The 115,343-nt window shown below is 59.7% G+C and carries 100 protein-coding genes and 2 pseudogenes (2 of these 102 only partly in view); 58 read left to right on the plus strand and 44 right to left on the minus strand.

Translation table 11 applies throughout. The features are described 5' to 3' along the window. Positions 1 to 938 carry the 3' portion of a cobaltochelatase CobT-related protein gene (locus tag KZJ38_RS11935; protein WP_219796106.1) on the plus strand. The gene continues 883 nt to the left of window position 1, outside the view, so 938 of the gene's 1,821 nt are visible here — the last part of the coding sequence; its start codon lies beyond the left edge, outside the window; the stop codon is at positions 936 to 938. Here the strand turns inward: KZJ38_RS11935 and pta are convergent. Next, a complete protein-coding gene (gene pta, locus KZJ38_RS11940) occupies positions 842 to 1,924 on the minus strand; it encodes a phosphate acetyltransferase (protein ID WP_219796107.1) in 1,083 nt (360 codons plus the stop codon). The two genes, KZJ38_RS11935 and pta, sit on opposite strands and share 97 nt — an antisense overlap. A gap of 117 nt (positions 1,925 to 2,041) precedes the next feature. Next, positions 2,042 to 3,871 carry a sulfoacetaldehyde acetyltransferase gene (gene xsc / locus KZJ38_RS11945; RefSeq protein WP_219796108.1) on the minus strand — a complete coding sequence of 610 codons (1,830 nt, stop codon included), beginning with the start codon at positions 3,869 to 3,871 and terminating at the stop codon, positions 2,042 to 2,044. A 693-nt stretch (positions 3,872 to 4,564) separates the two neighbouring features. Between xsc and KZJ38_RS11950 the strand changes: the two genes are divergently transcribed. Together KZJ38_RS11950 and KZJ38_RS11955 are read left to right on the plus strand one after the other, a co-directional pair. Further along, positions 4,565 to 5,608, plus strand: a complete 1,044-nt coding sequence (locus KZJ38_RS11950) for an acyltransferase family protein (RefSeq protein ID WP_219796109.1) — start codon at positions 4,565 to 4,567, stop codon at positions 5,606 to 5,608. Positions 5,609 to 5,851: 243 nt separating this feature from the next. Then, complete coding sequence (locus KZJ38_RS11955; RefSeq protein ID WP_219796110.1) at positions 5,852 to 8,080, plus strand: NADP-dependent isocitrate dehydrogenase; 2,229 nt, start codon at positions 5,852 to 5,854, stop codon at positions 8,078 to 8,080. A gap of 186 nt (positions 8,081 to 8,266) precedes the next feature. On the opposite strand, the gene KZJ38_RS11960 is transcribed toward KZJ38_RS11955, so the two are convergent. The 3 genes from KZJ38_RS11960 to KZJ38_RS11970 form a co-directional block, all read right to left on the minus strand. Further along, positions 8,267 to 8,764, minus strand: a complete 498-nt coding sequence (locus KZJ38_RS11960) for a YkgB family protein (protein ID WP_219796111.1) — start codon at positions 8,762 to 8,764, stop codon at positions 8,267 to 8,269. 99 nt (positions 8,765 to 8,863) lie between these two features. Further along, positions 8,864 to 9,178, minus strand: coding sequence for a cupin domain-containing protein (locus KZJ38_RS11965; protein WP_219796112.1), 315 nt, complete (start codon positions 9,176 to 9,178; stop codon positions 8,864 to 8,866). A 70-nt stretch (positions 9,179 to 9,248) separates the two neighbouring features. Further along, complete coding sequence (locus tag KZJ38_RS11970; protein WP_219796113.1) at positions 9,249 to 9,665, minus strand: cupin domain-containing protein; 417 nt, start codon at positions 9,663 to 9,665, stop codon at positions 9,249 to 9,251. Positions 9,666 to 10,463: 798 nt separating this feature from the next. Between KZJ38_RS11970 and KZJ38_RS11975 the strand changes: the two genes are divergently transcribed. The 4 genes from KZJ38_RS11975 to KZJ38_RS11990 all read left to right on the plus strand — a co-directional run bounded on the left by KZJ38_RS11975 (position 10,464) and on the right by KZJ38_RS11990 (position 13,067). After that, the gene (locus tag KZJ38_RS11975; RefSeq protein ID WP_219796114.1) at positions 10,464 to 11,099 is read left to right on the plus strand and encodes a nitroreductase family protein; all 636 of its coding nucleotides are present in this window, start codon (positions 10,464 to 10,466) and stop codon (positions 11,097 to 11,099) included. Positions 11,100 to 11,133: 34 nt separating this feature from the next. After that, on the plus strand, positions 11,134 to 11,679 hold the full coding sequence (locus KZJ38_RS11980; protein ID WP_219800279.1) for a carboxymuconolactone decarboxylase family protein: 546 nt from the start codon (positions 11,134 to 11,136) through the stop codon (positions 11,677 to 11,679). A gap of 137 nt (positions 11,680 to 11,816) precedes the next feature. Further along, entirely contained in the window at positions 11,817 to 12,515 is a 699-nt protein-coding gene (locus tag KZJ38_RS11985) for a glutathione S-transferase N-terminal domain-containing protein (protein WP_219796115.1), read from the plus strand. A gap of 81 nt (positions 12,516 to 12,596) precedes the next feature. Further along, on the plus strand, positions 12,597 to 13,067 hold the full coding sequence (locus KZJ38_RS11990) for a pyridoxamine 5'-phosphate oxidase family protein (protein ID WP_219796116.1): 471 nt from the start codon (positions 12,597 to 12,599) through the stop codon (positions 13,065 to 13,067). A gap of 22 nt (positions 13,068 to 13,089) precedes the next feature. Here the strand turns inward: KZJ38_RS11990 and KZJ38_RS11995 are convergent, their stop codons facing one another. Then, entirely contained in the window at positions 13,090 to 14,037 is a 948-nt protein-coding gene (locus tag KZJ38_RS11995; RefSeq protein ID WP_219796117.1) for an AraC family transcriptional regulator, read from the minus strand. Between the two features lie 397 nt (positions 14,038 to 14,434). Here KZJ38_RS11995 and KZJ38_RS12000 point away from each other — a divergent pair, with 397 nt between their 5' ends. From KZJ38_RS12000 to KZJ38_RS12020, 5 genes are all read left to right on the plus strand, one after another. Further along, positions 14,435 to 15,172: a response regulator transcription factor gene (locus tag KZJ38_RS12000; RefSeq protein ID WP_219796118.1), complete on the plus strand. Its 738-nt coding sequence runs from the start codon at positions 14,435 to 14,437 to the stop codon at positions 15,170 to 15,172. A gap of 83 nt (positions 15,173 to 15,255) precedes the next feature. Beyond that, a complete protein-coding gene (locus KZJ38_RS12005; protein WP_219796119.1) occupies positions 15,256 to 16,761 on the plus strand; it encodes an MFS transporter in 1,506 nt (501 codons plus the stop codon). Positions 16,762 to 17,144: 383 nt separating this feature from the next. Next, positions 17,145 to 17,744 (plus strand): DUF4439 domain-containing protein, encoded by a 600-nt coding sequence (locus KZJ38_RS12010; RefSeq protein WP_219796120.1) that lies wholly within the window; start codon positions 17,145 to 17,147, stop codon positions 17,742 to 17,744. A 10-nt stretch (positions 17,745 to 17,754) separates the two neighbouring features. Further along, positions 17,755 to 18,177, plus strand: a complete 423-nt coding sequence (locus KZJ38_RS12015; RefSeq protein WP_219796121.1) for a c-type cytochrome — start codon at positions 17,755 to 17,757, stop codon at positions 18,175 to 18,177. Between the two features lie 303 nt (positions 18,178 to 18,480). Then, positions 18,481 to 19,191 carry an SDR family NAD(P)-dependent oxidoreductase gene (locus KZJ38_RS12020; protein WP_219796122.1) on the plus strand — a complete coding sequence of 237 codons (711 nt, stop codon included), beginning with the start codon at positions 18,481 to 18,483 and terminating at the stop codon, positions 19,189 to 19,191. 126 nt (positions 19,192 to 19,317) lie between these two features. On the opposite strand, the gene KZJ38_RS12025 is transcribed toward KZJ38_RS12020, so the two are convergent. Together KZJ38_RS12025 and KZJ38_RS12030 are read right to left on the minus strand one after the other, a co-directional pair. Continuing rightward, complete coding sequence (locus KZJ38_RS12025; RefSeq protein WP_219796123.1) at positions 19,318 to 19,752, minus strand: RidA family protein; 435 nt, start codon at positions 19,750 to 19,752, stop codon at positions 19,318 to 19,320. 216 nt (positions 19,753 to 19,968) lie between these two features. Further along, positions 19,969 to 21,795, minus strand: a complete 1,827-nt coding sequence (locus KZJ38_RS12030) for a flavin monoamine oxidase family protein (RefSeq protein WP_219796124.1) — start codon at positions 21,793 to 21,795, stop codon at positions 19,969 to 19,971. Positions 21,796 to 22,822: 1,027 nt separating this feature from the next. Between KZJ38_RS12030 and KZJ38_RS37130 the strand changes: the two genes are divergently transcribed. From KZJ38_RS37130 to KZJ38_RS12070, 8 genes are all read left to right on the plus strand, one after another. Further along, positions 22,823 to 23,149 carry a DUF2818 family protein gene (locus KZJ38_RS37130; protein ID WP_425518353.1) on the plus strand — a complete coding sequence of 109 codons (327 nt, stop codon included), beginning with the start codon at positions 22,823 to 22,825 and terminating at the stop codon, positions 23,147 to 23,149. Positions 23,150 to 23,314: 165 nt separating this feature from the next. Next, a complete protein-coding gene (locus tag KZJ38_RS12040; RefSeq protein WP_219796126.1) occupies positions 23,315 to 24,232 on the plus strand; it encodes an NADP-dependent oxidoreductase in 918 nt (305 codons plus the stop codon). A gap of 207 nt (positions 24,233 to 24,439) precedes the next feature. Beyond that, positions 24,440 to 25,075 carry a nitroreductase family protein gene (locus tag KZJ38_RS12045; RefSeq protein ID WP_219796127.1) on the plus strand — a complete coding sequence of 212 codons (636 nt, stop codon included), beginning with the start codon at positions 24,440 to 24,442 and terminating at the stop codon, positions 25,073 to 25,075. Between the two features lie 122 nt (positions 25,076 to 25,197). Then, positions 25,198 to 25,743 (plus strand): carboxymuconolactone decarboxylase family protein, encoded by a 546-nt coding sequence (locus KZJ38_RS12050; protein ID WP_219796128.1) that lies wholly within the window; start codon positions 25,198 to 25,200, stop codon positions 25,741 to 25,743. Positions 25,744 to 25,946: 203 nt separating this feature from the next. After that, positions 25,947 to 26,396 (plus strand): GNAT family N-acetyltransferase, encoded by a 450-nt coding sequence (locus KZJ38_RS12055; protein ID WP_219796129.1) that lies wholly within the window; start codon positions 25,947 to 25,949, stop codon positions 26,394 to 26,396. Between the two features lie 196 nt (positions 26,397 to 26,592). Beyond that, the gene (locus KZJ38_RS12060) at positions 26,593 to 27,561 is read left to right on the plus strand and encodes an AraC family transcriptional regulator (protein WP_219796130.1); all 969 of its coding nucleotides are present in this window, start codon (positions 26,593 to 26,595) and stop codon (positions 27,559 to 27,561) included. Between the two features lie 196 nt (positions 27,562 to 27,757). Further along, positions 27,758 to 28,297 carry a carboxymuconolactone decarboxylase family protein gene (locus KZJ38_RS12065; protein WP_219796131.1) on the plus strand — a complete coding sequence of 180 codons (540 nt, stop codon included), beginning with the start codon at positions 27,758 to 27,760 and terminating at the stop codon, positions 28,295 to 28,297. Positions 28,298 to 28,386: 89 nt separating this feature from the next. Then, positions 28,387 to 29,157 (plus strand): alpha/beta hydrolase family protein, encoded by a 771-nt coding sequence (locus KZJ38_RS12070; RefSeq protein WP_219796132.1) that lies wholly within the window; start codon positions 28,387 to 28,389, stop codon positions 29,155 to 29,157. An 81-nt stretch (positions 29,158 to 29,238) separates the two neighbouring features. Here the strand turns inward: KZJ38_RS12070 and KZJ38_RS12075 are convergent, their stop codons facing one another. Then, positions 29,239 to 29,676 carry a DUF3331 domain-containing protein gene (locus KZJ38_RS12075; protein WP_219796133.1) on the minus strand — a complete coding sequence of 146 codons (438 nt, stop codon included), beginning with the start codon at positions 29,674 to 29,676 and terminating at the stop codon, positions 29,239 to 29,241. A 752-nt stretch (positions 29,677 to 30,428) separates the two neighbouring features. Here KZJ38_RS12075 and KZJ38_RS12080 point away from each other — a divergent pair. Continuing rightward, positions 30,429 to 30,794, plus strand: coding sequence for a response regulator transcription factor (locus KZJ38_RS12080; protein WP_219796134.1), 366 nt, complete (start codon positions 30,429 to 30,431; stop codon positions 30,792 to 30,794). Positions 30,795 to 30,877: 83 nt separating this feature from the next. Here the strand turns inward: KZJ38_RS12080 and KZJ38_RS12085 are convergent, their stop codons facing one another. Together KZJ38_RS12085 and KZJ38_RS12090 are read right to left on the minus strand one after the other, a co-directional pair. Continuing rightward, complete coding sequence (locus tag KZJ38_RS12085) at positions 30,878 to 32,320, minus strand: sensor histidine kinase (RefSeq protein ID WP_219796135.1); 1,443 nt, start codon at positions 32,318 to 32,320, stop codon at positions 30,878 to 30,880. 552 nt (positions 32,321 to 32,872) lie between these two features. After that, a complete protein-coding gene (locus KZJ38_RS12090; RefSeq protein ID WP_219796136.1) occupies positions 32,873 to 33,820 on the minus strand; it encodes an AraC family transcriptional regulator in 948 nt (315 codons plus the stop codon). Between the two features lie 403 nt (positions 33,821 to 34,223). On the opposite strand from KZJ38_RS12090, the gene KZJ38_RS12095 reads away from it, so the two are divergent. From KZJ38_RS12095 to KZJ38_RS12105, 3 genes are all read left to right on the plus strand, one after another. Then, complete coding sequence (locus tag KZJ38_RS12095; protein ID WP_246641450.1) at positions 34,224 to 34,961, plus strand: response regulator transcription factor; 738 nt, start codon at positions 34,224 to 34,226, stop codon at positions 34,959 to 34,961. Between the two features lie 342 nt (positions 34,962 to 35,303). Further along, the gene (locus KZJ38_RS12100; RefSeq protein ID WP_219800282.1) at positions 35,304 to 36,713 is read left to right on the plus strand and encodes an aminotransferase-like domain-containing protein; all 1,410 of its coding nucleotides are present in this window, start codon (positions 35,304 to 35,306) and stop codon (positions 36,711 to 36,713) included. Between the two features lie 46 nt (positions 36,714 to 36,759). Then, positions 36,760 to 38,001, plus strand: coding sequence for a serine hydrolase domain-containing protein (locus KZJ38_RS12105; protein WP_425518245.1), 1,242 nt, complete (start codon positions 36,760 to 36,762; stop codon positions 37,999 to 38,001). A gap of 37 nt (positions 38,002 to 38,038) precedes the next feature. Here KZJ38_RS12105 and KZJ38_RS12110 read toward each other — a convergent pair whose 3' ends face one another. Next, positions 38,039 to 39,403 carry a TldD/PmbA family protein gene (locus tag KZJ38_RS12110; RefSeq protein ID WP_425518246.1) on the minus strand — a complete coding sequence of 455 codons (1,365 nt, stop codon included), beginning with the start codon at positions 39,401 to 39,403 and terminating at the stop codon, positions 38,039 to 38,041. Then, complete coding sequence (locus KZJ38_RS12115; protein ID WP_219796138.1) at positions 39,400 to 40,836, minus strand: TldD/PmbA family protein; 1,437 nt, start codon at positions 40,834 to 40,836, stop codon at positions 39,400 to 39,402. The genes KZJ38_RS12110 and KZJ38_RS12115 overlap by 4 nt, the downstream gene beginning before the upstream one ends. 418 nt (positions 40,837 to 41,254) lie before the next feature. Between KZJ38_RS12115 and KZJ38_RS12120 the strand changes: the two genes are divergently transcribed. Continuing rightward, positions 41,255 to 42,214, plus strand: coding sequence for a homocysteine S-methyltransferase family protein (locus tag KZJ38_RS12120; protein ID WP_219796139.1), 960 nt, complete (start codon positions 41,255 to 41,257; stop codon positions 42,212 to 42,214). 122 nt (positions 42,215 to 42,336) lie between these two features. Here KZJ38_RS12120 and KZJ38_RS12125 read toward each other — a convergent pair whose 3' ends face one another. From KZJ38_RS12125 to KZJ38_RS12135, 3 genes are all read right to left on the minus strand, one after another. Further along, on the minus strand, positions 42,337 to 43,494 hold the full coding sequence (locus KZJ38_RS12125) for a methionine aminotransferase (RefSeq protein ID WP_219796140.1): 1,158 nt from the start codon (positions 43,492 to 43,494) through the stop codon (positions 42,337 to 42,339). Positions 43,495 to 43,641: 147 nt separating this feature from the next. After that, on the minus strand, positions 43,642 to 43,857 hold the full coding sequence (locus KZJ38_RS12130; RefSeq protein WP_219796141.1) for a DUF2934 domain-containing protein: 216 nt from the start codon (positions 43,855 to 43,857) through the stop codon (positions 43,642 to 43,644). A gap of 300 nt (positions 43,858 to 44,157) precedes the next feature. After that, complete coding sequence (locus KZJ38_RS12135) at positions 44,158 to 46,230, minus strand: NAD(P)/FAD-dependent oxidoreductase (protein WP_219796142.1); 2,073 nt, start codon at positions 46,228 to 46,230, stop codon at positions 44,158 to 44,160. A gap of 33 nt (positions 46,231 to 46,263) precedes the next feature. Between KZJ38_RS12135 and KZJ38_RS36880 the strand changes: the two genes are divergently transcribed. From KZJ38_RS36880 to hemC, 5 genes are all read left to right on the plus strand, one after another. Beyond that, entirely contained in the window at positions 46,264 to 46,389 is a 126-nt protein-coding gene (locus tag KZJ38_RS36880; protein WP_281425767.1) for a hypothetical protein, read from the plus strand. Positions 46,390 to 46,967: 578 nt separating this feature from the next. Next, positions 46,968 to 47,600 carry an FMN-dependent NADH-azoreductase gene (locus KZJ38_RS12140; RefSeq protein ID WP_219796143.1) on the plus strand — a complete coding sequence of 211 codons (633 nt, stop codon included), beginning with the start codon at positions 46,968 to 46,970 and terminating at the stop codon, positions 47,598 to 47,600. Between the two features lie 91 nt (positions 47,601 to 47,691). Next, positions 47,692 to 48,147: a DUF3788 domain-containing protein gene (locus KZJ38_RS12145; protein WP_219796144.1), complete on the plus strand. Its 456-nt coding sequence runs from the start codon at positions 47,692 to 47,694 to the stop codon at positions 48,145 to 48,147. A 727-nt stretch (positions 48,148 to 48,874) separates the two neighbouring features. Beyond that, positions 48,875 to 49,900 (plus strand): mechanosensitive ion channel domain-containing protein, encoded by a 1,026-nt coding sequence (locus KZJ38_RS12150; RefSeq protein ID WP_343223857.1) that lies wholly within the window; start codon positions 48,875 to 48,877, stop codon positions 49,898 to 49,900. Between the two features lie 230 nt (positions 49,901 to 50,130). Then, positions 50,131 to 51,114, plus strand: coding sequence for a hydroxymethylbilane synthase (gene hemC, locus KZJ38_RS12155; protein ID WP_219796146.1), 984 nt, complete (start codon positions 50,131 to 50,133; stop codon positions 51,112 to 51,114). Between the two features lie 563 nt (positions 51,115 to 51,677). Here the strand turns inward: hemC and KZJ38_RS37135 are convergent. From KZJ38_RS37135 to KZJ38_RS12185, 6 genes are all read right to left on the minus strand, one after another. Further along, positions 51,678 to 51,986 (minus strand): DUF3331 domain-containing protein, encoded by a 309-nt coding sequence (locus KZJ38_RS37135; RefSeq protein ID WP_425518354.1) that lies wholly within the window; start codon positions 51,984 to 51,986, stop codon positions 51,678 to 51,680. A 101-nt stretch (positions 51,987 to 52,087) separates the two neighbouring features. Beyond that, positions 52,088 to 53,284 (minus strand): c-type cytochrome biogenesis protein CcsB, encoded by a 1,197-nt coding sequence (ccsB, locus tag KZJ38_RS12165; protein WP_219796148.1) that lies wholly within the window; start codon positions 53,282 to 53,284, stop codon positions 52,088 to 52,090. 169 nt (positions 53,285 to 53,453) lie between these two features. Beyond that, positions 53,454 to 54,269 (minus strand): c-type cytochrome, encoded by an 816-nt coding sequence (locus KZJ38_RS12170; protein ID WP_219796149.1) that lies wholly within the window; start codon positions 54,267 to 54,269, stop codon positions 53,454 to 53,456. Beyond that, positions 54,262 to 55,896 carry a cbb3-type cytochrome c oxidase subunit I gene (locus KZJ38_RS12175; RefSeq protein ID WP_219796150.1) on the minus strand — a complete coding sequence of 545 codons (1,635 nt, stop codon included), beginning with the start codon at positions 55,894 to 55,896 and terminating at the stop codon, positions 54,262 to 54,264. The genes KZJ38_RS12170 and KZJ38_RS12175 overlap by 8 nt, the downstream gene beginning before the upstream one ends. After that, a complete protein-coding gene (locus KZJ38_RS12180) occupies positions 55,886 to 56,455 on the minus strand; it encodes a cupredoxin domain-containing protein (RefSeq protein ID WP_219796151.1) in 570 nt (189 codons plus the stop codon). The genes KZJ38_RS12175 and KZJ38_RS12180 overlap by 11 nt, the downstream gene beginning before the upstream one ends. Then, complete coding sequence (locus KZJ38_RS12185; protein ID WP_219796152.1) at positions 56,452 to 56,610, minus strand: hypothetical protein; 159 nt, start codon at positions 56,608 to 56,610, stop codon at positions 56,452 to 56,454. The genes KZJ38_RS12180 and KZJ38_RS12185 overlap by 4 nt, the downstream gene beginning before the upstream one ends. A 641-nt stretch (positions 56,611 to 57,251) precedes the next feature. Here KZJ38_RS12185 and KZJ38_RS12190 point away from each other — a divergent pair. The 3 genes from KZJ38_RS12190 (at position 57,252) to KZJ38_RS12200 (ending at position 60,673) form a co-directional block, all read left to right on the plus strand. Then, complete coding sequence (locus tag KZJ38_RS12190; protein WP_219796153.1) at positions 57,252 to 57,617, plus strand: response regulator transcription factor; 366 nt, start codon at positions 57,252 to 57,254, stop codon at positions 57,615 to 57,617. A 166-nt stretch (positions 57,618 to 57,783) separates the two neighbouring features. After that, on the plus strand, positions 57,784 to 58,440 hold the full coding sequence (locus KZJ38_RS12195; RefSeq protein WP_246641451.1) for a response regulator transcription factor: 657 nt from the start codon (positions 57,784 to 57,786) through the stop codon (positions 58,438 to 58,440). 208 nt (positions 58,441 to 58,648) lie between these two features. Further along, positions 58,649 to 60,673, plus strand: coding sequence for a sigma-54-dependent Fis family transcriptional regulator (locus KZJ38_RS12200; protein WP_246641452.1), 2,025 nt, complete (start codon positions 58,649 to 58,651; stop codon positions 60,671 to 60,673). Between the two features lie 102 nt (positions 60,674 to 60,775). Here the strand turns inward: KZJ38_RS12200 and KZJ38_RS12205 are convergent, their stop codons facing one another. After that, positions 60,776 to 62,782, minus strand: a complete 2,007-nt coding sequence (locus tag KZJ38_RS12205; RefSeq protein WP_246641453.1) for a sigma-54-dependent Fis family transcriptional regulator — start codon at positions 62,780 to 62,782, stop codon at positions 60,776 to 60,778. A gap of 542 nt (positions 62,783 to 63,324) precedes the next feature. On the opposite strand from KZJ38_RS12205, the gene KZJ38_RS12210 reads away from it, so the two are divergent. Continuing rightward, positions 63,325 to 64,074: a response regulator transcription factor gene (locus tag KZJ38_RS12210; protein ID WP_219800287.1), complete on the plus strand. Its 750-nt coding sequence runs from the start codon at positions 63,325 to 63,327 to the stop codon at positions 64,072 to 64,074. A gap of 912 nt (positions 64,075 to 64,986) precedes the next feature. Next, positions 64,987 to 65,271, plus strand: coding sequence for a DUF2818 family protein (locus KZJ38_RS12215; RefSeq protein ID WP_219796154.1), 285 nt, complete (start codon positions 64,987 to 64,989; stop codon positions 65,269 to 65,271). A gap of 146 nt (positions 65,272 to 65,417) precedes the next feature. Here the strand turns inward: KZJ38_RS12215 and KZJ38_RS12220 are convergent, their stop codons facing one another. Further along, positions 65,418 to 66,104, minus strand: a complete 687-nt coding sequence (locus KZJ38_RS12220; RefSeq protein ID WP_219796155.1) for a cytochrome b/b6 domain-containing protein — start codon at positions 66,102 to 66,104, stop codon at positions 65,418 to 65,420. Between the two features lie 598 nt (positions 66,105 to 66,702). Here KZJ38_RS12220 and KZJ38_RS12225 point away from each other — a divergent pair. Next, positions 66,703 to 67,014, plus strand: a complete 312-nt coding sequence (locus tag KZJ38_RS12225) for a high-potential iron-sulfur protein (protein ID WP_219800288.1) — start codon at positions 66,703 to 66,705, stop codon at positions 67,012 to 67,014. Positions 67,015 to 67,307: 293 nt separating this feature from the next. Here KZJ38_RS12225 and msrA read toward each other — a convergent pair whose 3' ends face one another. The 3 genes from msrA to KZJ38_RS12240 all read right to left on the minus strand — a co-directional run bounded on the left by msrA (position 67,308) and on the right by KZJ38_RS12240 (position 70,834). Further along, on the minus strand, positions 67,308 to 67,859 hold the full coding sequence (msrA, locus tag KZJ38_RS12230; protein ID WP_219796156.1) for a peptide-methionine (S)-S-oxide reductase MsrA: 552 nt from the start codon (positions 67,857 to 67,859) through the stop codon (positions 67,308 to 67,310). A 168-nt stretch (positions 67,860 to 68,027) separates the two neighbouring features. Continuing rightward, a complete protein-coding gene (locus KZJ38_RS12235; protein WP_219796157.1) occupies positions 68,028 to 68,606 on the minus strand; it encodes a cytochrome P460 family protein in 579 nt (192 codons plus the stop codon). A gap of 164 nt (positions 68,607 to 68,770) precedes the next feature. Then, positions 68,771 to 70,834 (minus strand): cytochrome c biogenesis protein ResB, encoded by a 2,064-nt coding sequence (locus tag KZJ38_RS12240; protein WP_219800290.1) that lies wholly within the window; start codon positions 70,832 to 70,834, stop codon positions 68,771 to 68,773. 434 nt (positions 70,835 to 71,268) lie between these two features. Here KZJ38_RS12240 and KZJ38_RS12245 point away from each other — a divergent pair, with 434 nt between their 5' ends. The 3 genes from KZJ38_RS12245 (at position 71,269) to KZJ38_RS12255 (ending at position 74,343) form a co-directional block, all read left to right on the plus strand. Continuing rightward, positions 71,269 to 71,904: a cytochrome P460 family protein gene (locus KZJ38_RS12245; RefSeq protein WP_219796158.1), complete on the plus strand. Its 636-nt coding sequence runs from the start codon at positions 71,269 to 71,271 to the stop codon at positions 71,902 to 71,904. 126 nt (positions 71,905 to 72,030) lie between these two features. Next, entirely contained in the window at positions 72,031 to 73,218 is a 1,188-nt protein-coding gene (locus KZJ38_RS12250; protein ID WP_219796159.1) for an MFS transporter, read from the plus strand. A gap of 60 nt (positions 73,219 to 73,278) precedes the next feature. Next, complete coding sequence (locus tag KZJ38_RS12255) at positions 73,279 to 74,343, plus strand: hypothetical protein (protein ID WP_219796160.1); 1,065 nt, start codon at positions 73,279 to 73,281, stop codon at positions 74,341 to 74,343. Positions 74,344 to 74,493: 150 nt separating this feature from the next. Here KZJ38_RS12255 and KZJ38_RS12260 read toward each other — a convergent pair whose 3' ends face one another. From KZJ38_RS12260 to KZJ38_RS12270, 3 genes and pseudogenes are all read right to left on the minus strand, one after another. Further along, positions 74,494 to 75,603 (minus strand): YeeE/YedE family protein, encoded by a 1,110-nt coding sequence (locus KZJ38_RS12260; RefSeq protein ID WP_425518247.1) that lies wholly within the window; start codon positions 75,601 to 75,603, stop codon positions 74,494 to 74,496. Positions 75,604 to 75,894: 291 nt separating this feature from the next. Then, positions 75,895 to 76,297, minus strand: a pseudogene (locus KZJ38_RS12265) (hypothetical protein). A 1,275-nt stretch (positions 76,298 to 77,572) separates the two neighbouring features. After that, positions 77,573 to 78,565: a GlxA family transcriptional regulator gene (locus KZJ38_RS12270; RefSeq protein ID WP_219796162.1), complete on the minus strand. Its 993-nt coding sequence runs from the start codon at positions 78,563 to 78,565 to the stop codon at positions 77,573 to 77,575. A 738-nt stretch (positions 78,566 to 79,303) separates the two neighbouring features. Here KZJ38_RS12270 and KZJ38_RS12275 point away from each other — a divergent pair. After that, positions 79,304 to 79,513: a hypothetical protein gene (locus KZJ38_RS12275; protein ID WP_219796163.1), complete on the plus strand. Its 210-nt coding sequence runs from the start codon at positions 79,304 to 79,306 to the stop codon at positions 79,511 to 79,513. A gap of 752 nt (positions 79,514 to 80,265) precedes the next feature. Here KZJ38_RS12275 and KZJ38_RS36885 read toward each other — a convergent pair. Then, positions 80,266 to 80,847 (minus strand): hypothetical protein, encoded by a 582-nt coding sequence (locus KZJ38_RS36885; RefSeq protein ID WP_281425768.1) that lies wholly within the window; start codon positions 80,845 to 80,847, stop codon positions 80,266 to 80,268. Positions 80,848 to 81,715: 868 nt separating this feature from the next. Then, entirely contained in the window at positions 81,716 to 81,898 is a 183-nt protein-coding gene (locus KZJ38_RS12285; protein ID WP_219796164.1) for a hypothetical protein, read from the minus strand. Positions 81,899 to 82,803: 905 nt separating this feature from the next. On the opposite strand from KZJ38_RS12285, the gene KZJ38_RS12290 reads away from it, so the two are divergent. The 5 genes from KZJ38_RS12290 to KZJ38_RS12310 all read left to right on the plus strand — a co-directional run bounded on the left by KZJ38_RS12290 (position 82,804) and on the right by KZJ38_RS12310 (position 87,803). Next, a complete protein-coding gene (locus tag KZJ38_RS12290) occupies positions 82,804 to 83,271 on the plus strand; it encodes a Csu type fimbrial protein (protein WP_219796165.1) in 468 nt (155 codons plus the stop codon). A gap of 31 nt (positions 83,272 to 83,302) precedes the next feature. Then, positions 83,303 to 84,058: a fimbrial biogenesis chaperone gene (locus KZJ38_RS12295; RefSeq protein ID WP_219796166.1), complete on the plus strand. Its 756-nt coding sequence runs from the start codon at positions 83,303 to 83,305 to the stop codon at positions 84,056 to 84,058. A gap of 28 nt (positions 84,059 to 84,086) precedes the next feature. Then, positions 84,087 to 86,477, plus strand: a complete 2,391-nt coding sequence (locus KZJ38_RS12300; protein WP_219796167.1) for a fimbria/pilus outer membrane usher protein — start codon at positions 84,087 to 84,089, stop codon at positions 86,475 to 86,477. 11 nt (positions 86,478 to 86,488) lie between these two features. After that, complete coding sequence (locus KZJ38_RS12305; RefSeq protein ID WP_219800291.1) at positions 86,489 to 86,941, plus strand: Csu type fimbrial protein; 453 nt, start codon at positions 86,489 to 86,491, stop codon at positions 86,939 to 86,941. 271 nt (positions 86,942 to 87,212) lie between these two features. Continuing rightward, entirely contained in the window at positions 87,213 to 87,803 is a 591-nt protein-coding gene (locus KZJ38_RS12310) for a TetR/AcrR family transcriptional regulator (protein WP_219796168.1), read from the plus strand. Here the strand turns inward: KZJ38_RS12310 and KZJ38_RS12315 are convergent. The 3 genes and pseudogenes from KZJ38_RS12315 to KZJ38_RS12325 form a co-directional block, all read right to left on the minus strand. Beyond that, the gene (locus KZJ38_RS12315; RefSeq protein ID WP_219796169.1) at positions 87,737 to 88,843 is read right to left on the minus strand and encodes an iron-containing redox enzyme family protein; all 1,107 of its coding nucleotides are present in this window, start codon (positions 88,841 to 88,843) and stop codon (positions 87,737 to 87,739) included. The two genes, KZJ38_RS12310 and KZJ38_RS12315, sit on opposite strands and share 67 nt — an antisense overlap. Before the next feature lie 421 nt (positions 88,844 to 89,264). Continuing rightward, on the minus strand, positions 89,265 to 90,281 hold the full coding sequence (locus KZJ38_RS12320; RefSeq protein WP_219796170.1) for an IS110 family RNA-guided transposase: 1,017 nt from the start codon (positions 90,279 to 90,281) through the stop codon (positions 89,265 to 89,267). 279 nt (positions 90,282 to 90,560) lie between these two features. Beyond that, positions 90,561 to 90,794 (minus strand): annotated as a pseudogene (locus tag KZJ38_RS12325) (IS110 family transposase); the annotation flags it as partial. Positions 90,795 to 91,327: 533 nt separating this feature from the next. Between KZJ38_RS12325 and KZJ38_RS12330 the strand changes: the two are divergent. Continuing rightward, positions 91,328 to 92,614, plus strand: a complete 1,287-nt coding sequence (locus KZJ38_RS12330) for a serine hydrolase domain-containing protein (protein ID WP_219796171.1) — start codon at positions 91,328 to 91,330, stop codon at positions 92,612 to 92,614. A gap of 59 nt (positions 92,615 to 92,673) precedes the next feature. On the opposite strand, the gene KZJ38_RS12335 is transcribed toward KZJ38_RS12330, so the two are convergent. Both KZJ38_RS12335 and KZJ38_RS12340 read right to left on the minus strand, forming a co-directional pair. After that, a complete protein-coding gene (locus KZJ38_RS12335) occupies positions 92,674 to 93,390 on the minus strand; it encodes a hypothetical protein (RefSeq protein WP_219796172.1) in 717 nt (238 codons plus the stop codon). A gap of 79 nt (positions 93,391 to 93,469) precedes the next feature. Continuing rightward, positions 93,470 to 95,122 carry a sigma-54 interaction domain-containing protein gene (locus KZJ38_RS12340; protein WP_219796173.1) on the minus strand — a complete coding sequence of 551 codons (1,653 nt, stop codon included), beginning with the start codon at positions 95,120 to 95,122 and terminating at the stop codon, positions 93,470 to 93,472. A 330-nt stretch (positions 95,123 to 95,452) separates the two neighbouring features. Between KZJ38_RS12340 and KZJ38_RS12345 the strand changes: the two genes are divergently transcribed. From KZJ38_RS12345 to KZJ38_RS12355, 3 genes are read left to right on the plus strand one after another with little or no spacing between them, the layout of a single operon-like run. Beyond that, on the plus strand, positions 95,453 to 95,818 hold the full coding sequence (locus KZJ38_RS12345; protein ID WP_219796174.1) for a DUF485 domain-containing protein: 366 nt from the start codon (positions 95,453 to 95,455) through the stop codon (positions 95,816 to 95,818). Beyond that, positions 95,815 to 97,374 (plus strand): solute symporter family protein, encoded by a 1,560-nt coding sequence (locus KZJ38_RS12350; protein WP_219796175.1) that lies wholly within the window; start codon positions 95,815 to 95,817, stop codon positions 97,372 to 97,374. The genes KZJ38_RS12345 and KZJ38_RS12350 overlap by 4 nt, the downstream gene beginning before the upstream one ends. A gap of 59 nt (positions 97,375 to 97,433) precedes the next feature. Then, positions 97,434 to 98,123, plus strand: coding sequence for a haloacid dehalogenase type II (locus tag KZJ38_RS12355; RefSeq protein WP_219796176.1), 690 nt, complete (start codon positions 97,434 to 97,436; stop codon positions 98,121 to 98,123). A 31-nt stretch (positions 98,124 to 98,154) separates the two neighbouring features. On the opposite strand, the gene KZJ38_RS12360 is transcribed toward KZJ38_RS12355, so the two are convergent. Then, positions 98,155 to 98,409, minus strand: a complete 255-nt coding sequence (locus KZJ38_RS12360) for a hypothetical protein (protein ID WP_219796177.1) — start codon at positions 98,407 to 98,409, stop codon at positions 98,155 to 98,157. Positions 98,410 to 98,784: 375 nt separating this feature from the next. Here KZJ38_RS12360 and KZJ38_RS12365 point away from each other — a divergent pair, with 375 nt between their 5' ends. Then, positions 98,785 to 99,951, plus strand: a complete 1,167-nt coding sequence (locus KZJ38_RS12365) for a porin (RefSeq protein ID WP_219796178.1) — start codon at positions 98,785 to 98,787, stop codon at positions 99,949 to 99,951. 301 nt (positions 99,952 to 100,252) lie between these two features. Continuing rightward, positions 100,253 to 100,930, plus strand: a complete 678-nt coding sequence (locus KZJ38_RS12370) for an NADPH-dependent FMN reductase (RefSeq protein WP_219796179.1) — start codon at positions 100,253 to 100,255, stop codon at positions 100,928 to 100,930. Between the two features lie 72 nt (positions 100,931 to 101,002). Here the strand turns inward: KZJ38_RS12370 and KZJ38_RS12375 are convergent, their stop codons facing one another. Then, positions 101,003 to 102,460 (minus strand): flagellin N-terminal helical domain-containing protein, encoded by a 1,458-nt coding sequence (locus KZJ38_RS12375; RefSeq protein ID WP_219796180.1) that lies wholly within the window; start codon positions 102,458 to 102,460, stop codon positions 101,003 to 101,005. Between the two features lie 228 nt (positions 102,461 to 102,688). Between KZJ38_RS12375 and KZJ38_RS12380 the strand changes: the two genes are divergently transcribed. Together KZJ38_RS12380 and KZJ38_RS12385 are read left to right on the plus strand one after the other, a co-directional pair. Beyond that, positions 102,689 to 104,146 carry a hypothetical protein gene (locus tag KZJ38_RS12380; protein WP_219796181.1) on the plus strand — a complete coding sequence of 486 codons (1,458 nt, stop codon included), beginning with the start codon at positions 102,689 to 102,691 and terminating at the stop codon, positions 104,144 to 104,146. A gap of 218 nt (positions 104,147 to 104,364) precedes the next feature. Next, entirely contained in the window at positions 104,365 to 105,321 is a 957-nt protein-coding gene (locus tag KZJ38_RS12385; protein ID WP_219796182.1) for a helix-turn-helix domain-containing protein, read from the plus strand. A 304-nt stretch (positions 105,322 to 105,625) separates the two neighbouring features. Here the strand turns inward: KZJ38_RS12385 and KZJ38_RS12390 are convergent, their stop codons facing one another. The 3 genes from KZJ38_RS12390 to tkt form a co-directional block, all read right to left on the minus strand. Beyond that, positions 105,626 to 106,288 (minus strand): TolB family protein, encoded by a 663-nt coding sequence (locus tag KZJ38_RS12390; protein ID WP_219796183.1) that lies wholly within the window; start codon positions 106,286 to 106,288, stop codon positions 105,626 to 105,628. Positions 106,289 to 106,488: 200 nt separating this feature from the next. Continuing rightward, a complete protein-coding gene (gene gnd / locus KZJ38_RS12395) occupies positions 106,489 to 107,469 on the minus strand; it encodes a phosphogluconate dehydrogenase (NAD(+)-dependent, decarboxylating) (protein ID WP_219796184.1) in 981 nt (326 codons plus the stop codon). Positions 107,470 to 107,475: 6 nt separating this feature from the next. Next, complete coding sequence (tkt, locus tag KZJ38_RS12400) at positions 107,476 to 109,557, minus strand: transketolase (protein WP_219796185.1); 2,082 nt, start codon at positions 109,555 to 109,557, stop codon at positions 107,476 to 107,478. Between the two features lie 420 nt (positions 109,558 to 109,977). Here tkt and KZJ38_RS12405 point away from each other — a divergent pair, with 420 nt between their 5' ends. The 3 genes from KZJ38_RS12405 (at position 109,978) to KZJ38_RS12415 (ending at position 111,660) form a co-directional block, all read left to right on the plus strand. Further along, complete coding sequence (locus KZJ38_RS12405; RefSeq protein ID WP_219796186.1) at positions 109,978 to 110,328, plus strand: hypothetical protein; 351 nt, start codon at positions 109,978 to 109,980, stop codon at positions 110,326 to 110,328. A 105-nt stretch (positions 110,329 to 110,433) separates the two neighbouring features. After that, complete coding sequence (locus KZJ38_RS12410; RefSeq protein WP_219796187.1) at positions 110,434 to 110,961, plus strand: H-NS family nucleoid-associated regulatory protein; 528 nt, start codon at positions 110,434 to 110,436, stop codon at positions 110,959 to 110,961. Positions 110,962 to 111,159: 198 nt separating this feature from the next. Then, a complete protein-coding gene (locus tag KZJ38_RS12415) occupies positions 111,160 to 111,660 on the plus strand; it encodes a hypothetical protein (RefSeq protein ID WP_219796188.1) in 501 nt (166 codons plus the stop codon). A 111-nt stretch (positions 111,661 to 111,771) separates the two neighbouring features. Here the strand turns inward: KZJ38_RS12415 and KZJ38_RS12420 are convergent, their stop codons facing one another. Beyond that, on the minus strand, positions 111,772 to 113,259 hold the full coding sequence (locus KZJ38_RS12420) for a sensor histidine kinase (protein WP_219796189.1): 1,488 nt from the start codon (positions 113,257 to 113,259) through the stop codon (positions 111,772 to 111,774). A gap of 33 nt (positions 113,260 to 113,292) precedes the next feature. After that, positions 113,293 to 114,057 carry a response regulator transcription factor gene (locus KZJ38_RS12425; RefSeq protein ID WP_219796190.1) on the minus strand — a complete coding sequence of 255 codons (765 nt, stop codon included), beginning with the start codon at positions 114,055 to 114,057 and terminating at the stop codon, positions 113,293 to 113,295. A 184-nt stretch (positions 114,058 to 114,241) separates the two neighbouring features. On the opposite strand from KZJ38_RS12425, the gene msrB reads away from it, so the two are divergent. After that, positions 114,242 to 114,799 (plus strand): peptide-methionine (R)-S-oxide reductase MsrB, encoded by a 558-nt coding sequence (msrB, locus tag KZJ38_RS12430; protein ID WP_219796191.1) that lies wholly within the window; start codon positions 114,242 to 114,244, stop codon positions 114,797 to 114,799. Positions 114,800 to 115,137: 338 nt separating this feature from the next. Further along, on the plus strand, positions 115,138 to 115,343 hold the 5' portion of the coding sequence (locus KZJ38_RS12435) for a BufA1 family periplasmic bufferin-type metallophore (RefSeq protein ID WP_219796192.1). The gene runs 109 nt beyond the window's last position; the window shows 206 of its 315 coding nt (coding positions 1–206); its start codon is at positions 115,138 to 115,140; its stop codon lies beyond the right edge, outside the window.

The following is a 115,343-nucleotide window of genomic DNA, read 5'->3' on the forward strand; positions in this document are numbered from 1 at the left end:
CATCGGAGCACGGCTATCGCGTGTTCACGAACCGCTACGACCGCGAAGCTTATGCGGCGAGCTTCGTGCGCAAGGCGCTGCTTGCCGAATACCGCGAGCGTCTCGACGAACGCATCCGGGCGCAGCCCGTCAACGTTGCAAGGCTCGCGCGCATGCTGAAGGCGGCGCTTGCCGTGCCGGAACGCGACGACTGGTCGTTTGGCGAGGAAAGCGGGCGCATCGACGGCCGCCGGCTCGCGCAACTGGTCAGCTCGCCGGCCGAGCGGCGCCTGTTCCGTCTCGAGCGGCACACGCTGATTTCCGGAGCGATCGTCGGCTTTCTGATCGACTGCTCGGGCTCGATGAGAGCGCAGATCGAGCCCGTGGCAATGCTTGTGGACGTGCTTGCGCGTGCGCTCGATTGCGCTGGCATTGCGAGCGAAATTCTCGGCTTTACGACGGGCGCGTGGAACGGCGGGCGGGCGCGATCGGACTGGCTCGCTAACGGACGGCCCGAACATCCTGGGCGGCTCAACGAAGTGCTGAATCTCGTCTTCAAGGATGCCGACACGAGCTGGCGCCGCGCGCGTGCCGATATTGCCGCCTTGCTCAAAGGCGACCTGTTCCGCGAAGGTGTGGACGGCGAAGCGGTCGAATGGGCCTGCAACCGGATGCGCGCGCATGCGGCCAACCGCCGTGTGCTGATCGTCATATCGGATGGCAGTCCGATGGATGCGGCCACCCATCAGGCCAACGACGCGTACTACCTCGACAATCATCTGAAGCAGGTTGTCGCGCAGCAGCGCGCGTACGGCGATGTCGACGTGCTGGGTCTCGGCGTCGGGCTCGATTTGAGCCCGTATTACCGGTATTCGCTTGCGGTGGATCTGTCGGTTGCGCCCGATATGGCGTTGTTCTCCGAGGTGGTCCGCTGGATCGGCAAACCCGCGGCGGCCTGAGCCTGCACGCAGGTCACTGCGATCACATAGAAGATATCGTCGGCGCAGCAGCCTCGCGATAAATCGTTGGCCGGCTTGTGCAGGCCTTGCAGCAGCGGGCCGATCGCCTTCGCGCCGCCGATGCGCTCGGCGAGCTTGTAGCCGATATTCCCCGCATCGAGACTCGGAAAAATCAGCGTGTTCGCATGCCCCTCGACTTGCGAGTGATGCACCTTGCGCAGCGCGATTTCCGCGACGATCGCGGCATCGAGCTGCACATCGCCGTCGATCGCGAGGCCCGGTCGGGCCGCCTGCACGAGATGAGTGGCCGCCACGACCTTGTCGACGGCTGCGTGTTTCGCGCTGCCGCTCGTCGAAAACGACAGCATCGCGACGCGCGGTTCTTCCATCAGCAGACTGCGCGCGCTATCCGCGGCGGCCATCGCGATTTCCGACAACTGCTCCGCGTCGGGATCGACGACGAGCGCGCAGTCGGAAAAAATCAGCCCGCCTTTCATGGTGTGGAAGGGCTCGCACAACATCATCAGAAAGAAGCTCGAGACGAGCTTGAACGACGGGCGGACGCCGATCACCTGTATCGCCGTGCGCACGACGTCCGCGGTGGTGTTGACGGCGCCCGCAATCGATCCGTCCGCGTGACCGAGCCGTACCATCAGGTTCGCGAAGCACAGCGGATGCAGCACTTCGTGTTGCGCCTGCTCGAGCGTCATGCCTTTCTTGCTACGCAGAGCGAACAGTTCGTCGGCGCAGGCAGATGTGAACGCGGATGCGGCAGGATCGACGATGTCGATGCCGGCAAGATCGACGCTGGCTTTTTGCGCAGCATGCCGCGTGCGCTCGGGGTCGCCGACCAGCACGATGCGCGCAATGCCCGCGACAGTCGCGCGTTGCGCGGCCTCCAGAATCCGTGCGTCTTCGCTTTCGCACATCACGATACGCATCGGGTGCGCACGCGCCTGCTCGATGATCCGGTTGATCGCTTTCATGGCTGCGCCGTGCGGTTCGACTTCCTGGTCATCCTCATCGAATCGGCATTCCCGGCACGCGCGGTGTTGATCCGCGCGCGGCCGGAAATGCCGCGCTCATCCCACTCAGACGCGGACTTAGACGTAGTCCTTGTACTTGTCGAGCAGGCGCACGGGCTTCGAGAGCGCATCGCGGCGGAACGGATCGCCGAGTTCACGCGTGCACATGATTTCGACGATCGTGGTTTTGCCGTGATTCATCTGCATGTCGATCGCTTTCTTCAGCGCGGGGCCGACGTCTTCGAGCCTGTCGACGACGATGCCTTCGGCGCCCATCGCCTTCGCGATGCCCGCAAAGCTCGGGCTATCGAGTTCGCCGGCCACGAAACGCCGGTTGTAGAAGTCGACCTGGTTCTTCTTTTCCGCACCCCACTGGCGGTTATGGAACACGACCGCGGTGACAGGGATGTTGTGGCGCACGCAGGTGAGGGTCTCCATCAGGCTCATGCCCCATGCGCCGTCGCCCGCATAGGACACGGCCGGCCGGTGCGGCGCGGCGACCTTCGCGCCGATGATGGTCGGGAACGCGTAGCCGCAGTTGCCCCAGCTCATCGCGGCGAAGAAGCTGCGCGGCCGGTTAAAGCGCAGGTAGCTGTTGGCGATCGAATTGATGTTGCCGATGTCGGTGGACACCATCACGTCTTCCGGCATGGCTTTTTCGAGCTCGCGCAGCACCTGGCGCGGATGCAGATACTGGCCGCCGGTCGGCGTGCGTTCGTTTTTCTGTTCCTCGATCATGTCGAGGCTGAACGGGTCGCGTTCGTGCGTCCATTCGTCGAGTTCTTTTTCCCACGCGGCCTTTTCGGCGGCGATCTGGCTCGCACGCGCTTCGCGCGTCGCATCGCTGGTAAGCGTGCGGCCCTTCAGGCGCTCGGTCAGGGCAATGGCGGTGGCCTTCGCGTCGCCGCAAATGCCGACCGAAATCTTTTTGACGAGGCCGAGCATCTTGTGATCGGCGTCGATCTGGATGATTTTCGCGTTCTGCGGCCAGTATTCGAGGCCGTGCTGCGGCAGCGTGCCGAACGGCCCCAAGCGCGAGCCGAGTGCGATCACGAGATCGGCCTGCGCAAGCAGCTTCATGGCCGCCTTCGAGCCCTGGTAGCCGAGCGGTCCGCACCACAACGGATGACGTGCCGGGAACGAGTCGTTGTGCAGATAGCTGTTGACGACCGGCGCGCCGAGCCGCTCGGCCAGCGCCTTGCATTCGTCGATGGCATCGGCCATGACCACACCGCCGCCCGAGATGATGACGGGGAATTTCGCCTGCGCGATCAGATCGGCCGCTTCGTTAAGGCGCTGATCGCCGCCGGCGCCGCGGTCGAGCCGCTGCGGCTGCGGAATCTCAGCCTTGATCTGGCCGTAGAAGTAGTCGCGCGGAATGTTGAGCTGCGTCGGGCCCATCTCGGACATCGCGCGGTCGAAGCAGCGGGCCGTGAACTCGGCCATGCGCGCGGGGTGCGTAACGTGCCCCTGGTACTTGGTGAACTCCTGGAACATCGGCAACTGCTTCGCTTCCTGGAAGCCGCCGAGGCCGATGCCCATCGTGCCCGCTTCGGGCGTCACGACGACGACGGGGCTATGCGCCCAGTAGGCCGCCGCGATCGCGGTGACGCAATTGCTGATGCCGGGGCCGTTCTGGCCGATGACCACACCGTGGCGCCCCGAGACGCGCGCATAGCCGTCGGCCATATGGCCCGCGCCCTGTTCGTGGACCACGGGAATGAGGCGAATACCGGCCGGCGCGAAGATGTCCATCGCGTCCATAAACGCGGAGCCCATGATGCCGAACATGTCTGTCACGCCGTTGGCGGCGAGGGTTTCGACGAACGCCTCGGAAGGCGTCATGGCCTGCGGACCGGTGACGGTGGCCGTGCTGGGGTTCGAATGCGCCTGATCGTGCTCGCTCATGGTGTCTCCGTACTTACATTAAACGGAACGAAATGTTCCTGAATATTTGTGCATGAGACGAATGTAGGTCATCGATAGTTCGTCGTCAACCTGTTTCGACAAATAAACGGTACGTATTGTCTCTAAAAATTTGATGGATGGTCGTGGACAAGAGGGTGGCGGCCGTGCGGCCGGCACTTTCGTGGCGCAACCCCGTCGCGCGGTAGTGACCCTCGCCGCGCCGATCGTCAGCCCTTGCCATCCGCGACAAATCGGAACGCGGTAAACGCCTGACAAAAATCCGGGTTACCTGGTATGCACCTTGGGATTAGGGTTCCGCCATGAAAGCTTTAAGTCCCTCTTTAAAGCGGCCAATCCGTCAGTGCTGGTTCATATTCAATTCGGATATTCGCATGGGATAACTAACGATTAAATTCGGCAAGACATTTAATTTGCTTTTTTTGAACAGGAAGATTTCGTAGTGTTTGGGTGGCGATTTAACGAGTGCGCTTCGCGCTGGGACGCTTTGCTTCGTCAGCCCTCGCGCCACGCATGTGTTTATGCACTAGCCTTGCTTTCCAGCGCAACCGCCACACTGAGGTCGAATCGCCGTGTGACCAGAATCGACTGCTGCTAATCGAGGGTTGAATGATTAGTCTGAAGATTGATTTGCCACATCAGTAGTGCCAAGAACTGAATAACTTGGGAACTGGCATGAGAAACCGATACGAAATAATCGATGCATTGCGCTTTATTCTCGCCGCGTGGGTGGCGATAGGGCACCTCGGCCATTTCCCCATTTTCGGCAAGCAGGCGATCGGCGCGACCGGCGCCATTCATTCGCTCGATCGATTCACGCATACGTTGATATGGGGCCTGCCGGCGGTCATGGCGTTTTTCGTGATATCGGGTTTTTGCATCCACACGCCGTTCAGGCGGCCCGGCAAGATTCCCATCCTGAGGTTCTACCTGCGGCGCTATATCCGCGTGCTTGCGCCGGTCGTGGTGACCGTGTTGCTGATGTCGCATCTGTTCCCGGAGATGCATATCCTCGGCAGCGATTCGATCTTGTGGAAGAGCATGCTGTGGAGCCTTGTCTGCGAGGAGATCTACTACGCGGTTTATCCGGTGCTTCGCGCGATTCGCTTCAAGGTGGGCTGGTGGCCCGTGATGGGCGTCACGATAGCGACGAGCATCGTGCTATCCGATGTTTATCACCGGGCACCCGAATGGTCCGATATCGGTCCGGTCGCGACCGCGCTGATCCTGTTTCCCGTCTGGATCAGCGGGTGCATCCTCGCTGAAAAGGCACACGCGCTAAAACCGTTGGAAAGCGCCTGGACGATATGGTCGTGGCGCATGGCCGCTTGGCTCACGATGTGGGTCAGCGAGTTCCTGCTGTTCCATGTGGGCGTTTCGAAGGTCGTGAGCATGATGTACGTCGGCGGCGTGGCGTATTTCTGGATTCGCGCGGAGATCGCGTATCACAAGGACCGGGCGGCGTCTCCGGTGCTCGCGGCGGCCGGTGCGTTCAGTTATTCGTTGTATCTGGTCCACCCGAGCGTCCTCGAAGGCGTGAAGCGTTACGTGCCCGCGGTCGATGAATACACGCGTTCGGGATGGCTGTTTACGGCGATATTGACGCTCGTGTACGCGTACATTTTTTATCTGCTGATCGAGGCGCCGTCGCATCGGCTTGCCAAGGGCGTCAAGCTTTCGCCGGTAAAGCCGGCGGTCGTGACCAAAGAACTGGTTTAGGCGGGTCAGCGTGGGATCAGGCCGGGGTCAGGCGAGGGGGACAAAAATCGGCAATATTTGCACGCGCGATTGCTGCGATTATTGCGTCAAATTCGCGTCAAATGAAAGGAACGGGCGGAAAGCCGGGGCGGGATTCGCCTCAACGGGATAGAAATGCGGCTCGCGGGCGAGATAACGCTGCAAGGTCCAGCCATATGAACTAATATCGCCGGTTTGACCTTTTGTGTAAACGCTGAATCAGATATGTCCACGCCGCCGAAGATTATCTACACCCTCACCGATGAAGCTCCCGCGCTTGCCACATACTCGCTGCTACCGATCGTCAAAGCTTTTACGCGATCGTCGGGCATCACGGTCGAAACCCGTGACATCTCGCTCGCGGGCCGCATCATCGCTGCATTTCCTGACGTTCTGAAAGCTGAGCAGAAGGGTTCCGACGATCTCGCGGAACTCGGCGAGCTCACCACGCGTCCCGAAGCGAACATCATCAAGCTGCCGAATATCAGCGCATCTGTGCCGCAGTTGAAAGACGCGATCACTGAACTGCGCGATCTCGGATACAAGCTGCCGTCGTATCCCGACCAGGCTAAAACCGACGCCGAAAAAGACGTCAAGGCGCGTTACGACAAGATCAAGGGCAGCGCCGTGAATCCGGTCTTGCGCGAGGGCAATTCGGATCGCCGCGCGCCGCTGTCGGTGAAGAACTATGCGCGCAAGCATCCGCACAAGATGGGCGCGTGGAGCGCGGAATCGAAGACGCACGTGTCGAGCATGAGCCACGGCGATTTTTACGGCAGCGAGAAGTCGGCGCTGATCGGCGAGGCGGGCAGCGTTCGCATCGAACTGACGGCGGCCGACGGCGCGAAGACGGTGCTGAAAGAGAAGGTGGCGGTGCGCGCGGGCGAGATCATCGACGCGTCCGTGATGAGTCGCAAGGCACTGCGCACGTTCCTCGAAGCGCAGATCGCCGATGCGAAGGAAAAGGGCGTGCTGTTCTCCGTGCACCTGAAAGCGACCATGATGAAGGTCTCGGACCCGATTCTGTTCGGCGAGGTCGTGTCGGCTTTCTACAAGGATGTGCTGGCTAAACACGCGGATACGCTGGCTGCGGCGGGCTTCAATCCGAACAACGGCATTGGCGATCTGTACGCACGGCTCGGCGATCTGCCAGCGAGCGTGCGCGACGCGATCGAAGCGGATATCGCTGCGCAATACGCACAGCGCCCGAGCCTCGCGATGGTCAATTCGGACAAGGGCATTACCAATCTGCACGTGCCGAGCGATGTGATTATCGACGCGTCGATGCCTGCGATGATTCGCGAGTCGGGCAAGATGTGGGGCGTGGACGGCGCGCTGTACGACGCGAAGGCGGTCATTCCGGACCGCTGCTATGCCGGCGTCTACCAGGCGACGATCGAAGACTGCAAGCAGCATGGCCCGTTCGACCCGATCACGATGGGCAGCGTGCCGAACGTCGGCCTGATGGCGCAGGCGGCCGAAGAGTACGGTTCACACGACAAGACTTTCCAGATCGCGGCCGACGGTGTGGTGCGCGTGACCGACGCGGCCGGCAAGGTGCTGCTCGAGCACACCGTTCAAACCGGCGACATCTGGCGTTTGTGCCAGACCAAGGATGCGGCCGTGCAGGACTGGGTCAAGCTCGCGGTCAATCGCGCGCGTGCTTCGCACACGCCGGCGGTGTTCTGGCTGGACGCTAACCGCGCGCACGATGCGCAGCTGATCAAAAAGGTCGAGAACTACCTCCAGCAGCACGACGTGAGCGGCCTCGATATCCGTGTGCTGGCGCCGGTCGACGCGACGCGTTTCTCGCTTGAGCGTATTCGCGCGGGCAAGGACACGATTTCGGTGACCGGCAACGTGCTGCGCGATTACCTGACGGATCTGTTCCCGATCATGGAACTCGGCACCAGCGCGAAGATGCTGTCGATCGTGCCGCTGATGGCCGGTGGCGGCATGTTCGAAACCGGCGCGGGTGGCTCGGCGCCGAAGCATGTCCAGCAGCTGGTGCAGGAAGGTTTCCTGCGCTGGGATTCGCTTGGCGAGTTTCTCGCGCTGGCGGCGTCGCTCGAGCATCTGGGCGCCGCATACGGCAATGCGAAGGCCAAGGTGCTGGCCACTACGCTCGATGAAGCGACGGGCAAGCTGCTCGACCTGAACCGGTCGCCGGCGCGCAAGGTCGGCGGAATCGACAATCGCGGCAGCCATTTCTATCTGAGCCTGTATTGGGCCGAGGCGCTGGCGAAGCAGACCGACGACGCCGAACTGAGCGCGCAATTCAAGGGCGTCGCTGCGGCGCTGGCCGAGAATGAGGCGCGCATCGTCGAAGAACTGGCGGCCGCGCAAGGTAAGCCCGTGAATATCGGCGGTTACTATCGCCCGAACACCGACCTCGCGGGCAAGGCCATGCGGCCGAGCTCGACGATGAATCGCGTGATCGACGCCATCGCGTAATGCAACATGGAGGCGGCTATCGAAGCCGCCTCCTGAATTCTCCGGCAATCCAATCCGCGCGACGGGTTGCCGATTCGCTCCTCTCCCGCCAACCGCCTCTTCTTTACTGTCTCAGCGTAAGGCGACGACTTCCACGTAACGCTGATGATGGTTTGGCGACCATGCAGCTTTCACCCCTGCAGACTTTCAGTCTTTGAGCCCCGGTCTCCGCACGGATGCGCGGAGCAGACACAGCGACGCAGCGAGCAAGACGAGATCCTTAAGCAGAAACTGGCCAGGCGCAGCGGAAATTGCCGGAAAACCGCCCGCAGTCGGTTCTGCTACACCGGGTGTGCTCAAAAAGAAGGTGAGCGTAATGAGGTACGTCATTGCGGACATCGCTGCCCCCAACGCGGAGAAGAACGGCTTGAACGCGCCAATGATGAGCGCAGCAGCGGTCGATAACTCCAGCACGCCAATGACCTCGCTCGCCCCTCTGACACCGAACACCGTGTGCAGCCAACTCATAAAGGGACTATGCGCGATGAACGGAGCGATCCCGTTTGCTTCGTACATCGTGAATTTCATGCCGCCGAACCAGAGAAAGACGACGACAAGCGCCCACCTGAGCAGAACAAATACAGATAGGGATCCAACGCTCTTTTCAGCGATTTGTAGACGAAGTTGATTTTCACCATGGGTCATTTGCGGTCTCTCTTTCAAGTCAGTTGTATATGCTTGCCGTCAGGCAACGATCTGATGCGCTGGAAGCGCGTCATCTGTTTGCGTGCCTGACGCACCGGATTACTTCACTCCGACGCTCAGCGCCTTGTCGTCGTTATCGACCATCAGCACCGTCAGCAGCTTCGCGGATTTCGTCTTGCTCGCATTGCGGCTAACACGGTGCAGGGCACCAGGTTCCCCATAAAAGCATTCCCCGGTGTGATAGACCCGCTTCGGGCCGTCGCTCACTTGCGACTCGATAGCGCCTGAGACGACGTAGCCAAAGATGAAGACTGACTTTGCATCCTCCTGCGACAGAGCATCTCCGCCGGGGGCATAGTCAGCGACCACCACAGTCAACGACTTGCCGGGAATGCAGGGGAAAAACAATTTCATCCGTTGCCAGCCTTCAGGAGTGGGTCGAAGTTTTCGGATTGTGCGGTATCGATGGAAGGGCTACCCGGTATTACTTAAGCGGGGTGGTCAGCGCCTTGTCGTCGGTATCCACTACGAACACCGCGAGCAGCTTCGCGGGTTTTGTGCGGCTCGCATTGCGGCTAACACGGTGCACTCCGCCGGGTTCCTCGAAGAAGCTTTCGCCTGCGTGATAGACCCGCTTCGGGCCGTCGTTCACCTGCGACTCGATAGCGCCCGAGACGACGTAGGCATAGATGAAGGCCGACTTCGCATGCTCGTGCGACGGCGACGCTCCGCCCGGGGCATAGTCCACGACTACGGCGATCAACGACTTGCCGGGAATGTTGGAAATAGGGTGATCAAAGGTTGGCATGACCTTTTCGCCGGAGCCATGTGCCGCAGCCGGCCACGCTGCAAGAAGCGCCAGGGCCGCAAACGAAGCACCCATCCAGGATCGAATCTTCATGAACATGCTCTCCTTTAGAACCGTGTTTAAGACCCTCGTATCGTTGCTTTTTATGCCTGGGCGCAAATAATAAAATCGAAGGTCACGTTTAATAGTGAGGACGGCAATCGAGATAACAGGCGCAACGTATCGCGTTCTTCATCCATTTTAAGATCACGTCGACCTTTATTCACGGCATCATGAGTACATAGTTGCTATACGCTGGTATGGGCGACGGCAATACGGCTTGGACCTTAGAATTGCGACGAGCGATGCGAGCAAAGATGATTCGCAGATCCGACCTGGACAGATGTGCCACGAACTGTGCACACGCTGTACCTACACGGCCGTTTTAATTCTTGAATCATCGGCACACCATAGTCAATAAGGGATGCAGATAATCGCATCCCTTTGTCGTGAAGCTTCGATGGTGCGTTAAAGGAGACGCGTGCTGGGCGGCGCCTTCTTCGCTCGAGCGAGCCACAACGCGCGGTCCGGCCTGCAACACATGAGTCTCGCTCCCGACGAGGCGACCTCTGCAGGTCCAGGCCGTCGATAGACGGACGGATCGTCCAGGCTGTTTTGATCCTTTTTCGCTTTTTCTTGAGCGAATCCAGTCTCGAAAAGGCTATCGCGGCCGCCTAAAGTAGAGGCTCACAACTACCTGATGAGGGTTCGCACCACGAGCGGTAACGGTAGTCCTGCTGTCGGATCCACCACCCGCGACGATGTCGAATGCCTGCGGGGCGGATAAGCCGGCTTGCCGGGCGCATATAGCGCTGCTCAACGTGAATCCATCACCTGCACATAGGAACGCTCATGACAAACGAAATCACCACGACCAACGCGGTCATCGAATCGATGCTGAGCCGCAGCGCCGCCAAGTACTACGACGCCTCTGCCACCTTGAGCGACGATGTAATCCGCGATCTCGTGCAAATCGGCACTTCGGCGCCGACGTCCTTCCACTTGCAAAACTGGCGCTTCATCGCGGTACGCACACCTGAAGCCAAAGCACGGCTCAAGCCGATTGCGTGGAACCAGCCTGCGATTACCGATGCGGCGGTGACTTTTATCGTCTGTGGCCAGTTAGTCGATACGAGCGTCATCCCGGAGCGTCTGGCGCCGCTGGTCAAAGCGGGCGTCATGCCGGCAAGCATGGTGCCGGAATGGGAAATCCCCGCACGCAATCTGTATATGGCGTACCCGCAGCGCCGGCGCGACGAGGCAGTTCGTAGCGCGACCTTCGGCGCAGCCGCGATGATCTATGCGGCCCGCTCGCTAGGCCTGGGGTCGACGCCGATGATCGGCTTCGATGCCGATGCGGTGCATCGCGAGTTCGGACTCGCTGACGACGAAGTGCCGGTCATGCTGTTGTCGGTCGGACCGGAACGTGCCGGGAACTGGGCGCAGAAGCCGCGCCGTCCGGTGGCCGATGTGCTGGACCTCGTTTAATTTTCTTGTGAAGCATTCATCTACGGAGATCATGATGCCGAGAATTACCTTGCCCACGCCGGAACAAGTGCCGGCCGATTCGAAGCCGACGCTCGATGCGTTCACCAAAAACATCGGGTTCACCCCGACCATGATGGCGATATTCGCGCAGAGCCCGATCGCGTTCAACTCATGGGCCACGTTGCTCGGCTCCCTGAGCAAGGCGCTCGACGTGAAGACGCGCGACAGCATCGGTCTCGCGGTCTCGGAAGTGAACGGCTGCAACTACTGCCTGACGGTTCACAGCTTTACGGCCGAGCATATGGCCCGTCTTCCGGCCGATGAAATCATTCTTGCGCGGAAGGGCCATGCCACCGATCCAAAGCGCGACGCCGCGGTGCAGTTTGCGCGCAAAGTCATCGAGACGCGCGGCAAGGTCAGTGACGCCGATCTGAAGGCGGTCCGCGATGCGGGCTACACCGATGCGAATGTCATGGAGATCATCGCGCTGGTGGCCCAGTACTCGCTGACGAACTTTTTCAACAACGTGTTCGATCCCGAGAAGGACTTTCCCGCCGTGGCGCCGGCCGGTTCGATCTGAACGCTATACGGTCTCTGGGACCCTCAAGAGAGGGTTCCAGCAAGTTTCGAGTGATGCGAGCGTCATGCGGAAGCCCGGATGCCGCGGGAAAGGCGCCGGGGTTCCAGGTATGAGCCGATCAATGCAGGAGTAGGAAAGTGACACTCAATCATCCCATTTTCACGCGCTGGCCCGCGCGGCACGCCGATCGGATCCAGCTCTTTTCGTTGCCGACGCCGAACGGCGTGAAGGTCGGCATCATGCTCGAGGAGACCGGCCTCGCGTATGAGCCGCACCGTGTCGATATCACAGCGAACGAGCACCACGATCCGGCTTTCCTCGCGCTCAATCCGAACGGCAAGATTCCGGCGATCTACGATCCGAATGGGCCAAGCGGCTTGCCACTGGGGCTGTTTGAATCGGGAGCGATTCTGATCTATCTCGCCGACAAGTCGCGTCAATTCCTCTCCACGGATCCCCACACGCGGTATGAAACGATCCAGTGGGTGATGTGGCAGATGGGCGGCGTCGGGCCGATGTTCGGCCAGGTCGGCTTCTTCAATAAATTTGCCGGCAAGGCGTATCTGGACAAACGCCCGCTTGCACGGTACGTGACTGAATCGGCGCGGCTGCTCGATGTGCTCGACAAACGGCTCGCGGACCGCAGTTGGGTCATGGGCTCGGACTACAGCATTGCCGATATTTCATTGCTGGGGTGGGTGCGTAACCTGATCGGCTTTTACGAAGCAAGAGAGCTGGTTGGTTTCGACCGCTTTCTTCATGTGCGCAGGTGGTTCGATTGCGGCCTCGAGCGTCCGGCGGTGCAGCGGGGACTGCTCGTGACAGCGGCTGACTGACAAGCGCATGCCACGAAGCTTGTCGTGATCGGTGGCACTGTGCGCCAAGGTCGCGTTCCACGGTAACAAAGCGAGGAAATCATGATTGAAATCACCGCCGACATGCAGGCGATCATCAAGCAGGCAATCCTGTCTTTCGTCGCGACAGTCAACGAGGACGGCACGCCCAATCTCTCGCCGAAGGCGTCCTTGACGGTGGTGAACGGTATTCTCTTCTTCGCCGATATCGCATCGCCAAAGACAATACTGAACCTGACGCACAATCCGTCCATCGAAATCAATGTAGTCGACATCTTCCAGCGGCGGGGCTATCGATTCAAGGGCAGTGCGTCGATACTGTCGCCAGGCGACGACGAATATCTCACGATCGCCAACTGGGTTAGGGCGACGAACGGCCCGGAGTATCCAGTCGATCACGTAGTCAGGATCGACACCACTTCGATCAACCCGTTGCTCTCGCCGGCGCATGTGTTCGCCAATCCTCCTCGAAGTCAGGAGGAAATCAGGATGACATACTATAAAAAGTACGCGGTGAAGCCCGTCGGGGAATAGGTGAGGGGGCGCGAAGCGTGCGTTATGGTCGTTCGATATCCACGTATTCGGAAGGATCCATGCCGTAGACTTTCCTGAATGCGCGCAGGAAACTGCTGCGGCTCGCGTAGCCGACGTTTCGCGCGATCTGGTCGATCGAAAGTTCCCTGTTCGACGCGAGCGTCGCCGCGGCCTGTCGCATCCGCAATTGCCGCAATACGGCGATCGGCGATTCGCCAACCAGATCCGCAAACCGCTGCATGAATGACGACCGGTTAAGGCCGGACAGTTGCGCCAATGAGCGGATCGAATGCGGCGCGCCGGGCCGATTGACCATCTCCGAGAACGCGCGTGCGATCTGAGGATCGCTTAGCATCGAGAAGCGCTCGCTCAATACGCTCGTCGAGGTGAGCGAACGGCGCAGCAGCATGACAAGCACCTGCTTGAGCAAGGTCGTTGTCATCGCGCTAACACCCACCTGCTGCTTCGCCAGTTCGTCGATCACGGACTTCAGCGTTTGATCGAGCCTGTCTTCGACATCGAAACGTTCGACGATCGGCGACGTCAGCCCCGAAAACAACTCGATCGTGGTGCCGTAGGTCGCCTGAAAATAGCCGCACACGAGTATCACTTCCGGCTTCTCCGTGCCAGCCACGAAACGCACCAGCGAGCCGCTCTGTTCGCAGGCCTCCAGATCCACCATCTTTTGCATCGGCACGCGGTTGTCGTGATCGAACGCGGTAATGTGGAACGGGCGTTCAGCCGGCACGACGATCAGCATATGCGGCGACAGGCGGATCGGCGCGTTATCCCCGACCACCAGTTCGCCGGTGCCGTCCAGGTTGTAATGCAGGGCAGGCTTTTTCGATGGCGCAAACGACAGGCGCCAACCCGGACTTACGTGGCATTCAGCGAGGTCGACAAATTTCACGTCCAGCCGCGTAAGCAGGCTGTCGAGGTCGGTCGTCGAGATTCGGGGGAGTCGCGTCATTGCCACGTCCTGCATTTTCTCCGCTTAACGGTTGCCGCCAGGTGGTTTGACCCGGGTTTCTTTGGGGAACTCCAAAGCCCACGCGGCATCGATCTGATCGATTGCATCATTCCTGATTCATCCATTTTTGCATAAACAGCGGCAACGCAGACTCAACCTATGTCTACGGCCGCTCTCTCGGGCATGCAGCTCGTTGGCGCGACATTCTAATCAGCCCTGTCAGAGATTTGCTATGTTTAAAGAAGACATCATTCAAAAATGGACGAATAGCGACTCACTCCGGATTTTTAGCTTCGAAGTGCCCTATAGACTTGCTATTTATCCGTACCCCTCTGCCCAGCATGGCGAGAGCACCGTGCGCAGAGGTATCCCGCACACCATTTCATAGGAGCCAAGCGTGGCTGCATCTGCAATTGGATCAGGCGCTCAACATGCTTCGACGGTTTTCGTTGTCGACGATGACGATTCAGTTCGGGAAGCTCTACAAGGACTACTGGCATCCGTGGGCCTGCGTTCGAGGGCTTTTGCAACCGCCGAGGCATTCCTCGACTATGACGCGGCCTGCACCGGCACGCACGCGAGCTGCCTGCTGGTCGATATCCGTATGCCCGGCATCGGTGGTCTTGATCTGCAAAGCCGTCTCGCGGAAAGAAGGCGCGTTCCGCCGATCATTTTCATGTCGGCATTTGGCGACGTGGCCATGACGGTCAGGGCGATGAAAGCCGGCGCGAGGGATTTCCTGTCCAAACCGTTTCGCGATCAGGACCTGCTCGACGCGGTCTCCTCAGCGCTGAAATACAACGAGCAGATGCAAGCGATCGAGGAATTGCGCGAAAGTCTGGAGGAGCGGTATCGTTCTCTTTCGGCCCGCGAGCGTGCGCTTCTGCAACTGCTGGGCGACGGGCTGATGAACAAGCAGATCGCATCGAGGCTTTGTTTGAGCGAATTTACCGTCAAGATCGGACGTCGTTCGCTGATGAAAAAAATGAAGGCTCGCAACTTCGCGCAACTGATCAAGATGGAAAGCCAGATTACCGGACTGGACAGCCAGAAGATCCGCGCGTTGTGCGAGGGCGGCGCGAGCGAAGCTGCCTGTCGGCCGGAATTGGCGATCTCGAGCGTTTTGCACGAATAGCGGTGCGAATCCGCGATGCCGATGATGTCTGTCGCTTCGGAAAGCGTCGCTTAAGATCGGGAAATGGACGCGAGCGGATTGCAATGAACACACCTGCAAACGAGAGACAGCAAGCGGGTCGCCCTAAAGCGCCACCGTTTATCGAGCCTTGCGGCCATGGCGTTATCGATGCAGAACCGTGCGCGCGGGAGCCCGGGCCGGAAGACGTGACCCGGCACCGCGGCATGGTGCTTGCCGCCTGTGTGCTCGCGTCCTCGATGGCGTTCATTGATGCGACAGCGCTGCCCGTTGCGTTGCCGCGATTGCGCGCAGATTTCGGTGCGGACCTCGCTTCCGTGCAATGGATTCTTAATGGGTACATGCTGGCACTCGCCTCGCTGACGTTGATCGGCGGCGCGCTCGCGGATGTTTACGGCAAGGCGCGCATGCTGATGATCGGATGCGTGCTGTTCGGTATCGTGTCCGCTGCTTGCGCGCTCGCGCCTTCGCCTGCGTGGTTGATCGTCGCCCGCGTCGCGCAGGGGGCGGCCGCGGCGATTGTCACCCCCGCAAGCCTTGCGCTGATCGGGGTGACCTATCCGCGCACGGAGCGCAACCGGGCGATTGGCGTATGGGCTGCGGCATCGGCACTCACCACCGCCGGCGGTCCGGTCCTCGGCGGGTGGCTCACCGAGACCTTCGGTTGGCGGTCCGTATTCTGGATCAACCCCGCGCTCGCACTCGTGGCCGTCGGGGCGTTGCTGCTCTTCGCGCCAAAAGATGGCCGCATCGTGCGCAGGTTCGACGTAATCGGCGCAGCGATCCTCGCTTTGGCCATAGGGGCGCTCGCCTGGGCGCTCAGTCAGATCGGCCCCGATAAAGCTCGGGCAACAGCGAATGCTCCGTCCCATCCCGGCCCCACGCTGATGATCGTAGCAGGGCTTGGCATTGTCGGGCTTGGTCTTTACGCATTCTGGGAAAGCAGAAGCAAACACCCGATGATGCCGCCTCGCTTGATGCGGCATCGTGCGTTCCTTGGCTTGAACGTTGCGACCTTGATGATCTATGCAGGGATATCGATCATGTTCTTCCTGCTCCCTTTCGACCTCATTGATCGCCGCGCCTTGTCGTCGACCGATGCCGGTCTGGTATTCCTGCCCTTCACGCTTGGCGTCGGGCTCCTGTCGAGAGTCTTTGGCGGGCTGGCGGACAGGATCGGTGCGCGCGTGATGCTTATCGTGGGACCGGCCGGTGCCGCGCTCGCCTATGTGTGGATGGCGCTCGGTCAGAAGGAATCGCTGCTGTTCGGCGTGATCGTACCCATGGCATTGCTGGGCCTGTCCTTTGCCGTGATCGTCGCACCGCTCACCGCGTCGGTTCTGTCGAGCGTCGACGAGTCGGACGAGGGGCTTGCCTCGGGCATCAACAATGCCGCGAGCCGGATTGCGCAACTCGCCGGCGTGGCGCTGGCCGCAGGCGTCGCGTCTTTCGAATCCGGCTATGAAATCAGCCTCGTCGTAGCCGCGGCGACTTCGATCGGCGGCGCCTTTGCAGCTGCAATGACGCTGGGGCCGGGCAAGACCCAAGCAAGCGGATCAGAAGCGGCTTAGCAATCAGGCGTTGAATCAGGAAGTCGGCCACGCAAAATACTCACGAGAAATTGCAGTCTCATACATCTGCATGCCTTCGCCGAATTATCGAAGAATTCGGCTCGATTTCCATGTCATCAATCAAAGCGAAGCGTTGAACTCGCGCGCGACGCTTCCCGATATACCGACGCTTATCCAATAAATACCTGCCGCTGGTTGCCCGGCGCAGCGTGTTGCAGTCAAATGGAACGCGAGGAGATTCTTCAGTGGAAAGAAAAGCGCTTTATGCCAGTCGTTATGACGGGTTTGCCTTTTGACCACTCCGTGTTTATCGGTCGAGAGCGATCCTCTGGCAGCGGACGCAATAAATACGCATTTAACCGATAAACCAAAAGGAACTATTTATGAACTTCGATTCAGCTAAATTTGCGGATAAGGACGGCAAGCCGCGTCGGAATTTCTTGCGAAATACGGGCTTTACGATGGCAGCCTTCGGCGCTGCGGCGATTGCTTCCTCGAAGGCCGTTGCCGCAACCTCGCATGGCGGCTCCGCTGCCGAGCAGGATGTCAAGGTTATGCAAGGCGCGCTTGCGCTCGAGCACGAAGGGATCGCAGTATACCGGCTCGCCGGCGGGAGCGGCTTGCTCACGCCCGATACAAAGAAAGTCGCGCTCATTTTCCTTGGACATCATCAGCAGCATCGGGATTCTTTAGCGTCCCTCATCAGTAAAGCAGGTGGCGAACCTGTGAAGCCGAAATCAGATGAGCAGTATGTACAGGAGTTGAATCTCAGCTCGCTAAAGTCAGAAGGCGATGTTGTGGTGTTGGCTACCCGTCTGGAACGAGGTGCAGCCAATGCGTACGCGCTGCAGGTTCGCGCTTTGCAGGACCGCGATCTGGTGCATCTGTTCACTCAACTTTCAGCCGATGAGGCGGTGCACTGGACGACGCTCAATAATGCCGCCGGTGTGCCTATCCCGACTACCGCTTATATTTTCGGCTAGGGTGATCGACATGCGCTCCCCACCGCCAAAGGCGCTCTTGCGTATTTCAACTGCGTTGCTTGCAATGACTGCCTTGTCGTCGATAAGCCATCTCGCGCTCGCGCAGACAAATAATGATGTCGCTGCCGGCAAATCCCTCTACGAGGCGAAGTGCAGTGGTTGTCACTCGGTGGACACCAACCGCATCGGGCCCATGCATCGTGGAGTGGTCGGCCGGGAGGTGGCGAGCGTTCCGGGTTTCGACTATTCGCCTGCAATAAAGCAATTGCACGGCGTCTGGACAAAGGAACGTCTCGACAAGTGGCTGCAGAACCCGCAAGCGGTCGCGCCCGGTACGATCATGTTCGCGTCGGTCGATAATCCGGTGGAGCGACGCGAGATCATTGCGTATCTGGCTACGCTCGTGCCGACGACAGCCGCCAAGCCGCAATAGGGATAACGCGATGCCAGCGCGCCTTACTCAGGCTCACGGCCCGTAGACGTGCTGGCATCGGACTGCTGCGACCGATGTTGCAGCAGCTTTCCCAAACACACGCAGGCCGACGTGTCGGAGAACAAACCGGCATGCACTACTCAAAGCGACAATTCTTGGTACTTATGTGCCGATCGTATCTCATCCACAATATCCGCAGTCGCTACGACATCGATCTACGTTTTCATGTTGTACAACGCAGGCCGATCGAAGTCCTCAACACGATCGCGGCTCTAGCGGAACGATCATTTCCCGACTCAATACATGGGCACATCACACAAGGTTGTCGTTGTCACCGGTGCTTCGCAAGGCATCGGCGCAGAGGTCGTCAAGGCATTTCGCAAGCTCGAATATAGCGTCGTTGCGACTGCACGTTCGATCAAGCCAACGGCCGATCCGAACATTCTGACCATCGCCGGCGATATCGGTGATCGGGATACGGCACGCCGTGTCATTTCCGAAGGCATCGCGCGATTCGGCCGGATCGATACCCTCGTGAACAACGCGGGCATTTACATCGGCAAGCCTTTCACCGAACACACAGAAGAAGACTATGCTGCGGTGACGAATGTCAATCTGGCTGGCTTCTATCACATTACGCAGTTCGCGATAGCGGAGATGGAAAAAAGCTCGGGCGGACATGTGGTCAACGTGACTGCCGGCATTGTTGATGGCCCGCGCACCGGGCTGTACTCTGTTCTGGCGGCGCTGACAAAAGGTGGGCTTAACGCTGCAACTCAAGCGTTGGCTATCGAGTACGCCAGGAGGCGGATACGTGTGAATGCAGTCGCACCGGGGATCATCAAGTCGCCGATGCACGCCGTGGAAATCCGTGAAGCGCTGGGCGCCTTTCACCCAATTGGACATATGGGTGAGATGAGCGATATCACCGACGCCATTCTCTTTCTCGACGCCGCGCCGTTCATTACGGGAGAAATTCTGCACGTCGACGGTGGCCTGAGCGCGGGATACTGAATAGGTTGGCGTGGAGATAGCGACGAACGAATCGACCGGCCGCGCGTTCGATGCGCTTTGCACTGCGCACTTCAAGCTTGTGCGGCGTCTGGATGCCGAACGCCGATGTAGCGCGCAGTGTGAGGCTTAAACGCCGAAGCGAGGCCCATCGAAATCTGCCGCGAGGTTCGATCCCGGAATGCGAGCGATGGCCTTGATTGCGAAGTCGAAACCGGAAAGGGCGGTTACGCCGACCGCGGTCCAGTTCGAGAGATGTTCGTTGCCGAACGCTGTCTTGCGAATTGGCTGGACGGTCTCGAGTTGCGCGTCCAGATCGGTATGGAACATCGTGACGTCAACCACATCGTCGAGCGTGCAACCGGCGGCCTCGAGTACCGCAGCGAGATTATCGAAGGCGAGTTGAACCTGTCTGGCGAAATTGGGCTCGGGTGAGCCGTCCGCGAGGCAGCCGACCTGAGCGGAGACAAACAGCAGATCGCCCGCGCGGATCGCAGCGGAACAACCGCATTTTTTATAAACAGGTTGCCGATCCTTCGAGGAGGTAACTTTGTGCTTGATCATGCTCTCTACTTGTCAGGCTTCCGAAGCGAATAGAGTTACTCGCTCCTGTTAGAGACCGGCGAGACGTGATCAATCAATTTTAAGATTTTACGGACCCTTATTCACGAATTCGTAGTAGATGGTTTCTATACGTGGGTATAGATGGCGCCCGCGCGCGGCGTTGGTCTTAAGGCGCAAGCGCCATGTTTCGTATGGCTATGGAAAAGACCGGGAGCGTTACGGACTATGCCGCGGGTAAGCGGACTCGAATGTGAAGGCACCGGAGAACGAAGCGTCGTGATTGTGCAGCAGATGCAACACCGCATCGAGCGACATGCGCATCGCGGATTCGACCCAGCCTCCGTCGCTGACATACGCTTCGCCGGCGAGATAAAGCCTCGACTTCGCGCTATGCGTCTCGTTGTAGCGGAGCAGGGCCTGGTTCGGCTGCGCAATCCCGGCCCGATACACGCGTGCCGCACCGCGTATGGTCGGTTGCCGGCTCCAGTGGATCACCGCGCATTGCGCTTCATCAACGTAATCGGATATCTTGCCGCCGATGCCGCTTTGCTTGAGCATGCCGTCAAGTGTGGCGATGCAGCGCGACACGAGGCCAGTGTCATTGGCTTCGCTTAACAGACTCTCGGATAACTTGTCCCACGTGTAGCTCAGCAGCAGCACCCCCGGGTCGGAAATGCGCCGTGTGCTTACGGCGTAACCATACGTTGCCTCAAGAAAATTGTCCGATGCGATCATCTGCGGAATCGCGGATTGTTCCCAGTAACGCGCCTTCAAAGCGACGAACACCTTTGAACTGGCGAGCCATTCGGACATGCGATCGCCGCCGACGACGTCCGGTGGCAACTCGGCGTCGGTAAAGCCGTTCATCCGGATCGCGCAACGGTTACCGGCCATCGGTGCGGTGATTAACACCGCGTCGTAATCGCTTCGATGCGTTGCACACTCGATACGCACTTCATCATTGATACGGGCGATCGAGTTAACCGGACTGTGTGTGTAGAGCCGGACACGGTATCGGTGGTCGCGCAAAGCATCGTAAAGGGAAATCGGCGCGACATGTGCGCTCTGAACCGGACAGTACAGCATAGCCTCGGCGATCGATTGCACGCCAAGATATCGCGGTGCGGCAAGCCGATGACCGAGGCTATCGGTGAGCGCCGGGTCACCGGCATGAGGGCCGCTCGCGTAATCGCCGTCGGCATCGAAGCGGCCTTGAATCAATCGCAGGTTGTCGAAGAAGCCGAAGAAAATCATTCGGAAGATGAGCATGGCCGAAAAGTCGAGATACGCCGCCCACGGACCCTCGCCGACGCCTGATCGCTCGATCACGCAAAGCTCGTATTCATTCATGCCTGCGCCGCCGAAGTCACCGTTCGCATCGCGATCGTCTCCAACGTGCGCCGGCGTCAGCAAGACGTTGCGGAAACTGTCGCGCCAGTAGCGCTGTTCGATTGCTTGCCATAAGGCAGGCCATCGAGGTGTGCCGAACGAGGCCCGCGCGGCAGTCACGAAGCGCGACGCGAACGCCAGCCATTTTTGTTGCACGGCCTCGACTTCAGGCGCGATCGGCAATATGCCGCCGCGTGGCTTCACGGTGAACGACGACGAGCGCTCTGAATAGACGCCAAACGACACGTCCGCGGCGTCGGCGGTCGGAAACGGCTGCGAGGTCAGTCCGAATCGTTGTGCGTATTGCGCGAAGGCGGCGGCAGGGCCTGCCGGTTGTGTGAACATCGGAATGCGCATCGCACCGAGCTCGAATACGGTGTGCTGTCCCTCGACCGGTTGTGAGCGCAACCGTCCGCCGATATGCCCGGATGCCTCGTAGATGTCGAGATTCATCACGCCGCAACGGAACAGCTCGTGCGCAGCGCTGAGCCCGGCTATGCCCGCGCCGACGATGGCGACGCGCAAGCCGGGTTGCATGTTCTTCGCGATACCGGCGTCCTGCGTGTCGCTCAACAGCCGCGAGAAGTCAAAATTGAAGTCGGCGGGATACGGGTAGCCGACGCCCCACGTGCCAGGCGTGACGATGCTCTTCATGCGCAGTTCCATCGGAGAGGTGTTTTCGGGTGAACGCGATTCAGCGCCGCCAGGCGCGTGTCATCGCTCCATTTCACATCGCTTTCTGATTCAAATCGATCATAGCGTTGGTCGCGTTGACGCACGTTCATGAGAGGCGCATGACACATGCATGAGAGTCGCTTTTTCGTCGTCGACGCCATGAAGCGTCTAAAGGTCGTTCATCTCGCCGAAAATATCGACTCGTTCCCGCAGGCAAGTGGCTTGCCGCTACGAATCCTCTGCGCAGCGCGTTGCTCTCCACTCGGAAATGACGCGTTGCCTGACCTTCAAGTGCGCCGCAGACATTGCACCTAATACTCGCCCGATGGGTTCATTTGTAATCGAAGCGATATCACGAACGCTCAGTCGTTCAAGGTGTGGGAGCAGAACGACGGCGCGCTCCAGACCCGAAAGAGATCGAATCGCGTCGACGAGTCTTCCTTCCGACGCGACCCTCGCGACACCCGGCGAAGAATAGTGGCTCTGAGCCCGGAAATAAGCGCCGCCAAATTCGCATTGCCACACGCGGGTCAACAGAAGACGCGCGCAATTGGGTAACGAACGAGAGCTCATTTCCGTTATGAAATAAGCACGGTTTTCGCGTTATCGCGTAAACGAAAGAATACCGTGCTATGCGCGTAGCGTTTTCAGCTGGCGTGTTTTCGACTTACTGGGCGGCTTACTTGTCAGGTTACCTTCGACTAATAATTGGGACGCGACACCGTATGCACCGAGATCAGGCTGCACGCGGCGCCCGCAGTGCAACTCACGTTTAAAAATTTGACGTATTGCGTTTCTATACCTATGGAACGTTGACTGGACTTCCAAGGTTTAATTTAATTCGGAGACGGAAACGAAGACTGTTGTTTATGGGCGAAGTGTTGATTCGGTGACGCTTCAGAAATTCGAATCGCTATGTGGCGCGGCCCCATGGTCGTTCTCGATTATCTTGATGTCGTCATTGTGAGTTGAAGTGCGACGTCCCTTATTGAATCGATCGGCGATGATGTCAACTTCTGGTCTGTTTATCCTCGCATTGGCTATTTCTCTCGCCAGCCTTCCATTCGCCGTAAACAGGTTTTTCGACTATATACCCCTTCGATCAGGTAAGAGACTTCTGATCTGGATAGTGGAATCGGCCCTGATGTATGTGTTTCTGGCCATTATCGCTTACCGGCTCGTGTCGCATGGGGGTGTGAAACGCTCCCGTCGTCGACGACGAGACAGACATGCGCGTGAGATCCGGCCATCGGATCGCTTGTCGGCTGCCGGGCGCGCGTGCAGCGCGCATAGGCGTCGGGCGGACCTCAAAACCGGAGCGCGAGGTCTATAGCGATCGCCGCTTTGGCACGATGCCCTTCATCGTGCAACCCGGGAAGCGAACTCGCTGAAAAAGCGTTGCGCCGCCGTCCCTTCCTGAGGCTGCTCATGTCCTTTTGCATGAGATGTCGAATGTGCATTCCAACGCTGCAACGCTATCAGCAAGGAGGAAATGATCATGAAGGCAATCGTCGTGACGGAGCAGAGCGCCGGAACGGCCGGGATGACGCTGGCGGAGCGGCCCGAGCCGGAGGCGGCGCTGCTCGACGTGGTGGTTCAGGTTTACGCATCGGGATTTACCTCCGGTGAACTAACGTGGCCGTCAACCTGGACCGATCGCCTCGGCCGTGACCGAACGCCGGTCATTCCCGGTCAGGAGCTGGCCGGCGTGGTCCATTCGCTCGGCTATGGCACGACGGGCCTGTCGGTCGGACAGCGCGTGTTTGGCCTTGCCGACAGCCATCGTGGCGGCACCCTGGCTGAGTATGTTGCGATCGAGGCGCGCAACCTCGCGCCGCTGCCGGGCGATGTCGACTTCAGCGTCGGCGCGGGCGTGGCGATGCCGGGCTTGACGGCCTGGCAGGGACTGTTTGACCACGGTCAACTGCAAGCGGGACTGAGCGTTCTCGTGCATGGCGCCGCCGGCGCGGTCGGTTCGATGGTGTCCCAGCTCGCGCGTGAGCGTGGCGCCTATGTCATCGGCACAGGTCGCGCGGCTGACCGGGATAAGGCGATCGAGTTCGGCGCGCAGGAATTCGTCGATCTCGAGAACGACGTGCTCGAAGACGTGGGCGGAGTTCATCTGGTTTTCGATGTTATCGGCGGCGAAATCGGCAAGCGGTCTGCGAGCCTGATTCGGGCTGGCGGAACGCTGATATGCGTCGCCGGGCCGCCCGAGGCGCGACCCGCGGAGGGCCGGGCGATCGACTTTGTGGTCGTGCCCAATCGCGCCCAACTGGGTGAGATCGCCCAGCGGGTGCGGGACGGCAGGCTGCGCGCGAACATCGCCAACATTGCGACGCTTGACAACGCCGTAGCCGCTTTTAACCCGACCACACGGATCAAGGGCAAGACGATCATTCGCGTTCGTCCGTGAATGACGCGCGTCAATCGATGCGCGCGGTCTGCCATGACCGTTCGCATCGGCCGTCGTGTCGAGCCAGTCCAGCCAGTTGAGCCAAGGCAACGCGGGGAATGAACCGCGCCACTGAGCATGAGGTGCCGAACGGGCTCGACCCAAGGCATTTCACACAAAGAGAGCGAAAGCACTCCAGCGTTTATCTATCTATACAGAGGATTCCAGATGAAAAGCGAGACCACCCTGACCAATGGCGTCATCGAATGTATCTTGAGCCGGACCGCCGCCAAGTACTACGACACTTCCGCCACCCTGAGCGACGAAGTCATCCGCGATCTGGTGCGAATCGGCACCACCGCGCCGACCTCCTTCCACTTGCAGAACTGGCGTTTCATCGCCGTGCGCTCGCGTGAAGCCAAGGCGCGGTTGCGGCCGATCGCCTGGGATCAGCCGGCGACCACCGAAGCGGCCGTGACGTTCATCGTCTGTGGCCAGCTGGTCGAGACGAGTGTGATTCCCGAGCGTCTGGCGCCGCTGGTGGCAGCGGGCGTGATGCCGGCAAGCATGGTGCCGGATTGGGAAATCCCCGCGCGCGATCTGTATATGGCGTTCCCGCAGCGCCGGCGCGACGAGGCAGTTCGTAGCGCGACCTTCGGCGCGGCGGCGATGATCTATGCGGCCCGCTCGTTAGGCCTGGGGTCGACGCCGATGATCGGCTTCGATGCCGATGCGGTGCATCGCGAGTTCGGACTCGCTGACGACGAAGTGCCGGTCATGCTGTTGTCGGTCGGACCGGAACGTGCCGGGAATTGGGCGCAGAAGCCGCGCCGTCCGGTGGCCGATGTGCTGGATCTCGTATAGGCGCATCGCAAAGGAAGGCCTGACCTGCTTCGACCGAGGACCAGGTCTTGAAGTAAGCCGAGGGACGGTTTCCATATGGACCTCTCCCGGCCATCGAATAGCAGTAATCTACGGAGAATACGATGTCCAGAGCTGCAGCGCCAACGCCGGAACAAGTGCCGGCCGATTCGAAGCCGACGCTCGATGCGTTCACCAAAAACATCGGGTTCACCCCGACCATGATGGCGATATTCGCGCAGAGCCCGATCGCGTTCAACTCATGGGCCACGTTGCTCGGCTCCCTGAGCAAGGCGCTCGACGTGAAGACGCGCGACAGCATCGGTCTCGCGGTCTCGGAAGTGAACGGCTGCAACTACTGCCTGACGGTTCACAGCTTTACGGCCGAGCATATGGCCCGTCTTCCGGCCGATGAAATCATTCTTGCGCGGAAGGGCCATGCCACCGATCCAAAGCGCGACGCCGCGGTGCAGTTTGCGCGCAAAGTCATCGAGACGCGCGGCAAGGTCAGTGACGCCGATCTGAAGGCGGTCCGCGATGCGGGCTACACCGATGCGAATGTCATGGAGATCATCGCGCTGGTGGCCCAGTACTCGCTGACGAACTTTTTCAACAACGTGTTCGATCCCGAGAAGGACTTTCCCGCCGTGGCGCCGGCCGGTTCGATCTGAACGCTATCCGGTCGCTGAAACCTCAAGAGAGGGTTCCAGAGAGTTTCAAACGATGCGAGCGTCATGCGGAAAGCCCAGATGCCACCCGGGAATGATTGTCGGGAGTGCGTCTGGGCTTTCGCATGCGACGACAGTGGCATAAAAAAACGTGGACAGGGTAGGAGAGGGACGAGCGTGACAGGCTCTTCTTTAAGGAGCGTGCTATGCAATCAGTCAAGATAAAAGCCCCTGACAACAACGATTTCGATATTTGGCTTCCACTGTGGAAGGGCTATCAGCAATTCTACAAAGTGGACATTCCCGAATCCGTGACGCTCAAGACCTGGGCGCGCTTCCTTGACCCGGTCGAGCCCGTGCATGCGACGCTCGCCTTCGCGGGCGATCAGGCATTGGGATTAGCGCATTCGATTTACCATCGGTCGACCTGGACGGCGGGCGACGTCTGCTATCTGCAGGACCTGTTCGTTTCGCCGGATGCGCGAGGCGGCGGCATCGGGCGCGCACTGATCGAACACGTCTACGCCGATGCCCAACGTCGTGGAGCGTCTCGCGTACATTGGTTGACACACGAATCGAACCATTCCGCCATGCAGCTTTACGGCAGCCTCGCTGATCGCTCCGGTTTTATCCAGTACCGAAAGCGTTTTGCCTGACACGCTGATGCATGTCCATGATCGGCGCTCAGTCGTCACATCGTTATCCTTGGTGATACCAGTGATCAACGATCGATGCTGCGTGCGGTGAGTTTGCACGACACGTCCGAATAGCTCGGGCAGTGCGGCGCGTGCCGCGTTGAACCGGCGTGCCACCGCGACAGGATGTTTGAGCGTCTCCAGCTCCCGAGGTCTTATGTCTCAAGTTGACTGGCTAAGCCATCTGCTGCAAATGATCACCATCACCGGCCGGCTGGAGGTTCGCTGCACGTACGGTGCGCCCTGGCGCGTGGCCTGGCCTCAATCCGCGCGCCACGAGATTCCATATCACGTCGTGCTCAAGGGCAGGGCCATTATCGAGGACCCGACGGAGAAGACGGCCAGGGAGCTCGTGGGCGGTGACATCGTGCTGCTGCCGCACGGTGTGGCACACGTGCTGCACGACGGCAGCGGACATACGCCGGGGCTGACCTACGAACGCAGAGGTTCCGCCGGATTGACCTTCAGCCAGAATGACGGCCCGGGCGAACGCCTCGACATGTTGTGCGGGCGCTTTTTCATTGAGCCGCCTCATGATCGGCTGATTCGCAGTTACCTGCCCACGAACCTGGTAGTACGGGCGATGGACGCTTATGGTGACGAGGGCGCCTCATCCGCTTCGAACTGCCTGGCCGTTCTCGTGGGACTGATGCGCGTGGAGTCCGCCAGTGACAAACTGGGTGGCTACGCCATACTGAACGCGCTGAGTTCGGCGCTGTTTACGCTTGTGCTGCGTGCAGCGAGCGAATCCGAGCAGGCCCCGGCGGGCTTGTTGGCGCTCGCCGGCCATCCGCGGCTGGCGCCGGCCATCGCCGCGATGATCGCTGACCCGGCGCGGCCCTGGAACCTGCCCGAGCTAGCCGACTTATGCAGCATGTCACGCGCCACCTTCATGCGGCACTTTCAAGACAAGCTGGGTTTTTCGGCCGTCGAGTTGCTGACTGACATACGGATGAGCCGGGCCGCGAACGAACTGAAGAAGCCAGGCGTGTCCACCGAGGCTGTCGCCGAATCAGTAGGATACCGATCCGTCTCCGCATTCGGACGAGTATTTACCGAGTGGACGGGTATGAGGCCAGGACGATGGCGCCGTCTCGCGCGCGAGGTCAGTAACGGAAGCAAATAAAGACCTGACTTTTGACGTGCAGTCACGTTGAAGCCGAACGACCCGCGGCGTGCGATCCCATACCACATCAGGCAGGATTAATTTGTTCAGTTTAAGTGATCCTTTTCGGCTTTTTATTGAGTAGCGCGAGTCTCGAAATCGGTGGGGCATCGGCCTAGAGTGGAAGCTCTTACCCAACCGACGAAAGGGCCGCGATATGAGCCGAATTTCTGTTCCCGCCATCGAGTCCGCCACCGGCGCCACCGCTGATATCTACACGCGAGTCAAGAAGATTTCCGGTGGCCGCGTTCCGAACACGTACGCTGCGTTGGGCCATCTTGTACCGCAGTCTCTTGCCGCGGTGCTCGATGCCCAGGCCGCATTAGCTTCGAGCGGCTTGAGCCGCCAGGAATTCGAAACCATCAAGCTGTTGATCAGCGCAAAGACCGGTTGCGATGTTTGCGTGGCCGCGCACAGCTTCGTGGGCAAGATGACCGGCCTGCCGGTCGATGCTTTGCGTGCCATTCGCGAGGGGCGAGCCACGGGTGATGCCAAACGGGATGCTCTCGTGCGTTTCGTGTCCCATCTGCATACCACCAGCGGCACGATCAGCGAGGAAGAGTTCGCCGCGATCCGCGCGGCGGGCTATACCGACGTCCAGTTGGCGGCGATCTCGCTGACCATGGCGCTCGGTATCTTCACCAATACCTTCAATCGTATCAACAGCACCGACGTCGACTTCCCGTCGGTCGAGTGAGCCGCCTTGCCGGGCGTGCAGCGCATCGTATGGGTTCGCGCCCGGCACCCTATGAACGTAGCGTGCGCCAATACGAGGGATATCGACTTATGACCGCACAGACCTTCGAATTTGACGGGCCGCGAGGCTACCGTCTTGCTGGAAGACTGGAACTGCCGGACGGAACACCACAGGGATGGGCCATACTCGCCCACTGCTTTACGTGTGGAGCGGACAGCAAAACGGCCGCGCGCCTCGCACGCGCCCTGGCCGCGCGTGGCATTGGCGTGTTGCGTTTCGATTTTGCCGGGCGAGGAGATAGCGGAGGAAGCTTTACCGACATGACCTTCGCCGCCGACGTGGAAGATCTCATAGCGGCCGGTGAGGCGATGACCAGAGAAGGCAAGCCGCCATCCGTGCTGATTGGCCACAGCCTCGGTGGCGTGGCCGTCCTGATGGCGGCGGGCGAGATGCCGGGTATCCGCGCAGCGGTCACACTGGGCGCTCCCTTCGATATCAGCGATATCCTGTATGAGTCTGATCCACTCAGCCTTCAAACCATCGAGACTGAAGGGGAAGTTGAGGTATTGATGGCCGGCAGACCGTTTGTCGTGCGCAAGAGTTTTGTCGATGACCTGGCGCGTCACGACTTCGCGTCGCGGATCGCCCAGCTGCGCATTCCATTGCTGGTGTTGCATTCGCCGCGCGATGCGACGGTCAGTATCGAAAACGCCGCGCGCATCTTTACGATCGCGACGCACGCGAGGAACTTCATTTCCCTCGACAACGCGGACCACTTGCTCACACGCGGAGCGGACGCGGACTATGCCGCCGCAAGGATATCGAGCTGGGCCAGCCGGAATCTGAGCCCTGAGCATTGATTGATATCGGCCTTGCGTTCACTAGCGCTTCACCCGGAGCTGATGCTCCGGGTGCACTCGGGTGCGTCGGATCGCCGCTTTCTATCCTTCGTAGCCGTCCAGGTCTGATTCGACGGCCGAGGCTAGAATCATCCGGTTCCCGTTGAATGGCGACTTGCGATGAATCGGCATCGGTTTGAAGACAAAATCGCGCGGTTGAATGTGAAGCCCTGTGACCGCGCACTGCGAATAGCGGCAAGCCCGCCCGATACGCCAGGTTTGCTCGCCATAGACGCCCGATCGTGAATCGCTCCAGCGCACCGCGATGGTCGTGGTGCTCAGCCTGCCCAGAATGACCGCCTTCAGATTCGTTGGATCCACATGGAGTGTGTCAGTCTCGTCGAGCAGTGCGCCGCACGCGCGGACCTTGGCCCAGTTCCGGTGGATTCGCGCATGGATGTCCTCGGCAGTTGGCGATGGTCGAACAACAAGGTCCACGAGCGCGCGTGCGATGAACTCGTCTTTTCCAGTCTGGCGCATATCTACCTCCAGGCAATTCCTCGTTTATAATTATTCTGTTATACGAATAAATCTGAATTCATGATCTTCACCGTTCAAGGAACGGAAGTTGAGCATCTCCGTTTGCGACACTAGCAAATACCAAAGCGACATTACCTTTCCGATAGATCCGTGCGTATTGTGTAGCGGGTAGCCGGGCAACATTAATGTCACATTGCACCGGTAGGCGGCATCAGCGACGACCTGCCATCCATTACGCCATAGTCACGCAGCTTAGACAACTAAACCAAGGTATTCATTTCAATCCAGGGATATCGTCTTTTTAAACGGAATTTCACGGCGTGTTTCCGTAATATCGGTATCGTGGTTCCACATTGCTAATTCGTATATCCAGTTATACGAAGTTAAGACGTGTACCCGTCTAAGGATTCGTTATGGTGGAGGAGAGGTTCCCACAACATATCGAATGGCCAGATCGCGGACACCGGACGCTGTGCATGCCGTCGTCGACATGCACGTATCGCCGATTGCACCCGGTAGCGCGCATTGAACCACCACGAATATATGCAACGTGCGCGATCGTGGAAAGAGCAAACAAAAGTCAATACGAACGTATAGCCTGGGTCGACTAAAGATGCCGTAGTATTGAGCTAGCGTCGCACGCATCATTCTGAAATCAGTCGTTAGCGAGACCGATCGAACGCGATTAACGAAGCCGATCCTGGCATCGGGGTTCGATGCGGATTCCCGTTTTCCGTTCTCGACAGCACAAGATGATCGTAGTCATAGACGACGACCCGTCTGTTCGCGAGGCCGTCGAAAACCTCATCGCTTCGCGGGACTTTCCAGTGAGCAGCTATAGCTCGGCGGAGCAATTCGTCGCGTCAGGTGATTTTGATTCGGTTAGCTGTGTGGTCACGGATATCCAGATGCCGGGAATGAGCGGTATGCAATTGCAGCATTACCTGCGTGCGATTCACTGTTCCGCGCCGGTGATTCTGATGACGGCCTATTTCGACGAAAGCGCGCAGCGCGAAGCGATGACCAACGGTGCGGCGGCGTATCTGGTCAAGCCTTTCAGCAGCGCTGATCTGATCAGGGAAGTCGAAAGGGCACTCGCGTCGCGCGAATCGCCGTGATTTTTTGTCGAATCACTTACTTTTTTCGTGCGGCTTTACCCTGGCGTTGCGAACAGATTGGCCCGCCTGGCGACCTGCGACGGTCAGTCGGATGCGCACGGCACCGCGAACTGGAATGAGGTGCCCTGTTCGGGACTCGAGTAGACGACCAGTTTGCCGCCGTGCGCCTGGACGATCGAGCGGGATATCGACAGTCCCATGCCCATGCCGTGTTTCTTCGTCGAATACATTGCTTCGAAAACGCGCCCCGTCAGATCCGCGCTAAACCCGACCCCGTTGTCGTGCACCGTGACTTGCACCGCTTCTTTTCCGAGCATGGCTGTCGACACTTGCAACCGTCGTGGCCCGTCCTTGCCCGCCATCGCTTCGATCGCGTTGCGCATCAGATTGAGCATCACCTGCTGAAGTTGCACGCGGTCGCCCAGTGCCGGCAGGGTTGCCGCCAGTTCGAGCCTCAGGCTGATCATATTGCGCTCGATGTCGCTGCGCAGCATCATCGCGACTTCGCGTATCGCGTCGTCAATGTGCACCGCGGTCTTGGCGAAGCCGGTTTTCCACGATAGCGCGCGCAAACCCGCGACCACTTTCGAGACGCGCTCCGCGTCGCGCGTCGTACGCGTCGCGGCCTGCCGGGCCTGCTCGAGATCCGGTCTTGATCGCACGAGCCAGCGCAGACAGGTTTCAGCGTTCGTCATGACCGCCGTCAGCGGTTGATTGATCTCGTGGATGATCGACATCGCCAGTTCGCCCATTGCCGCAAAGCGCAGCGAGCGGGCCTGATCAGCCTGCGCGGTCTCGAGGGCCTCGGCCGCGAGCCGTCTTTCCGTCACGTCCCTGACGATGCCCACATATTCCAGGCCGCCTTCGGGATCGAGATTGGGATGTCCTTCCGCGCATAGATAGCGGATGTCGCCGTCGTGAATGGCGATCCGGTATTCGAACTTGAATACGCTGCATTGCGCCACTGCATCCGCTAAAGCCTGTTCGAACAGGGGCCGGTCGTCCTCGTATACGCGTTCGATAAACGCCCGATACGACAGATTGCTCTCATCCGGCAGATCGTAGATGCGGAAAAGCTCTTTCGAGGCGGTCATGCGTTGCGTTCGCACATTCCATCGCCAACTGCCGGTGCGGCTGATTCTCTGCCCCTCCGCCAGGGCGAATTCGGTCGCGAGCAGGTTGCGCTCGGCCGTTTGCATCGCGTTTTCCGCCTGGACTGCGCGCGCTTCCAGACGGACATTGCGCAGCGCAAAGTCCGTCTGTGCGGCGAGCAGAAGGATGAACGCCCGCGCGGTCGTCGTCAGCTCGAGTTTCTCGCTGGCTTCACCGATCAACAACAGGTCGCCGCCGATTTCACTCGCATCGAGCGGTACCCAGTGAATATCAGCCGCCGCCGCGGCAGGTTGCGCACCGCCGGCGCGATCGGCTGCATGGTCAAACGGCGTGCGCGCGAAATCGAGCGCGAGACCGGATAACGCGGATGCGACGTGCCTGTCGTCATGAGGCGCGTTACAGATATGCATCATGACATCGTCGCCGATAAGATCGGCGCGGCAACGAATCACGGGTTTGCCGGGCACTCGCGCAACGACAAGCGCACGACGCGCATCGCAAAATGAAAGGACACCCCGCATGAAAATTTCGAGTATTTCCCGCGAATCGGACTTGCCACGAATTTTCGTGGACCAGTCGACTAGCGTCGAAAGCCCGGTCACGTATCGAACTGCAGCTTCGCTCATTGACGACATAGATTCCGATATTTCGTTGAGATGCCAGATCCCTGCGGGTCGACGAGCAGTGCCCCGAAGACGCTGACGACGGCGACGGTCGGGACGCTCCCGATGGCTTCGGCGTCAAGCTTCTCGCACGCGGCCGGTATCAGATGTTCCGGGTCGCATCAGCAGTTCGGCCGCAACGGACGTCACTGCCCCGTCGTCCACCTCGTCGCTCTACCAGCATTCAAGGTCGCCTGGCGTTGAAACGCAATGTGGAACAGGTATCCGGCGGATATACGAACGTATCGAATACTGGGAGGATGAAGAACACCCAAGAGGTGCAGGTGAGCCGGCTAGTGTGCGTTAGGGTCGTTCGGTATCCATATATTCAGAAGGATCCATGCCGTAGACTTTCCTGAATGCACGCAGGAAACTGCTGCGGCTCGCATAGCCGACGTTCCGCGCAATCTGATCGATCGAAAGTTCGTAGTTCGACGCAAGCATCGTCGCCGCCTGTCGCATCCGCAATTGCCGCAATACCGCGATCGGCGATTCGCCGATCAGGTCGGCAAAGCGCAGCATGAATGACGACCGGCTGAGGCCGGACAGTTGCGCTAGTGTGTGGATCGAATGCGGCGCGCCGGGCCGGTTGACCATCTCCGAGAACGCGCGTGCGATCTGAGGATCGCTTAGAATCGAGAAGCGCTCGCCCAGTTCACTCGTCGAGGTGAGTGAACGGCGCAGCAGCATGACAAGCACCTGCTTGAGCAAGGTCGTCGTCATCGCGCTGACGCCTACCTGCTGCTCCGCCAGTTCGTCGATCACGGACTTCAGCTTTTGATCGAGCCGGTCTTCGACGTCGAAATGCTCGACGATCGGCGACGTCAGCCCCGAAAACAACTCAATCGTGGTGCCGTAGGTCGCCTGAAAATAGCCGCACACGAGCGTCACTTCAGGTTTCTCCGTGCCGGCCACATAACGCACCAGTGTGTTGCTTTGTTCCGAGGCGTCCAGATCGACCATTCTTAGTAACGGCACACGCCCTTGGGGATCGGAAGCGGTAATGCGAAACGGACGGTCAGCCGGCACGATGATCAGCATGTGCGGCGACAGACGGATCGGCGCATTTTCACCGACCACGAGTTCGCCGGTGCCGTCCAGGTTGTAATGCAGGCCGGGCATTTTCGATGCGGTAAACGACAGACTCCAGCCCGGACTCACGTGACATTCGGCGAGGTCGACAAATTTCACATCCAGCCGCATCAGCAGGTTGTCGAGGTCGGTCGTCGAGATTCGGGAGAGTCGCGTCATTGCCACGTCCTGCATTTTCTCCACCCACCGGTCGCCGCAAAGTGGTTTGACCCGGGTTTCCTTGAGGAAGCCCAAAGCCCACGCGGCATCGCTCTGGTCGATTGCATCATTCCTGATTCATCCATTTTTGCATAAACAGCCACAAGAAGGGCGCACTGTCCAAGGGTACTCTCGCTGTCACGCGGCTTGTCGGCGCGACATTCTAATCAGCCCTGTCATTCATTTGCCATGGTTAAAGAAAACATCATTCAAAAATGGACGAATAGCGACTCACTCCGGATTCTTTGCTTCTCAGTGCCCTATAGACTTGCTATTCATCCGTACCCCCTCCGCATAAGTGCGCGCGCATGGCTTAAGCACGGAGCGCGGTGGTATCCAGCACATCATTACACAGGAGCCAAGCGTGGCAGCATATGCAATTGGACCGGGCGCTCAAGCTGCTTCCACGGTCTTCGTTGTCGACGACGACGATTCGGTGCGGGAAGCTCTTCAAGGATTACTGACATCCGTGGGCCTTCGTTCGAAGGCTTTTGCAACCGCCCAGGCATTCCTCGAATACGACGAGGCCGACGTCGGTGCAACCGCGAGCTGCCTGGTGGTCGATATCCGTATGCCCGGGATCGGCGGTCTTGATCTGCAAAGCCGTCTCGTGCAAAGAAGGCGCGTTCCGCCGATCATTTTCATGTCGGCGTTCGGCGACGTCGCCATGACGGTTCAGGCGATGAAAGCCGGCGCGCGAGATTTCCTGCCCAAGCCGTTTCGCGATCAGGACATGCTCGATGCGGTCTGTTCAGCCCTGAAATACGACGAACAGATGCGAGCGTTGGAGAAATCGCGCGAAAGCCTGGAGGAACGGTATCGCTCTTTGTCCGATCGCGAGCGTGCGCTCCTGCAAATGTTGGGCGACGGGCTGATGAACAAGCAGATTGCATCGAGGCTTTGCTTAAGCGAAATCACCGTCAAAGTCGGGCGCCGTCAATTGATGCAGAAGATGAGGGCTCGCAATTTTGTGCAACTGATCAAGATGGAAAGTCTGATAAGGGGCCTGGACAACCAGAAGGTACGCGCATCATACGAGGGCGGCGCGAACGAAGTGGCCTATCGGCTGGAATCGGCTATCGCACGCGTCTTGCACGAGTAACCCTACGTACCCGCTAAACATCCCTAACCGCCGCCGTGCGCTTTAACGCGAGCGGGTGCGACCTCCTTGCGTCGGGCCGCATGCTCATTGTTCGCTCAAGAAGCGCGCTTGCCGGACCGCCGTGGTGACTTCCTCCTGTCACTGTCGCGACGAAACACGCGAACGGCTCTCGATGTTCCCTCTTGCTTACCTTCTGAGCGACGCGATCGCGCCCAGCGCGTTTTGCGTGATACGCGAGCCAATCTGAATTGGCCGGGCCAAACGCTAGTCGCTGTGCATTTTGAACCTTCGATGGTACAAATAGAAGAACCAAGATTGCTCAATTTTGTGTATATCAAGAATATGGACTCCCAACTGCGAATTCAACTCGACCGGACGGCGAAGCTGCCGCTGTCAGAACAGATTCGGCTGAGTATTGCCAAGGCAATCGAATCGGGCGTGCTGGCGCCGGGTGCCCGACTGCCTTCGTGGCAGGATCTGGCCGCGCAGCTTGGTGTGGCGCGCGGCACAGTTCAAGTGGCCTATGAACGGTTATCCGACTGCCAGATGGTCGAAACATTTGGCGCAAGGGGCACGCGCGTGGCGCCGCGGCTCCGCGCCCCGGCGGTTCAAGCGGAAGCGCCGCCGGTCGGGGCCTTCATGCGAGATTATCTGGCGATGATCGGTGGGCCGGCGATCTTTCAGCTTGGCGTCCCGGCCCTGGAAGGCCTGCCGGAGAAGCTTTTTGTACGCGCGCGCTCCTCCAATCTGCTGAAGACGGGGTATTTCTCGTCACTGGTCCATCCCGATCCGCGAGGGGAGTTCGAGCTGCGCCGGGAGATTGCGGGGTATCTCTCCATCGCCAGAAACCTCCACTGCGTTCCAGAGCAGGTGTTTATCACTTCGGGATATAGCGCCGGCTTGGGCCTTGCGTTGCAAGTACTGGGTCTGGACGGTAAGAAGGTCTGGATGGAAGAGCCCGGTTTCATTGTGACCCGCAAGGGGCTAGAGCTTGCCCGTTTGAACGTCGTACCGGTGCCGGTGGATGCGGAAGGCCTTAACGTCAGCTATGGTATCGAGCACGCGGCGGACGCGGCGCTCGCCGTCCTGACGCCTGGCCAGCAAGCGCCTTTGGGTTCGACCATGTCCTTGAGACGCCGGCTTCAGTTGCTCGAATGGGCGATCTCGAACGACGCGTGGATCATCGAAGACGACTACCTCGGCGAGCTTCAGCTGGAGGGTCCGGCAGCGCCCGCGCTGGCGTCATTGGGTGGGGCCGAACGGGTCATCCACATCGGCACTTTCAGCAAGACGGTCAGTCCCGGGCTGCGGCTTGGATTTGTCGTGGCGCCCATCGGACTGACCGCGCAATTTTCCAACGTAGCGGCTGCGTTTGCGCCGGCGCCTTCGCCCGTCATTCAACTCGCCACGGCTCAATTCATGCACGATGGCCACTACATCCGGCGCGTTCGCCGGCTCAAGCGTCTATATTCGGCACAACGTGACGCGCTATGCGAGCAGTTGCGAATGCGCAATAGGGAGTGGGTGAGCGCGGGGCTGGCGATCCTTCTCAGGCTCCCCGACGGCGCGCCCGACGTGCAGATCGTTCGCGAATTGAGGACTTTTGGCATGTCACCATCGCCTTTGTCCTCATGGTTTACGATGCCGTCCTGGTCCTTGCCGGGCCTTTTGCTCGGCGTCGCGACGGCGCCTGAACCGCAAGTCGCTGCATCGTGTCGTCGGCTATTCGAGATTATCGACCGCTACTGCTAACGCGCCGCCGGAGGCGCTCATCGATGGCAATGGAGGAAGCATGGGTATGGGAAGCAAGCAAAGGCAGGGGATGTCCTGTGAACGGCTGGAGCGGATAGACCGTTTCATCAACGACGAGTACATCGCCACGGGCAAGCTGCCGGGCGCCGTGACTCAGGTCTGGCGGCATGGCGAACTCGTGTTGAACTCGATCCTCGGTCTTGCCGACCGCGAACGGCAACGGCCGCTAGCCGAAGACTCGATTTTCCGTATCTACTCGATGACCAAGCCCATCACGTCGGTGGCGGTGATGATGCTGGTCGAGGAATGCAAGATTGCACTTGACGATCCCGTCAGCAAATACATTCCCGCATGGAACGAACTGGGTGTGTACGCCGGCGGTTTCTTGGAGGGCTTCCGCACGCATGCGCCCGCGCGCCCGATGCTCGTGGTGGACCTGCTGCGCCATACTTCGGGCTTGACCTATGGCTTTCACCAGAATACGAACGTGGACGCCGCTTATCGCAAGCTGAAGGTCGGCGAGCTTTCGAACGAAGACACGCTCGAAGACATGATCGCGAAGCTGGCGACCGTGCCGCTCGAATTTTCACCGGGCGACGCGTGGAACTATTCTGCTTCGACGGACGTGCTCGGCTATATCGTCGGCAAGGTCGGCGCGATGCCGTTCGAGGTCTTTCTGCAAAAGCGGATCTTCGAACCCCTGGGCATGGTCGATACCGCTTTCTACGTGCCCGACGAGAAGCACTCCCGCTTGTGCGCCTGCTACGCCGTCGGCGCGCTCGGCTCGAAGGTCGTAGCCGGGCAAGCACCGGCACTGCAGGACGATCCCCAGACCAGCCGGTATCTGAAGCCGCCCACTTTCATCTCCGGCGGCGGCGGCCTCGTATCGACAGCCGCCGACTACATGCGGTTCGCGCGCATGCTGCTTCAGGGTGGCGAACTGGATGGCGCGCGCCTGCTGGGCCCGAAGACGGTGGCGCTGATGACCGCCAATCATCTGCCGGGCGGTGTCGATCTGCCTCGTCTGGCGCGCTCGGCGTTTAGCGAGACCAACTACGATGGCGTCGGCTTCGGACTGGGCTTTGCCACCACCATTGCGCCGGCGGCGACGCTGATCCCCGGCAGTGCCGGCGATTTTTTCTGGGGCGGCGCGGCAGGGACATTCTTCTGGGTCGATCCGCAAGAGGACCTGATCGCGCTGTTCCTCACCCAGCTCCTGCCGTCGAGCGCGCTCCCGGTGCGTCGTCAGTTGCGTACGCAAGTCTATAGCGCGATCACCGGGGCGTGAGTCAGTGGTCGGGCGGCACCGCCGCCGCGATCGCGCACTACAGCACCAGCTCAAACGATTTCACCAGGGCGCCCGGCAATTGCAGTCCACCGGTCGCGCGCTGTCCCCAGGTGGAATCGGAGAGCATCATGTCCGATTGCGCGCCGAGCGCTTCGAGCCTCTCGCCGAACAGGCCATATAAGCTGTCGTCGAAGCGCATCGCGTCGACAGGGGCGACAATCTCTCCGCCTTCCACCCAGAACGTAGCAAAGCGCGTCATGCCGGTCAGCCGGCAATTCATACGGTCGGAAAAGTTCACGTACCACAGGTTGCCGATATAGAGCCCGGTATCGAGCCGCGCGAGCACGTCGTCCTGCGCGAGATCACCGCTCGCCATGGCAAGCGAGGTCGGCATTTCCTGCGCTAACGCGCCGTTGGGTTCGAGCCCATACTCGCGTGCCGAGCGCGCGCTCGTGAGCTGACCGACGCCGCGCCCCGCGCTAATCAGCGGCACGCTCGCGCGCAGATAGCCGTCGTCGTTGAAGGCCGGCGAAATGCCGAGCTCGAGCGATTCCGCGAGGGACACGCGTTCGTCGAACCTCGCCGCACCGGTATGCAGTTTATAGAGCGGACTTGTCGAGGAGGCCTGGGCGCGCGCCGAGAAGCCGTCCCATGCCGTCGACTTCAGCAGTTCCGCGAGCGCCGAGGGCGCGAGCCAGGCGCGATAGCCACCGGGCTTCAGTACGCGCGGTGCACGTAATAGAACCGGTAGACGCCCGGCGGCCTCGCGCACCTTGCCGGCAAATACGGCGTCGTCCCACGCGTCGCCGGCGTAGGTTGTCTTGATCGCCATTCCGTTGGGCTGATGGAAGGAGCCGCTGAAATTGAAGTTCTTCACCTCGTACCAGCCGCGGCTGCCGGTGGTCGAGGCGAAGCCGCGCGAGACCATGCCGCCGGCGTAGAACCCGACAAAATCGAGCCCGCGCGTCGAGTGCGCGACGAGTTCGACGAGCGCCTCCGGATCCGGCAATCTGCCATCGCGGCGCGTGCTGCGCGTCCACGCGCCGGCGTCGAACAGCAGGTGCGGGTCGTCAGACGCGTCTAGCAGGCTTTCGCGCAGTACGCTGAGCGCCTCGGAGACGTCGCTCATGTCGGCATGCGCGTCGCCGCCCAGATCGAAGGTGGAGTAGGCCTGGCGCGAACCGTGGATAAGCCGCAGCGTGATACGCGCCTGTTCGACCCAGCCGCTCTGACGCACTTTGCCCGCGTTGAAGCGGATGAAATCGGACTGCTCGCCTGAGAACGCGCTCAACACTGTTTCGCCGGGGCGGCACATGCGCTCGATTGCGTCGGCAAGCATGCTGAAGCGCGCGTGCTGGTCGAACCGTTCCTCGCCATGCGTCAAAAGCGTGTTGGTCATCATGCGCCTCCAAACACTTCGACGTCGGCAAACACGCAGGCAGGCGAGGCATGGCCCACGCGGATCACCTGGCCGGGTTCGCCCTTGCCGCACATCGGCGTTCCGTAGACTTCCCGCGTGGACGCATCGCCGACCGCTGCGAGGCTGCGCCAGAAGCTCGCGGAAATACCGCGGTAGCCCGGTCGCTTGACGACCTGCGTGAGCTTGCCGTGTTCAATCAACTGGCCGAACTCGCAGCCGAACTGAAACTTGTTGCGATGGTCGTCGATCGACCACGACGCGTTTGTCCTCATCAGGATGCCGTGCTCGATGCCTGCGATCAACGAGTCGAGCGACTGGTCGCCCGGTTCGATGTTGAGGTTCGCCATGCGGTCGATAGGCGGCCGGTTCCAGCTCGACGCGCGCGAGTTCGCCACACCGGGAACACCGACGCGCTGCTGCGAGAGCGAGCCGCCCAGCGCGCGCTCGAGTACGCCCGCACGGATCAGGTATTGTTTGCGGGCCGCGCTGCCGTCGTCGTCGAATGCGTAGGCGGCGGCTTCTTCGCGAAGCTCCGGATCGAACGTGACGTTCAGCAGCGCGGAGCCGTACTGATAGTGGCCGAACATCTCAGGCTTCACAAAGCTGCACCCCGCGAAGTTGCGCTCGTCGCCGAGAATCCGGTCGAGTTCGAGCGGATGGCCGATCGATTCGTGGATTTGCAGCGCCATCTGATCCGGCATCAGCAGCACGTCGCGTCGCCCGGTCGGACAGTTGGGCGCGGCGAGGAGCCGCAGCGCGTCGTGGGCGATGCGCGCGCCTGCGCCGTCGAAACCATAGCGAGACAGAACTTCGATGCCACCCTGCGCGAGCGCGCCGGAATGCCCGTTGAGCGTGCGCTCCTGTGAGTCGATATCGTCGTGCGCGACGGCTGAAAGACTCGGCATCAGAAAACGGAACTGCTGTTCGATGCGCACGCCGTCGCTGGTCAGGTAAAGGTGATCGCTTTGCGTGACCTGCATGCCGGCGACACGCTCGACCATGCGCGCATCGACGTTGGCGCCCGCGCATTCGTGTGCGAGACGCTCGACCCATTCGCGTCGCGACGGCAACGCCTCGCGTGCGTTCGGCGCGACATAGCTGCCGCTTTGCGCAGGCCGCGTGATCGCACGATGGTCGATCAGCGCGTGCGCGGCGCACGCATGCGCCCGCGCGGTGGCGATCTCAAGTGCGCGCTGCACGCCGCTTGCCGACAGATCGGCCGTGGCGGCATAGCCGGCGCCCGCTCCGGCCCAGGCGGTGACTATCGCGCCGCGCTCGCGCACATGGCGCAAGGGCAGCGGCACATCGTTGCGTACGGTATGGTGGTCCGTGCGTTCGTCCACGAAACGCACCGACCAGAAATCGGCCGTGGTGCGTAACCCGCGCGTGGCCAGGGTCCAACGCTCTTCGGTCATGCAATGTGCTCCTTGAGTGCGGTCGAACGCCGCGATAGCGAGACGGCAAGCGACGACTGCGTATAGGGAAGGTCGGGCGCGTGAACGCCACTCCATGCGTAAGAACAGCCGACCCCGCGTAGCGCTTCCACGAGCCGTTGAATGAGAAACCCGCGCTCAGGAACGGCGCAGGCGCATACACCAGTCAAAGCAGTCATTCTTGGTACTTTATTCAACTGACATAACGTGCCCACAATAGGCCGATAGGGCTGGATATCGGCGAGCTCGTTCACGTCATACTGCACCTCCGAGGAGTCCGCGCATTCGATGCTTTGCACGTGAGAATGTGCCATGAAGATCGACGTGATCCAGCCTTGCTTTTCTACGAAGACATTTCATTAACGGAGACAACCCATTCAACTGTTACTGGAAGGTTTTGATGAGCCAATATCGTTCCTGTTTGCCCCTGCTGGATTCCGACCGCTTATTTCTCGCATCGGGCGGGCTTGAAACGTCGCTGGTCTTTCATGAAGGCATTGACCTGCCGCACTTCGCGTCGTTCACGCTTCTGAAGGACGATGCGGGCGTCGCACTGCTCGAACAGCACTTCGATCGCTTCTGCAGCCTCGCACGCTATCGGGAAACCGGTGCGATGCTGGACACGCCGACATGGCGTGCGAATCGCGATTGGGGGCAAAAGCTCGGCTACTCGGAAAGCGCGTTGGAAGACGTTAACCGTCGCGCGGTCGATCTGCTAGTCAGGCAACGCGCAAAGTGGCAGACGCCGCAGACGCCGGTCGTCATCTTCGGTAGTCTGGGGCCTCGTGGCGACGGGTATCAGGCCGATACGCACATGAGTGTCGATGAAGCACGCGACTACCATCGGACCCAGATCGAAACGTTCGCGGCAACCGAGGCCGATCTGGTCGGCGGCAATACCTTGACCTATATCGACGAAGCGATCGGTATGGCGCTGGCGGCCCGCGCATGCGCAATGCCGATATTCCTTTCTTTCACCGTGGAAACCGATGGCCGCTTACCGTCGGGGGAGACGCTGCGAGAGGCAATCGAGCGCGCCGATGCGGAAACCGACAGCTATGCATCATTCTTCATGATCAATTGCGCGCACCCAACCCATTTCAAGTCGACCTTGCAATCGGGCGGCGACTGGGTTCAGCGCATTCGCGGCGTGCGTGCGAACGCATCGCGCCGCAGTCACGCCGAACTCGATCAAGCCCTCAAGCTCGATGACGGCGACCCGGTCGAGCTCGGCGAACAATATAAGGAGCTCAAAGGGCTTTTCCTGCGGCGCATGTCGATTGTGGGCGGTTGCTGCGGAACGGATGTGCGTCACGCCGAGCAGATGTGTCGCGCCATTCAACGCATGGAAGGCGCCTGAAGCAGGGTGGTAAAGCAATCGGCCGTGTCAGCAGTTCTGCGCGATGCTGACACGGGTGAACACGGCGTTGCCGCCGCGCCTGTGGTCGGTGTCGCCGCGTGTTGGTTTCGCGGCGTCATCGACTATAAATCGCGCTCCGACAATAGACGTCCACCTTCACGCAATACATCGTCATGCTGGCAGAAGCTAAGACGTATCATGCCCGTGTCGGCGCCGTCGCTATAGAAATGCGATAACGGAATCGTGCCGACACGTTTTCGCCGCAGCAGATCAAGCACAAAGTCGCGATCGCTTTTATCCGAAACGGCGCGGAAATCGGCCAGCAGGAAAAATCCGCTAGGGCAGGGCTTAACCTTTAGCGCGGAACCGCTAAGCGAATCGACGAGAAGGTCGCGCTTCTTCTGATAGAAATCGGCCAGATGCAGATAGTTGTTCTCGTCCTCGACCGACGCGGCAAGCGCCATCTGGAAGGGCGCGGGGGCCGCGTAGACGAGATACTGATGAACCATCCTGATCTCTTTCATGATCTCGGCGGGCGCCACGCAGTATCCGACGCGCCAGCCTGTCACATGGAAGGTTTTGCCCAGCGAAAAAACGATCACGCTGCGCTCGGCCAGTTCAGGATAGCGCGCCATGCTCAGATGCGTTTTTCCATCGTAGACCATGTGCTCGTACACTTCATCGGACAGGATAACGATGTTGGTGCCGCGCGTAATCGCGATCAGCCGGTCGATGTCGTTCTGGTCGAGCACGCCGCCGAGCGGATTGTGAGGCGTGTTGACGATGATCATGCGCGTACGGGGCGTGATTGCCGCCTGAACCTGATCCCAGTCTATTTTCATCGTGCCAAGCGGGATCCTGATGGGAACCGGCGTGGCGCCTTGCAGCCGGATCGTAGGCTCGTAGCACTCGAACGCGGGATCGAAATAGAGCACTTCATCACCGGCGTGGACCAGCGCTGTGATCGCGGCATAGACGGCCTCGAGGCCGCCTGCGGTCACGGTGATTTCGGTGTTCGGGTCGTACTGCGCGCCATAGAGCTTTGCGGTTTTTCTCGCCAACGCCTCGCGTAGCGGCAGCACGCCGGGCATCGGCCCGTACTGGTTAAAACCTTCCCGTACCGCCTGAAACGCAGATTCGACGAGGTGCGGGTCGGGCGTGAAACTCGGTGCGCCTTGCCAGAGGTTGATCGCCTTGTATTCGGCGGCGAGTTGACCGACCACGGAAAAAATGGAAATGCCGCCATTGAGCTTGGATTTCAATACGAGTGAGCTTTGCATCGTTGAGACCGGATAAATTTTCTGAAAAGATGGCCGATTGAATCGGCTAACTGAAGGGCTGCAACGGTGAGCGGAAGCGTCCGCCGGAGCAGTCGTCAATGGTGACCGTTATGGGTAACCGTTACCTGCTTCCGGTATTGGCTTCGGTTATTTGCGGTTGGGTTCGTTCGCGAGAGGTCGCGTCAGCAGCCCGCGGGCTGCCGTTGCTTCGTCGATGGGCGCGGCAATCGAGGCCTCTTCGTCGAGCATCGCCTGTGCTTTGGGGAAGTACTGCGCCAGCCGGCCTTCCTGCCGGCCGTCCTGTTCCCATAGATACACCGCACGTATGCGAAGCGCTGCTTCGCTGGATTTTTCGTCGATCATCGTGACATTCCTCATTCAATAGTGCGAAAGGCGACGCTCAAGTCAATCGAAAGGTAAAAACAGACGCGTTTATTCCTTAACACTTGAGGAACGCCACTATTTCATTCGCGAATGAGAAAGAGCGCGAACGGCCAACATCGCTCGGCGCACCGCTTCCTGAATTGAAAGCATTGCACCGGTGCTGTTGCACGCCGTGCTCGTGGCGGTCACGCGGTGGTTGTGCGGTGTCGTCACGGATCGGCGCGATTGCGCTTTTGAACGCGGAGACCTCGGACTTCTGCGGCGAAACGTCGCGCGCGACTATCCGTTGGATTGATCCGTTTCGGTGATGAGCCGCGTAGTGCGCCGGTAGGTGAGGTAGGCCCAAATCCAGTCGACGGCAACCGCCGTTCTGTTTCGTGCGCCCGCGAGGAACATGATGTGTGCCGCGCCCCATAGCCACCATGCGAGACCACCCGATAGCCTGAAACGGCCGATCTCCACCACCGCCGATTGCCGGCCAATCGTCGCGAGGTTGCCGAAATGGCGATACTGGAATGCCGGCGGTGGCGGGAGTGCAGAAAGATGCGCGTCGATCACGCGCGCCACGTATTTGCCCTGCTGCTTGGCCGCGGGCGCAAGTCCGGGAACTGGCGTGCCACGCCATCCCGCGCTCGATGCCGTGTCGCCAATTGCATAGATCCTTTCATGCGAGGGCACAGAAAGGTCGTCGCTTACCTTGACTCTGCCGGAGCCGTCTTCCGGCTGGCCAAGCCACTTCGCCGCGGGCGACGCCGCGACACCGGCCGCCCACAGGACCGTGCGCGATGCGATCTGATATGCCCCGACGTCGACGCCTGCTTCGTCCACGCCGAGCACTCTCGTGTCGAGGCGCACATCGACACCGAGACTACGCAGCGAACGCTCGGCGATGGCCGACAGTGATTCGTGAAACGCAGGCAGCACGCGTGGCCCCGCATGCAGCAGAATCACACGCGACGTGGACGGATCGATCAGGTGATATTCCTGATCCATGCCATGCCGCGCGAGTTCGGCGATTGCGCCGGCCAGCTCGATTCCGGTCGGTCCACCGCCGACGATTACGAAAGTCAGCCACGCGGCACGCGCGGTTTCGTCCGTTGTGCTTTCAGCCGCTTCGAATGCTTTCAGAAGACGGCTTCTGATCGACGTGGCATCTTCCACGGTCTTGAGTCCGGGCGCGTAGGGCGCCCAGGCGTCCTTGCCGAAATAGCTATGGCGTGCGCCGGTGGCGAGCACCAGATAGTCGTACCTTTCGCGATTCTCGCCGACCATGACTTCGCGCGCAGCGGTATCGATGCCGCTCACTTTGCCCAGCCGGATTCGCACGTTGCGTTGCCCCCTGAAGAGGCTGCGGATCGGCGTTGCGATCTCGGTTGCCGATAGTGCGGCCGTGGCGGTCTGATAGAGCAGCGGCTGGAACAGGTGGTAGTTGCGCTGGTCGATAAGCGTGATGTCGCAACGCGAATTACGCAAGCCATAAACCGTCGATACTCCGGCAAAGCCACCGCCCACGACTACGACGCGCGGACGGTGGCTGCCCCCCGGATCTTGCGCATCGATGTCGCGAATCATCCATTTCGCCAGCAGTCCGTCGATCGACAGCATGCCCGCGCCACCGGATACGAGGCCGAGCAGCAGGAGCAGAACGGCGAGCCGCTCGTCGAGTGCCATCGCGATGCCCGCGAGCGGGATCAGCGCCGCGCAGATCGCCGCGGCAAGGCGCGTCGCGCAACCGAGCGCCAGCGCGCCTGCGAGAACGATCGCAAGCCACGCGGGGACGTCGAACGGCATCGTGAACGACGCCGGCGTCGGCATGCTGACTGTAGAGATCGTATGGCTGAAGGGAAGGACGAAGGCAACCGCAAGGCCGATGCGCGCAGCGAACCGTAGCACCGGCGTCCCATAGAGGCTTAGCGCCCCATAGCCTGCCTTGAACATCCGCAGAGGCGCGAGGGGCGCGAAGGGCGCTCCACGGCCCAGCAGCGCATCGATCGAGAACGTGCCCGGACCCGCGACGACAAGCCAGATCAGCAACGGCGACACGATGCTTTGCGCAGTCCCCATGACCACGGTCGATGCGCCCGCCAGCAAGGCAATCGCAAGGGGGCGCGTCAGAAGTCCAAGCGAAAGCAATAAGGGCACCGCGCCGCGTATGGCTACATCGATGCTCGAAGGGACGGGGAGCGCACCGTGCAAGAGTCCATGCGATTCGCTCTGAATCATGCCCATGATCTGATGGACGAATACCACCTGACCGATCCAGAGGCGAGTCGCGAGCAGGAACCACGGTGTGCCGAGACGCTGGATGGTTCCGCCTGCTTGCAACAGGCGTGCACGAAGCTTTCGAAGCATACGATCCCTCCGCAGATGGGCGAGCAGGTACGCGTGTCAGCCGCACGACATCGCCACGAACAGGTCGATGCGTCGCGTGAGGACAACATGCGCGCGCCGCCAGCCGTGACCCGTGCTGCAACGGGTACGGCCGCCGATAGTAACCAGAAGTCGCTGTGAGTGCAGCGAGGTAGCGCGGAGAACTGTCGTATCCGCACTCCCACGCCATGTGAATGAGTCGGGCGAGCCGCCAGAAAAAAATGCTCACTGAGATAAGCGCTGCGCATTTGCTCGATCTCAGCGCGACACGACATACGCCATAGGCGCGGCCCCGGCCAGACCATCACGTTCGCGTCGCAAATCTTCCTTGGAAGTATCGCGTTTATATACCAATGGAACTTGACCGGTATTCCGAGATTGAATCTAATCAAGTTATCTTAACGATGGCTACTGACCGTGAGCGCAATGCATAGTCGCATTTGGCAAAGACGGATGCTTTACCAGTGGCTGCATGTTCAAGACGATGAATCACCTCATGACAATCAGAACCATTAGCAGTGCGGATAACAGTTCTGACCGGTGGGTCATGTTGAATGACACGGTCGGCTTCCTTCCGGTCGGCACTCGAGTACCTGAATCCATCCATTTATAAATCAGGCCGGTGACCTGTAGAAGGTACGCTGGCAAGAACCGCCGCTCCAAGCCGGACCAGGTGCTCGATGCTGCATTGGCTTCGTGAAGCGGCTGGAGAGACTCGTATGAATATCCTGCACATCGATTGCAGTCCGCGACCGGAGTCACACAGTCGACAGTTGTCGGCGGCGATCGTCGCAAAGCTACTCACAATCCTCCCTGAGGCGCAGGTCAGCCGCCGGGATCTCGGATATGAACCGATACCCCATGCCGACGCCGCCTATGCCGACGCGCTCGCGACGCCCGCGTCGCTGGCCGCGGCAGGGCGGACTGCCGACTCGGTGCTTCTGGCGGAGCAACTCATCGAGGAGGTCGAGCGTGCCGATGTCGTTGTCATCGGTACGCCGATGAACAACTTCACGGTCCCGTCTGTTCTGAAGGCTTGGATCGATCAGATTCTGCGTGTCGGCCGCACGATGAAATCGACGCCAGCCGGCAAGGTCGGATTGCTTGAGGACCGTCCAGTATTCGTCGGGATTGCTTCGGGTGGCGTATTCGCCGGCGATCGGGCCAATCAGCCGGATTTCCTCACTACCTATCTGACGGCCGTACTTGCGTGCATCGGCTTCAATACGGTCCATTACCTCCCTATGCAAGCGACCGCCTTTATCGATGAGGCTCGTGCAGCCGAAGTTCGCCGCTCGCTCATCGCTACGATCGAACCGGCGATGGCCAGCCTTGCGCGGAGCGTCGATTGAATACTCGTCAAACGGGTGACGTCTGGCGAAGCCGGGGAAAGCGCCTGCGTCACCGGAAGCATTCCACCCATCAGGAAAAGAGGAAAGCGATATGAAACAGTCCCCCCAGGTCGGCGACAGAATCACCGACAAATCGGCGCCGCCCGATGAGCGCGCTGTGCGCAACTGGATCGGGCCGGACGCGTACGAGCATTGGGCCGGGTTGCAGAGTTGGATCGCGGCGTCGTACCCCGGTGTTTTCGCGCCAGATTGGCTCTACGGCGGCAAGAATCGCGGGTGGTCGCTGCGTTACAGGAAGATCAGGGCGCTTTGCACGCTGCTGCCGGCATACCGGCTATTGTCAGTTATGGTGGTGCTGGGGCAAGCAGAGCGAGAGAAGTTCGAGGGGCGGCGTTATTCGTGGAGCCCACAGCTAGTCAAACTCTACGATGATGCCCGAGCCTACCCAGACGGGAAATGGCTGACTATTGCGGTCTCATCCGCGGATGTCAAGGATGAGGTGATCGAGCTTATGGCCATGAAGCGCCCACCGCTATCACAAGCTTGAATGGCGCCAAAGCCCTAAAAGCGGATTCGGAATCAGCTGTTCACCAATTCGGTTTCATTAAATCGCCAAGGTCATGGGCAGCGGAGCAGGCTCCAAGGCAGGGCGCGCGATTATCGAGGCAAGAAAATACAGAAGCATAGAGTCTTATACCAAAGCGCCTATCCCCTGTCGTCGAAACATATTGCGTACGAGGGTCGATTCATGATTTGCTAGGCGATCGGGAAACTGCCAGAAGGCAGACGCTCACGCAAGAATCTCTGATTGCATCATGGGTCACCTTAAGACTGACATTGCACTGGGCCTAACGCTATTTATTCTGGACTTTATCGCGTGGCGTGTGCTGGGGAACCGATTCGAGCGCACGCGTCTGCTGGCCCGATTCGCCGCATTTTTCACGCTTACCGCGGTGTTGATGAACTCGGAGCTGAACCCGCTCGAGCCCGCACCTCAAGGTACGCGGCCCGTTCATTTCTTTGCCCAGTTAGTTGAGCTGCTCTGGTGGCTTCACCTTGCCATCGTCGCATCGGCGACGCTGGCGAGCCGGGCTTTGCCACGCGCATGGATACGCGACCAGCTGATCCGCGACATCATTCGGGCGGTGATTTTCGTTGGGGCGGCCGTGGCGGCATTCGCGCACGTGCTTGAGCTGCCTGTGCGAGGCCTGCTCGCCACGTCGGGCGCTGTGGCGGTCGTGCTCGGCCTCGCGGTACAGAGTACGTTGAGCGACGTGTTTTCAGGCGTCGTGCTGAATGCCACCGAGCCTTTCGGGGTGGGCGATTGGGTATTCATCGGCGAGATTGAGGGGGAGGTTGTCGAGAGCAATTGGCGAGCGACGACACTGATGAATCCGCACGGCAATATCGTGGTGATTCCAAATAGCGTGGCGGCAAAGGCGAGCATCGTGAATCAGAGCCGCCCGGCGCGGATACACGGTGTGTCGCTGCTGCTCGAGATTGCACCTCAGGAACATGCGGGAAAGATCGTCGAAGCGCTGAGGCATACGACAATCGGCGCGACCTGCATTCTCGAGCATCCGGAGCCGCGCGTGAAAGCACTCCGGGCGACACCTCATTCGATCCAGTACGAACTGGTCGCCTTCGTTGACGATCTTTCAACCCGGAATCACGCGCGCAATGTGCTTTTCGATCTCGCACAGCGGCATCTCGAAGCGGCGGGTATCAGGCTGCGTCCGCTGGTCGGCGAGGTAACGCTCGCAAGCGAGGCTGACTTTCCGGTGCGACTGTTGCGTCGGGTGGAGATGCTCGATGCACTCGGCGATGCGAAACTTGCGGAACTCGCGCAAAGCCTCGAGGCCCGTGAATTTCAGGCGGGCCAGATCATTCTTGATTGCGCCGGCGAATGTGTGGAGTTGCACCAGGCGCTGCAGATCGTGGCTAGGGGAGTGACCTCGGTTACCGCGACGCGGGCCGGAAAAGAAGTGGAGCTGCGCCGGATGTCGCCCGGAGACGCGATCGGGCAATCCGGCATTCTGGTCGGCGCGAAGATCGATGGGACGGTGCGAGCCTTGACGAGCGTCACGATGCTGTTGTTGAGCAAGGAGACCTTGACGCCGATTCTCCAGCAACATCCCGAGATAGCGAGACGAATGTGCGGCGCGCTGGCGAGACAGATGGAAATCGACGAATCGATTTTCGGCAGGCAGACGGTGATGCCGGGACCAACGGGGGACTTCACCGACTGGCTGCTGGAAAGATTGCAGCTATTGCATGAGTTCATTATTCGGGAGCGGTGAAATCGGCTGCCGGCCACTTAATCATCTATGGGATCCTGACTAACCTGCTGTCGAACCACGTTACGGCGAGTCGTGGAGTGATGCTCTCAAGTACGCGCCGCCGCCAATGACAAAATAAAGATTCAAGGCAATCCCATAACAGCAATGGGCCGCAAGGGAACCGTGGGCCGACGCTTATGCGCGTGCTAGCATTATTTTTATCGATCCTGTCATGTACTTTTGAACTAGCAATGAATCCCGAGACGCTCTCAACGATCCCACCCAGCACGCTCGTGATCGCCTCGCGTGAAAGCCGCCTCGCGATGTGGCAGGCCGAGCATGTGCAGTGCGCGCTGCAGAAGTTATATCCATCCTGCGACGTCAAAATTCTCGGGCTCACTACACGCGGCGATCAGATTCTCGATCGCACGCTCTCGAAGGTCGGCGGCAAGGGGCTGTTCGTCAAGGAGCTCGAAAACGCGCTGGCCGACGGCCACGCCGATCTCGCCGTTCACTCGCTTAAAGATGTGCCGATGGAATTGCCGCCGGGCTTCGCATTGAGCACGATTCTCGAACGCGAGGACGCGCGCGACGCATTCGTATCGAACGACTACCATGCGCTGTCGGCGCTGCCGCCGGGCAGTGCGGTCGGCACCTCGAGCCTGCGGCGCGAAGCGAACCTGCGTGCGCGCTTTCCCGAACTGATCGTCAAGCCGCTACGCGGCAATCTCGATACGCGTCTTGCGAAGCTCGACCGCGGCGACTATGCGGCGATCATTCTCGCGGCAGCGGGATTGAAGCGCCTTGGCCTCGCGAACCGCATCCGTGGGCTGCTCGATCCGCTCGACAGTCTGCCCGCGGCGGGTCAGGGCGCGCTCGGCATCGAGATTCGCGCTGAGCGCGCGAACCTCGCGGCGTGGCTTGCGCCGCTCCATCACGAACATACGGCGGCCGCGGTCGAAGCGGAGCGCATGGTGTCGCGTGCGCTGGGCGGCAGCTGCCAGGTGCCGCTCGCTGCGTATGCGACGTGGCATGACGGCACCTTGTATTTGCGCGCGCTCGTGGCGACGCCGGACGGCCAGCACGTGCTGCACGCGCACGGCTCGTCGGCGGCCGCGACCGTTGAGCGCGCGATCGAACTTGGCCGCAAAGTTGCGAGCGAACTCGAGAGCCAGGGCGCGCTCGAGATCGTGCGCGCGCTCAGCAGCGCCGATGATTCCGCGGTCGGAAAGTAATAACGCAGCCGGCCGAAACCGGTCAATGCGATGCTCCGTGGTTTTGTGGCGCAAACGCGTCGGTCGTCGTGGGATGCGACTGCGGCGGAGTCGAAGCTGCCGTTCGATGAGTCAATGCCTGCGCGTGATTTTCAGGCACCGGCAAGCTTGGGCTCGTGATCGGCATCTCACGAAGAAACACCACGGCCGATGCGACTACCGTGATGACGATGACACAACTGCGACCGTCAATCCACATTTTGCTTGCTCCATGCGTCTTGCCTTATGTCTCATGCCCCATGCCTGATGACAGGATTAGAGGTTGCATTGCGTCATTCGTCGAATGCGCGACGTGAACAAATATCCGCACACTCTGAGAACGCGTATGCCGCGCGCGCCGGCAATCCGTCGAGATAACGCGCAAGGGGAAGTTGGTCGCAACGCGTTTTCAGTCTCGTACTGAACACGACGCAACGCAATGTAGAACACGTATCGCCTCGGTGCATCTGGTATAGAAGCGTGACGTGCGGAAGCGCGTTTGCTCAGCCGGAAACGGTCGCCGCAAGCCCCAAACCCCAAACACCTCAGCCTTGGCTTGCCTCTTCAATGACTGAAGAAAGTATCATTGCGGTCGCGTTGGCGGGCCTTGGGAACGCGGGAGGCCGATAGACACTATCACCCTTTTTTATCTGGTGTCCGCTCATTGAGCAAAACCCGTCCCGCTTCGCAATCGAGAGACACCATAGCTGATATCCATAGTTACAGCGAGTGGGATCCTTCCACGACACCAGCGCTGAAGTGGGGTTAGGCCTGTCCAGCACCGTAACGTGTGCGCGCTTGTGATAGGAATCATCCTCGCCATCAGACATCCGCTTGAGCCACTTTCGGTTCATCGCTTCGCGCGTTTCCTTTTCGCTATGCGAAGAGGTGCGGAGCAGCGATTTAGCGATTTGCGACCAACGGGGAGTACCGTGCACTAGCGTTCCCTTGCACTTCACAGCTTTCCGTAGCTATGCAGGCCGGAAAGGAACATATTCACGCCGAGGAACGCGAACGTGGTGACCAGCAGGCCCGTGAGTGCCCACCATGCCGCCACCGCGCCGCGCAGGCCTTTCATCAGGCGCATATGCAGCCATGCGGCGTAATTGAGCCACACGATCAGCGCCCACGTCTCCTTCGGATCCCAGCTCCAGTAGCCGCCCCACGCTTCCGCGGCCCACAGCGCGCCGAGAATCGTCGCGACTGTGAAGAACGCGAAGCCGACTGCGATCGACTTGTACATCACGTCGTCGAGCACATCGAGCGTGGGCAGGCGGTCGGACAGCACGCCACGCTCCTTCATCAGATACGCGACGCCGACCATCGCCGACAGCGCAAAGCTGCCGTAACCGATAAAGTTCGCCGGCACGTGGATCTTCATCCACCAGCTCTGCAGCGCGGGCACGAGCGGCTGGATCTGCTGCGCATCGCGCGCGATCGAATACCACATGAGAAAGCCGACCGCCGCGCTGATCACGAGCAGCACGAACGCGCCGAGCGCGCGCGTGTTGTAGTGCGTTTCGTAATACAGGTAGAAGAGCGCCGTAATCAGGCTGAACAACACGAACACTTCATAGAGGTTCGAGATCGGAATATGGCCGACGTCCGCGCCGATCAGATACGACTCGTACCAGCGCACCATCAGGCCGGTGAAGCCCATCAGCACCGCGGCCCACGTCATTTTCGAGCCGATCGCGGCGCCCGTTGCGGAACGCGACAACAGGCCGATCCAGTAGAACAGCGTGGCGAACACGAAGAGCGCGCTCATCCACAGGATGGCGGACTGGCTCGACAGGAAATACTTGAGGAAGAACGCGTTATCGGCGCGCGACAGGTCGCCGTGATAGATCCCGATGGCCGACAGCGACAGCGCCGCGATGCCGATCATCAGCGGCCGTACGGGCTTCCACCGCCAGCCGAGCACGACGAACACCGGCACCGCGCACACGAGCACGAGTTTGTCGTAGTAGTTCATGAACGCGTGGTAGCGCGACAGCGCAAACCCCGCGCCGCCGGCGAGCACCAGTGCGAACAGCCAGTCGAATGGGGTAGAGCGCCTTAGTCGCGAATGTGCCGCGCGATGCAACCAGCTGCTTTGCGTCTGCGCGCGCGTAATCTGAGAGAGATGCGATGAGGAAGAAGGTTGGCTCATGATTTGACCTGTTTGGGTAAGTCATGCGATTGAATCGTTGGAAAAGGCATGCGGCGTCGGCGACCGCTGTCCGCCGCATCATGCATCTCAAACCTGTCTAAGCGGGCTTCATTGACCGTGCGCAAAACCGGCATTGCCGTTTCGCATCGTTCCGCCGCACGAGCTGTCATCATCGTCCAGTGGCCGCAGCAGGTTGCTGACCCGTACTTGCGAAAAAGTGCGCCGCCGCGTCGATTTCGGCATCGGTCATATTCCGCGCAATGTTACGCATCTGCGCATCGATGTCGTTGTGGCGTTCGCCCTTTGAGAAAGCCGTCAATTGCTCGTGTAGATACGACTCAGGCATGCCCTGTAGCAAAGGCGCGGCCGCCTTGTGACCCACACCCCCGTGGCAAGTCGCACACGCAACGATGTTTCTCACCGGCGCACCCTGCGCGACGATCGGCGGTGCAGTCGGCTCGTCGCCGTAGCGTCGCGGCATATCGGCTTTTCGGGAGCCGAAGAACATCGCAAGATCTCGCGCGTCGCGCTCAGTGAGGCCCGCAGCGATCGTCGTCATAATGACGTTGGTTCGCGCACCCGATTTGAAATCAATCAGTTGCTTGTAGACGAACGCCGCATCCTGCGCCGCAAGGTCCGGCGCCACCTGTAAGCTCGCGTTGTGACAGCCTGAGCAGCGCGTGGCGAGCGTCGCGCCACGGCCAACCGCCTCGTCGTTCGTCACACTGAGCAACTGTGGCGTCACCATGACCGTGCTCCTTTGCGCACCCGGCGTCACCACATCGCTGGTTTGAGTCAGCCAGGGGCGCGGCACACCGGCCGCGCTGCAGATCGCGTTCCAGATTCCCTGAAACTGCGGGTCACGCTGTGCAGAGGGCAGCCAGACGAAGCCGATCAGCGCCGATACGAATATGACTGTCAGCATGCCGCCCGCGGCCGTCACTAACCAGCGGTTCTGCAGAGAAAAAATGCGCTCGTTATCCATGGCTGCCCCCTCGCGCGACTGGAATCGCAGGAACCGAGGTTCCTGCTCGAGTGAGCAGCGATGCGACGGGATACCCGTAGTTGAACACCGTCAGCGCGATCATCAGTGCGAGCCACAAGCGAAAGCCGTTAAGTGCGGCCGGTAACGCCTCGCTTTGATGGACCGGAACGCTAAAGCCGTATTCGCCCGGTTCGACGCGCGGAGATCGATGGGCACGCACCAGAATTGCCACGAACAGTGCTGCCGATACGAGAACGACAAGTGCGCCTGCGACCGACATGATGACGGGTACAGCCTGTGCGGCAATTTCGGCGTTCGTATAGTCGTAGTAGGCCATGCGTCGCGGCATGCCCTGAATGCCTGTCAGATGCCACGGCAGCGTGAGCACGAGCATGCCGATAAACCATAGCCACAATTGAACGCGCATCAGCTTGAAGTCGGTCATCGCGCGGCCGGTCAGATGAGGCCACAGGTCGTAGGCGATGGCGAAATACATGATGACGACCGCACCGGCAAAAATTAAATGAAAGTGCCCCGTCACCCACTGTGTGTTGTGGATCGTCGAATCGAGCTGGTAGCTCATGTTGATGAGACCACCTGCGCCGCCAAGACCCAGCATGATGAACGAGAAGCAGACGGCCAGCATCATGGGGTTGTCCCACGGCAGCGCCTTGAGCCAGCGCAGCCTGCCGGAGCCGCCGCGCATGCGTGCCGCAATCTCGACCGACGCACAGATCGTGAACACTGTCAGCAAGGTCGGAATCGCGACGAGCGTAGTAAAGACCGAGTGCAGGAACTTGAAGCCCGATCCAACCTGAGGATCGGCGAACAGGTGATGAATACCGATCGGCATCGACACGACCAGAAACAGCACGAATGAAACTCTTGCCATCGAATCGCTGTAAAGCCGCCCGCCGATCGCGCGAGGGACGATCGTGTAATACGCGATGTAGGCGGGCATCAGCCAGAAGTAGACGATTGCGTGCAAGGTCCAGGAAAAGAACACACGCGCGAGCCCGGCATTAATGGTGGATTTGAATCCGAGTGCGACCGGAAGGATCTGAAAAATCAATTCGATCGCTGCACCCACAGCCGTCCAGCCCCACAGATAGGCACTCGCGACACTCGCGAACATCGCAAGCGGAACCGGCTTCCCTCGATTCGCGCGCTTCCAGACAAGCAGGTTGACCGACATTAGCGCGACCCAGATCCATGAGCCAACGACGATCAACACGACGCCGATGTAGTAGAGCGCACTGCCGATCAGCGGCGGATAGAAGGTGTACAGCACCGAAGCCGTACCGATGGCGATTGCAATGACTGCCATCACGAGACCGGCAAGCACCAGCACGAAGCCTGTCCACGCCCAGCGTAAGCCGGCGAGCGTCGTCTTCAGCGAAAGCTCGGTAATGGCATAACCGAAGCCCATCGCCACCAGAGTGGGGAACACATAGCCCATCGTCGTGCCGTGCGCCGTCACCGAGCGGTAGTAGAGGTCCGGATCGTTAAGCGGCGGATGCAAGGGACTGCGGGCAACCATCTGCCACGCGCCCAGCACGAGCGCGATGGCGAAGCTCGCGAAGGCGAGCCAGAAATGAGCAAGAACGAGTTTTCGGTTAACGAGCACAGCTTATTCTCCGTCCGCGGCTACGACGCATGAGGTCGTCGAAAGTACGCTTCTCGATCACTTTGACGTGAGCCCACATGCCCTGATGTCCGGTTCCGCAGAACTCGTGGCACGGCATCAGATGGTCGGCGGGATTGGCGAAGGTCGTGTGAAACGTGGACACGTAGCCGGGTTCGATCATCGAATTGATATTGGTGCCGGTGATCAGCATGCCGTGGATCACGTCGGCGCTGGTCGCGCGAAACGTGACCGGCACGTTCGCCGGCACAAGAATGCATTGCGGCGTAAATGAATATTGCTGGGCAACGATGCGCACCGTGACCGATCCGTCAGGCTCGGTCGCGGTACCCAGATTTTCTTCGACGAACTCGCCGCTCGTGTTCAGCGTTTCTGGCTGTATCGTCTCGACGCGTGACGGCGGCATCATCGCCCAGTGCAGGCCGGTGAACACCACCACACCGACGAGCACGAGCAGAATCGCGCTCATCAGCATCGCCCACTTCCGTTCAATGCGCTCGATGATGCTTTTCGAGGCAGACTCCGTTCCGCGCGTGCTCATTGAATGACGCCGCGCGGCAGAAACACGAGAAAGTAAAAGGCGAACCAGATCGCGAAGACGATCGCAGTCGCGGAGCCCGCGAGTACGATCGCCCCTGACGGCCCCGCCTGCACAATGCTTTCGATATCGGCTTGTTTCTCTTTACTGACAATCATACGTTTCGGCTCGGTCGATGAATGAGTCTTCGATCAGGAACTTGCACAGACACGCAAGGAGCGGACAGTGCCGCCACGATGGAAGAATGCGTCCGGAAAGTTGGATTCAACGCATTCGCGACTTTATGCCAACGTCACCGCCCCTATCAATCGAAACGACGTATGCTTGCCAATACATTCGTATATTGGGTGAATGGAAAATGCGGGGAATCGAGTTAGATTCCCGTGTGAAGCCGTTACGGAAAAGATCAGCAGTCCAACCGGAAATCTGATCTGCAGCGACAGAGGTGGTTATTGATGATGGAACGCATCTGAGGTCGCGACGGACCACGCCGCAGACGCGTGGATATGCTTACGTGCATCGGTGCGATCTTGCATATGCGTGTGCAAGCCATATCGATTTTATTCGGCAGTATGAATTCGATCACTATGTGCGATCATGCGCGCTTGCGAAATAAAAAAGTGAAAGTCGATACGGATGTATAAACTGCGTCTGCGAACAACTGGCGTACTATTGCGCTGACATTGCGCGCTTCTCCATGGACATCGATCGGTTGCAGAGGCCCGCCTGACACGATTAAAAAAGCAGAACCTTGCTCGCATTTCAAGCAGGTTCTGCTTACTGTTCCCGAGAGCACAAGATGATCGTAGTCGTAGACGACGACCCGTCTGTTCGTGAGGCCGTCGAAAATCTCATTGCCTCCCGGGGCCTGCCAGTGCGCAGTTATAGCTCGGCGGAGCAATTCCTTGCCTCTGGTGATTTTGATTCGGTTACCTGTGTGGTGACGGATATCCAGATGCCGGGGATGAGTGGCCTGCAATTGCAGCATTACTTGCGCGCGATTCACTGTTCAGCGCCGGTGATTCTGATGACCGCCTATTTCGACGAAAGCGCACGGCGCGAAGCGATGACCCGTGGTGCCGCGGCGTATCTGATCAAGCCCTTCAGCAGCGCCGGTCTGATCAGGGAAATCCATCGCGCACTCGCGTTGCGCGAGTCGTCGTGAATTTTATTCGGCTGGCAAGATGGACGAATAGTGACTCATGTCGGACTTTTTGATTCGATGTCCAATATAAAATTCGTGCCCCTTCTAATCTCTTCGCTCTGTACTCACGCGTGGCGTCGAGGCAATGCGCGGAGGTAAACCGCACACCAATACATAGGAGCTGGGCGTGGCAGCATCTGCAATTGCATCGGACGATCAGCTTGGTTCGATGGTCTTCGTCGTCGACGATGACGATTCAGTTCGGGAAGCTCTTCGAGGATTACTGAAATCCGTGGGCCTTTGTTCGAAGGCTTTTTCAACCGCGCAGGCATTCCTCGAATTCGACGAGGCGGACACGGGCGCATACGCAAGGTGTCTGGTAGTTGATGTTCGTATGCCCGGGATCGGGGGCCTTGACCTGCAAAACCGTCTCGCGCAAAGAAGGCGCGTTCCGCCGATCATTTTCATGTCGGCGTTCGGCGACGTCGCCATGACGGCCAAGGCAATGAAAGCGGGCGCGCGGGACTTCCTGTCCAAACCGTTTCGCGATCAGGACATGCTCGACGCAGTCTCCTCAGCGCTGAAATACGACGAGCAGAGGCAAGCGATCGAGCAATCGCGCGAAAGTCTGGAGACGCTCTATCGTTCTCTTTCCGGCCGCGAGCGCGCGCTTCTGCAGATGTTGGGCGATGGGCTGATGAACAAGCAGATTGCCTCGAAACTCTGCTTAAGCGAAGTCACCATCAAGACGGGGCGTAAGTCATTGATGACAAAGATGAAGGCTCGAAGCTTCGCACAATTGATTAAGATGGAAGATATGATAAGAGGATTAGACGACCGCTGATGTCAAGCGGGTCGCACCACACGTAGTATTAGCCATTTGCTTAACCGGCGCGCGGCATCCTGCGGATGCAAGCTGTTTGATCCCGGTTGAATTTCGGACGGTCTTGTGTCTCAGGAATAGAATGGAAAGGCGCCCCGCTGGGAATATTGATGAACACCATGCCTGTGAGATGTTCTGTGCGACTTGACTCATCTCATACGGAGATGACATGAAAACCGCAGGTACACCGATGGACTGGTTCGCGAGCCCGGTGGCCGACACCAGCGTCCAGGCCGCTTGGGAGCGTCTGATTCAAGGTGGTAATTCGTCAACGGATGGGTTGCGTGGAATTGTTGGCGAATCCTGGCGCCGATGCCTGGATGGCCGCGTGGATCCCGATGCAGCCTGTGCTCCACCTCCGCTGGAAGAAGAACCGCTCTTCGACTTGCGTGCGAGGAGCGGCCAACTGATGCGCGCCAGCGTACCGTTTATCAATCAGACCCGTGAGTTCCTATCGCAGACAGGGACCATCCTGTTGCTCGCAGATCCAGATGGGATGATTCTGGAGCATGCCGGAGATACGCGCATTATGGGACCGGCCGGTGAGGTTCATCTGGCGCCCGGTTGTATCTGGAACGAGCTCAGTTCCGGGACCAATGCGATCGGCACTGCTTTGGCGTTGATGCAGCCAGTACAGATACATGGCGCGGAGCATTTCTGCGCGGGAATCAAACGGTGGACGTGCTCCGCTACGGTAATCCGCGATCCGGTCGACCGCACCGTACTCGGCGTCCTGGACGTCTCGGGACTTGCGAAAACATACAACCGACATAGTTTGGCGTTTATCGTCTCAATGGCCGGGCGTATCGAAGGCAGCCTCGGCAAGCTCGCCATGGAGCGGCGACTGCGGCTGATGGCATGTTGCTGGGCCTATTGCTCCGGGCGTGCGGACGGCGTGATTGTCGTGGACGATCGCGGACGCATCGTCAGGGCAAATTCGCAGGCCCCGGCCGCATTTGCGCGGCTTGGTATTTCGGGCGCCCTGGAGAGCGCTTTTCCCATCCCGGACATCACAAGGATCGCCGCAGGGTCGAAGGCGCCGCAAGAAGCAGCGTGGCTAAACCTCGCGCGCATCGAAAGGGTTTCCGAAGGCAGCGAGCTACTTGGCTTCATGCTAATCGCACCAGCGGTCACCCGACGGCCCACTTTGCTCTCCGACTCGCCGCTTGCGGCCCCATCAACGCCAGCGCCCGCGTTTTCCCGCATTGTTGGCACGAGTCCCGCGCTGAGTGCAACGATCCAGAAAGCGCGACAACTCGCAAAAGCGTCGGTCCCGGTGCTCATCGTCGGCGAATCGGGTGTGGGCAAAGAACTGTTTGCGCAAGGAATCCATCAGGCTAGCGAGAGGGCCGACGGCCCCTTCATAGCGTTGAACTGCGGCGGCATGTCGCGCGATCTTCTAACGAGCGAACTCTTTGGTTACGCGGAAGGGGCGTTTACCGGCGCGTGTAAATCGGGCATGACGGGGAAAATAGAAGCTGCGAATCACGGTACGCTGTTCCTTGATGAAATCGGAGAAATGCCTCTCGACATCCAGCCCTATCTGCTGCGCGTGCTGGAAGAAGGAGAAATATATCGACTAGGCGAGAACACGGCTCGCAAGGTCGACTTCCGCCTTGTCGCCGCAACGAATCGCGATCTGCGTGCGGATGTGACTGACGGCAAATTCCGCATGGATCTGTACTACCGGCTGGCCGTCACCCACATCGCGATCCCGCCGCTGCGTGAACGCAAGGATGACTTGCAAGGGTTGATCGAGCACTGGCTGCATGTCTTGCGCGAACGGTACGGCGCGGTCAATGCCGTGTTCGACGACGCGGCGCATGCCTGCTTGTTGAACTATGCATGGCCGGGTAACGTGCGTGAGTTGCGTAATGCGATTGAGTGCGCGGTGCTCATGACCGAAGGTGGCGTGATCACGGTGAATGAGCTTCCACCTGAGGTGCGCGTCAACGCGTCTCCCATGGACGCCCGGCCGGCGGCATCCTTACCCGGGGGCGAGCTTGCTCGCCAGAAGGCGCGCTCTCTGGAAACGGCGGAAGCGGAGGCGATCCGGACGGCGATCCAGCAAAGCCAAGGCAACCTGACTCAGGCGGCGGCACAGCTAGGCATAGCAAAAAGCACGCTGTATCTGAAGATGAGCAAGTACGCCTTGACGCGCGATTCTGTCGCAGCACGGCGCGTCATTCGATGACGTAGGCCTGTGAAATCTACGGTCACGTGGATGCCAATCTCTTGCAGCCCTGTCATACCGGTGTCCGTGTTTCGCTAGCCTAACGCCCGACGGCCTCTGCGCTTAGCTTGAAGAACTCCGACGGGCGGTCAGAATGTCGTCCGCAAGTCCGTACTTCGCGATCTTCTGATAGAGCGTACTCTTCGCGACTCCAAGTTGTGTGGCCGCCGCGGTGAGATTCCCCCGAGACTGCTGTATCGCGAGCCTGATCGACTCGGCTTCGGCCTGCTGAAGTGAACGCACTTCGCGGGGCTCCGCCTCGGAAGGTCCAGTCGATGGCTGATCTCGCGCACCGGCAAATAAATGAGGGGAGTGGATTTCCGCTGGCAGATCGCCAACTTTGATCACGCCGTCGCAGGCCATCAGCACCGCGCCTTCGATCGCATTGCGCAATTCGCGCACGTTACCGGGCCACGCGTAGTTCATCAGACACTCATACGCCGTGTCATCGATTACGACATCGTCGGTGCCAAAGCGGTCGCGCGAGACGCGTAACCAGTGTTCGAGCAGGTCAGGCAAGTCGGTTTTACGTTCTCGCAGCGGGGGGATTGAGATGTTTGTAACGGCCACCCGGTAGTAAAGGTCGGTGCGGAACCTTCCATCAGCGATTTCCGCTCGCAAATCCCGATGCGTTGCCGCGATCAAACGGAAATTGACCTTCCGGGCCGTGTTCTCTCCGAGCCGAAAGACCTCGCCTTCCTCCAATACGCGTAGCAAATGCGGTTGGATATCGAGAGGCATCTCGCCGATTTCATCGAGGAACAGTGTGCCGTTATCCGCCGCCTCGATCTTTCCTGTCATGCCAGATCTGCGTGCGCCGGTAAATGCACCTTCTGCGTAACCAAAAAGCTCGCTCGTCAACAGGTCCCGGGACAAGCTGCCACAATTCAGCGCCACGAAGGGGCCATCGGTCCTCGTGCTGGACTGATGGATGCCGCGCGCAAACAGCTCCTTTCCCACACCCGTTTCGCCGAGGAGCAAAACCGGAACTGCAACTTTGGCAAGCTGCCGTGCTTTCTGAAGAGCGGCGCGCAACAGAAAGCTCTTGCCGATGATGCGGGAAAACGCGTGGGTAGGCTCGGATTCAACCGTCAGCATTGGATCCCGCCGTGAACTGGCAAACCTGATGCTTACCGGAGCAATCAACATAAAACCGAGCGTATCAGCGCCGTCTTTGACGCGTTCGATTCGCGCCATGCGAAGCCACTCTGAAGATTGCGGCGGCGCTGCCCCCTCTGCGATTGCCGCGATGTCCGGGATCGGGAAGGCGCCTTCCAGCGCGCCCGCGACGCCGAGACGGGCGAATGCGGCTCGCGCCTGTGGGTTCGTTTTGATCAGGCGTCCGAACTCGTCGACTATCGCCACACCGTCCGCACGTCCGGAACAGTATGCAAGACTGTTCTCCAGCAGGCGCAAATGGCGCTCCATGGTGACCCGGCCGAGTCGGTTCTCGATCCGTGAGGCTAGCGTGACAATGAATGGGAGACTGTGCTGACTGTAAGTATGGGCAAGCCCTGAAACATCGACTCCGCCGAGCACAGTGCCGTCTTGCGGATCGCAGATCACAGTCGCGGCGCACGTCCACCGTTTCATCGCCATGCAGAAATGTTCCGCGCTATGGATCTGTACAGGCTGCCGCAGAGCAAGAGCAGTACCAATTGCGTTAGTCCCACCCGTGCGTTCCGTCCAGCTGCAGCCAGGTATCAAGCGGAGTTCCCCCAATGGGCCAACGATGCGCGAGTCACCTGCCAGTTCGAGAATCGTTCCGTTTGGATCGGTAAGAACCAGCACGGTTTCTGTCTGACACAGAAGCTCGCGGGTCTGCTCGATAAGCGGCGCAACGGCGTTCAATAGCCGGTGATTCCTGGTTCGCAGGTCGAAAACACGGTTTTCGTCGAGGGGCGGGGGGCCGCTTTTAGCGTCAGGGTCTACCTGTCCATCCAGGCATCGCTGCCACGAAGCGTCAATGATCGCGCGCACACCGCTGAGAGGCGGCTCGCGTCCCTCGATCACGCGCTCCCACGCCGACATGACGCTGGCATCCTGATCCGGACTGGAAAACCAATCCAATGATGTGCTCGTCGTTCTCACTACGCCTCCCGTCGGGAGCGCTTCCCGAGGCGAGATCGTTCCTGCGCCGGCATGACTTCGACAGCTTTATTTCCTGAAGCCTTCTTGACGGCTGCCGGGCATCGTCGCCGCGCCACGTGAATGATCTGGTGCGGAGAACCCTCAATTTAAACGGATCGCTTGTGGGTTCCGCTTTCATTCGACCGCAGCCCACTGATCTAAACGTCCGCCTATGCCGGGGTCTCCGTCCGAATTCTATGCGCTAGCCGTATGAAAATCGAACGCTTAAGCGATGGGCGATTACGGACGCGCAAGTGGGTACGTGAAAACTTCCGCGAAATCAATAACATGCGATAGCCGGATCGTCCTGGCACAGTCAGTGCATTAACAGGCGCGTACCCGCCGCTCTGGTCACATCTCGTGGAACAGCCTCGGCGACATCACACGAGATGCTTCAGGAGTGAAGTCTTGCACAACGGAACCATGCCGGTGGCGACGCGGCATCTCCCCGGACTGCTGTGTAGCAGGAGGATATTGTGAACATGCAAACACCTGGCCTTAAGTCAGAAAATAATGCCCCGCCGGTAGTCCTGGTGGTTGACGACAATGCTTCAGTCCGTGAGGCGATATCGGAATTGCTCAATTCCGTGGGCATTGTGGTTAAGCGCTTTCCGTGTGCCCAAGACCTGTTAAAGCAGATCGGGGATTCCAACGATGGTGAAATCAGGAATGCAAATTGTTTAATTCTTGATGTTCGTATGCCAGGAATGGGAGGACTTGAACTTCAACATCGACTGCATACGGCAAACTTTAACGTGCCAATCATTTTTATCTCCGCGCACGGTGACGTCAGGATGACGGTTGACGCGATGAAGGCCGGTGCGTTGGATTTTCTGAGCAAACCGTTCCGCAGTCAGGACATGCTGAACTCCGTCGGGACTGCGATTGAGTACGACCATCGTCGTCGAGAGATTGACCGCCGGAACAATGAGCTTCTTGTCCGGTATTCAACCTTGACACCGAGGGAGCGAAGCGTATTGGCTCTTGTGGCACAGGGATTGTTGAATAAGCAGATTGCGTGGGAACTGGGTCTCGCTGAAATCACGATCAAGGCCAGCCGATCGCATTTGATGAGAAAAATGCAGGCAAGATCAGTTGCGGAACTGGTTAAAATGGAAGCCTGTTTAAATGAAGCGACCGCAAATCAAGGGGAAAATACGATCTCAGGAGAGGGTCGTCAAATTATTAGTAATTTTTCGCTGCCCGAAGAAAATCGACCCGGCTATTCTTGAGCTGGCAAGATGCTCGTCTTTTATCCGGTTGCTATGCAACGCGGCGATGTTCTCTGAAATTTGAGCACTTTCGCTCCTCGGGTATTTTTCCCTGCAGTTTTTTGATGCGCTGGTATATCGACAAGCTACCCATGTCGCATGTTGAAATCCGAAAAGACGATAGATTTTTATGCGATCCTTCATAAAATAAATCTACCCAAAACGGATAGGGGAGTTTTTTAACGAGGGATTTTTAACATACCCAAGGATTTGGTCTTGGTCTACACCACCCAGATGTAACGGGTGATCACATGAAGGGTGCTGCAATGTTTCTCACTTTGCATCGTTGGATTTTTATCGGCTCAAACGCATATGATGAGTACGTTTTCGTGCCGTGGCTGAATAGAAATGTTTATCTTAGGACCGTCGATCTAAGCCGTGTTTGCGTCCAATAGACGCACGCCAATGTGACCACGTAGTCGCAGTCACGTGCGCACCGGTAAGGCCCGCTGTGCAGTCCTGTTCGAGGCACTTGAGCACCGGTGCCTTCGAAGTCCAGCGTGCCATGACTCACTACGCGAGATCCACCGTACCATGAGGGAGCGCATGTCTCGTTCGGCTCGAGACAGCAAAGCGCTTCAAAGATCAGCCCGAGTTCTTGAACTTTTCACGCGCATCAGCCGGTAGCCTCGGCTACTAATCATTGTTTTAAAGCCGCTATGTATTACATATATATACCAATAGAACATTGACCTGCGTTTGTAAATTTAATCTAATTGATAATGCAGAAAAGACCTCACGAAACTGCGAACACACTTGATCGGCTAACGGCGAAATCATCCGAATTTATGGGAGATTCAAGCCCTTAGTTAGCTTTCTCCAGGGGCATAGCGATCTACGATGAAACGTTCTATATTGGTTTAATGTCTGACAATGTCAATTTCTGGCTGGTTTATTCTTGCATTGGCTCTTTCGCTTGCCAATTTCCCGTTTGTCACAAATAGGTTTTTCGGCATTATCCCGCTTCGGCAGGGTAAGGGATTTCTGGTCTACATGGTGGAACTGGTCCTGGTGTATTTGATTCTGGCCGTTACCGCTTACGCGCTCGAGTCGCGTATGGGTACGGTGTTCGTCCAGGGCTGGCAATTCTATGCCATCACCGTATCCCTGATCGCTGTATTCTCATTTCCGGGTTTCGTGTGCCGCTTCCTTCTATGACGTCAGCACCGGTTAGTAAATAACCGCGAGACCGCGCGATCTCCTGTGCTACAAGGTTACTTCTCTGGCGAGTCGCGGGCGAGGGGGCGGTGCGAGGGGCGGTGCGGGAGAGCGGCCGAGGTTAGGGGAGCGGAGTGTCTGCTTGCTCAAAGTTGGCCGATTAACGTCGCAATAATGACGGCAAGAAGGAATAGAGACAATGCGCGCCGTGCAGACATGATTTCTGGTTTCTCAGCGCAAGGCGGCAGATACTGTATTCCCGTCGTCATCGGCCGGACGAGGTTTCGTCGCTTGACGATCCAGTAAGCGGCAACTGCGGCTATGTGAATCGTGACGAGTGCCATCAGGAAATTAAAGAATAGTCCGTGTGCGGACACCAACATATCCACAGTATTAGCGGAAAAAATCCCGAAGAGCGGCCCGACTCGGGCAACGTCGTTATGCACAAATAGACCTGTCAATACCTGCATGGACAGGACAAGGATAAGTGCAAGCATCATCCATCCGCCCGCGGGGGTGTGTCCGATGTGAGTCGCCTCGGGTTGCGAGAAGAAGCCGCGGGCGTATGCCAAGGCAATCGAGGGCCGTACGAGGAACCTGTGGAACCGTGCGGTATCGCTACCCCAAAAGCCCCACAGACCGCGGAAGATCAGCAAGGTCAGTATCAATCTTCCGAGCCAGACGTGACACGTCATCCAGTTGTACCGGGATGTTACGTATGCCGCAATGACGAGAGCAACGATTGACCAGTGGAACACTCTCACCGACAAGTCCCAAACACGGACGGGCTCGCGCGCAAATTCAGTTGAAGGTGACTTCGATGCCTTATCCAAACAGTGCTCGTTTCAGGTAATGATGTGGCTTGACTTGATATTGAAAGTGTAGATTACGGCGTTGCGATCACTAAGACCACAACGCCTCTACTTCGTATCATGGTTTCATACTGGAGTATTTCGCATGCTTATCAATTCGTATTCCCGATAAATTGATCAGCCGTTTCACACAGAGCGGCATGCATTCCGCTCGAACGATGCCCGCTGTGAACCAGTCTGTCCGCGATCGCAGCAGAGTCCTTCCTATGCGAACGCGTCACCGTCATCCTCGTAGCGAATCAACGGACATAGATGATCCGTAACGGTAGATGCCTCCGTGCGCGGATGCTTTGATGCGCTATGGCGTGGGTGCTTGCGCGTCGTGCTACTCATGTCGTATGCCGTGGTATAGAGACCAGATACTCATTGGACGTTGCGACGTGTGGCACATGCCCCTACTATCGAGCGCGGGTGTGACATACCGTCTCATCCAACGCCCGCGCTACGCACAAATCGCGACTGCAAAGGGCTAACGAATATATTGTCCCGGCCATTCTTGATGCGTGTGAAGACGTCTCTTGAATGGAACACATCGCTGAGTAAGCAAGAGGAGTTTGAAATGAAGTCGTGCCGCCGTGAGTTCATCGTAGGAAGCGTTGTGGGGTTTGTATCGACGGCACTTTGGCCGCTTGCCGCGCATGCGGCTGAGGAACTGTCCGAGACGGATCCGAGCGCAGTCGCTCTTGGCTACCGAACGGATGCGACTAAGGTGGACAAGGTCAAATTTCCAAAGTACGCCGACGGCCAGACATGCGTGAGCTGCCAGTTTTACCAGGGCAGTGCATCTGCAAAGACCGCTATCTGCCCGCTGTTTAGCGGTAAGACAGTCGAAGGAGCCGGTTGGTGCAATGGGTATGTGAGGAAAGGGTAACGATGCTGGTCGGCTTCGCTGACGCGATAAAGGCGTGGCTCGGGTCCGCCTGAGGCAGGGCGGCCGCGAGACGTTCCCGAGACATTCCCAACAGGTCGATGCCTCGGCGTCGCGACCCGCCTGGAACTTCGCCATGCAGACTAGTTTCAGGCTGGTCGCTTCGTCAAGCTCACGCCGGTGAACAGCCGGCGTGGGTCTCGTTCGCAACGGAGACCCACGGCGTTGGGCACGGGACGACCGGCGACAAGACGAGTGTCCAGGGGGCCGTCGAGTTCTCACATGGCGTACCGCATCTACGACCGGGCATCCACGTCGAGATGAGCGGAATTTGCAGCGGATTCGCCCGTGGTCTGCCGTTTCGGAAGGACCCAGCCGGGGCGAGGGAAGTGACAGGTATAGCCGCCAGGCACCTTCTCAAGGTAGTCCTGATGTTCTGGCTCGGCTTCCCAGAAGTCGCCGACGGGCTGAAGCTCAGTGACAACGTTCCCTGGCCACAGACCCGACGCGTTCACGTCAAGGATCGTCTCCTCCGCCACCTTTTTCTGCTCGTCGCTCGTATAGAAGATCGCCGAACGGTAGCTTGTGCCTACATCGTTGCCCTGACGGTTCCGTGTTGTGGGATCGTGGATCTGGAAGAAATACTCGAGAATGCGTCGATAGCTCGTCTGTGATGCATCGAAGACGATCTCGATCCCCTCCGCATGAGTACCATGTTTGCGGTAGGTCGCATTGGGCGTGTCGCCTCCGGTATAACCGACGCGAGTAGCGATAACGCCGGGAAGCTTGCGGATCAGATCCTGCATTCCCCAGAAGCATCCCCCAGCAAGAACAGCGCGCTGATGCATGTTAAAACCTCCTCAAAACCCGTTCGAGAGATCTGTGGTCGCGATGGACGAAACGAAGTGAAGCGGAATTGATGCGGTAGTGACCACGCCGGTCAGCTCTTGCCCCCGGCTTGATAAGGCGCGACGACGTGACCGATGGTACACCTCATCGAGGCAACATCCCATCTATCAGTGCAAGGGCGGATAGCCGCGGCTATATATCCAGTCAGACCCTTGCGCTGGCACATGACAGGACAGACAGTCCTTCTTGTAATCCGTCGAGGTCGTCTTCCTGCGATCAGTTGCGTCAAACCAGGCCCAACCCCAATTTTCTCCCCAAAGCTTGTTTTGCGGAAATCGGCCGCTATCGTCTTTCACCATGATGAACCAGCCCGAGAGCGTGTCTGCACTACTGACGGTTCCGGTTGTCATAGATTGAGTGGTTGACTTGAACACTTCCTTCACGAGAACCGTGCCATCCGGAAAATGTCCGTCTTTGCGATACGCGGCGATGGTTCCTGGAGAGGCATAGACCACATGCATCTGATTTGAGCCTGGACCGTTATCGGCAGCGACCGCCCAGCTGCCCAGCAGCTGATAAGCGGTCCGGTAGTCGTCGGGCACGTGCATATCGCCCTTGCCGTCGACAACAGTGGCTGCGGCAGTTCCTTTGTACGGTACGCGCGTATCAGTCTGCCCGTAAGCAGTGACGGCGACCGTCATGGACAATGCTGCCAGGGCGACGCCCAAGACACCGACAATTTTCATGACACTGTTCCTCGCGTTTGTGACCTCGTTTAGTTTCGCGCTGGAAGCCGTACAGGTGCAACGGATCTTTAGTATCTGTGCAATATGCACGTGTATGCCGTCGAGCTTTCGCGCGTAACGATCCACAAGCCGATGATCCTGCCGAAGAGGGCAGGATACCGAAGTCAGGATGCCGGCACTTTCCGGTTCCTCAATATCGCGCTGACGTCGTCGCGCGTACGCGTGAACTCACTCTCGAAATCAAGCGTGCGACGCGCAGCGGACATCGCCATCAGGACGTCTGTACCGCCGTCTTCGGAACGCTTGAGCCAAAACCAGAGACGCCGCTCGCGGACGTAGAACATGGAAAAGATACCTATAACGAGAAAAAGGCTGCCGACGTAGACCAGCGACTTACCTGGCGCGCGAGTCAACTGGAACGCCGAGGCCTGTACCTGCGTGAACGAATCGAGTTGAAGAAAGATCGGCGCGCCATAATAAAAGCTGTCCGACAGGGCATCGATAGAAGAGCGGATAAATGAAATCTGCGAAGGATATGGCGTCGCGTTGGGTTCGCCATGCTCAACCCTCGAAAGCTGCCAGAGATCCCACATCACGCCATTGAGCGTGCGCAGAAGCTCCCTGGCGGTTTCTTCCTGCTGCACCTTGGGCACTGAGTGATCAATCAAACCGGCAATTGCCGGGAAGCCGCCCGCTGCCGACGCAGCCGCCGTCGGCGCCCCGTCCGGCGTCACGCCGGCGAAACGATCCAGCAGTCGGGACACTTCCACTTCCGTACGATTCCGCGTATCAGCGTCAGCGCTCAAATACGAACGCCGTACAAATAGGGATACTGCCCGGTTACGCATGCTGGGATTTTGCAGGGCGGCGCGCAGGTTCATCCAGTCTCGCACTGAATTATGTTCGTCTGCAGGAATCCGAATAAAGCGGAACGGGTCGTTGATGCCTAATCTCACGCCAGCCAGAAACATCGGTTGGCCTGACACGTTGACGGGAAGCATAAAAGTTCGGTACTCGTGGGCTTGGCCGTTGACATCGCGGACCTTATATTCCATCGAGGGTCCGAGGTTTCTCAGGCTCGTCGCATGATTGCTTTTCGCGCCCGATCCCAGTCGCGCATCAATTTCATCCACGAGCGCATGTTCTTTTGAAACCCGTTGCGCACGATGGGCGTCTTGAGCGTTTCCTGCGTCTTCGACGTTGATCGAACGGAAGTCGGTGAATTCCACCGTCTCCCGATCGATGCTGGTCATACCGCCTATGACACCCTGCAGCGGCTCCGTGGCTGCCGTTCTGCCCGTCATTGGCCACACCGTCATCGCTACCTTTGAACCGCCGTCCTGGAAGCTCGACTGATAGATTGAGATGCCGTCGTATGTGAACGGCTTGTTCACCTCGACGCGCGCTTGAACGTGCCTGCCCGTCTTATGATCCGTCACTACGATGTCACTTGCGAACAGCTTGGGCATACCCGTCGAATAGTAGTCGACGACGAATTTCTTTAGCTGGATTGAGAACGGCAAATCCTGGATCAGTGAACCGCCTGGCCGGTTAAGTATCGCCGAGCTGGTTTGTTGGCCTTCCGGTACGACCGAGAACGCGCGGAACGTCGGATTCGAAGGCGATAGCCGATGGGCCGGCGGGATTGCGTCAACGTCGGTATCCAGCTCGGTCGCTGTCTTGCCGAAGATCCACATCTGCAATTCAATGGGCAGATTACTGTCCAGTAGACCACCAGCGCAGATGACGACAATCGCCACATGCGCCAGAATGTAGCCCAGCTTTGTGAGTGCGCCTCGTTTGCCTGCGATCAGTATCTCGCCCGTGCTGGTTTCACGAATGACCAGTCTATAGCCCAAGCGGTGCCCCAAACGCGTTAAAAGCTCTGCTGTATTGGCGCAATTCATGGCGGTCGAGTGGAATTCACTCTTATGGCGGAATGCACGCAGGCTTGCCTCGCGTATTCGATCTTTCCAGCTCCGCGCGTCCTGGATCATTTTCGGGGCGTTATGAATGACGCAGAGTGAAACAGACACTACGATGAACATCAAGATCAACATGAACCACCACGCCCCGTAGACCTCATACAGACCGAGGCCGCGGAAGATGTCAGCCCAGAACGGACCGAACTGGTTCACGTAGTTTGAGTACGGATCCTCCTGTGTAACGACGGTACCGATGATGCTCGCGATCGCAAGTATCACCAGTGACGCGATGGCAAAGCGCATCGACCTGAAGAGGCCAACGGCACGCTTCAGCTTATGTTTAGTTTCGTGAACTCCTAAGCAGATCTGGCCTTCGGCCGTCAGACGCTTACTCAAGGGCACTCCCGAGGGTGAGGATTAGGTGGTGTGGACGATGGGTATCCACGTCATATCGAACAGTCCTAGTCCTTCGCACGGATACAAGCTATTCGGTCCTCCAATTTCTACACCACTTTCTAAGGAGAACAAAGGCCAACCGGCTATACATGCGTATATCGTGAAATCTCGCGTGCGCTATCAGGACAACTCGAGCGAAAGTACATGATTCATATACCAACAGTCCGTTGATTCATCGAACTTCAAAGTATCTAATTCAACAGCCGATATAGGCAACGGACTGGGACAATGTGAATCACACTTAGATCCCGGTTACCTCGTTCATGTAAAGGAGAATCCGCATGTTGAAGCGACTCTCGGTCATTGGTGCCGTGGTGATTGCGTGCACGGCATCGTTTAGCACCGGTGTCTGGGCTGACTCTGATGGTCAGGATCTACCCACAGTAAAACGACAGCTTCCGGAATACACCGCAGATGGCCAGCTGCTACTTCCGAAGAATTTTCATCAATGGATCTACGTCGGGAGTCCGTTGACGCCGAACGCCCTTAACGGCGGCAAAGCGAACTTCCCGGAGTATCACAACGTGTACATCGAACCGGGTTCGTACGCGATCTACAAAAAGACTGGCGAATTCCCGGAGGGAACCATCTTCGTCAAGGAGCTTCAGCTGACCACGCAGCAACAGTTCCCCGATGGATCGAGGAATGAGCCTTCCGGTCGCGGTTACTTTCCGGGGAAGTTCAATGGCGCTGATGTCACCGTGAAGGATTCAAAGCGCTTTGCAGCGACAGACGGCTGGGGATACTTCAATTTCAATCACTTTGAGCCAAAGGCAAAGATGGCAAAGGTGAAGGCGAAAGAAGAGTGTGCGTTCTGCCATATCGCGAGCGCAAAGAAGGACGATGTGTGGACGCAGTTCTACCGGTTGCTGGATGATGATGGCCACCTGAACCCCAACTACAAGCCCGGAACCTGATAGGGCGTGCTGCCTCGTTGTGGCTGATGGTAGGCCTCACGGGGCATGCAACGCACCCTGTCGGCCGACTCGAGCGCCCACCTGGTCTGACCGCTAGTGCCAAACCTGTCCTCCACTTCCACTCGCATGAGCGCATCTGAATTGCGCGCGACCGTGGCGCTTGCGTCGATCTTCGCGCTTCGCATGCTCGGTCTTTTCATGATCATGCCGGTGTTCTCGATCTACGCCAGAACGATTCCCGGCGGCGACAACGTGTTCCTCGTCGGCGTCGCGCTCGGTGCTTACGGCGTCACGCAGTCGCTTCTGTATATCTTCTACGGCTGGGTATCGGACAAGATCGGCCGCAAACCGGTTATCGCGACGGGCCTGCTGATCTTCGCGCTCGGCAGCTTCGTGGCCGCGCTCGCGCATGATATGACGTGGATCATCGTTGGCCGCGTGATTCAGGGGATGGGCGCCGTGTCGTCGGCGGTGATCGCGTTTATTGCGGATCTGACGTCCGAAGAACATCGCACGAAAGCCATGGCGATGGTCGGCGGCAGCATCGGCATTTCGTTCGCTGTGGCGATCGTCGGTGCACCGATCGTGTTCCAGTGGGTCGGCATGAGCGGGCTCTTTGCACTGGTCGGCGTGTTCTCGGTGCTCGCGGTCGGTGTTGTGCTGTGGGTCGTGCCCGATGCGCCGAAGCCCGTGCACGTGCGTGCGCCGTTCAGGGAAGTGCTGCACAACGTCGAACTGCTGCGGCTCAATTTCGGCGTGCTCGTGCTGCACGCGACGCAGACCGCGCTCTTTCTCGTCGTGCCGCGCATTCTCGAAGCGGACGGCCTGCCGGTCCACTCGCACTGGATGATCTACCTGCCGGTGATGGCCCTGTCGTTCGTCATGATGGTGCCCGCGATCATCGCGGCCGAGAAACGCGGCAAGATGAAAGTGGTGCTCGTCAGCGCCATTTTCCTTATCCTGATCGGCCAGTTACTACTGGGCGCCGCTCCGCATACCATAGCGATCGTGGCGGCGATTCTGTTCGTCTATTTTCTCGGCTTCAACATTCTCGAAGCGTCGCAGCCTTCGCTGGTCTCGAAGCTTGCGCCCGGCACGCGCAAGGGCGCAGCGGTCGGCGTCTATAACACAACGCAGTCCATCGGGCTTGCGCTGGGCGGCGTGGTCGGCGGATGGCTATTGAAAATCGACGGATCGAGCGCGGTGTTCTACAGCTGCTCGGGGCTTGTTTTGTGCTGGATTGTCATCGCCACCGGAATGAAAGTGCCGGCGCGAAGACTATCGAGCCGTGTTGGGGCGAGCGTAAGAAGCTGAATATACGGGTCTGTGCAAGTTCCTGACCGTAGCTCCATTTATTGATTGAACGAGAAGCACATGATTGCCAGCCAAGAGCAACAAGACGATATCAAAAGCACCGTGCACGCAGCAAGGACCTCAGGGGCGATCGCACTTGTCGGCGTGGCGCCAGCAGTGCTGGGATTGGGCTATCCGTGGTATCTGGCGACTCTGCATGACTTCGCCGCTGAACGACATGTGTGGTCGGCTCTACTGGCGCTCGCCCTGACACTTGCCGTTCCCGCGAGTGCCTTCGCTAGCATTTATATTTTGGGGCGCCAATTGACCGTCACCCCCGGCCGAATCGCGCTACAACGTCTCGCGCATTTGACATTCGCGTCGCCACCATTGTACGTAATCCTTGGCGTTTTTCTGTATTTGATGAAGATCAATGGCGCAGACGCAAGAGTCTGGATGGTCATGTGGCTAATGATTCTCTGTGGAACGCTACTCGTGTTAGTCACTGAGTCCAAGGTGGGTGCGGCAGCCAGGTCTGTTCGACTCAACACGGCTCCGGTGCGCGTGGCACACGGTGTGGCATCAATCACCATCATCGTCCTTTTCCTGTTTCCACATCTTGGCAATCACGCGGTCGCAATATTGGGCGTCGACACACATCGAGCTGTCATGCTCGTCCTCCGGCACCTATACCGTGCTGGATTGATCGAACCTGCCTTGATTGCTTTATTCCTGTTTCAGATCGTCAGTGGGTTAGTGCTCATCGCCCCGAAGATTGGCTCCACGCGGCAGGGCCTGCTCGACGTATTGCAGACCGCCTCAGGCGCCTATCTGGTGATCTTTATCGCCTCGCACATGAATGCGGTATTCGTGCTGGCACGCTATTTTGGCACCGATACTGACTACGCCTGGGCGACCGGGCTGCCGACCGGATTGTTGGGTGATGCCTGGAACGTACGCCTGATTCCACACTACGGGCTTGGCGTATGGCTTGTGCTTGCCCATATTGCCTGTGGCCTGCGCACGGTAATGCTGAGTCATAACGTTCCCAGCCAACGGGCCAACGCAATCTGTTGGGCGGCTATTGCCGCTGGGACGCTCTGGTCCACGGTGATCATTGCTGGAATGATGGGCGCGCGGATTTGATGCGTGCGTCTCGACAGCGGGGAGCTACCACGTCGCGATAGTGCGGAATCGAAGGATGTAGGCAGTTCGTCGTCGCGTCGCTGAGCTATAGCCAAAGGAATGAAACTTTCGTTTGCAGCGACAGGGCGGAGTCTAGATCCCGGCGTACCGTCAACGGTCCGATGCCGGCACACCGCTTTCGATTGGAAGACCCAATCGTGGCCGCAGGCGGATACCGACTGCGCTGCCGGCAAATGCGGCGAGTAGCCATAGCCAGCCATGCGCGCTTGCCGAAACGATACCGCTGAAATAAGCCCCGACGTTGGATCCGTACGCCAGGCGCGCGCCGTACCCCAGCATGAGACCGCCAAACGCGGCTGCAAGCAGTGGCCTTAACGGTACGCGCCACACCGGCGCATAGCGGCCCGCGAGCGCTGCGGCCATCATCGCGCCAAGCATGATGCCCACGTTCATCACCGTGGGCACGTCGTGAGACAGCGGTGCCGCAAGCGCCACAGCGTTGTCGTACGAAGCCCAGTACGGCCAGCGTGCGACCTTGATGCCAGTCGCCGATACAGCTTTTGCGCCCCACAGCGCGAAGGCGGAAGTCACGCGCCACGCCTGGCCGGACACCGCAAGCGTGGCGAAGTTGAGCACGGCAAGCAGGAGCGCAGCGGCTGCCAGTGGCCAGGGACCGTGGACAAGCGAGTGCTGGGACGACACGCTAATGGGTGGCGGCGCTCCCGTACCGTGGCGCCGTCTTTCGACGACGACCGTCAGGATCGAAATGCCACCGAGGACAATCCAGCTCAGTGCGAGCGCTGGCACAGCGCCAAACGTATCGCCAAATGTCAGCGAGCCGAGCGAAGGCAACACGCTCCAGTACACCATATGTGCGGTGCCGAGAACCGATCCGGCAATAAAGGCAAACAACGTGACGATCATACTGATGCCACCGCCGTTCGCCGAGTAGAGCGTCCCGCACGCACAGCGGCTACTGAGCTGCATCCCGATTCCGGAAATGAACGCTCCGCAGAACACGGAAACGCTAACCGGCGCGGCCGCCGCGCTCACTTTCGTGCCGAACAATGTGCCTGCCGCAAGTACGGGAAGGAAGAGACCGGCGCCGACGGCAAGCATCAGCGCGTGCGCGCGAATATCCGAGCCGCGACGCTCGACGATGAACTGCCGCCACGCGGATGGAAAGCTGAAACTACCGTGATAAAGCGTGATGCCGATGAGTACGCCGATTCCAAAGAGCGCACTCTGACGATTGCTCACCAATAACGCCAGATAAACGCAACTGACGACGACGAGGGACGCAGTGATAGCAAGCGCCAGCCGATTAACGCGACGTTGCCCGCCATCCAGGTTGCCGGTCAGTTCAAGTTCGTTTTCGCCCCTGAAAGAGTTTGTGCGCTCCTTCATTGCAAGATCAACATGATGATTAATCGATCGCCGCTTACGTAGCATCATGATAGCGAGTCAGTGAGATCCTTCAGCTATACGAGCGTATCAATTTGGGTGAGGGCGGCGAAGCAGGTGAGGGCACGCACCCTGGCGGGCGCGAGATCAAAAAATACGTGCCCACACGTCACGCACGCCGCGCGCGATCTTCGAGCAGATACGACGCAATCAGCGTCAGCAGATCCGATACCACGCCCGTGACGATCGCCTCGGCAAACGGAAAACCACCGTAGTGGTTCTCATGTGAATACGCGTCGCCCGCCATCGTCAGCCCGCCCATGATCAGCGCATTCCCGAAGCGGTTTGCGTACAGCCGTAATGCCGGAGTGAAGGTCAGCAACACAGCAAGCGCGCCGGTTGCCAGCCCGGTGCGCAACGCGACGCTCCAGTGTTCACTGCTCATTACGTTACCCCAACTGCCAGGCATACAGGTCACGCATGCGCTGGTTGGCTGCAAGAACCGTTGTGCAAACAGAATGCAGCGTCGCTGCCAATCGATCGCGTCCATAAGTCTCCGTACGCATCCGTTGATGTCGGACACGGTGTCGTGTCGTGAACCGTGCCGGCTCACCCGTCACGCCCCGTTGGATTTAACGCTTGCCGGCAAACAGATTCAACCGGCCGCAAGTATCGGTCGCCATACATGGAGATACTTTTCGGAAACAAGGGCGGCGGTGCGATTCAAGATACAGAAAGTTGTCGCATGACTCCGCACGACTCGCCCGTGTATCAAATCCGATACCAATGTGCGCTTGTTTTGCGGCACCGTGATTTCTATCAACAATGGCTCATCAAACTGTCATTCGTTCTTGAGAAGACGAGGCAACTGCTTTCCCGGAAGGGTCTAACGGGTGTTCAGGCGTCGCAAACATCCTCCATTTGTCGAGCACGCGCAAGCCGCTCATCGCGGAGGTCAAAACATGAATCTGTCTCAGCATCCGAATGCCGAAGCACACTGCGCCGTCTTTGAACGAACATGCGTCGGGCACCTCTATATGCAAACCAACGAAGAGGAGAACGCGGTGGTGCATTACAGACGTATGCATGACGGCGCTCTTGAAGAGGCCGGACGCACTTATGCCGTGCACGACGATGGATCTCTATCGGAGCATACGAGAATGACGATTCCGTACAACCGCCCGCAGGGGGCTCGCAGCGTTCTAGCGAGACCATTCGGGGCAAACAGGCTTTTCCACTGGAAACGGGAGGGCGCGTACGCATTAGCCACTTCGGGGCGTGCTGATGCGGCGCAGGCTTTGCCGAGAGCTAATCAACCTGCTGGCGCTGCCAGTAGCGCCGGGCAGAGCATGTCGGTGTGCTTGGGAGCGGCATTGAATGGGAGTCGGCGTCGTCGTTCGCGACGAACCTATGTGCCGGCAACCTGTAGCTGCACCGTACCGCCAAAATTTCGCCCAAAAAAGGGGCCCGCCGGAGCGGGCCCAAAAGCGCCTGAACGCGGGGATAGCGCGCGTCCCGGTTACTGCCCTTGCTACCGCATTAGCCATCTCTTTGCGTGGGCGGCAAGCCATCATGCCGCTCGCTAATTCCAATGGTATTCAGACAGATTTTGGGAAACTCAGACAATTTGACTGGTTTGATGCGGAATCGCCTTAAGTGTGGGTTACGACAAACCATCGTTTGAAGGGTATCTATTCAATCATGTGCATTCGCAATGAATATCTGATTATCTAACTAGTCGACCCTGAACAATCCATGTTGTCGGCCGATCAACTCACGCTGTTAAGATCGCGGCAAGGGCAGGGCTGACTAAAGCCGCGGCCGCTCAATTCGAGTTCTTGAGCGGTTCCCGGCCCATCCGGTAGTCGGTGGGCGTGGTCGCAAGGTACTTTCTGAACAGCTTGGCCAACTGGCCGCCGCTGCCGATGCCGCAGCGGCGTGCGATCTTGTCCACCGGCAGGCGCGACTCGACGAGCATCCGGCAACTCAAATTCAAGCGTGCGCGCAGCAGGTAGTCGGATGGCGTTACGCCCATCTCGCTCTTGAATCGCCGCAGAAAATTGCGCTCGCTCATCGCCGCGACCTGCGCCGCGTCGTCGATTGATATCGGCTGGTCGACGTTTGCCTTCAGCCAGCGCGCGGACGCCATGATCTTCTCACTGACCTGCGGCGCAGCTTTGTCGGCGATGGACGAACCGAACGGCGTCTTGTGCTCGGTCGCGACCGATTCGGCCACCAGTTGAGCCAGATCGGGTCCAAGATCCTCCTCGACGATGCGCAACGCAGTGGGGACCGCGCCAGGCGCTTCACCCATTGTTCCCGGTGGATAAGCGTTGCCCCTTTTATGATCGGCATCGATTAGAGGGCAATAGCGACCCGGCAGGCCAGCTGCTTCCAGCAGAATCTGGCCTTCCGCAATCGGATGAACGATTTCGCTGAAAGGGTGCCGGCTGCGCAGCCAGATTCTTAGACGTTCGTCCCGGCAAGCCTGTTGCGCACCCACGCCACCGGCAACGAAGAGTAAATGTACGTCGTTGGTGCCTCGGTGCGAATTGACGTCTTCGGTCCAGACGAAGACGGATGATGAACTTGCAATGCGACCACCGGCAGCCGACCACAGCGAGACGTCGTAGCGTGAGCGTCCAATCTGTCCGGGTGCGACGAACGCGTTGGCCTTCTGAAAAATCTCGATGATTACGGCGATGCCGGGCAGCGCAAAGCCATTGAACAGAGCGATGTCGATGCGCGTCGTCTTGTCGGCCCTAGCCAGTGAGTTGCTTTGCCGCGACGCGTGCGGCATGGTTTGATTCAGCTCCATTGCGTTTTCCCCGTATATTCGTGGCCTTTAGAGCTTTCTCCCACGATCTGCTTTTTGTTGTCATCGACACATACTATACAGATGCGTCTACTCCCATTATTGCATGGCCGAATTAGTCAAGACATTGGCCGCTCGAGACATAAGTGGTGATATATGAGGTCGAGATGGTTCCCACTTGGACATATAAAAGCGCGCGAGAAGGGCTTATATCTGGCACATATATGGAAATATCTAAAACTGGAATGCGTGGGGCATAGAGTGCGTGCTGCGCGACGCATACCCTACGCATCTGGCGCTCCGTAAAGGAACCTCGTCGGTGCCGATCAAAAGAGCCGATATTGATAGGCGAAACAGCATGGCGTATTCGGACAATCTCTTTCCCTTGTCCGCCAGAAACCAGGCGCGCAATATCAGGGTTTTAAAATTACGGATGGTCACTCGGAGAAAACTCGAAGGGCGTTGCCATCGAGTTGTCTAGCCGTCGTGCCCCCGCAGGCGGGCCTTTTTTACTCCTGTGTGAGGCGGCGGTACGCTCAACCAAACGGATCCCGTTCCGCTCAAACATTGCAGCGCACAGCCGGTGGACGCTGTGTGTCCTGGACGTTTGCGCATTGGCATGGCATGCGTAGCCGCCGATATCAGCTGGATGCTGCGAGAGATCCATTCCAAATCCATTCGTGCAAAGGCAAACGATTGCGCAACGCTAAAGAAGATGGTGTCGGGGCCGATAACGCTCTCATGCATAAGCAGGACATTCAAATCGTCGTCGAGGGGGCGCGCGAAACTGCGGACGCCATCGTCGGCGCCCGCGAGTGGAGGACAGTTGAGGATGCCGGCGATATGCGGGATGTAATTTTCTGGGATCTTCTTTCGAAACAGCTGCCAGACATGACGGTGGCCGAGATCATGTCGACGCTCGATCCAGGCGGTGCGAGGACGCGTTGTTGATTTCACGCGGCTATCGCGTGAAGCGCGTCGTAACCGATGCGCGAGGCGTCGTGTTCTGCGGGGACTGGCCGGCGCCTGCATTTCTGAACTGCTCGGGATAAAATCAAGCAATCCTTTCTATCAAGCTGACGTTTTCGGTGATCCCGCCGCGTTGATTTGTTTGCCGTCGGGGAAGAGACGAGAGACTTCCTGATCCCTGCTGGACAATGGCGCTCGGTGGCTGGCCGCGAGCATGATCGTGATTCCCGACTGGAAGCCATCGCAAGAACAGAAATGCATGCACCACACCGATGCGCCAGAGCAATCCCTCGTCACGCCGCATTGGCAATGGTATTGACCAATACAAGAAGCCGAACCGGAATCATCAACGACAGCGCAAAACCCAAGAGGCAGAAATTTACCGGAAATTCCCTGGGCATACCGAACAGCAGGGTCGTTTTCTCCGTCGCACCTCGCGCGACTTGCCTTTGCGATGTCGTTCACTTCTTCTACTAAAAGCGCTTGGTTTTTCTTGCCAGGGGCAGTGGGAGTGATTACGACGGAGTTGGTCCACAAAGCTTGCGGACCAATCCGAGCACGTACGTCGGCTTACGGATCTCATTGATCGCGACCGTTTGTATGTCGACGCGCCGCACGGTGGCTGCCCGCGTATGTCCGCGGACGGCGACTCCGGAATATCGCGGTCACAGGTCGCGGCCTGAGAATCTGCCGGTTGCTTCTTCGTCGCGGCTTCATGGGCATACGCATGATATTCAACCCCCATGGTATGCCTCGCCCGCGAAATGACGCATAGGTCCGCGGGCGCGGTTGTCTCTAGTGTCCGCCACCGCCGCCATTGCCACCGCCACCACCACCGCCTCTCCCATAGCCGCCACCACCACCGCCTCTCCCATAGCCGCCGCCTCCAAAGCCGCCACCGCCGTGGCCGCTACCGTCGCCCCCGTGGCCACCGCCGTCACCGCCACCATAACCGCCGCCGTGGCCATAGCCACCGCCGTGGCCATAACCGCCGCCGTGGCCACCACCGTCACCGCCGCCGTGACCACCACCGTGACCGCCGCCGTGACCACCACCATCACCGCCGCCGTGACCACCACTGTCACCGCCGCCGCCGTGACCACCACCGTGACCGCCGCCGTGGCCACCACCATCACCGCCGCCGTGGCCACCACCGTCGCCGCCGCCGTGGCCACCACCGTCCCCGCCGCCGTGACCACCACCATCACCGCCGCCGTGGCCACCACCGCCGCCGCCGCCGTGGCCACCACCATCACCGCCGCCGTGACCACCACCGTCACCGCCACCGTTGCCACCACCGTTGCCACCACCGGCATTACTACTGCCGCCGGCATTCCCACTACTGCCCGAAGAATTGCTACCACTACTTCCTGCACCGCCCGTTCCGCCTCCCGCCGAACCGCTGACGCCTCCTGCCGCCGCAACGGGCCCGCCAACGCCGCCTCTACTGCCGCCGTGCGTGTACGGACCGCAGTCGCTTCCGTTGCCCATGCAACCTTGTGGGTTGAACAGCGTAGTCGTGTCGTCAGCCGCTGTCGCCGCTGCATTGGCGACTCCGATTGCGGACCCCGCCGCGGTGGCAGTCTCGCCCAACATGCCGTCTTGATCACCGCCGGACAACGCGGCTACCGACACGCCGCTTGTCAGCAAGGTTGCATCGGAGACCACCTGCCGTTGCGGAATCACTTCGTCGGCCGCGTTCGATTGCGCGGTCATCGTGCAGCACGCGACGCCAAGTCCGGCAACTACCACACGCCGGATTGATAGATTGCAGTGCGAAATAAATTGATTGGTCTTCACCTTAGAGATCTCCCCGGAACCGGCGACTCCGTTGTCATCGCCATTCCTTTGTTACGTGCGTATCGGCGGGCGGACTGTGCGACCTGCCGCCACACAGCCCGCCGCCCCTTATTGCCCCGTAGTGTTGTCTTACGCGCCGAGTGCCGGGGCATGCGCTTCCCGGCACACGACGCCTTCCATGGATCGCCGCAGAAGGCCGATCCGGGTAGATAGCGGCGCGATCGAACGAGGGCGTTACTCGCCGCGATTCCGGCGCGGCGGCATAAAGCCATAAACGTGCCATCGCTGTAACGGTGCGCCGTCATGACCCATCACACGGGCGTTGGAAGTGCACCCCAAAAAAATCAGTGGAAAACGTTTCGACCTTGAAACAACGATGCGAAATCAGCGCGTGCGACGTTTCACCGCGCGGTAGCAGCGGCACAGAAGCTCGTCGACGGGAATGTGGCAGCGGACCCGATGGCCGTTGCTGGTGTCGGGGCGGGGCGCTTGCTGTTCATAGATCGAGTTGAATTCACCCGGCCAGCGCGTGCAAAACACAATGCCGATGGTTAGGGTGGCGAACATTCATTGAGATTGAATGCGTTTCAAAAATGATCGTTAAATAGCATACCGCCATATTGCGCAATAGATATGATTACATTCGAAACTGTGTGGGATGTCTGAATTCTCCACAAACCTGTCCGAATCGGATACATGGCTCATTGATCGCGCATTAAACGGGATCGGATAAAAGCCACTAGAAACGTTTCTGACTTGAAACGATGCTGATAAATCGGGTGCAAAGTTTCGACGCAGTGGTTATCGCAAGCGAAGCTCATCGACAGCAATGCGGCAACGGACCCAGCGTCTATTTCTATTGCCGGCATCGGAGAAGGGGATCTTGCTGTTCACAGGCTGATCGGAACTTGCGCTGGCAACGCGTATGAAACAAGCATCCTGGCGATAGCGATGCGACGGTGGGTGGGGGCCCGTCTTCAAGGTGGATGCGTTTCAGCTGGCGCGTGCTGTTCCAGCCAGGCACTGGTCTGGGATACGCATGAGTTGTGTTGATTTTGGATTGTTAGTTAGGGTGCCGAATATTTATTTATATTGCATACGGTCCATAGAGCGATCGTCAAATTCCGCATTGCCGTATCGCGCAATTGAGGTATTTCCGCACAAAACGGAGCGGGATGGCCGAATTCTCCAAAGATCTGTCCGAATGGGAAGGTATGGATATCAGGATTATCCGCTTCGTTGATATATATTGACTTCGCGATTTATCCATAACTACGGGCCGGAAATCGTGCGCACGCAATGTGAGGCGTAATTTCTTTTTCGCGGATTCTGGAGATCGCTTCCGATTATTCCTTGGAGCCTTGACCATGATGCTCGTACATCGTATGACCTCGTCGTCGCCTTTGCGTCGGGATAATAGCCGCCCGTTGTTCAACAGAGAGACAGCCAAACTCGCACTCGCTTGCGCGAGCATGCTGGGGGCGTTCACGCTCGGCCTGCAGCCTGCCAATGCGATCGCAGCGACTACCACCGGCACATTCACCGTCTCCGCAGTTGTGCCGGCCGCCTGCTCGCTGTCAGCTGACTCGATGAGCTTCGGTACCTATAGCGGCAGCGCGCTCAGCACGACCTCGACGATCACGGCGACCTGCACGGCCAGTACGCCGTACAGCATTGCGCTGGACGCCGGGTTGAACGCCAGCACGGCAGGCGACACGAGCGCCCGTCGGCTCGGGTTCGGCGGCAGCTTCATTGCATACGACCTGTTTCAGGACGCCGCTCACGCGAACCACTGGGGTAATACCACGGGCACGGACGTGTATTCCGGAACCGGCTCCGGATCATCGCAGGCTATCAGTGTCTATGGCAGCCTGGCGGCGGGAGCCGTCCCAGCGCCGGGCACGTATTCCGATACGATCACGGCTACGCTGACGTACTGACCCACACGGCAATGCGACGCCAGGAGCCGCTATGGCCGTAATGACCGTACGTCAGCGCATAGCGACAACCGGTGGCCTTGTCGCTTTTCTTTGTCTGCTGCTGGCCGCTCGCGCGGCCAGCGCGCAGTCGCTGACGGTGTTGCCGGTCACGTTTCAATTACCCCCCGGGCAGGCGGCTGCCGCGCTCACGCTTGTGAACGGAGGCAGCCGTCCGACTTCAATCCAGGTCCGTGCGTTCGCATGGAGCCAGTCCACGGGTGACGACCAGCTCACGCCGTCCACCGAACTGCTTGCCAGTCCGCCACTTGCCACCATCGCGCCGGGCGCGTCGCAAATCGTGCGCCTCGTGCTGCGTCGTCCGCCGCAAGATCGTGAGGCAACTTATCGGATCCTGATTGACCAGATTCCTCCTCCGGCCGAGCCGGGCGTCGTGCACGTTGTGCTGCGCCTGTCGCTGCCCGTCTTTGCCGAAGCGGCCAACCGCACCGCGCCGGCGCGTCTGCAGTTCCAGCTCAGACGGGATGCCACCGAAGCCTACCTCGTCGCACTGAACGAGGGCGAGCGCCACCAGGCAGTGCGTGACATCGTGCTCACGACAAGCGATGGGAGAAAACTGAAAACCGAGCCCAATGCATCGCCCTACGTGCTTGCCGGTGCGTCCCGCCGCTGGCGTATTCCGGCGCAGACGCCGCTACCGGCCGCCGGGGAGACGGTGCGCCTCACTGCGAACGCAGACACAAGCACGGGCACGATCGATCAGTCCATTCCGGTTGTGGGCGGACGGTGATCGATCACATTGGGCCCGTTCAGCCCTGATGCGCCTGCCCGAAATGACGACGGTGATACTGGCTTTGGCCGTCGCGCCATCTTGCGCCGGGGCAGCCGGCCCGACTCTGCTGCTCGCGTTGCAGGTCAACGGTTACGCCACCGGTAAGATCGGCGAATTCTCGTTGCTAGACGGCGCATTGGCGGCACGGCGCGGCGAGCTGCGCGACCTCGGTTTCCGGGTGCCGGAAGCCGCTCCATCCACGCCGGGCGCCAGTTCCGACGGTCTGGTCGCATTGTCCAGCCTGTCCGGCATGAGCTGGCGTCTCGACGAAGCCAGCCAGACGCTGTACGTGACCTCAGACGATGAGCAACTGCTGCCGACTCTGCTCGGAGTCAGTGGACAGAACGCAAGCGCGTTGCCGGTCGAGAGCAGCACGGGCGCGACACTCAACTATGACGTGTCGACCAGCACCGTGCGCGGCCAGAGCAGCGCCAATGGCGAGCTCGACCTGCGCGTGTTCTCGCCGCGGGGGATCGCGAGCTCGGGGTTGCTTGCCTATGCGGGTAGTGGCTCGGCTTCCCCCGTCCGCCTCGACTCGACGTACACGTATTCAGACGCAGATACGCTGCGCCGCTACCGCGTCGGCGACTTCGTCACCGGTAGTCTCAACTGGACCCGCGCGGTCCGCTTGGGGGGCGTGCAGATCGAGACGGATTTCGCGATGCGTCCCGACCTGATCACATTTCCGCTGCCGTCGCTGGCCGGCTCGGCCGCCGTGCCATCGACGGTGGACGTACTCGTCAACGGCAACAGGACGATATCGCAACAGGTCGGCATGGGGCCCTTCGCGATTTCACAGTTGCCGGTCGTGACTGGGGCCGGCACCATTTCGATGACGCTGACCAACGCGTTGGGTCAGCAGGTGACCGAAACGCTGCCGTTCTATGCGAGTGCCACGCTGCTCGAGCCGGGTCTGCAAAACTTCTCCATCCAGGCTGGCGCGGTCCGGCGCAACTGGGGCACGGTAAGCAACGACTACGGCAGCTTCGCGGCCACCGCCACCTATCGCCGTGGCCTCTCGTCGACGGTGACCGTCGAAGCGAGCGCCGAAGGCGCAGCCCAACTGTTCATGGGCGGCGCCGGGATCGTGGCAAGCATCGGCAACTTCGCGGTGTTCAATGCTGCTGCCGCGGTCAGCACGAGCGCAGCCGGCACCGGCAGCCAGTTTTCCATCGGCATCCAGCGCCAGGATAGGGTGTTTGGCTTCGGCGCGTCCGTCACGGTGGCCTCGACCAACTTTGTGGATGTCGCCGCGCTGAACGGTTCGCCGACGCCGCGACTGGAACTGATCGCGAGCACCGGCGCGTCGCTCGGCCGTCTCGGTTCGGTCGGCCTCGCGTATGCCGGAATAGACCTTAATGCGACGCCTGGCCCGGTCCGCGTGTACGTACCCGCCGGGACCGTGCTGAACGGCGACAGCACGTCGCAAGGCGGCGTCGTCTCGTTCCAGCCGGCGCGCCGCTCGCACATCCTGTCGGCCAGCTACACGGCGCCGATTCGCGACGTGTCGCTCTATCTGACCGGATATCATGATTTCACCGCCAGCAACAGTAGCGGCGTGATGATCGGCCTGACCATCCCGCTCGGCAAGCGCAGTTCCGTGAGCGCCAGCGCAGGATCGGGTTCGGGCAGCAGTTATGCACAGGTGCAGGCGCAGCAGTCGCCGGTCACCATCGGCGATTGGGGTTATCAGGTGTATGGCTCACGCGCCACCGACGCCGATCACGAATTCGCGCAGGTGCGCTACAAATCGCCGTGGACGATGCTGTCGGCCGGCGTCGACCGGACGGCGCAGGACACCTTGTTGCGCCTCGAAACCCAAGGTGCCATTTCAGTGGTCGGCGGCGGCGTGTTCGCATCGAACACGATCAACGACAGCTTCGGCATCGTCGACACGGGCGGCGTCGGTCGGGTCCGCGTCCTGGACGAGAACCTCGACGCGGGCCGCACCGATTCCTCGGGGCGCCTGCTGGTACCCGATTTGCGTTCATATGCGGTCAACCACCTTGCGATTGATCCGGCCGATCTGCCACCGGATGTGTCGCTCGATAGCGCCACCCGCAACGTGCGGCCGCAGGACCGCTCGGCTGTCGTCGTCAAGTTCGCGGTGCGCGCGAGCCGCGGCGCGTTGGTGCGGCTCGTGGACGAAGCCGGCGCCCCGGTTGCGCCGGGCAGCGTCGTTACGCTGCGGGCGACCCGCTCAAAGGCGCCGGTCGGCTACGACGGCGACACGTATATCGAGGGCCTCGATGCACACAACGAAGTTGGCGTCGAGCAGCCAGGCGGGCAGCGCTGCACGGCCACGTTCGACTACCAGCCGGCGCCTGGCGACATCCCCACGATTGGGCCAGTCGTCTGCCATGAGCAAACACGATGATGTGCCGCTTGATGTGCCGATCCGGCATCGCCGCGCTATCGCTCATGGTGAGCACGACGGGGCAGGGCGCGTGCACGATATCGGCATCCGGCGTCGCGTTCGGCGTATATAACCCGCTGTCGTCGTCCCCCGCGGACGCGGTCGGCATGATTACACTCAGTTGCTCCCGGATGTCTGGCACCGGCCACTATGCGATCGCGCTTAGCGCCGGCGTAAGCGGCAGCTATGCCGGTCGCGCGATGCGCAGCGGCCGGTCCACGCTGCCTTACCAGCTTTATACGAATGCCGCGCACACCGAGATCTGGGGTGACGGCAGCGGTGGCAGCGCGGTCGTCGTCGGCGTGGACAACCTACTCCAACGAGGCGGCACGTCGACATATCCGGTATATGGTCGTACTCCGCCACGGCGGCCCGTTGGTCCCGGCATTTACGGCGACCTGATCGTGATGACAGTCACGTTCTGAGTTACTGCTTGCCGGGTCGTACAGAACGAGGCAAGCCGTCCGATGGCGTCTTGGTTTACTCGCGTCTCGATGCCACACAATGCGCGCTGCGCGAACCGGCCTGGCGGTCGTTGTCCGGTGTCGGAAACGGGCGGTCACAGCGTTCCGTCTATATGCGCATCAATTAACTCGAAGGTGCGCGATATAATCCAAATCTATTTCCATGCCTGAATAAACGGACAATCGTTTCTTGAATGGATACCCGACAATGTCGGACAAACGAAACCAGATTATGGACGCCGCGACCAGGCTATTTGGCAGGTACGGCTATCACGCAGTCGGAATCGACTGGGTCACTGCCGAGTCGCGCGTGACCAAGGCAACGATGTACCGTTATTTCCCGTCGAAAACTGATCTGATCGCCCAGGTCCTTCAACAACGTCAGCGGGATTGCGCCGCTTCGCTAGAGAAGGCCCTGGCGAGCGCGGACACGCCGCTCGCCGGGCTCGAACAGGTGTTCAGATGGCACGGCGACTGGTTCAACGCGCAAAATTTCACCGGCTGCATGTTCGCCCATGCGGCAGCGGAATTTCCGTCGAAAGGCTCGACCGTTCACGACATCGCCGTTGCACAAAAGACCGGCCTGACGAAACGGATCGAGCAGCTCGCCGCGCAGCTCGTCGGCGCTGAAAACGCAGCCGCGCTGGCCCCCGTCCTGGTCATGCTGCTGGACGGGGCAACACTGTCGGCGCAAGTCGCTGACAGAAAGGCCTCCGCCGACGAAGCGTGGAGCGCGGCCCGCGATCTGATTGCCGCTTACTGTGTGAGATCCGTGCAGGACTCGTGGGAAGCGGACGTGATCGTGGACATCAGGAAATCATAGTACTGCTGGCAAGACGCGAGGCGTAGCCGCGCGCCGAACAGGATATCTGCCGCAGCGCCCGGTACGCGCGCCAGCGTCGGCGTGATCACGTTTTCCAGCCAGCCTTCGCCGTGAACAACGTCGACCTCGATGTGTTCGGCGTAGTAGCGATATTGCCATTCTGGATAGCCGAGCCGCCGGAATCCCTGAACGACCTTCTCGTACGACGCGGGATCGATGAGCTCGGTCACTGCCATTACACCGAGCGACTTATGGGCGTGCATCCGGTTCAGCGCCGTCAGCATGAACAGGTTGTGCCCGGCATGTCCCTGCCAGGACAGGGCGGCGGCCTGGTCTGTCCGGACTTGCGACAGGCCTCGTGCGTCCAGCAGATCGCGAAACGTGCGGACATGTGCCTCGGACCGATCGCCGCGGCCCGACTCGTCCCACAGATTCTGAACCAGTTCAGGCCGGGCCTTCTCGCTGGAGCCGACCAGCGCCAGCGCGAGCAGATCGAAAAAGCGAATGTTGAGCGCGCTGTCACTCAGACAGAACCGGTCCATCGCCGCGTGGTCGGCCTCATGAGCGAGGAAATCGAATAATGGATGAGCCGCCGCGCTGTGGGAAACGCACAGTGCCTTGATGGTCTGCGGCACGTCGACAGGTTTCACGTCTTCAGCACTTTGAAGCCGGGTCTGTTCCGCCTTGAGCCACGCGTTCTCGATGCGTCGGCGAACCGAATAGAACAGCGGCTCGTGCTGGTTCGTCGCGGCAACGTCATCCGGCGCACACAGTTGCAGTTCGTATAGCGCGAAAAGCGCCGCATGCGCTTCGGCGACTGCCGCCTCGTCCTCTTCGCCGAATGCCCGCCGCACGAGATCGGCGACTTTGTCCAGATAGGCTCGCTGAAATTGCGGGGTGGCTTCGATCCGCTCATGCAATTCCGGATCGCGCGACAGGGTAATAACGCCGGCGTCCAATGGCATCGACTGAATATGTTCCGACCAGGTCGCGGTTTTCGCCTGCCCCTCCCACGACCCCTGCATTTGTACGTTCGTCATTTTGGTCTTCTCTTATCATTTTGCTGGAGTGGAAATTATAGAGGACATGAAATGGCTTTTAAGAAAGTCCATCTCAAAGCGCCCATTACTTATATGGTCGCCTCCCATTTGCAAGGCGATATTGAGAGTGACGAGGAGGGTGGTTGCGGACTTATACATGGCCTCGTCCCGTTTGCCAAATGATCTGGTCTACAGCGAACAGATGCTGGATTGCATATATACATTCGGCCTGTTGATGGCAGGGTTGTGCCTGGCCCCAATGGATTTCGCCCGACGACGCCTTCATATATCCACGGCTTCGAAAGCCCTAAGTCCGCGCAGGTTCTGTCGTCGACGGTCCGACCTGTTTGCCATTGAATCAGATCACTTGTGCAACCAATGAAGAGATGAAGCTACGACCACGATGTGATCGGGATCGCGCTCATACCGGCGGTGCATACTCCTGACCGCGTGCAAGCACCACCCAGATCGTTCTGGCAATCTTGTTCGCGAGTGCTACGACGGCGACATTTGTTCCGCGTCGCGCCTGAACCTCGAGTATCCATCGGGAGAGTTTGTCCGTGTGCCTCACGGCTTGCTGAACAACCGATCGGGCGCCATGTACCAATAGCATTCGCAGGTATCCGTTACCGCGCTTTGTAATGCCGAACAGACGATCTTTGCCTCCCGAGGAGTGCTGCCGTGGCGTCAAGCCAAGCCAGGCCGCAAACTGCCGGCCGTTTGTGAACTCGGAAGCGCTTCCGGCCGCGGCGATTACGCCGGTCGCGATCATCGGTCCAACACCACGGATCTTCTCCAGTCGCTGGCTTGTGGGCGATGCCTTGTGCACTTGCTGGATGAGCTCGTCATACCGTGCGATCTGCCTGTCGAGCAGTGCAAGGCGCTCGTACATGTCGCGCATCATTGTTCGCGTCAGTGCTGTCAGCTCGTTGCGCTCGTCATCGATAATCGTTGGGAGTTGTATCCGGACTTTTAGAGGCGTTTGCGCAATAACTACGCCGTATTCAGCCAGCAAGCCTCGAATCTGATTGATCTGTGCGATGCGGTCTCTCATGAGCAAACTACGGATGCGGTGCATCGACTGGATGTCTTGCTGCTCAACGCTGTTGATAGCGACGTAACGCATGGTCGGACGAGATGCGGCTTCAACAATCGCCTCCGCGTCGTTGCGGTCGTTCTTCTGGGATTTGACGAACGGCTTGACGAATCGCGGGGCGATGATGTGAACCTGATGCCCCATTGCGGAGAACCGCCGAGCCCAGTGATGCGCTCCACCACACGCTTCCATCACAATGCGACAGGGCGGCAAACAAACGACGGCTTCCAGGAGCTTGTTGCGGGTGACACGCCGGCTCAATACGGGGTGGCCGCTCTGGTCAACGCCGTACAGCTGGAAGGTGTTCTTGGCCAGATCGATGCTCAGCAACGCGACGCTCATGACGGCCTCCGCTCATTGGTGGGTCAGGGAGTGTTCATACTGCCATGCACTTCGATGGAGGTCATTTCACTGACTCACCGGAGGTGGGACGAGGCCATTCCACTATATCCGGACTCGATCGCGGGCATGCCCGCCGGCCCCGATGGATTTCGCCGCAAAGGTCCTAATCTAAATAACGGACTCGAAGTCCGAGAAATGTCTCAGGCTTGCCTTTGCGCGGTCCAACCTGTCTTGCCATCGTTCAATACGCCTGTGCAACCGAGGATGGGTTAAAGGCCTTCATGCGTGACTGTGCGACGGTGCTGTTTCATACGTTCGGCCATGGGCCAGCAGCGCCCAGATTGTTCGCGCCATCTTGTTTGCGAGTGCAACAGCAACGACGTTCGTTGGACGCCGGGACAGCATCTGTTTCAACCGCTCCGGCAAATGCTTCGAGCTCGAGATGACCGATCTCGCGCCGTGAATCAGCAGCGTGCGCAGATACACGGCGCCGCGTTTGCTGATGCCACCGAGCGTCCCGATGCATGGCCGGCTCGCGCATGCTCATGGTGATCAACCCGGTATTGCCCATGGCTGGCTCCGCGGCGAGTGAACCGCGCCAGCATGAACCGCAAAGCGCCCAGGTACGACATCTGTACTTTGCCCAGATACGACATTACAACTTTGCTCTCACACAAAAATTTTCGCTAATTTATATTATGTCAAGTTTTAATTTCACCGCTCTGCAAGGCAGACCTGTAGGAGTTTGACGACTATGAAAACATCGATCGCAAATCGATCCATCACCAAGCGACGAAAAAGACACTGCAATCAGCCGCGGCCCGGACAACCCGCAAGTAACAGCCGAACGGAATGGCGCACATGATCTAAACACGCGCCCGTACAAGCAGGCTTTGCATCACTTTTTCAACCGACGTGGCCGCCACCGCAATGACAGTGGCAGCGCGTCAATTAAAGGCGCTATAGAATCGCTCCCGCCTGCGGAACAAACCCACCGCCGACACTTGCCCCGCACGAACTTACATCCCCCAGCCACGAGGATCACCATGCCTGTGTTGCGCAGCGCCGCCGCGCGTCCCTATCGCAAGAAGCACCTGACGTCCCGTTCGTCTCGACTCGCACTGGTGACGGCAAGCAGCGCAATCGCCTTCCTCAGCGGCTGCGCGACCGCCGCCCACCCGCCAGCCGACGCCTCCAGCAACAACGAACCCATCGGCACCGTCCAGCAAATCTACGACGGCACCCTTACCCCCGACCTCGCCGTCCACACGTTCCGCCACATCGACAAGCTGTTCCCCACGCGCCGCATCGCCCGCGGCGACACCGTCACCCCGCTGCCCGAATCACCACAACAACTTACCCAGGTCAAATTCGACTCAAACGGCAAGCACTACGACCTCTTCGACTTCCTCGCGCTAGACCGCGTATCAGGTCTGCTGATCCTGAAGAGCGACCAGATCGTCTACGAAACCTATCAGTACGGCAACACGCCCGCGACGCGCTGGATGTCGATGTCCCTCGCCAAATCGATTACGTCGACGCTATACGGCGCGGCGATCAAGGACGGGCTGATCGGCAGCATCGACGACCCGGTGACCCGGTACGTGCCGCAACTGACCGGCTCCGCATACGACGGCGTGACGATCCGCAATGTGCTGATGATGGCCTCGGGCGTGCGCTGGGACGAAACGTACACGAACCCCAAGTCCGATCGTCGCGCCCTGCTCCAAGTGCAACTGGCCCAGCAGCCGGGCGGCACGCTCGACCTCATGAGCAAGCTGCCGCGAGCCGTCCCACCTGGCAGCCGCTTCAACTACAGCACCGGCGAGACCCAGGTGGCGGCCGAAATACTGCATGGCGCGCTAAAAGGGAAAACGATCTCGGCGTACCTGTCGGAGAAAGTATGGCGGCCTCTCGGCATGCAGTCCGATGCGACGTGGTGGCTCGACTCGCCGGACGGCGTCGAGATCGGCGGCAGCGGCCTGAGCGCGACGCTGCGCGACTGGGGGCGCTTCGGGGTGTTCATCGAGAACGGCGGTGTCGCCGCCGGCCAGCAGGTCCTGCCCCCCGGCTGGACTACCGAGGCCGGCACGCCCAAGACGCTCAGCACGGGCAAGGTTTCCCAGTACGGCTATTTCTGGTGGCCGGTAACGTCTGGTCAGTCGGTTCAGGATGGCGCCTACGCCGGCCACGGCATCGAGGGCCAAGGGCTCTATATCAATCCGAAAGAGAAAGTGGTCATCGTGATGTGGGGCGCGCAGTCCAAGCCGAGTGGCATGGAAGCGGTCAACCGGGATGATTTCTTCAACGCGGTGGTCGCGGCCGTCAAGTAGCCACAGTTGCCTCGCAACGGCGCAGCGATCGCGCGGGTACAGCCAGCGCATCCGTCGCGTCATTCCGGCTCGCAATCGACCCGACACCAACAGCCGGAATCCGCGCACACGGCGACGCGTTCGCCGTTCAGCTGGACCTCCTCCGCATGCGGCTGCGACGATGTCGAAGGGGCGACGTCGAAGACTACCTTCAGCGCGCGCGCTACATGAGCGTCTTCGATGGGAAGCTCCCAGGTCAGGAATATCTGGACGCAATCCTGATCCGGAGGAAAGTCGGCCACATCGAAACCATTGCTGCCGCGCTGAATGACGCCGTGAGGCTGGCCCGTGTCGAATATCACCGCCGTGCCCCGGCTCAAGGGAATGCGATGGCCCAACGAAGGGAAATGCAAGTCCAGCCCCTTGTCTTCGCTCAGGAAGAGATTGCAGAAGGCTGCACCGCCATATTGCGCACCATCGTGGTGGTACCTCGCACCGCGGCAGGCCATCAGGGCTACGTCACTGGCGGCGAGCACCCCGGGCAGTCCACGCGCGCAGGTCCAATCGGATACCGCCTGCACGCAGCGCGTGTAGTCGGGCCAGCGCACCCGCGCTCGCGGCAAAGGCATGGTCTCGACATCGCCGGGTTCCAGCACCATGCGCGACGAGATCTCCCTCTCCCAATCGGCAAGCAGGCGGGCAGGCGGCGCGGGAACGTCGAGCATGCCTGATAGCACGATGTCGCTCACGCACCGGCCGCGAATGGCGTCGCCGCTCCAGAAATGGGAGATCAGCATGGCTCGTAATCGATGCAGTGATGATTCATCCGGCCCATTGTAATGGTTCGAGTGGTCAGGCCGCGCCCTATCAGCACGCCTAGGAGCCGCGGCGGAGTTTGCGCACAACGCTGGACTGTCCGAGGCCCAGCAGACGTGCCGCCTCGCGCGTGTTGCCGGCCTTGCGCATGGCGTCCTCGATGAGGCGACGCTCGAACCGCTCGACACGCTGCCGGAACGAGTTCGGTTTGGCATCCAGCACTTCTCGAGGTAACACGCCGTCAAGAAAGTCAGCGTCGACGACGTCGCTTTCGCAGGTCACCACCAGACGCTCGATCACGTTGCGCAGCTCGCGCACGTTGCCGGGCCAGTCGTGAGCCAGCAGCAACGCCATCGCCTGTTCGGATACGGTGCGCCGGCAGCCGTAGCGTTCGTTGAATTCCGCCATGAAATGCAGCACGAGAGGCGCGATATCGTCGTTACGCTCGGCAAGCGGCGGAACCGGAATGGGGACGACGTTCAGTCGGTAGAACAGATCGTCGCGGAATGTGCGCGCCTCGACCATCTGTATCAGATCGCGATTGGTCGCCGCGATCACCCGTACGTCTACCGAAACGGTTCGCGTGCCACCCAATCTGACGATCGTGCGGTCTTGCAACACCTGCAGCAGCTTCACTTGCAGATCAAGCGGCATGTCGCCGATTTCATCGAGAAAAAGCGTGCCGTGATCGGCGAGTTCGATGAGGCCGCTCTTCCCGCCGCGTTGCGCGCCGGTGAATGCGCCGGCTTCGTAGCCGAATAGCTCCGACTCGAGAAGATCGTGAGGCAGCGCGCCGCAATTGATCTTGATGAATGGTCCGGACGCGCGCCGGCCGCGCCGGTGAATCAGATTCGCGATCACATCCTTGCCGACACCGGATTGCCCGGTGATCAGCACGGTCGCATCGACATTCGCCACTCGAGCAGCCAGTTCGGCGACGCGCTTCATCGGCTCGCTGCGCACTACCGCGTCAAGTACCTGCAGGTTCTGCAATCGCAGCGCCTCGTTCTCCTCGTCGGCCCGACGCAATTTTTCGCGCGTCTGCGCGAGCGCGTCCTGCAGTTGCAAAAGCTCGGTCGTGTCTCGCGAATTGATGATGACTTTCCGTACTTTGCCCGCGGCGTCGACAAGCGGAATGCCCGTCACCAGTATCGTCTTGCCGGTGCGCGTGTGCTGCGTGGTCGAAATGCGCTGCCCCGTGCGCGCCACCTGTGCGGCAACGACCGGCCGGATCCATCCGGCCTTCTCGAACTCCGACACATGACGGCCGATCATCTGCGCGGCCGTGAGATCGTAATTGCGCTCGCAGCCTTCGTTGACCATCAGCGTATACCCGGCGCCGTCGGCGACGAAGATCCCGTCGAACGAATGGCGGAAAATCTCTTCGAAATCGAGCGCGGACTGGTGTAGCCGGTCGATGCCGGAGAACGCACCCGTCTCGCTGCCGAGCGGCACCAGCATCACGACCACGTCGGACTCCGTGCGATAGGTGCCAGGCGCGTAACTTTGGGCGGCCACATTCAGCGTTTCTGCTTCGCGCGGCACGCGTGGCTCGCGCGTCGCATCTTCGACGCACCTGCGCAAGATGCCGTGCGCGTCGCCTTCCCAGATGCGCCGGGCGACCGCATTCATCCATCGCGTTTCGCCGTTTCTGCACCACACAATACCGACCGGATGTGCTTCAAGTACGGTCTTCAATGTGTCGTCCGTCATGCCCGCTGCCTCCTCGCTCGCAACGAGCATACACCACCGATGATTCGAGCACGCGGCGACCGGTGGGAAGCGGCGCTGATCCAGAAATGAATCAGCGCGATCCGGATGCGGTTCGCGCGACGCAGCCGACGTGCCGCTTTCCCGCTCGTTTCACAGGCGCCGGCATCGCGGCTGCATGGTCGCGACGCCGGGCCGCGCGTGCTCCAGTCGCCTGGCGCGCCACGACCGGACCGCTGGCCCGGACCTTGCCTTTATCGCCGCAACGCCGGTGCGCTACGTACACGGCGTTCCGCGAGCCCGGCTCGTCCACGAAAAGACATGGAGACAGAGATGACCGAACTATCACAGCCGATGCTGCTCGACGGCACGCCGCCGCGGGCGGTCGAGGCACCTGCGGCGCGTACCGTATTGCACTCGCCGTCGTTCCGCCAGTTGATGGCGATCAAGCGTCGGGCCGTGGTGCCGTTGCTCGGGGCGAGTCTCGCATTTACGTTTGGCGTCGCGCTATTGTCCGGCTTTGCGCCCGCGCTGATGTCGCTGAAGATCAGCGGGTCGTTCACGCTCGGTTATCTGCTGGTCGTCGCGATTTATGTGGTGTGCTGGGCCGTATCGGTGGCGTATGTGAGCATCGCGAACCGTGCATTCGATGCGCTGGCGACAAGCGTCGCCGACGACATCCACGGAGACAGGTCATGAGGCTATTGACCCTCGCCATCTTCCTCGCGATTCTCGCGATCACGCTGATGATCACGTATTGGGCCGCGCGCAAGACGCGCACGACGTCGGAGTTCTACGCCGCCGGCGGCACCCTCAGTGCCCGCGCGAACGGCTTCGCGCTTGCGGGCGACTGGATGAGCGCCGCCGCGTTTCTCGGCTTTTCCGGCCTCGTATCGTTGTACGGCATGGACGGATCGCTGTACGCGGTTGCCGCGCTCGCTGCGTTTCTCGTCGTCCTGATGGTGGTGGCCGAACCGGTGCGCAACACCGGGCGTTTCACGTTCGGCGACGTCATTGCCGAGCGTATGAAGCGCCCGAGCGCGCGGCTCGCGGCGATCATCGGCACGATCGTCGTCAACGTCGCGTATATGGTGCCGCAGATGGCGGGCGCGGGCGCATTGATCAAGCTGATGCTCGGTGTGCCGTACGACGTTGCAGTGACGCTGGTCGGCATCGGCATGATCGTCTACGTGCTGTTCGGCGGCATGATCGCGACCACGTGGGTGCAGATCGTCAAGGCAGTGCTGCTGCTGGTGGCCGCGTTGGTGCTCGTGTTGCTGCTGCTCGCCGCCGTCCGCTTCGATCCGCTCGCGCTTTTTGCCTCCGTCGAAAAGATGTATGGCGCGAAGATGCTCGCGCCGGGCGGTTACTTCAAGCATCCGCTTGATACGCTGTCTCTGTTTATGTCGTTTATCTTCGGCGTAGCGGGGTTGCCGCACATCATGACCCGCTTCTACACGGTGCCCGATGCGAAGACCGCGCGAAACTCCGTGCTGTGGCTGATGTTTCTCGCCGGCAGCTTCTTCATGGTGACGACCTTGATCGGCTTCGCGTCGGCCATTTTCGTCGGGCAGGACGCGATCCGCGCCGCGGATAAAGGCGGTAACCTGGCGCTGCCGTTGCTTGCCCAATACCTGGGCGGCGGCCCCGGCTCGCTGGCGGGACAGATCTTCCTCGCGTGCATCTGCGCGATTGCGTTTGCCGCCATTCTCGCCGTGGTCGCGGGACTCACGCTCGCTTCATCCGGCGCGATCGCGCACGACCTGTACGTGAATGTGATCCGGCGCGGCGCGGTCAGCGAAGCCGGGCAAGTCCGCGTCGCGCGCATCGCGACGCTGGCGGTCGGTGTGATCGCCGTTGCGCTTGGGCTGCTCGCGCAAGGCATCAATGTCGGCGTGCTCGTGATCCTTGCCATCTCGGTTGCCGCATCGGCCAATTTCCCGATCATCGTGCTGTCCATCTTCTGGCGCCGCTTCAACTCCGCCGGCGTGATGGGCGGTATGACAGCAGGGCTCGTATCGTCAGTGACGCTCGCCTTTATCGGCCCCGCGTTCATGGGTCATCACGCGCTTTTCCCGATCGTGAATCCGGCAGTAGCCAGCATGCCGATCGGTTTCTTCGGCGCGTGGCTGTGCACGATGCTATCGCGCCGATCTCCGACACAGGACGACGACTTCGATGCTTTTTTTGTCCGGGCCCAAACCGGTCTGGTTCGTGAGCGCGTGCAGCCGCCGACATTGCGCGACCACGCATGAATAGCGGGCTGCACGTTTTACGTCCGTTGTCTACATTCAACGAAAGGAAGGACACACCTATGAAAGCGGTAAAAGCAGTTGTCTTCGATCTCTATGGCACGCTCTACGACGTGCACTCGGTCGCTGGCCGGTGCGGCGAGCGGTTTCCCGGACGCGGCCTCGAAATCAGCCTGCTCTGGCGACAGAAGCAGCTCGAATACACGTGGTTGCGCACGTTGATGGGCCAGTACATCTCGTTCGAGCAGGCGACTGAACAAGCGCTCGATTACGTCGCTGCGCATCTGAAACTGAGTCTTCCGCCCGAAGCGCACGCCGAACTCTGCAACGAATATTTGCGGCTGCGTCCCTATCCCGAGGCCGATGCCGCGCTCTCAGCGCTGCGCGCAAGAGGCTTGCCGCTTGCGATCCTGTCGAATGGATCGGTTTTCTCGATTCATTCGGTGGTCGAGCATTCGCGGCTCGCGCATCAATTCGATCATCTGATCAGTGTCGAAGCCGTGAAGATGTTCAAACCGCACACCTCCGTCTATGAGCTTGCGGAAAGGACGCTCGGCTTTGCACGCGATGAAATCCTGTTTGTTTCGTCAAACTCATGGGACGCGAGCGGCGCCCGTCACTTCGGGTATCAGGTGTGCTGGGTGAATCGCTTTGGAAACACATTCGACCGCCTCGGTCAAACACCGCACTACACCGTCGCGAGTCTCGACGAGCTGCCCGAACGGGTGTCGGCGGCAGCCGTCGCATCGTGAACGCCTCTCGGCTCGCCAGTATGAATGACGCTTACGAGCCGAAGTAAATGTCGCAGTAGCTCACCGGGCCCACGCACGAGCGGTCGGGGTGCTGCGCCGCATGGGACGCCGGCAAGCTCGTACAGCCGGCGAATGCAACTGACGCCGCGCCGAGCGCGACCCATCTTTTCCAGCGAACGCGCTGCGTGTGGGCACGCGTTCGATGATCGCGTGAAGGCCCGTTGGCTTCGCACGCGGGCGTGACGATTCGTTGCCGGCCGGCTTCGGTCATTATTGTGTTCTCCATGGCAGTATCGGGTTGAGAATCAACCCCTCTCCTCTTCTTTGTTGCCCCATGCACGTCGCCGTTCGACACGTCGATGTGTTTGCGGCTGACGGTGCGTAAACCGGCCAACCTGTTCCGTTATTCCACGCAGGGCACGAAAAAACTCGAGCGATGCCGCACGGCTGCATCGCAGTGCTTCGAACCGCTCTGCGCCGTAAAGCAGAGCGAAATTGTTTAGCCGAGCACGGAATACTGATCGCTTTCATCGGTTTACTCGCACAGAAATGACCGGTCCCGCCCACTTGCGCGAGTCACCGGAATTTCGTCCTTCGCCACGTAATGCGGATATCTAATCAAGTGGCGAACAACTCAACAAATCGAAACGGAGACAATCCGATGAAAAAGACATTGGTCGCGATCGCTATAACATCGACGTTTGCATCGCTGGCGCATGCGCAAGGCAGCGTGACGCTTTATGGCCTGATCGACGAAGGCTTTGAAGCCGTCAGCAATGTCGCTACCTCCGGGGCTAACGGGGCGCGGCAATACAGACTCGATTCGGCGAGTGGCCTGAACAGTTCGCGCTGGGGCCTGCGCGGAGTCGAAGATCTCGGTGGCGGGCTAAAGGCGATTTTCCAGCTCGAGAATGGTTTCGAACTCAATAACGGCCGCCTCAGCCAGGGCGGCGCAGAGTTCGGCCGGCAAGCCTTCGTCGGCATAAGCAGCGGCAAGTTCGGTACGGTCACGCTCGGCCGCCAATACGACAGCGTCGTCGACTACGTCGGCACTTATTCGTTTTCCGACACGAGCGTCGGCACGGCTCACTCGGCACATCCCGCCGATCTCGACAACTTCAACAACAGCCGGCGTACCAACAACGCCGTAAAGTTCAAGAGCGCCGACTACGCGGGGCTGACCTTCGGCGGCGTCTACAGCTTCGGCGGTGTGCCGGGTTCGGTCGGCACCAATCAAATCTATTCGGTCGGCATCGGCTATAAGCGCGGTCCGATCAATCTTGGCGCCGCGTATCTGGACGCACGTAACCCGGCCTCCTCGCTGTTCGGCAGCAACCCAAGCGACACGCCAACCTCGAATGGCCTCACCGGTTCGCCCGTGTTCAGCGGCTATGCAAGCGCGAGTTCGTACCATGTGGCCGCGGCGGCTGGCACCTACTCGATCGGGCCGGCGACGATCGGCGCGAACTGGTCGAATGTGCGCTTTGCCGGAATCGCAGCGCTGAACCACGTCACCGCGGTGTTCAACGACGTCGAAGCGAGCGTTCAGTATCACATCACGCCGACGCTGCTGGCTGGGGTTGCGTACAACTATCTGCACGGTAGCGCCGCGAACGCCACGGTGGGTGGCGCAAACTACAGCCAGTTTGGAGGCGGCGTTGAATACGCACTCTCGGTACGTACCGACGTGTACGCGGCAGTCGACTATCAGGTGGCCAACGGACACGACTCCACCGGACATGGCGCCACCGCGAATCTGGCGGGACTGTCACCGTCTTCGAACCGCTATCAGACAGTGGGCCGCGTCGGCCTGCGCCATCGCTTCTGACGTGTGCGACGAGCGCGGGCGACCGCGCTTCGATCTCGGGCCTACGGCGCTGCGCCTCGCGCAGCCCGCTGTGCTTTCTGCGGTGCTTTATTCGGCGCAGGCTTTGCCTCGCGCGGTGTGCGCCCTGCCGGCGCTGCGTTTCTGGCGAAAACGCTCGCGATATTCTTGACTTTCAGAAAGTCTAAAAGTCGGCGCGATCAGTTGTAATGCGATCGACGTGTTCCAGTCAGGAGGACCGACGCAGCGAATCCGACGAATGCCAGACAGTGCGGAATAAAGTGTTTTAGGGGGCGTTCTGGAGATGTCGCCCAGCGAGCGTCACTGTCCTGACAGATCGAAATCTACGCACGCGTTAGCCATTCGCTGGGTATTCCCTTCCCCACTCCTGGATGCAATCGTGACCAGAATTTCTGTAATTGTCGGCAGCGTCCGCCCCGGCCGCTTTGCTGAAAAGCCAGCGAACTGGATCGCCGATCATTTGCGACAGCACTCGGCGATCGATACCCGGATTCTCGATCTGATCGACTTTCCGCTGCCGATGTACGAAGAGCCTCTGCCGCCCGCTTACCCGGGCCGGCCACCTTTCACGAACGAGGTCGTGATTCGCTGGACAGCGGAGATCGCCGCATCCGACGGTTTCGTGATCGTGACCCCCGAGTACAACCACGGCTATCCGCCCGTGTTGAAGAATGCGCTCGACTACGTTTACGGCGAATGGCACCGCAAGCCGGTTGCTTTCATCAGTTACGGAGAAGTCGCGGGGGCGCGAAGCGTCACTCACCTCAGGGATGTTGTCGGCACTCTCGGGATGGCTTCGATCCGTCACGCCGTGCAACTCCCCTTCGCCACGCTGATGACGCACTATCGAGGCGAAGATGTCGCCGCGGCGCTCGCAGAGTTCGACGATGTCGGCTCCGCCATGGTGGGCGAACTTCTCTGGTGGACGGCGGCGTTGAAAGAAGCACGCGACAAGGGTTGATAGTTTGCGGGGCGAGCCGCGTCGTTAAGACCCTCCTGCTCGCCCCGTATGCATTACAACCTTAAGCGCCGCTTACTGCAGCAGCTTCAGCACCTGCTGCGGCTGCGAGTTCGCTTGTGCAAGCACCGAGATACCGGCTTGCTGCAGCACCTGTGCCCTGCTCAGGTTCGCCGTTTCCTGTGCGAAATCGGCATCCGTGATTTGCGACTGCGCACTTGCCAGATCGGTCGACTCATTCTGCTGCGACTGCGAGATGGCGGCAAAGCGATTTTGCGCGGCACCCAGCGACGCCTGAAGGTTGGCGATCCCAGCCAGCGCATTGTCGATCGCCTCCATCGCGTTGGTCGCGCCTTGCGTCGTGCTGATGTCGATCTGCGACACAGCGGTCGGCACGTTCAAGGTATTGACGCTCGCAAGCAAGGTGCCCGACGGCTGGGCGCCGGTGCCGCTGCCAATCGTGCTGGTCGGTGCTACGCCGTTGAAGCCGAAGCTGCTTAACACTCCGCCCGTGGTTGACGCGATATTGAAAAGCCCTGCCGTTACAGACGGCGAGATTGATTTGCCATCCTGATCGACAAACTTGATGTTGCCCTTACCGTCCGCTTCGACGGTAATTGAGGTAATCACGTTCGGCGTACCGACGGATGCGTCCTTACCAGTCGCCGGGTCGATGTTGATGCCCGAGATTTCGCCGAAGATCGTACCGTCCGCAGCGCCGGAATTATTTGCGGCGGCGCTGGAAATGATGGCGATTTCGTTTGCCGGCGAGAGCGCGCTGCCGGTCGTGAGCCCCAATGACGAGACGCCGTTGCTCGTCGTCGTCGTGAACAGGGCTGCCGATGCGGCCGACGAAATGGCGTCGCCGTTCTGGTCGACGAAATTGAAGCCCCCGTTGCCATTCGCGATGATGTCGATTTCCACGATCGGGCCGAGCCCGCCGCTCGTGTGCTCCGTACCGTCCGCGTTCAGGTTCAGATGCGTGATTGCGCCGAGCTTGCTGCCGGCCTGCACGAAGCCGCCGCCAAGCGACGCCGCCGAGACACCCTGGCTCAGATCCAGCGCCACGGTCTGGCCGACGTTCGCGCCGACCTGCACCTGGATCACACCGGCCTGCCCGTTCAACAGCCCGATGCCGTTGAATTGCGTCTGCGAAGCGATACGGTTCACTTCCGCGATCTGCTGCGACACTTCCTGCTGCAATGCCTGCTGATTGGCCGTGGTCAGCGTGCCGCCTGCGGCTTCACCAGCCAGCGAGCGGATACGCTGCAGGCTTGCCGTGATCTGCGCGAGGCCCGTGCTGGCCGTTTGCACCAGCGATACGCCGTTGTTCGCATTTGACACGCCCTGATTCAGGCCGTTGATCTGTGTCTCAAGCGAAGTGGAAATGGCGAGGCCAGCTGCGTCGTCGGCCGCACTGTTGATGCGCTTGCCTGACGACAGGCGCGTGATCGCTTGCGACAGCGCACTACCGGAACCGTTCAGGTTCTCCTGCGCAGTAAGCGAAGGGATATTGCTGTTTATGCCGAGCATGCGGTTCTCCGTGGAAGGATGGGTCTTAAACACCTGACAAGGTTGAGATCGTTGGAAGCACTCGTTCATTGCTGCCCGCCTCAGCTCGCGTTGTCGGCCTTCCGGAAAACCGCTTGAGGATAAAACGCGCTCAGGCGCGCAAGGACAAGTAATAGGCGTTAATCGTCAACCGCCATCGTTGGAGTGGACCCAAGATTTCTGTGCGACGAGAACATCAGACGGCACGAAATGAATGGCACACACAATCTCTTTACTGAATTGATTCAGGGTGACGGTAAAGCATCCTGGGCTAGCCTTGAAGCAGTTAAAGCGCACCCTACTCACGATTACGCTAAAGAACAGTTCAAGACCAACGAGAAATCTCCCTCGACCGGCTCAGCCCGTCTTATGGCCAGGGCATTCGCCGATCGCCTGAACCGGGATCCGCAGGCGGTCGCCGGCCTTAGCAATCAGGACGTCACCTCCGGACTCCTTACACTAGGTAGATGGCACTGGGAAGCCACGTGTCAGAACGCTGCGGCACATCTGGCAAGGAGAATCCGGAACGACACCGCATTTTCGCCGAGTCTGAGTGGCGGCGAACTGGCTGACTGCCTGGATTCGCTCGCCGCATGGAACGGGGAGATTTTCAGGGACGCCAGCGTCAGACTGATCTCGTATATCGAAGCGAGCACTCTCCACTTCGATACGCAAGGTGGCCGGCAAGTGGCCAGCAGTCTGAATGCGCTTGGAACGTGGCATCGCGAAGACACCTGCCGAAAAATGGGTTTGAGACTCGCCGCCAGGCTTGCGAATGATGAGTCATTGCGCGCAGCACTTGATGGACAGCAAGTTGCCAATTGTCTCAATGGACTCGCCAGATGGAGCAAAGAACCGGTATGCCGATCCGCAGGTGCCCATCTCGCGCTCAGGCTGACGACCGCTCCTTTTTTACATGACAGCCTGAACCCACAGGAGGTTGCCACCTGCCTCTATGCGCTAAGCAGGTGGCATGACGACGAGGCGTGCGTGCAAACCTGCATGCTTCTGGCAAGACGGATTGCTAGTGACGAAATATTGCGAATTCAGTTCGACGGACGCGGGGTCGCTCACTGCCTGAGCGCACTGGCGAACTGGACTAGCAAACCGATATGCGCGGACGCAGGGAAAAAACTGGCCACCCGCCTTGCCAACAGTGAAACCCTGCTTAGACAACTGAACGGCGCCCGCATAGCGACTTGCCTGGGTGCACTTGTGGAGTGGAGCGATGACAACGCGTGTCGGGCTGCGGGAGCACAACTCGCAAAGCGGTTGTCGGCGGACGGTCCGATGCGCCACAGTCTTCATGGAAGGTATGTCGCGGTATGCCTGCACGCTTTGGCAACCTGGTCTGCCAACGAGGCGTGCCATAAAGCGGCCGTTCAGCTATCAAGACGACTCGCATCGGATGACATGTGGCGGCGTCTGAGTCCAAAGCATGTCATCAACAGCCTGAAGGCCTTGAGCAAGCTCGAAGGTGAAGAGCCGTGCCGGGACGCGGCCGCGAAGCTCTCGCAACGAATCTTTGCCGACGACGCCCTGCGTTCTGGTCTAAGCCGGCAGCAGCTGACCGATTGCTGCGAGGCACTTGCGAAGTGGGATTCGCATGAGGTCTGTTGTCATGCCGCAAGTCAGCTTGCCCTGCTTATCCAGTCAGCACGGCATTGAAGTTTTCTGAGAAAAGCCTCTCTTTGACTCTAGCCCGAATCAGCCACAGTCGTGTCGAACATGCGGCGCTATTGACAACAACTGTACGTTCAATAAAGCCCGACATCTGAAATTCCTGAGAGATAATTTCAGCGATATCCAGTCGTTCGGAAAACTGATCGCTTCCCATTTTCGAAAAATAGATTCAGGACGTGAATGGAAATTATCCGAGCCTGACAATGAAGCATTTTGTTACGCAAGCACTCAAAGGCAAAAAACCACGAACAGAAGAGGAATGGCACGAACTGGTGCGAAGAAACTGGAGTATGGAATGTGCGTTCAACAAGGAGCACGCAGGCGACCTGCTTGCTACGTCGTGGTCAATGGGCGATATCCGCTTTGAAGCCGCCGATCTGTCAGGACAGCGCTGGACATGGATACCCGGACCTGGGCTGAACCACTGGCGCAGTCACTATCTTGTCCTGCTGTTAATCGAAAGCGGCGAGATCGAGATGGAACAGGACGGCACGCACATCCGGCTTCGGGAAGGTTCGCTCGCGATCTTCGATGGAAGCAACAGGTACACGCAAACATCGAAAGCGAATTCACGGGCAATCGCGCTGCGGGTCGCCAAAGCGTCGCTTGAGAACAGGGGCAGACTATTTTCGCGCCGATCGATGTTTGTGCCAAACCCGACCTCGCCCGATGTCGAACTGCTGAGGTCACTGATCGAAGGCGCCACTGCTTATGGGGAAAATTGCAGTGACCATAACGCAAGACTCGTTGCCGATTATCTGACCGATCTGCTTGGAATTGCTACCAATACCGCGACGCTGCCGGTTCGGCTGGTCAGGTCTGACGTCATGCTCGGCAAGATCAAGCGCTTTATCGACCGTAACGTCGGCAACGAGCATATCGATATCGCGATGGTCGCTAGCGCGATGGGTGTTTCCAAGCGCCATCTGAACAGACTGTTTGAACGTGAGGGCTCTTCTGTCATGCGCTATGTGTTGCAACAGCGGCTCGCCAAAGCCACAGAAATTCTGACGAGTGGCGACGTTGACGTTCGAATCAGCGATATTGCATGGCAGTGCGGCTTTGTGAGCGCAGCGCATTTTAGTCGGGTCTTCAAGAAGCACTATGGAAAAAGCCCAACCGAGTTCCAGCGATGCGGTATGACATCCGCCAGTGAGTGAAGACAGCACACACGCTCCCTCGGGAGCCCTTTAGCACGCTTCGTTTTTTACGCCGCCTGGCGATGCGCGCGGAGTCGAAACAGCCTCGAAATTCGCATTGGGTCGCGCCGCGTTGCACCACCCCTTCGACGCGTCGTTGAGCACGATTACCCAATATGTAGACAAAATTCTAGACTCACTGACATGCGTCTCGAGTCGGGAGTGCTGACCTGTCTACGCAGCGCGTTGGGCGCTTGTCCCACCTGGCTTACTTTTTTCGCGGGCCGCACAGTGTGCGGCCCGTTTTCGCTTCAGCGATGGAGCCTCAATTCCGCTCCGCCTCGACGCTGCGCAGCGCGTTCGGATCCTCGCCGACCACCTTGATGGTCTTCCCGTTCGACGATATGAGCACCTGCGGGTCCCACGCGCCGTGACCGCTCATCTCCCGGTGCTGTTCGACGAGCAACGCCCCCACATACTTGCCCCGCGAGACCACGCTCAGCGCGTTACCGTCGGCCACGAAGCGTTGCGGACCGCCGGAAGTCGGCACGGCATGAACGGCGGCTGTCGTACCTGAAGCCGCCGTCAAAAAGTAGACCGTCGCGCCATCCGGCGAAAAAATCGGATGATCGATGTCCGCAAGCACGTGTTCGGGCTTTTCCTTTCCCTCGGCCTTGCCGGTCACGAGCCGGACCGCCCTGTGATCCTTCAGATGGATTACCCACAGGTCGCGCACGGCCGGACTGTCGTGCGCCTCGTCGACGCCGCGCGTCTGCCGCGTGAAAGCGACCGCGTCGCCAGTCGGGGAAATGGCGGGCGCGTCATCGGCGCCCGTTTCGGTCAGCGCTTCGGTGGCGCCGCCGGGCGCCGTGTAGACGATATTGCCTTCCTGCACCGATACATAGCCGATCGGAGCGGCAGCCCATGACGCATGGGGTGGGAAGGCGAATAAGCAAAATGCAGCGATCCCCGGTAAAGCCGGTCTCATGGGCGGTTTCCTCGCAGTTTCCTGACAGTTATCTGGCGGTTTCGTGGCAAACCCCGGCGATGGAGTAACGGCCACTCCTCCATCGCCGGGTTGTCGATACCGCATATATCGGCCACGCATCGAACGTCTTGAGGCCGACCGCCAGTCAGTCACCACCAGCCGCCAGTCAGCAGCTGATCAGGAACCGCCGCCCGCTTTGCTTATTTGACCGGAAACTCCTTATGCCCGCCGAACCCAAACCGCATCGCCGAAAGCATCCGTTCAGGAAATGCCTCTGCGTCACGTGACCGGAACCGCGTATAGAGCGCCGCCGACAACACCTGCGCCGGCACCGCTTCCTCGATCGCCGCTTCGATGGTCCAGCGCCCTTCTCCGCTGTCCGCGACCTCGGTCGAGAAATGCTTGAGCGTGTTGTCCTGCGCGAGCGCGCCTGCCGTCAGGTCGAGCAGCCACGACGATACGACGCTGCCGCGCCGCCACACTTCCGCGACATCGGCGAGGTCAATCTGATAACGCTGGCCTTCCGGCAGCTCCGCCATGCTCTTGTGCTCGAGAATGTGGAACCCTTCGGCGTACGCCTGCATCAGCCCGTATTCGATGCCGTTATGCACCATCTTCACGAAGTGCCCGGAGCCGACCGGCCCAACATGCATATAGCCGTTCTCGACGCGCTTGTCGCGTCCTTCGCGGTTCGGCGTGCCCGGAATATCGCCGCGTCCCGGCGCGAGCACCGATAGGATCGGATCGACGCGCTGCACGACGGCATCGTCGCCGCCGATCATCATGCAATAGCCGCGCTCGAGTCCCCACACGCCGCCCGACGTGCCGACGTCCACGTAATGCAGGCCCTGCTCGCGCAATTGCGCGGCGCGGCGGATATCGTCCTTGTAGAACGTATTGCCGCCGTCGATTACTACGTCATCCTTGCTGAGTATCTTGCGCAAATCGTTCAGCGTATCTTCGGTAATCTTGCCGGCCGGCAGCATCAGCCAGACCACGCGCGGCGCCGACAGCTTCGCGACGAGATCGCCGAGATCCTTCGCGCCGGTCGCGCCTTCCTTCGCAAGCGCTTCGGTCGCCTGAGGATTGTGGTCGTAAACAACGCACTGATGCCCGCCACGCATAAGCCGGCGTCCGATATTGCCGCCCATGCGTCCCAATCCCACGATTCCGATCTGCATGATGTGTCACTCCTTGCCGTTGGATTTCACTCGCTCGATCTGTTTCTTCGCCGCTTCGTAGACGCGCTCGGGTGTAAAACCGAACTTCGTTTTCAGGGCCTTCAATGGCGCCGAGGCCCCGAAAGTATGCATAACGATTTGCGAGCCGAGGCGCCCGACATAGCGGTCCCATCCGAGCGTTGCGGCCTGCTCGACGGCCACGCGCGCATGCACGTCGGGCGGCAGCACCGACTCCTTATAGGCCTGATCCTGCTTTTCGAAGAGGTCCCACGACGGCATCGACACGACACGCGCCGCCACCCCTTCCGCCTTCAGCTTTTCATACGCCTCGACGCACAGCGATACCTCGCTGCCCGTCGCAAGCAGCAGCACCTCCGGCTTCTTGCCGCCTTCGGTGTCCGCAAGCACGTAGGCGCCGCGCCGCACGCCTTCGGCCGACGCATATTTCTTGCGATCGAGCGTCGGCAGCGCCTGGCGTGTCACGACGATACAGGCAGGCTCGTGCGGATGCGTGAGCGCGACTCGCCATGCTTCGGCGGCTTCGTTCGCATCGGCCGGCCGCAACGTCGTCAGCCCCGGCACCCCGCGCAGCGATGCAAGCTGCTCGATCGGCTGGTGCGTCGGACCGTCTTCGCCGACGCCGATCGAATCATGCGTAAATACGTAGACGACCGGCACTTCCATGATGGCCGACAGGCGAATCGGCGGCTTCATGTAGTCGCTGAAAATCAGAAACGTCGAGGCATAGGGCCGCAAGCCCGACAGCGCGAGACCATTCGCCACTGCACCCATGCCATGCTCGCGGATGCCGAAGTGCAGATTGCGGCCGCCGTAGCTGTCATGCTCGAAGCTGCCCGCGCCTTCAAACTTCAGATTCGTTTTCGTCGACGGCGAGAGGTCGGCCGAGCCGCCGATCATCCATGGAATACGCTGTGCAATCGCATTCAACACCTTGCCCGACGATTCGCGCGTCGCGATGCCTTTCGGGTCGGCGTCGAAGGTCGGAATGTCGGCGTCCCAGTTTTCGGGCAGCTTCGATTCGAGCATCAGCTTCAATTCGTTCGCCAATGCAGGATACTGCTTGCCGTAAGCATCGAAACGCTTTTGCCACTCGCTATGTGCGCTCTTGCCGCGCGCGCCCATACCCTTCGCGAGGTGGTCCATCACGCCATCGGGTACGAGGAATTGCGCATCTTCGGGCCAGCCGTAGGCGCGCTTCGCAAGCTTGATTTCTTCTTCGCCGAGCGGCTCGCCGTGCGCGCCCGAGGTGTCCTGCTTATGCGGCGCGCCCCAGCCGATGATGCTCTTCACGACGATCAGCGTCGGCCGGTCGGTTGTCGCTTTTGCCTTCTGTAGCGCGGATTCGAACGCTGCGCCGTCGTTCGCATCGTCGACGTGCAGCGTGTTCCAGTTGTAACCGCGAAACCGCGCTTCGACGTCGTCGCTGTATGCGAGATCGGTATGTCCTTCGATCGTCACGCGATTGCTGTCGTAAATCCAGATCAGGTTCGAGAGCTGCAGATGCCCGGCGAGCGACGCGGCCTCGTGCGACACGCCTTCCATCATGTCGCCGTCGCCGCATAGCGCATAGACACGGTAGTCGAACAGCGCGCCGTCGGGCTGGTTGAAGTGCGCTTCTTTCCAGCGCGCGGCCATCGCCATGCCGACGCTATTGCCGAGCCCCTGGCCAAGCGGCCCGGTCGTGGTCTCGACGCCGGTCGTCATGCCGTATTCCGGGTGGCCCGGCGTTTTGCTGTCGAGCTGCCGGAACTGTTTGATGTCGTCGAGCGAGACCGCAGGCTTGCCGGTGGGCTTGCCCTGCGCATCGACCTCTTTCACGCCGTACAGATGCAGCAACGAATACAGCAGCATCGACGCGTGCCCGACCGACAGCACGAAGCGGTCGCGGTTCGGCCAATGCGGCGCGTCCGGGTCATACCGGAGATGGTTCTGCCATAAATGAAACGCGACCGGGGCTAACGCCATCGGTGTGCCGGGATGGCCCGAATTGGCCTTCTGGACGGCATCCATCGATAGCGTGCGGATGGTATCAATCGCGAGGCGGTCGAGGTTCGGTGCTGAGGACATGAGCGACAACTCCCTTATCAAGAGTGTGCTGCGGCACACCAGATGCCGCAGCGGGCAACCAGGTCGATTGAGCAAGTGTAGTGCCTTCGAAGCGGCATTGCAGATTCCGTACTCTGCGGCAGTCCACACGGACTGTTTCAGGAAATGGCGTGTTGCGATTTCGACAGCGCGAGACCCCCACCCCGCGCAACCGCAGCCGGAGATCACGGCGAAAAATCGCGGGAAAAATTACTCAGGTGAACGCGCGGATCGTCGCTAATTGTCGCGGATCGTCGTGGTTGACGCGTCGCGCCGATACTTACTGCTACCATTAGCCGATTGAATCTCGCATCGACGTCCGCATCTGTCGCGTGCTGGGCGCAGGTTGAATGTGCGCTGAAAGCCCCGACTGCGGTGCGGAAAATAGGGACATCAACGGAAATGGAACGCGAATTCACCGAATCGAACCCTGCGACGCCTGCCCGAGCGGAACTATTGTGTTTCCTCGTTGCGGTTGCCGCGGCATCGTATGCGCTCACGCAGGAGTGGCGCGTCGACCATGTCGTGCAATGCTGCCGCCAATGGCTTCGCAAGAACGACACGAAGCTACGGTGGCTCGAGCGCGTGCGTATCGGCCAGCTCGCCCTGAAGATTGCGCGCGACGACCTCGAAAATGCGGGCATCGCGGTGCGGCTCTCGAGCGTGTCCGCCCTCTTCACTGACGAAATGGAACTCAACGAAGCGAGCACGATGGTGCAGAGAATGATGACGCTTTGTCACGAAGCGCTCTAGGTCTTAACCGTTTCAACCGTATGACCGACCGGAAGCGGCCAACAAAAGATGGCGCTTCAAGCATGTTCTGTGGCAAAGTGCGGCCATTTGCGTACGGAGAAGAAGATGGCCACGCTGGAAGCAATCCAGAGAAAGATTGAACGTTTGCGGGCACAGGCTGAAAAAGCTGCGACACAACAGAACTCGGCCGTGATCGAGCGCATTCGCGGGATCATGGAAAAGCACGGTTTAACCGTTGCCGACGTGGTCGCGCATCTTGGTGAAAGACGCGGCGCGCGCGGTGCGTCGAAGGGCAACGCGGCGCAAGTCGGCCTTCAAGGCAAAGGCAAGCTGCCGCCGAAATACAGGAACCCTGCAACCGGCGAGACGTGGAGCGGCCACGCCCGCCCGCCGCGATGGATCGCCGGCGTCAAGGACCGCAGCCGCTTTCTGATCGATAGCGGAAATACCAGCGGCAAGCGCGCGGTTAAGGCTGCCGTTAAGCCGGCGGTTAAGCAGACTGTCAGCGCACAGGCGAAGGGCAAGCTGCCGCCGAAATACCGCGACCCGAAGACGGGCGCAACCTGGAGCGGCCATGCGCGCCCACCGGCATGGATCAAGAACGTCAAGGACCGCAGCCAGTATCTGATCTGATTTGACCGGCAATAGATCGGCAACGGGTCGGCAATAGACCGGCTGCAAAATAACAGGCTTTCGGGGTAGGCCATGCAAAAAGTTGCGCTTTTTATCGTCCTTGCGTCCGTTGTTTTGAGCGGCTGCAATCGCCGCGCTGAAGATCCGAACAACTGCAGTGCGGGAAAGGCGCAGCCTGCGATGGACGTCGGTCAAGCCATGTCCGTCCTGAAAGCTGCCGGTTACGAAGTCAGACGGCCCGACGAGGCTCCTGCTGCCTCCGTCTCTATCCCGGCGCCCGCGCAAGCCGCCACCGCTGCGCCGCCGCAGATGCCGGAGCAAGCGCCGGCGCCTGCTCAAGTGCCCGCTCAAGTGCCTGTTGAAGCTCCCGCTCCCGCGCAAGCCGAGGCGCCGGTACAAACCGCGGCGCGGCACCGGTTCTCGCTACTATGCAATGCGACTGTACAAGGCCAACGCGTATCGCAAAGCCTTTCAATCGATCTCGATGCCGATACGGTCAACGGCGCGCGAGCCGAAGTGTCCGACACGGAAATCAAATGGACGACTCAGTCGCGCGACCAGTCGGGCACGGCATTTAACGGCGAAACGCACACGCTCAATCGATTGACTGGCGACTATCGCTTCTACGACGAAGCCGCGATCTATTCCGCCGATGCGCCGACATGGCAATGTGCACCCGCATCGAAGCGACTCTTCTGATGTCCCGCTGATGCGCGTCAACTTTGACGCACGCTGGCGCACCTTTGAACGACGCATCCTCGAACGCGCGGCGCCTGGAACACCTGACTATTGCACCAGCGCATCAGCGCACTAGCGGTCCGCAGTTGCGACAGCCACATCGAGCGAGAACAGGAACGTCCCGCCCTTCCCCTCGCGATCGACGAGTGATATGGCGCTGCGGTGCAAGTGCAGAATCTGCTGAACGATCAGTAGTCCCAGCCCGCCGATACGCTGCGCACCGCCAACGTTGACGGGCCGCTGGAACAGGCTGTCGCGCAACTGCGCTGGAATGCCCGGACCGGTATCGCTCACAGTGACCGTGACCTTGCCGTTCGAAGGCGCGAGTTCGACCTCGATCGTCCCGCCTTCCGGCGTATGTCTTATCGCGTTGTCGAGCAGGTTCGTCATCACGCGCTCGATCATGCCAAGGTCCGCATAGACCTCAGGCAAACGCGTTGAAATCTGCGCGCGCAGACTGATGCGGCGCGCCTCGGCGGCGAGCTCGAACTTCTCGAATACGTCCTGCAACAGGTCCGCAAGCGAAAACGCTTCCGCCGCGGGCTGAATCTGGCCATGCTCGAGCCGCGCGAGCTCGAAAAGCGATTGCGCGAGATGCCCGACTTTCGTGCTTTGCAACAGCGCAATGCTCAGATAACGCCGGCGCTCGGGTTGTTCGAGCTGATCGAACTTCAACGACAGCGCTTCGAGATAACCATGCAACGACGTCAGCGGCGTGCGCAGGTCGTGCGAGATATTCGCGATCAGTTCACGACGTTCCTGATCGCGATACGTTAGCTCGCGCCATTGCTGCGCAATACGATTCGACATCTGCTGGAAGGCGCGTTCGAGTATCGCGATCTCACCGCGTGCGCGGCCTCGCGCGGACAACATGCCCAGCGACGAAAGTTTGGCGGCCGCGCCGGTTTCGTCGCCGGCATCGAAATCACGCACGGCCTCCGTAAGGCGTCCAAGCGGACGCGTAATCAGGCGAAACGCGATCAGGCCCGCGATCAGGCCGGCCAGCGCGACCAGCGTCATCGACCACAGCGTCGTGCGCAAAACGGCATTTCTTGCAATGCGTGCGGCCCATTTGTCGTGCGCTTCACCGAGCAGCACGACATAGATATAGCCGGCCGTCGCGCCGTTCGCACCGGGCAATGCAGCAGCACTAAACACCTTGCGGCCGGACACGCTGCGCGGATCGTCGCCGAAAATCGGCAATCCCTCGCCGGCCAGAAAGCGCCGTATCGGACGCACGTCGACATGATTGCGCTTCACATGGCCTGGCGGCGCATCGTCCCCCCTGATCGCGCCGTTCGCATCCAGCAGATACACCTCGACGCTCGGGTTCACCGCCATCAGCTGACTGAACAGCGCACGCAGCATATCGGCACGCGGCCCGCTCCGATCGATCAGCGGACCGTTCTGCGCGATATGCGACGCGAGATCGTGCGACACGGCCTGAATAACCTGCTGGTCGTGCAGATCGCTCGCGCGGATCTGCAACCACGCCGATACCGCGCAGCACGCAAGCAGCAATGCGGAAAATACCAGTGACAGGCGCTGCGACAGATTCACGTTCGTATCCTTTCTCGCGGGACGTTTTGCCGCTCAGGCGCAGGCTGGGCTGCTTCCTGGGCTGCTTCCTGGGCCGCTTCCCGCCTGCGACGCGGGATTCGCATCAAACCGGTAACCTCGCCCCCAGACCGTGACGATGCGCACCGGATCGGTCGGATCGGCTTCGATCTTCGCGCGCAAGCGGTTGATGTGCGTGTTGACCGTATGCTCATAGCCTTCGTGCGAGTAGCCCCATACCGTATTCAGAAGATCCATGCGCGAGAACACTTTGCCCGGGTGGCTCGCGAAGTGGTAAAGCAGATCGAATTCCCGCGGCGTGAGCTCGACGCGCCGTCCGTCGATGCTGACATCGCGCGTCACCGGATCGATTGACAGTCCGAACGAAGTGCGAATGCCGGCCTGGTCGCGCAAATCTCTCGCCATCGCATCGACGCGGCGCAGCAGCGCTTTGAGGCGCGCGATCAGTTCGAGCACCGAGAACGGCTTTGCAAGGTAATCGTCAGCACCGAGTTCGAGACCGATGATGCGATGTACCTCGCTCGAACGCGCACTGATGATGATGATCGGGGTATAGCTCGCCATCGCCCGCGCGCGCTTGCAGATCTCGAGACCGTCGACGCCCGGCAGCATCAGATCGAGCACGAGCGCATCCCAGCCGCCCTGCGAAAGCAGGCGCAGGCCGTCGTCGCCATTCGCGCAGTGCACGACCTCGTACTGCTCGTCGCGCAGATGCAGACCCAGCACGTTGGCAATATCGACATCGTCTTCGACGATCAGAACGCGCTTCGCTTGAGCCATGGGAAATGAACGGAACAGTGGTCACCGGGGCACATTGTGCAGGCTTTCGGATGCATCAGTTATCACGATAAATTTAACTTTCCGTGAGGACTTGGACACCGGGCAGCCGTTAGTCTGATCGCATGTTCGAAGCGGCACGGACGCTGAGTACTGCGACGCCGCCCTGACCTGTACGGAGACTGCCATGAAATACCGTCGACGCTTTTTACTTGCGGGAACCACCACGCTCGCGGCACTCGCCGCGCTCACGCAGTGGCGCGCGCTGGCCGGCGTCCTGCCCGACGCGTCCGGCAGCTCCGACGGCGAAGCCAACGCACCGGCAGCGAACGAACCGGCAGCCGACGAACACTTCGACGTAACGCACACGGAAGCGCAGTGGCGCGACCTGCTCACGCCCGCACAATTCGCCGTACTGCGCGAAGCGGCGACCGAGCGCCCGTACTCGAGCCCGCTCAATGATGAACACCGGGTCGGCGTGTTCGCCTGCGCCGGCTGCGCTCTACAACTCTTCTCGTCGCACACGAAGTTCGATAGCCACACCGGTTGGCCGAGTTTCTACGCGCCGCTCGATCACGCGGTGGCCACGCATACCGACCGCTCGTTTCACATGACCCGCACGGAAGTGCACTGCAGCCGGTGCGGCGGGCACCTCGGCCACGTGTTCGACGACGGACCGCGGCCGACCGGCCTGCGCTATTGCATGAACGGACTTGCGATGAATTTCGTACCCCGTTCAGCCTGAGTGCAACACGCGCCGAGCCATCGGTATATACATTTATACGTCAAGATGATTTGACCAAATTTAACACGTATGTCCAAATTGAACGGTGTATCGTCTATCCGTTTTTAGAACGATTACCGGTTACACCTTCGCGACAAGTCTTAGCTAACGGAGTGCAAGGTGTGGCAATGCGAACCGTAATGAAGTCATGCGTCCCGGCAGTTCGCTAAAGGAATCACCGGGAGAGCGCCCCATTCGGCGGACCTGCATGCAGGCCCGCTGCAATTGGATGAGCTCCTGGTTAATATCGGCGACCGTACCCGTGACGGTACGCCAGTCCACCTCAATGGAGAATGTCAATGTCTGCAAAGAAGACCGCTGTTAGTTCCGCCCTGCTTGCAACCGCAGTGGCTACCCTGCTCGCGACGGCCGCGCAAGCTGCGCCGCTGACCAAGGCAGAAGCCAACGCGGCAGTCGCGGCTCACAAGGAGAAGTGCTTCGGCGTTGCACTGAAAGGACAGAACGACTGCGCAGCGGGTCCGGGTACGACATGCCAGGGTACGTC

Origin of the sequence: Paraburkholderia edwinii (assembly GCF_019428685.1) — a bacterium.
GTDB classification, from domain to species: Bacteria; Pseudomonadota; Gammaproteobacteria; order Burkholderiales; family Burkholderiaceae; genus Paraburkholderia; species Paraburkholderia edwinii.

Coding starts and splice junctions, on each gene's coding strand:
- pta (WP_219796107.1), bottom strand. CDS start 1,924: ATGAAAGCGATCAACCGGATCATCGAGCAGGCGCGTGCGCACCCGATG.
- xsc (WP_219796108.1), bottom strand. CDS start 3,871: ATGAGCGAGCACGATCAGGCGCATTCGAACCCCAGCACGGCCACCGTC.
- KZJ38_RS11950 (WP_219796109.1), top strand. CDS start 4,565: ATGAGAAACCGATACGAAATAATCGATGCATTGCGCTTTATTCTCGCC.
- KZJ38_RS11955 (WP_219796110.1), top strand. CDS start 5,852: ATGTCCACGCCGCCGAAGATTATCTACACCCTCACCGATGAAGCTCCC.
- KZJ38_RS11960 (WP_219796111.1), bottom strand. CDS start 8,764: ATGACCCATGGTGAAAATCAACTTCGTCTACAAATCGCTGAAAAGAGC.
- KZJ38_RS11965 (WP_219796112.1), bottom strand. CDS start 9,178: ATGAAATTGTTTTTCCCCTGCATTCCCGGCAAGTCGTTGACTGTGGTG.
- KZJ38_RS11970 (WP_219796113.1), bottom strand. CDS start 9,665: ATGAAGATTCGATCCTGGATGGGTGCTTCGTTTGCGGCCCTGGCGCTT.
- KZJ38_RS11975 (WP_219796114.1), top strand. CDS start 10,464: ATGACAAACGAAATCACCACGACCAACGCGGTCATCGAATCGATGCTG.
- KZJ38_RS11980 (WP_219800279.1), top strand. CDS start 11,134: ATGCCGAGAATTACCTTGCCCACGCCGGAACAAGTGCCGGCCGATTCG.
- KZJ38_RS11990 (WP_219796116.1), top strand. CDS start 12,597: ATGATTGAAATCACCGCCGACATGCAGGCGATCATCAAGCAGGCAATC.
- KZJ38_RS11995 (WP_219796117.1), bottom strand. CDS start 14,037: ATGACGCGACTCCCCCGAATCTCGACGACCGACCTCGACAGCCTGCTT.
- KZJ38_RS12005 (WP_219796119.1), top strand. CDS start 15,256: ATGAACACACCTGCAAACGAGAGACAGCAAGCGGGTCGCCCTAAAGCG.
- KZJ38_RS12010 (WP_219796120.1), top strand. CDS start 17,145: ATGAACTTCGATTCAGCTAAATTTGCGGATAAGGACGGCAAGCCGCGT.
- KZJ38_RS12015 (WP_219796121.1), top strand. CDS start 17,755: ATGCGCTCCCCACCGCCAAAGGCGCTCTTGCGTATTTCAACTGCGTTG.
- KZJ38_RS12020 (WP_219796122.1), top strand. CDS start 18,481: ATGGGCACATCACACAAGGTTGTCGTTGTCACCGGTGCTTCGCAAGGC.
- KZJ38_RS12025 (WP_219796123.1), bottom strand. CDS start 19,752: ATGATCAAGCACAAAGTTACCTCCTCGAAGGATCGGCAACCTGTTTAT.
- KZJ38_RS12030 (WP_219796124.1), bottom strand. CDS start 21,795: ATGAAGAGCATCGTCACGCCTGGCACGTGGGGCGTCGGCTACCCGTAT.
- KZJ38_RS37130 (WP_425518353.1), top strand. CDS start 22,823: ATGTCAACTTCTGGTCTGTTTATCCTCGCATTGGCTATTTCTCTCGCC.
- KZJ38_RS12040 (WP_219796126.1), top strand. CDS start 23,315: ATGAAGGCAATCGTCGTGACGGAGCAGAGCGCCGGAACGGCCGGGATG.
- KZJ38_RS12045 (WP_219796127.1), top strand. CDS start 24,440: ATGAAAAGCGAGACCACCCTGACCAATGGCGTCATCGAATGTATCTTG.
- KZJ38_RS12050 (WP_219796128.1), top strand. CDS start 25,198: ATGTCCAGAGCTGCAGCGCCAACGCCGGAACAAGTGCCGGCCGATTCG.
- KZJ38_RS12055 (WP_219796129.1), top strand. CDS start 25,947: ATGCAATCAGTCAAGATAAAAGCCCCTGACAACAACGATTTCGATATT.
- KZJ38_RS12060 (WP_219796130.1), top strand. CDS start 26,593: ATGTCTCAAGTTGACTGGCTAAGCCATCTGCTGCAAATGATCACCATC.
- KZJ38_RS12065 (WP_219796131.1), top strand. CDS start 27,758: ATGAGCCGAATTTCTGTTCCCGCCATCGAGTCCGCCACCGGCGCCACC.
- KZJ38_RS12070 (WP_219796132.1), top strand. CDS start 28,387: ATGACCGCACAGACCTTCGAATTTGACGGGCCGCGAGGCTACCGTCTT.
- KZJ38_RS12075 (WP_219796133.1), bottom strand. CDS start 29,676: ATGCGCCAGACTGGAAAAGACGAGTTCATCGCACGCGCGCTCGTGGAC.
- KZJ38_RS12080 (WP_219796134.1), top strand. CDS start 30,429: ATGATCGTAGTCATAGACGACGACCCGTCTGTTCGCGAGGCCGTCGAA.
- KZJ38_RS12085 (WP_219796135.1), bottom strand. CDS start 32,320: ATGATGCATATCTGTAACGCGCCTCATGACGACAGGCACGTCGCATCC.
- KZJ38_RS12090 (WP_219796136.1), bottom strand. CDS start 33,820: ATGACGCGACTCTCCCGAATCTCGACGACCGACCTCGACAACCTGCTG.
- KZJ38_RS12100 (WP_219800282.1), top strand. CDS start 35,304: ATGGACTCCCAACTGCGAATTCAACTCGACCGGACGGCGAAGCTGCCG.
- KZJ38_RS12105 (WP_425518245.1), top strand. CDS start 36,760: ATGGGAAGCAAGCAAAGGCAGGGGATGTCCTGTGAACGGCTGGAGCGG.
- KZJ38_RS12110 (WP_425518246.1), bottom strand. CDS start 39,403: ATGATGACCAACACGCTTTTGACGCATGGCGAGGAACGGTTCGACCAG.
- KZJ38_RS12115 (WP_219796138.1), bottom strand. CDS start 40,836: ATGACCGAAGAGCGTTGGACCCTGGCCACGCGCGGGTTACGCACCACG.
- KZJ38_RS12120 (WP_219796139.1), top strand. CDS start 41,255: ATGAGCCAATATCGTTCCTGTTTGCCCCTGCTGGATTCCGACCGCTTA.
- KZJ38_RS12125 (WP_219796140.1), bottom strand. CDS start 43,494: ATGCAAAGCTCACTCGTATTGAAATCCAAGCTCAATGGCGGCATTTCC.
- KZJ38_RS12130 (WP_219796141.1), bottom strand. CDS start 43,857: ATGATCGACGAAAAATCCAGCGAAGCAGCGCTTCGCATACGTGCGGTG.
- KZJ38_RS12135 (WP_219796142.1), bottom strand. CDS start 46,230: ATGCTTCGAAAGCTTCGTGCACGCCTGTTGCAAGCAGGCGGAACCATC.
- KZJ38_RS12140 (WP_219796143.1), top strand. CDS start 46,968: ATGAATATCCTGCACATCGATTGCAGTCCGCGACCGGAGTCACACAGT.
- KZJ38_RS12145 (WP_219796144.1), top strand. CDS start 47,692: ATGAAACAGTCCCCCCAGGTCGGCGACAGAATCACCGACAAATCGGCG.
- hemC (WP_219796146.1), top strand. CDS start 50,131: ATGAATCCCGAGACGCTCTCAACGATCCCACCCAGCACGCTCGTGATC.
- KZJ38_RS37135 (WP_425518354.1), bottom strand. CDS start 51,986: ATGAACCGAAAGTGGCTCAAGCGGATGTCTGATGGCGAGGATGATTCC.
- ccsB (WP_219796148.1), bottom strand. CDS start 53,284: ATGAGCCAACCTTCTTCCTCATCGCATCTCTCTCAGATTACGCGCGCG.
- KZJ38_RS12170 (WP_219796149.1), bottom strand. CDS start 54,269: ATGGATAACGAGCGCATTTTTTCTCTGCAGAACCGCTGGTTAGTGACG.
- KZJ38_RS12180 (WP_219796151.1), bottom strand. CDS start 56,455: ATGAGCACGCGCGGAACGGAGTCTGCCTCGAAAAGCATCATCGAGCGC.
- KZJ38_RS12185 (WP_219796152.1), bottom strand. CDS start 56,610: ATGATTGTCAGTAAAGAGAAACAAGCCGATATCGAAAGCATTGTGCAG.
- KZJ38_RS12190 (WP_219796153.1), top strand. CDS start 57,252: ATGATCGTAGTCGTAGACGACGACCCGTCTGTTCGTGAGGCCGTCGAA.
- KZJ38_RS12200 (WP_246641452.1), top strand. CDS start 58,649: ATGAAAACCGCAGGTACACCGATGGACTGGTTCGCGAGCCCGGTGGCC.
- KZJ38_RS12210 (WP_219800287.1), top strand. CDS start 63,325: ATGCAAACACCTGGCCTTAAGTCAGAAAATAATGCCCCGCCGGTAGTC.
- KZJ38_RS12215 (WP_219796154.1), top strand. CDS start 64,987: ATGTCAATTTCTGGCTGGTTTATTCTTGCATTGGCTCTTTCGCTTGCC.
- KZJ38_RS12225 (WP_219800288.1), top strand. CDS start 66,703: ATGAAGTCGTGCCGCCGTGAGTTCATCGTAGGAAGCGTTGTGGGGTTT.
- msrA (WP_219796156.1), bottom strand. CDS start 67,859: ATGCATCAGCGCGCTGTTCTTGCTGGGGGATGCTTCTGGGGAATGCAG.
- KZJ38_RS12235 (WP_219796157.1), bottom strand. CDS start 68,606: ATGAAAATTGTCGGTGTCTTGGGCGTCGCCCTGGCAGCATTGTCCATG.
- KZJ38_RS12240 (WP_219800290.1), bottom strand. CDS start 70,834: ATGCGCTTTGCCATCGCGTCACTGGTGATACTTGCGATCGCGAGCATC.
- KZJ38_RS12245 (WP_219796158.1), top strand. CDS start 71,269: ATGTTGAAGCGACTCTCGGTCATTGGTGCCGTGGTGATTGCGTGCACG.
- KZJ38_RS12250 (WP_219796159.1), top strand. CDS start 72,031: ATGAGCGCATCTGAATTGCGCGCGACCGTGGCGCTTGCGTCGATCTTC.
- KZJ38_RS12255 (WP_219796160.1), top strand. CDS start 73,279: ATGATTGCCAGCCAAGAGCAACAAGACGATATCAAAAGCACCGTGCAC.
- KZJ38_RS12270 (WP_219796162.1), bottom strand. CDS start 78,565: ATGGAGCTGAATCAAACCATGCCGCACGCGTCGCGGCAAAGCAACTCA.
- KZJ38_RS12275 (WP_219796163.1), top strand. CDS start 79,304: ATGCATAAGCAGGACATTCAAATCGTCGTCGAGGGGGCGCGCGAAACT.
- KZJ38_RS36885 (WP_281425768.1), bottom strand. CDS start 80,847: ATGCCGGTGGTGGCAACGGTGGTGGCAACGGTGGCGGTGACGGTGGTG.
- KZJ38_RS12285 (WP_219796164.1), bottom strand. CDS start 81,898: ATGTTCGCCACCCTAACCATCGGCATTGTGTTTTGCACGCGCTGGCCG.
- KZJ38_RS12290 (WP_219796165.1), top strand. CDS start 82,804: ATGCTGGGGGCGTTCACGCTCGGCCTGCAGCCTGCCAATGCGATCGCA.
- KZJ38_RS12295 (WP_219796166.1), top strand. CDS start 83,303: ATGGCCGTAATGACCGTACGTCAGCGCATAGCGACAACCGGTGGCCTT.
- KZJ38_RS12300 (WP_219796167.1), top strand. CDS start 84,087: ATGCGCCTGCCCGAAATGACGACGGTGATACTGGCTTTGGCCGTCGCG.
- KZJ38_RS12305 (WP_219800291.1), top strand. CDS start 86,489: ATGTGCCGATCCGGCATCGCCGCGCTATCGCTCATGGTGAGCACGACG.
- KZJ38_RS12310 (WP_219796168.1), top strand. CDS start 87,213: ATGGACGCCGCGACCAGGCTATTTGGCAGGTACGGCTATCACGCAGTC.
- KZJ38_RS12315 (WP_219796169.1), bottom strand. CDS start 88,843: ATGACGAACGTACAAATGCAGGGGTCGTGGGAGGGGCAGGCGAAAACC.
- KZJ38_RS12320 (WP_219796170.1), bottom strand. CDS start 90,281: ATGAGCGTCGCGTTGCTGAGCATCGATCTGGCCAAGAACACCTTCCAG.
- KZJ38_RS12330 (WP_219796171.1), top strand. CDS start 91,328: ATGCCTGTGTTGCGCAGCGCCGCCGCGCGTCCCTATCGCAAGAAGCAC.
- KZJ38_RS12335 (WP_219796172.1), bottom strand. CDS start 93,390: ATGCTGATCTCCCATTTCTGGAGCGGCGACGCCATTCGCGGCCGGTGC.
- KZJ38_RS12340 (WP_219796173.1), bottom strand. CDS start 95,122: ATGACGGACGACACATTGAAGACCGTACTTGAAGCACATCCGGTCGGT.
- KZJ38_RS12345 (WP_219796174.1), top strand. CDS start 95,453: ATGACCGAACTATCACAGCCGATGCTGCTCGACGGCACGCCGCCGCGG.
- KZJ38_RS12350 (WP_219796175.1), top strand. CDS start 95,815: ATGAGGCTATTGACCCTCGCCATCTTCCTCGCGATTCTCGCGATCACG.
- KZJ38_RS12355 (WP_219796176.1), top strand. CDS start 97,434: ATGAAAGCGGTAAAAGCAGTTGTCTTCGATCTCTATGGCACGCTCTAC.
- KZJ38_RS12360 (WP_219796177.1), bottom strand. CDS start 98,409: ATGGAGAACACAATAATGACCGAAGCCGGCCGGCAACGAATCGTCACG.
- KZJ38_RS12365 (WP_219796178.1), top strand. CDS start 98,785: ATGAAAAAGACATTGGTCGCGATCGCTATAACATCGACGTTTGCATCG.
- KZJ38_RS12370 (WP_219796179.1), top strand. CDS start 100,253: ATGTCGCCCAGCGAGCGTCACTGTCCTGACAGATCGAAATCTACGCAC.
- KZJ38_RS12375 (WP_219796180.1), bottom strand. CDS start 102,460: ATGCTCGGCATAAACAGCAATATCCCTTCGCTTACTGCGCAGGAGAAC.
- KZJ38_RS12380 (WP_219796181.1), top strand. CDS start 102,689: ATGAATGGCACACACAATCTCTTTACTGAATTGATTCAGGGTGACGGT.
- KZJ38_RS12385 (WP_219796182.1), top strand. CDS start 104,365: ATGAAGCATTTTGTTACGCAAGCACTCAAAGGCAAAAAACCACGAACA.
- KZJ38_RS12390 (WP_219796183.1), bottom strand. CDS start 106,288: ATGAGACCGGCTTTACCGGGGATCGCTGCATTTTGCTTATTCGCCTTC.
- gnd (WP_219796184.1), bottom strand. CDS start 107,469: ATGCAGATCGGAATCGTGGGATTGGGACGCATGGGCGGCAATATCGGA.
- tkt (WP_219796185.1), bottom strand. CDS start 109,557: ATGTCCTCAGCACCGAACCTCGACCGCCTCGCGATTGATACCATCCGC.
- KZJ38_RS12405 (WP_219796186.1), top strand. CDS start 109,978: ATGGAACGCGAATTCACCGAATCGAACCCTGCGACGCCTGCCCGAGCG.
- KZJ38_RS12410 (WP_219796187.1), top strand. CDS start 110,434: ATGGCCACGCTGGAAGCAATCCAGAGAAAGATTGAACGTTTGCGGGCA.
- KZJ38_RS12415 (WP_219796188.1), top strand. CDS start 111,160: ATGTCCGTCCTGAAAGCTGCCGGTTACGAAGTCAGACGGCCCGACGAG.
- KZJ38_RS12425 (WP_219796190.1), bottom strand. CDS start 114,057: ATGGCTCAAGCGAAGCGCGTTCTGATCGTCGAAGACGATGTCGATATT.
- msrB (WP_219796191.1), top strand. CDS start 114,242: ATGAAATACCGTCGACGCTTTTTACTTGCGGGAACCACCACGCTCGCG.